Genomic DNA, 88,260 nt, shown 5'->3' on the forward strand with positions numbered 1-88,260 from the left:
TCAAAAGAGAATTTCTCTGCGCTTGAAATACATAGAATTTACTAGCCGTACGTAGGAAGTTGAATTGTAAAGGTACTACCTTTATCTAACTCGCTTTGAACGTRAATGCWACCTCGATGGGATTGAGCGATCGCTTTGGCTATTGCCAACCCCAATCCAGAGCCACCAGAATGACGAGAGCGATCGCCGCCAACCCGATAGAAGCGATCGAAAATCTTAGCATGATGTTCGGGAGTAATACCGATGCCATTGTCTGCGATCCGAATTAGAGCGTGCTGGTTGTTATACCCAAGAAAAATCGTTACCCGACCTCCAGTAGGAGTGTAGTTTATGGCATTGGCAACCAGATTAAACACCATTCTATATAGCTGTTCTTCATTGCCCATAACTATTATCGGAGTAGTCAACTCAAAGCTACTACTTAACGTTATTCCTGTTTGCAGAGCTAATGCTGCAAGCTCTTCTTCGATATCGCCAAGAATGTCTTGTAAGGAGCAAGGATAGCGATCGCCTAGTTTTATTTGTCTGTCGAGGCGAGAGAGAAATAATAGATCGCTTACTAGTTCCGATAATCTGAGATTTTGACGTTCGATAACCTTAAGGATATCCCGTGCTTCAGCCTCAGAAAAATGAGCCATTCTGGTAAGAGATTCAAGTGTGGCGCGAACGGCAGCTAGAGGAGTCCGCAGTTCGTGAGCGGCATCGGTGGTAAACTGTTGGATTTGGCGGTAGGACTGATACAGTGGTCGCATCGCCAAACCAGCTAAATACCAACTGACTGCGATTACTAACAGGATAATAATTGGCGTTGTCCATAAAATTGTCAGTCTTATCGAAGTGAGATAGCTATCGAATTCTTGCCAGGAACGCCCCACCTCTATGTAGCCCCAAAGTGAATTTTTACCGTCAAGGTCGTGTAAGGAGAGAGGTAGAGAAATTTGCTGGTAGCGATCGCCCCGACTATCCTCAATTAGTTCCCAGTCTGCTGTCGATTTTTCTAAAGGCAAACGCTCTGGCTCGATCCCAGCCTGGGCAACTGGTTTTCCTCTGGCATCTAAAAGCCTAACGTAGTAATCGCCCCGACCGATGGGATTAAGTGTATGACCCTCGCTTCGGTCTGCTAAAATCCAGTTAGAATTTTTATAAAGATACAGATTGGGCAGATATCTACGGGACGCTACCTCTAAGACACCCGATCGTTTGAGAGTCGATTCGAGATTGTCGTGTAAGTTTCCCGCAACGGATTTTAGTTCTCGTTCTAAGGTAACGCGATGGGCGTGGACAATTGCCCGCCATACTCCAAAACTACATGACAAGAACAGAAAGCTAATTATTCCAGTGTAGAAAACAGTCAATCGCCAGCGAGTCGAGCGAAAAATACTATTTTGATTCATCCTTAATGCTAAGGCGATATCCGATACCATATATGGTTTCGATCGGGAGTTGGCAACCATATTGTTCTAACTTGCGTCGCAGCCTTCGCATTTGTGCGGCTACTACATTACTGGTCGGTTCGATACCAAACTCCCACAATCGGTCTAATATCAGATCGCGAGTAATAATTCGATCTGGGTGGCGCAGGAAATACTCTAAAATCTGAAATTCTTTATTAGTGAGTAAAATCTTTTGCGCTTCTTTGGGAGCTTTATCGATATAAATTTCATGAGTGCCACAATCTAGGGTCATATTGCCTACTTTTAGCTGCTGTGGCTGAATTGGTAGCGATCTCCTCTGCAAAGCTCTCAATCGGGCTAACAGTTCGCTAGTGCCAAAAGGTTTGACCAGATAATCATCAGCGCCAGCATCTAAACCCGCTACTCGATCTTCGATGCTATCTTTAGCAGTTAACATCAATATCGGTAGAGAATTATGTCGATCTCTTAATTTCTGACAGAGTTCTATACCCGTCTGCCCAGGTAACAGCCAGTCAAAAATAGCTACTGTATATTCTTGCCCTCTACTTAGTAAATACCATTCTGCTTCCGTACCATCTCGAACCCAATCGACAACATAGGCTTCTTGGTGGAGATTTCGCTCGATCGCCGCACCTAAATCTGGTTCATCTTCAACTAATAGTATTCTCATATTACAATTAACCTCAAGCAAGTAGGCTGGAGAAATATTTATTACCGTGTTCTTATTGTGAATTCTCGAACATCAATTAAACCCGTTTGCTAATTTTGGTAGCCTCCTATACCAAATACTGACATACGATTATGAAATCAGAATGATATTAGTCATAACAAAGAGTGGTTCTTCAGTTATAAATATGCCAAATAATTAGTTAACAACCAAAAAAACAGGAATCTAACAAAGAACATAGCGAGGTCAAACCTTTGTTATATATAGGTTGTAATCACAATAACTTATCACATAAACTTACTTTAGTCCCAGTTAGTTAAGTTGATAGGTACACAAAATGGCATCCTCATCGAAAACCAAGCTGTTAACAGAATTGTTAAACCTCGAATCAGTTCGAGTCACAAAATATAAAATTTTGCCCCAAGTCGGACTAATCTTACACACGGAAGTTCTAAGTAAAGAAGCAAATTGCACACGCTGCGGAAATAAGAGTCAAAGAATACACCAGAATCATCGATATTTAATCAAAGATTTATCAATTAGTGGTCAGCCAGTATATCTGGAACTAAACCGAAGACAGTTCAAATGTGGATTCTGTCAAAAACCGTTTAGTGAAGAACTAAACTTTGTTCAGAAAAGACGAAAATATACTTCAAGATTAGCCACAGAAATAATCAGACAAGTATTAGCAGATGACATTAAAACAGTAGCTCAAAATAATGATGTCTCGACAGAAGAAATAGAAACAATGCTTAAAGATAAAGCTCAAGAACTAAAACAAGAAAAGCCATCAAAGTTAAAAAGATTAGGAATTGACGAAATCGCCTTAGTGAAAGGACAGGGAAATTATTGTGCGGTATTGGTAGATTTAGAGAAAAGCAAGGTAGTCGATATTTTAGAAGAGCGAAGTCAAGAAAAAATCATGTCCGTTCTAACTTCGTGGGGAACAGAAGTGCTTCAGTCAATTGAATATGTGAGCATAGACTTATGGAAGCCTTACAAAAGCTTGGCTAGAAAGTTAATGCCTAATGCCGAAGTAGTAGCAAACAGATTTCATGTAATGAAACAAGTCAATGAAGAGTTAGATGAGCAAAGAAAAACTCAAAAGCGAGAAGTAAAAAAAGAGAAATCCAAGAAAAAGAAGCAGAGAATCTTATCGGGACTAAGCAAAAGCAAATATGCTCTGCTCAAAAATGAAGATAATTTAAGTGAGAAACAACAAGAGAAACTAAACGAAGTTAAAATAGTTTGTCCAACATTAGGAAAAATGCACGAGTTAAAAGAAAAATTTAGAGATATTTTGCAACAAAAGCAAGATAGTTTAACTGGATTGCTGAAAATTAGTGATTGGTTAAAAGAAGCCCAAGCATATTATCCAGAAGCTCAAAAGACAATTATTAGATGGATAGGAGAAATAATTGCTTACTTTGACCAGAGAGTAACTAATGGAGTCGTGGAAGGAATTAACAATAAATTAAAGCTCATAAAACGAGCGGCATACGGATTTAGAAACTTTGGTAACTTTCGTGATAGAGTTTTATTAACTTGGCATTTTAACTGTTAGTTAAGCATACTATTTACTGAAGAACTCAAAGAGTTAAGATTAATTATTAAATAAAAAGAAACAAATTTAGCATTTTGTTAAATCAGCTAAAAGTTCAAACATCTAACAAGATTACTTTAGCGGTTGATATGAATAATTAATCCAGTCTAATTACTCGATTTCTTGTCTAGCAAATTTAAACTTTTATTAATTCAAATTTATATATAAACTATTAAACAAATTAAGTAATAGCTGTTTTATTAATGTTATAGAAGACTTGAATCGTATTTTTAATACAAAACAATAAGATAAAAATAAATATTGTTTAGCATAAAATTATGAAATAAAAGTGAAATAGATATATTGTAAAAAAAATTTGTTTTTTAATCAAAATTAGTTTTTTTTGTATATTAAATATATTAATTAGATGCGATTGAAGCTCAAAAAAATATAGTTGGAGAGAAGATAATGAAACACAAATCTAAAACTGCCTGGCGTTGGCGATCGCCTGGTGGTATTACTTTATTAATCATTCTGGCTATAGCTACTTTTTTTCTCGTAACGACGTATTGGGCGCATATAGTTCCTGTTTTGCCTTGGCTTCTATTATTAGCTTGTCCGCTAATGCATCTATTCATGCATGGCGGTCACGGCAGTCACAATAACAACTCAGAAGTAGGTCGAAAATGAATTTAGAACAAGATACTTGCAATGATAACGAAAATCAACGAATAGCAAATATCTATCAAAAGATTGCCAGTAATTACGATCTTCTGGGCGAATACTTACTTGGCATAATATTTAGTCCCTTTAGCTATTGGAACTATCGTTTTAGAGCGATCGCCTCTCTCAATTTACAACCTGGAGATACGGTTATCGATCTCTGCTGTGGTACTGGGTTGAATTTTCCACTGTTGGAAGAAGCCATTGGTTCGGCGGGAAAAATCATTGGGGTCGATTTAAGCGAGGCAATGTTAGCCCAGGCAGAACAACGGGTGACAGAAAACGGTTGGTCGAATATCGAGCTAGTGCAGAGTGATGCAGCCTCTTATGAATTTCCTAGCGGCATAGATGGCATTGTCTCTACTTTGGGTATTACCCTCGTTCCTGAAAGCGAGCGAGCGATACAAAGAGGTTGTCAGGCACTGTCTTCTGGAAAACGCTGGGTAATTTTAGATTTCAAGAAGCCAGACAATTGGCTTTCGCCGTTTGCACCCCTGCTGAGTTTCCTGTTTATTCGTCCCTTTGGCGGAAATTTAGCGATGGCAAACCGTCGCCCTTGGGAATCAGTTTATAAACACTTGAAAAATATTGCCTTCATTGAGTTATTGCTGGGCTTTGCCTACATTGCTGTCGGGGAAAGAGAAGAGAAAGAAAAATCTCATGAGTAGCATTCCTGAAGACTTACAGCCGTTTTCAGTTGAATGGACTACGTTTAAAATTAGCTGGCTTGTAGCTCTAAGCCATAAGCTTTAAGCTTTTTTGAGTCAGATTTGTAAGTAGTTTTAGGATTGACCGTTAGCGCGGACAGAGTGCTGAATGCCTTTCTCTAAAAACGGATAAGTAATTCAAAAAGTTTTATTTATACTTTTTGATGGCTTGTTATTTTTAACTCAAACGCAGTCAATAAACTGAAAGCAACTCGATTTTTAAAACTAGTAATTATTATCTATAAAAATGAAATAAGCATGAAATTTGTCGTTATAGATACATTTATTTTTTAGATTTCTTCAAATAACAAAAATATGAAATGAGGGTGAAATTAATACTTTTCTTAATAAATTGCTTTTGCAACTATAGATAGATAACATTTACTTAAAGATAAATATATGTTTTTAATTAACAACCGTTTGTTAAAAGGAAAAAGTTAATTATGCTTCTCGTACATGAAAAATATCAATCTAGTTTCGATACTGCAATGAAATGTGCAGTTGAATGCGAACACTGTGCCGAAGCCTGTATGGGCAGCGAACAAATGAAACAATGCGTTCGTTATTGCCTCGATTGCGCTGAGATGTGTCGCACTATTGCCACTTACATGGTGCGCGGGTCTAATTTCGTAGTTCAAGCAACTAAAGCCTGTGCCGAAATTTGTGAAGCCTGTGCCAAAGAATGCGAAAGTCACGATAGCGAACATTGTGCTAAATGTGCTAAAGCCTGTCGCGAAGCAGTAGAAGCATATCAAAAAATTACCAGCGTTGCTGCCTAAAGCTGGAGGAGCGTCGGACGGTTAAACGAGATGACGAAAGTGAAGAAATAGGTTGGGGCAAGGGGCGTATTGCTCTCCTACTTATCGCTTGCCAATTCTCTAATTACAGAGAAGTATCTCCCTTTCGTTTAACTGTTTTAAAGTTCTCGCTTGAGTTAGTAGCATGAGGTTTTCATCCTAAAGGTATAAACTAATGACACCACCAAACCAAACCGAACGACATCATTCTACCCACCAACATGACGAACACCATCGAGAACGCGACCATCATCAGCACGAACACCACGGACATAACGGTCATAGCGGACACGACAAGCACGCAGGGCATAATCCAGAAATCTTCAAACGTCGTTTCTTTATTTGTTTAATTTTAACTCTGCCAGTTCTTTATTTTTCCTCACAGTTGCAAAGCTGGTTGAGTTATCAAGCCCTAGAATTTCCTGGCTCAAACTGGGTAAGTCCCGTACTGGGGATTATTATTTATTTCTACGGTGGTTGGGTATTTCTCAAAGGTGCATGGCACGAGTTACGCAGTCAGATTGGGATGATGACTCTAATTGCCTTGGCGATTACGGTAGCTTTTGTCTACAGTCTGGCAGTATCTCTAGGACTGCGGGGAAAACCTTTTTATTGGGAACTGGTAACGTTAGTAGATATTATGCTGCTGGGTCATTGGGTAGAAATGGCATCGGTACAGGGAGCATCTCAAGCTTTGGAGTCATTAAAAGAATTAGTCCCCGCACAAGCGCATCTGTTGCGTAATGGGAAAGTTGAGGATATTCCCGTTAGTGAAGTAACAGCAGAAGACATAATTCTAATTCGACCTGGAGAACAAATTCCCAATGACGGAGAGGTAATTGAGGGGGCGACGGAAGTAGACGAAGCTTTTTTAACTGGGGAATCTCGTCCCATACCCAAACAAGAAGGAGATGAAGTAGTAGCGGGTTCGGTCAACAATGCAGGTTCGGTGAAGGTTAGGGTTACTCGTACTGGCGATGAAACCACCCTCAGCCAAATCATGCGTTTGGTAGAAGAAGCGCAAAACTCCCGCAGTAATTATCAAGCATTAGCCGATCGCATTGCCTATTGGTTGACAATAATTGCGATCGCTGTTGGTACGCTAACTTTTGTAGTCTGGTTGTCTTTATCCGATCTGGTATTTGCTATTAATCGCGCTGTAACCGTGCTGGTTATTACCTGTCCCCACGCTTTGGGTTTAGCCATTCCCCTGGTTATCGCCAACTCCACTGCCTTAGCTGCTAAAAACGGCATTTTGGTTCGCAACCGCGATGCTTTAGAAAGAGCTAAAGATATTAAAACTATGGCGTTTGATAAAACGGGAACGCTAACAGAAGGACACTTTGGAGTACAGAAAGTTTATACCGACGGTATGAATCGAGATGAAGCACTGGCGATCGCAGCAGCTTTAGAAACTTCTTCCGAACATCCTCTAGGTAAAGCCATAGTAGAAGCCGCAGAAGTTGAGGAACTAGATTTACCTTCAATGAGTGACTTTGAGACGGTAACGGGTAGGGGAGTCAAGGGTAGAGTTAATAGCAAACTCTATCAAATTGGCAGACCTGAATGGATTGAAGAACAGCAATTACATTTACCAATTTCTTTACAAGAAGGCTTAAATACTGCCGACGAACGGGGTGAAAGTGCCGTAGTGTTGCTAGATGAGTCCCAAGCAGTAGCGGTAATTTCTCTGGCGGATAGAGTTAGGGAAAGAGCCAGAGAAACAATTAATAAATTAAATAATGAAGGTATTCAGCCTGTAATGATTACGGGAGATGCCGAAGCTGTTGCCCGTACCGTAGCTAGAGACTTGGAGATCGAAAAATACTATGCTCGCGTTCTGCCCGAAGATAAGGTAAACATTATCAAACAGCTAAAGCGAAAGCAGCCTACAGCCTTTGTCGGTGACGGGATCAACGATGCTGCTGCCTTACTAGAAGCCAATATGGGTTTGGCAATTGGTGCGGGGACGAATGTGGCAATTGAATCAGCCGACTTGGTGTTAATTGAAGACGATCCTTTAGATGCAGTCAAAGCTCTCAACTTAGCAAAGAAAACCTATGGCAAAATGATTCAAAATTTGTTTTGGGCAACGGGCTATAACGTCATCGCCATTCCTTTGGCGGCAGGAGTGCTTTCACCTTGGGGATTTGTGCTTTCTCCCGCAGTTGGTGCACTGTTGATGAGTTTATCGACAGTGATTGTGGCAATTAATGCTGTAATGTTACGCCGAGCCAAACTCGCTTAACCTGGAATCCAAACCAACCGCAAAGCTTATCAAAATTTACCCCAAACGAAATATGCAAATTGAAAGTCGAACTAGAAAATATCAGACATGGATAAAAATGAATCTTTGGAAAAAAATGCCGAAAGAATAACTGAAATAATTAATCCCACACAACCTCATAAAACTTCTAACCAAGAAGTTGGGACGAGTAATGGCGGCGGACTAGAACTAATCTCGATCGCTATAGCTATAGTTGCAGCCGCAGGATTATCTTATTTACTCCAAAAACATAAATCCGAGCCAGGTAGGAGCAAGCACCTAAACCTCGATATTTTTCAACGATTTGCTCGACCTAGCTGTCGGAAATGTCGGTTTTTCGATAATAATTCTCATCTTAAGTGTGCCGTACATCCAATTCGGGTGGGCAAGATCTCAGCCCAAGACTGTTCTGACTACTGGCAACGCGACTGCCGTAGGTTTTGGCATCGTTAAATAAGCTTCATTGTAGCAGCCGCGATTCGGGAATCAAATTACAGGTTACGCGAGAAAACAAAGATGGCGACATGAAAACCATTGCCGTCAAAGAAATTTGAATTTTTAACCAGAAAAGAATATAGATATGCGTAAAATTACAGTTATAGTTGCGTTGGTGCTAGCCTTTTTTATTCTGTTTGTTCCCGGATACATTCTTTGGATTACCTGGAAATCACCAGAACCAATACCAGCAGTAATCACGCCAAACACTAGAAACAGCAGCCGCTTCTTGGCTGCAACTCCTACCGAGTTAAGCCAGACGGTAGCCAATGCTCTGTTTCCCGAAGCTGGTAACGAAGCACCCGATGGCACGATCCGCGTCCCTGCCGACAACTGGCAAGCGGGAGTAGCAGCAGCCCCACTAATACGCTGGGTGAATGCACCACTAATTATGGATGAAAGTATCTCTACAGTTAGGGTAGAAACTTCAGCACCAAATGTTCCAAGTGAATTTTCCCCAAACGATGCTGCTAGTCTGGCAGCTCAAATAGATGCTGCTACCGCCTCGATCGCGGGTTCGCCAACTACTAACGTCTTACTAGTAGCAGAAAATCCTGGATATGCCATTCCAGCAGCTTACTGGGCAGCCCAGTCTGGAGATACGGTGTTGTTTGCCGATAATGAGTTACCCGAACCGACTCGCCAAGCTCTATTGCGACGTAACGGTAATGCTCGTATTTACACTTTAGGAGTAGACGGCAGGTCTTTAGGGCTAGATGAATTTGGTACTTATCAAAATTTATCTGCCAGCAATGATATTACTGCTGCTTTGTCAATGGCTGAGTTTTACGACGAAGATAACGATTTTGGCTGGGGTTTCGACCTCAACAATTTTGGCTGGCGCGTAGATTCTCACTATAACTTCGTGCTGGCAAACCGAGACTTACCAGAAATGGCGATCGCGGGAGTATCTTTAGGACGTTTTGGTAAGTATGGACCTCTATTGTGGACGGAGGGCGATCGCCTTCCGATCCTGACAAGTCAATATCTTTGGAAGGCAAAGCCTGAATACTATACCAACCCCGTAGAAGGACCATTCAATCATATTTGGGTTTTGGGAGATTACGACATTATCGACTCCGCCGTCCAGGGACGCGCCGATACCAGCCAAGAAATTAGCGAATACCGCTCTCAAGGGGATTATGGACTCTCTGGATTGGAAATGCTGCTGGTTATCTGGATTGTGGCGGGGATTGTCAGCGCGATCTGGCTGATTCTCTATAGCTGGCGACGCTTGCCTCAAATTAGCACGATGATGCTAGCTACCTGGGGTCTGCTGGGTTTGGTGTTTGGACCTGTAGGCGTTTGGATTTACTCGATGAGCTACGACCAAGCCCCCTGGAAAAAAGACGGCATAATGGCATCTTGGCAGCGACCTAGCTTTAATGCAGTCATGTCAGCTTCGGCAATGAACCGAGGTTTTGACGGTCCTTTAATGTTGGTAATTTCTTGGATCGTCACGTTTTTAGGGCTGCCTTTAGTGGTGTTTCAAGGTCCGTTGTTTTGGCTGGGTAACTCAATGATGTGGGGTATTTACATCTCGTATTTCGGCGCGTTATTACTCCACTGGCTGGTCATGCACGCGGGAATGTTTATGATGGGCAGCGATCGCACCTACGGTCAGGCAGTTAAGCGAGCTTTTTTACCCGCCTTAGTCTCAATGACGGCAATGGCGGTAGGCATGATGGGCTTTATGTGGTGGATTCAAATGGTCAATTTAGGTTCGATGCCCGACGATGACGAACTGCTGTGGTGGGGAACGACACTAGTATCGATTGCCGTTGGTTGGCTGGTGGCTCTACCTTTTGATGCTTTGCTAGTCAAGCACGATATTCAACCAGGAGATATGTAAGTCGAAGGAAGAGGATAGAGGGCAGAGGGCAGAAGTATTAACCAATCGCTGCCCATTAATAACCAATTATTAATAACTAATTGATACACAGGCGAATAGCCATTCACCTTCACTAACGACTAACTACTAACAACAATGAAACGATATATTTGGTTTACCAGTTGGCTGATACTGGCGATAATTGCGGTATCGGGATTGGGTATGAGCGATCGCATCTCCAGCAGTTCCGCTCAGGCGCAACAGCCAGAAACAGCTTTGAGTATATTTGCTGAAAATACTCAAACTACAGGCTTTACAGCTCGATATGCAGGGCAAGATGTTTATGAAACTGCTGCTACCTTGGCTCAGATTACCTTTCCTTCCACAAGTGACCTCAGCCGTCCTAATGCGGTGATTTTAGCCAATCCCACTCTGGAGGCAGGATTAATGACGGTCGAGCAGTTAATTCATATGCCTATCGACGCACCTATCCTCTATAGCGACAATAACGGCTTGCACCCCGTTACAAAAGCGATGATGAAAGTGCTGAAACCAGAGGGTATTTCTTATGACTCCAACGTGCAGGTACTTGTAGTCGGACAAATTTCCGACGCAGTGGTTGGTGAAGTAGAAGCAATGGGACTAAAAACCAGACGTATCAGCCCAGAAAGTAACGCTCCAGTCGATCTGGCTGTGGCGATCGACGATTACAGGGCGACGATGATGGGCAACCATCCCGACGTGGTATTTATTGCCTCTTTAGAAGAACCTACCTTTGCTCTCCCTGCGACTGCTTTTTTGGCACACGCCATGAGCAATATTGCTTTTGTGGAGCGAGATAGCATTCCCGAACCAACCAAGGAAATGCTCCAGCGTCGTTATGGACCTGCCTATATGTACATCATGGGACCAGAATCGGCAGTATCGGAAAAAGTAATGAAAGACCTGTCACAGTTCGGTCACGTACAGAGACTTTCAGCCGAAGACCCCTATCAAATGTCTGCCTATTTTGCTGGCTATGCCGATTTAGGTAACAACTTCGGCTACTGGATTTGGAGGATTCCTCGCATGGTGGGCTGGGGTGTAGCAGAACCCGGTCACAACTTCACCTTTGCCAACCCCGATCGCTGGGCGGAAACCATTGCAGGTTCGATTCTTTCCCACCGAGGCAAACACGGACCGATGTTGTTAGTCCAACAAGATAGTATTCCCGAATCAGTGCAAGGCTATCTCGACTACACGGTGCGTCCCCGCCCCACAACTCCACGAGACCAGTTATTCAATCACGGCAACATTGTGGGCAACAGCGAAGCCATCAGCACTCGCCTCCAGACAGAAATTGATAACCTTTTGCAGCCTAAAGCAATTGCAGCAGCAAACGAAGGAGCATAAACAATGTCTACTACTTATAAGCATAATATTCCGCAGCAGTCCGAGCGTACTATTGTGGCTTACTTTGACCGTCAATCTCAGGCACAAAGAATAGCCAAAAGACTATCCGACGATACAACTTCCGTTCGAGTCGAGCGAGTATCTGGCAAGCAGGTGAAACGAGTACTCGCTAACGCTCAAGCTGGAGTTTCAGTCGTAGAAATTGGCAACCTGGCTTGGGCGGGGCTAATTATCGGCAGCATTCTCGGTGCATTTTGGGGCGCATTCACTTTCTCAGGACGCATCCCGCTTCTTGGAATTATTGCTCCTACTCTTAGCGGAGGATTAGTTGTAGTTATTTTCTTATGGGCGGGAATTTTTGCCTGTATCGGCTGGCTGATTGGTGCTTTAATTCGCCTGTTTCAATCTTCTTCCTCTGGTTCTAAATATGAGGTTAGAGTTACCCTACCTCAATACAGACTGAAAGAGGTCGAACGAATGCTCGCCCGTGCGGAAGCTCTATCGGTCATTGAGGTAGAAAATCCAGAAGAGATAATGTCTACTCATACATAGATCGAGCTACCAGTCACAAACAAAATTCTAGACGGCGATACGAAAACGATCGCCATAAATGAAAATTAATTTTGAGGAAAAATATCATGCGAAACGGTTTGGTTTCACAGATTAGAACAGCTAGCGGATTGAACTTATTACTTGGATTTTGGTTAATTATCGCACCATTTTTATTGAGATATGCGTTTCCCCGTTCGATAACCAATGACGTTACTATTGGCATTACTATCGCCATCCTCGCCGCAGCACGCCTTTTAGGTGCATACAGGGCAGCTTGGTTAAGCTGGTTCAACGCTTTTTTAGGATTGTGGTTGATAATTGCTCCTTTTGCACTTCTGTACGGCTCTTCCAGTGCATTATGGAATGACGTTATCGTCGGTCTAATCGTTTTGTCGTTAGGGGTTTGGAGCGCGATGGCAAGTCGTCGCCCCCGTCCTCTTGAATAGTGTCAGCAATAAAAGCGAGAATTCACCTTGGTTTCATTATTGGGATGAACAATAAAAAAAGTATTCTTAGAAACCATCGAACACATAAGCAAAGTTGTAAGTATCGCTTCCTACCTTTTGGCTTATTAAAAGGAGATTGTAAGGGACTGCCGTTGCTGAAGATGCGAACAAGCGTAGCGATTGAGTAGCGATTGCCTTATTAAAGCGAGTTTTGTGGTGATTATTTGTAGCAAATTTAATCGATAGTAAAAGATGTCAAAAATTGGTTTGTTTTTTGGAACCCAGACAAGCAATACATTAACCGCAGCCGAAATGATTCAACAGGAATTAGGGGGTGAATCAGTAGTCGAACTGATTGATGTGGCTCAAGCCGAACCAAGTGATTTTGCCGAATTTGACAAGATTATTATCGGCTGCCCTACTTGGAATGTAGGAGAACTGCAAAGCGATTGGGAGGATATGTATGACGAATTAGACGACATTGATTTCTCTGGCAAAAAAGTAGCTTATTTTGGTGAAGGCGACCAAACGGGCTATCCCGACACCTTTCAGGATGCAATGGGGATGCTGGAAGATAAAATCTCCAGTCAAGGAGATGAAACTGTGGGCTATTGGTCTACCGAAGGATATGATTTTGAAGATTCCAAAGCCCTTAGAGACGATAAGTTTGTCGGTTTGGCTTTGGACGAGGATAATCAATCAGATTTGACCGAGGAAAGGATAAAGTCTTGGACAGCTCAGTTAAAACAAGAATTTGGTTTATAGACCGATTGGGAGGCAAATTGAAGGAAAGCGTAAGCGATGAAAACGAAAAATGTAGAGCGAGCGCAGCTGTTAACTAATGGCAGCCAAAATGAATTGCTCGAACTAATTTGTCCCGAACTTATTGTTTTGGGGTGGGCAGATATCTTAACTGGATTTGCCATTTCTGGCGCTTTACACAAAGATATTCAACTGACACTTTTACCTTTAATATGTTTGTTGGTGGCGATCGCAGTCATGTCTATAGGAGGAGCTATCCTAGCTTGTAATTCTGTTGCTGACTCTGATGCCCTCGAAGATTCTGAAGCAGAAAAAACGACCGAAACTAGATTATTGGTAAACCCGATTGCGGTTGGTATCTTACTTTCAAGTTCGGCAATCTTAGTGGCAATGATTGTTTCACCATTGGCAGCGTTTTTATCAGTGGCGATCGCTATTACTGCCTTTGGTCATAGCTTTTTTACTTGCTTATATCCTCTGTATCGGCTGCTGAATTTCGCTCTCTATCGCGCTAGCAGTATTTTACTGGGAATTAGCGTTATTCCTAATGTTTGGCAGCAGCGTTGGTATGTAGTTTTAGTTCCCGTTATCTATTTAATAATAGTCGTTCTTTACTCTCAAAAAAATGTTGGTGAATCAAAAATTCCTGACGAATTGCCAATTTTACTATTAATGCTGATAGTGTTTGAAGGCATTTTTTTGATGTATAGCAATACGGGGTTAGGTTAGGACACAGTAGGCTATTATTAGGAGCGAAGCGATCGCGAAAAAAGAAGAAAAAAAATGCCTGCTCCCTACAGCTACGACTTGAGAAAAAAAGCGGTAAATGCAGTAAAAAGAGGTGAGAAGAAAATAGTTATTTGTCGGCTAATGAGAATTAGCCGTAATACCTTAAACCTATGGTTACAGAGAGAAAAAGAAACAGGAGACTACAGCGCGATCGCCAACCGCCCTCCTAGAGAAAATCGCAAAATTCAAGATTTAGAGAGATTTAAACAGTTTGTGAAGCAACATCAAGATAAGACACAGCAGCAGATGGCGGATTTATGGGGAGAAAATCTCACCCAGCAAAACATTAGTGATGGCATGGAAAAGTTAGGCATAACCAGAAAAAAAAACTTACGGGTATCAAGAAAGAGATGAAGAGAAAAGAAAACAATTCAAAGAGAAACTTCACCAAAAATCCTCAAATCATCTAGTTTATATTGATGAGGCAGGATTTGATAATCGAGACGATTATCCCTACGGATATAGCCCCAAAGGAGAAAGATGTTACGCACTTAAATCTGGTAAAAGAAACGAGAGAGTAAGTTGGATTGCGGCACTTAAAAAAGGAAAAGTATTTGCTCCATTAACTTTTGAGGGGTCATGTAATCGAGATTTGTTTGAGACGTGGCTCGAGAAAAGTTTGATTCCTCAACTTCAACCAGGGGATATCATTATTATTGACAATGCTACTTTTCACAAAGGACAAAGTATTCAAGAAATAGTATCCGAGGCTGGATGTGAGATTTGGTATTTGCCTCCTTATTCTCCCGATCTAAACAAAATAGAGCGTTGGTGGTCTGTTCTCAAAACTTGGATGAAGCAGAGAGTTAAAGAATTTGAGACTATTAGAGAATGTGTTGATGCAGCTTTCAAAAAATGTCCTAACGTATATGCGTAACGCTATATGTCTTTCCTAGTTACGATATTTTCAATGTTTCGCTGTTTGCGATTATGCTAGCGCGACAAATATTGCCAGTATATTTCAAATCCGTGTACGAACCAATGTTAGAGACAACAAAGATGGCAATCAATGCTTTTTGGGAAGGAATATTCCTGTTGGATGCTGCGATCGCTGCTGGATTTTCAAATTGGTTTTACCCCTTACTGGTATTATCTATGCTACCAGTTGCTAGAAAAGCTGTTAGTCCAACCACTACTCTGCCAACAAACGTATAACAAATATCGATTGAATAAATGACTTGGTTAACTCAAACAGTTGGAGTAGTGCTAATAGCTATAGCAATGGTGGATATATTTATAACGGTTTTGTATCCCCGCACGGGCAATAGCCTCTTAAGTATGCCTATTAGTAAAGGAACTTGGAATATATTTCGGCAGGTAGCACGCTGGAGCAAAAACGACCGTCTCTTATCTTACTGTGGTTCGGTGATTCTAATAATTGTAGCCATAGTCTGGATTGCTCTATTTGTCATCGGTTTTGCTTTATTTTTGCTGCCCGCCCTGGGTACTGGCATCCAGGCAACTCAGGGTAAAATTCCTACCGATTTTGGCACTGCTGTTTACTATAGTGGCTTTAACTTTACTACTTTAGGTGTGGGGGATTTGGTTCCCAAAAATACTGTTTATCGGTTAGTTACGATCTTAGAAGCAGCACTGGGCTTTGCTACCTTTACAGTTTCGCTAACCTATCTGCTTTCGGTTCTCAATGCTCTAACACAACGCAACGTTTTTGCCTTAAGCCTTCATCATCGTACGGGTAGTAGGGCTAACGCTACCGAACTCTTATTAGGTTGGGGAACTGGCGGTAAGTTCGATCGCGCTAAAGCAGACATCACCTATATGACGCGGGATCTATTACATTTATTAGAATCCCATCATTCTTATCCAGTCCTACACTATTTCCGCTTTCACGAAGCCCAATATTCTCTGGCGCGAATGACACTGATAACCATGGATACGGCGGCGTTACTCAAAAGTGCGCTAGATCCCCAGCAATACAGAGATTTGATTGATTTTACTGGCATTTAAGTGGAATGATATTGCTCCTGCCGAGTCAAGGATTTTGGCTTGAAGATAGTTTGATGGTTTTGGCTGCTAAAGTCTCTACAAGATAAAAATGAAATCAGGATGAAACTTCGCTCGATACTTAGATAGATTTTGATAGATTTTATGACTATCTCATTTGATAGATGAGTAATACCTCAATTTAGCTTTATTTTGAAGGTACATGAAAGGCTACCATTTTTAAATCAAAAAGCAGAGAATGGAATTTTAAGCCAGAAAGATGAGGGAAAGACGGTAGGTACACTCCAGAGGTCAATCCGCTCCTTTAGAGTTCGAGCTTGTCTTTCTACTTCGAGTAAGCTCGAAAGAACTCTTCAAAGCGAGGTGAAATCAATACTGAATGCCTTGCTTTAAATATTTATAAGACTAACTAAACATGAATGACGCTAATTTTTGGCAACTTTATAGCGAAGCCGTTCTTACTACCCTAAGCTTTTTCTGGAAAGCATTGTGGGCATTTATAATTGGCTATATTATCAGCAGTGCGATTCAAGTATTCGTTACTCGCGAACGAATGCAGCAAACGATGGGTGAAGCAGGAAAGAAAAGCATTGCCCTCGGTACTTTCTTTGGCTTTATTTCTAGTTCCTGTAGCTTTGCAGCTCTATCTACTACCAAGTCTTTGTATAAAAAAGGTGCGGGATTCGTTCCTTCTCTAGCTTTTTTGCTCGCTTCAACTAATTTGGTCATCGAATTGGGATTTATTATCGCCATCTTTTTAGGCTGGCAATTTGTTGTCGGTGAATATCTCGGTGGAATTTTATTGATTCTGTTTACCTGGTTATTTGTCAGCTACACACGTCCTAAAGAATTAATCAGAAAAGCCAGAAGACGCTTAAACGATCGCGAAGGGGAAGATAAACAAGATGGAGATGCTCCCGACTGGAAAGATAAAATCACTAGTAAAAAAGGATGGCAACAGGTAGCCAAAAAATACTTTATGGAATGGGGTATGGTCTGGAAAGACGTGACCTTTGGTTTTACAGTCGCAGGAGTTATTGCCGCCTTCGTACCCCGTTCTTTTTTTCAGGCTCTATTTCTAGGTGCTGGTTCGCAAAATCCAGGCTTTTTCGCCGTTTTAGAAAACACTATTATCGGTCCAATAGCAGCCTTTTTTACCTTTATTGGTTCGATGGGTAATATTCCTTTAGCGGCCATTCTCTTTAACAACGGGGTTAGCTTTGCAGGAGTAATAGCATTTATCTTTAGCGACTTAGTCGTTTTCCCAGTGATTCGCGTTAACGCCAAATATTATGGCTGGAAAGTTGCCTTATATATTGTGGGAATCTTTTTTGCGGCGTTAGTAGCAACCGCTATAGTCATGCACTATGGTTTTTCCTTGTTTGGATTGCTACCAGAAAATGCTGGAGCTACTAGCCCTCAGTCAACAGAACGTTTCGCCATTGACTATACTTTTTGGCTCAATATGGCGTTTTTAATCGCTACAGGAGTTTTAGCCTGGTTGCGTTTTGGTAGTGGTAAAAAACAAAAAAGTCAAAGTCAGCATCAACATCACCAACATCAAGGTAATAATGACGGAGACAAAGGAAAACACAAACATCATGGCGGACATAACCACGGTGGCGGCAAGCAAGGATTTACGGAAAAACTACTGTTTTGGCTGGCTATCTTGTCCTATATTTGGCTAGCTGGCGGTATTATTGTCACCTTGTTTGTCAGCAGTAGCGGTTAATAAAAATAGCGATCGCTTCTTTCGATTGAAAGTCTATCAATAATTCAGCTATGGCTGCAATCTATTTGAGATCTGCCAATAAATTTTAATTAGGACAATGAATGAACGTGAATTTTTCAACAGTCTCAATCAGAATGAAACCTATTACGTTCTTTTGTCTGAGAACGAATTACCCGTTAAAGAAAAAGAAGCGGCAGAAATAGATAATGGCTTTGGTTTTATTGCCATCGGCTTTTCGATTGCCATAGGCATAGGAATTTGGCTGTGGCGATCGCGATGCCAAAAAGTCGAGAGCGATCGCCTTCAACTTTTTAGAAATTCTACTAAGACCAACTGTACCAAATGCCGTTTTTTTGATAACAACTCCTATCTCAAGTGTGCCGTTCATCCGACCAAAGTGCTGAAAAAAGAAGCTAGAGAATGTTCGGACTATATACCTCGCGAACGCAAATTTTTTCGTTGATAGAACCAGGACAAACGACAAACCTAGTTATTCAAACTTTTAGGAGTTTAGTTTTATGTTGGCTTTAATATCTCACTCAATAATCGATAGTTTATGGCGAACCTTCCATTCGCGAACGTAAATAAAGCGACTGTAAATGTTTGATTCTCTAACCATCAGCATTGGTACATTTATCGTTGCCGCTTTTGTCATTGCTATTGTTGGTATCAAAATGACCAAAGTAGCAGACCGCCTGGCAGATAAAACTGGCTTAGGAGAGGCGGTAGTTGGTGCCTTATTTTTGGGCGGCAGCACATCTTTACCAGGAATTGTTACTTCCGTAACTACAGCCGCTAGCGGTCATGCAGAACTGGCAATTAGTAATGCTTTAGGAGGCATTGCCGCTCAAACTGCTTTTCTAGGACTGGCAGACATTGTCTACCCCAAAGCTAATTTAGAACACGCTGCGGCTTCTGCTGCCAATTTATCTCAGGGGACTTTACTAATAACCCTTTTAGCACTGCCGTTACTGGCGATCGCCATTCCGCAAGTTTCCCTATGGAACACTCATCCTGCTTCTTTTATCCTTCCCATAGCCTATATTTTTGGCTTGCGTTTGATTGCCCGCGCCAAGGAAACGCCTATGTGGTCGCCTCGACGCACCAAAGAAACACGCTTGGATGAAGCTGAAACTGACGAAAACGAGCGCACTAGCTTAACTAACCTCTGGCTGCGGTTTGCTTTTTACGCTCTTACTATTGGCGTAGCTGGTTATGTAGTGGCAGAATCGGGTGTGGCGATCGCCGAACAGACGGGAATTTCTGAATCGGTAGTGGGAGGCTTATTTACTGCGGTTTCTACTTCCCTACCAGAATTAGTTACCTCCATCGCTGCTGTCAAACGAGGTGCATTGACTTTGGCGGTGGGAGACATTATTGGAGGCAACAGCTTTGACGTATTGTTTATCGCTTTTGCCGACTTTGCCTATCGCGAAGGTTCTATCTATCAGGCTTTGACTCAATCTCAGAGTTTTATTATTGCCCTAACTATTTTGATGACGGGTATTTTGCTACTGGGTCTATTGCGACGGGAAAAACACGGTGTTGGCAATATTGGTTTTGAAAGCTTTTTGATTTTAATCCTCTACTTAGGAGGATTTTCACTGTTATTTTTCGCGTTTTAAAGGACAGTAAGATGAATAATTCAATCAAACCTACTATTATTCTCGGCGGTGGATTTGTCGGGCTATTTACCGCCCTACATTTAAGCCAACAAAATTATCCCGCTCCAGTAATTCTAATAGACCGTCAGGAACGTTTTGTTTTTAAACCCTTACTCTATGACTATCTCACCGAAGAAATGAATGATAGTCAGGTCAATCCTCTCTACGAAAAACTTTTAGAAGGTAGCGGGGTTGAATTTATCAGAGATACGGTACAAAAGATAGACCTAGATAAAAAACGAGTCGAGTTAGCCAACAACGGCAGCATTGCCTACAAATATTTAGTATTAGCTTTAGGTTCTCAGACGGGATACTTCGGTATTGAAGGAGCAAAAGAACACACTTTACCCTTTCGGACTCGCGAAAATGCCATCGCTCTAAAAAATCATCTTCAAAATTGCCTCAAGCGATCTCTCTCTATCGAAGATTTCCAAGAACGACAACAGCTTTTGACCGTAATTATTGTCGGTGCGGGAGCGACGGGTGTAGAGCTAGCAGGAACTTTGGCAGACGTTTTACCCCAGTGGTATATAAAACAGGGCGGTAACTTCGAGCAAATTCGACTGATTCTAATAAATCGCGGTTCGCAGATTTTGAGCAGTGCCAGCGAACGATTGCGCCACGCAGCCCAAACAGCACTACAGCAACTTCCCGTTCCCGTAGAGTTAGAGATGGATGCGTCCGTTACGGCAGTGCGCCCCCAGCAGGTAGAATTTGAGAGAAATGGGCAGAAGCAGACTTTAGCAGCCGCAACTATAGTTTGGACTACAGGTACTACCGTCAATCCTGTAATTAAATCTTTACCCCTCGCTGATGGCTATCGAGACAAAAAAGGTAGGCTTAAAGTTCTTTCTAGCTTGCAGTTAATCGATCGCCCAGAAATTTTTGCTGGCGGTGACTGTGCGGTTAGTTGGTACGAGTCTTTACCGCCAACTGCTCAAGCTGCCTACCAGCAAGGAGCGGCGATCGCTCAAAATCTTGTATCCCTCTCCGCCGAAAGAGTTCCCGACATTGCCAGAGTCCAAATACGGGGAACGACGCTCAAACTAGGACTAAACGAAGCGGCTGCCGACTTGTTCGATCGCCTGTTGGTTACGGGTAAATCCGCTCATCTGCTGCGTCAGGGCAGGTATTTAACGACTTTGCCAACTCCAGTACGGGATTTTAAAGCTGCTACCCAATGGCTTTCTGAAGAGGTTTTAGAAAGTATTTAAAAGCAATTAGAAATTTTAGGATAAACATAATGAATTTAAACTGGGCGCATACACATCTACTTCTCAACCACTTTCCCATCGTGGGAGTGATTTTTGGACTGTTATTACTCGTTTACGGAATGTTCAAACGTAGTGAAGACATTAAGCGTGCGAGTTACTGGACTTTTGTAATTATCGCTTTAATCGCGATCGCCGTTTACTATTCTGGCACTCAAGCTTCAGCAATTGTCAGCGGACTTCCTGGCGTTAGAGGCGAGATAATTCACGAACATCGCGAAGTTGCTGAATGGTCTTTAATTGCGATCGAGATTTTAGGAACTTTGAGTTTGGTAGGCTTGCTGTTTGTGCGATCGAAAAAAGCAATTAATTTATTTGTGGCGATTATCTTCTTAGTGGCGATCGCTGCTACGGGTTTAGTATCCTGGACGGGACTTCAAGGAGGAATTATCAGACATACCGAAGTCAGGGGAGATATTCCTTTTCTCGTTCCCGCTAAAACCGAATCTGAATCGGGTGGTCACAGCGAATCAACAGAATCGGATCATTCACACTAATTGTTTATTAAAATTGGCGCGAACAAAATAAAATTATTCCCTTAGAAAATTAACTATATAAGATACCTAATAATCTCATGAAACAAAATCAACGCAAAAATACACAACGGCAAATCGCCGATTTAATTCCGATTATTGAACTTTGTTTACCTCTAATAAAAAAGCTCAATAAAACTCAGGACAAATTAAAATTTCTTCCTACAGAGCTGGAACTACTACAAAACCAAGCTAAACTTATAGACCTGGAAATGTCTCTCGAAGAGTCTAGAAATTTAGCAGATTCTGATTCACAACTAATCTCGGAGACGAACGAGTTTGAATTAGATTCTATAGTGAATGATTTGGAAGGAATATTTATCTATCTTACGACTTTAGACGATGGACTGAAGAATCTGCTTGCGCTGAAAGAACGTTTAGAAGCTATACAAGAAGAAAGAATTGATAGTCTCACTCCAGAACGTGTTTATAAGTTGTTGGAAAAACAGCAGGAAAACCTACAAAATAAAACCAATCTACAGTCGGGCAGCAAATCCAATCGGTTTCAAAAGGTTTGGCAAAAAATAGTCGATTATCGACCTTCTAAAAAGTTAATCAAAGTTTCAGTAATTACGACTGGAATTATTTTAAGTTTTAGTCTTATTTACAATTCGGTAATTGAACATCAATCTGTTGAAAACAATATGCAACAAAAGCAAGAAAATCCTGAAAATTAATGTTTGTTAAAATGCAAACTAACAAAGTAATAAAAAGCTGTTTATTTTATTAAATTTTTTTGTTTTAATTGTAAATGTAACTAATGCTAGAGACAAAAAAATAGTAATTATAAGAAGATAGAAATGTAGAAAAAAAGGAGAAAACTTGATGAATATTAATGACAATTCTAATAATAATATCGGACACGCTGTTGGTACTTTTTCCACTCGTGAAGATGCGGAGTATGCACTGCGCGAACTGCAAGGTGCAGGTTTCAACATGGATAAAGTTTCTGTAATCGCCAAAAACCCCGAACAAGATAGCATTGGCGGTACGGAAGTAACTACCAGCGAACAAGTGAAAGGAGGTACGGCAGCGGGAGCGACTACAGGGGCAGCTACAGGTGGGTTGTTGGGCTTGATTGGCGGTTTGGGCGTAATTGCTCTTCCTGGTGTCGGTGCGGTAGCTGAATTGGGAATAGTTTTGGCAAACACCTTACTTGGTAGCGGTATTGGTGCTGCTGGTGGTGGTTTAGTTGGAGCATTAATCGGCTGGGGTGTTCCTGAAGATCGAGCTAAATATTATGATGAAATGCTTTCACAAGGTAAATATGTGGTTCTAATGGAAGGAACGCAAGCAGAAATAAGCGGTGCAGAAGCTATTCTTAAAAACAGACGCATTCAAGACTGGGGTGTGTACGGCTATGGCACGATGGGAACTATTGACCCTACTACGGGTAGGAGCATCATATAGAATTTCAGTAGTCGAAAATAAGTGCTGGCTTAAATCGAGATCGCTGCAAGCCGCTAAACATTATGTATGATTTGGATTTAAAGCTGGCAGCGAAAAAAGTTTACGGCGTTGCCTAATATACGATGTTTAATCAAAGAACGCTGTTTCCATTCTTCATAGGTAATGCGTTTACTCTGTTCAAAGCCCCGTTTAAATGTATTGCAAATCCCTTTTACCAGAATGGATTGAGTGCTACATATATCTAGTTCTTCATTATGAACGAAGCTGCGAGGATCTGAAGTTCGCACTACCCGTTACTGCCCAAAGATCGTCTATCAAAAGTAGCTTGGCGTGGGTCATACTCGGCTGATATTCATAAATTTTTACTCCACCTTTCAATAAACCTCCATAGTGTTCGTATGAAGCATAGTAAACGGGTTTCTTATCGCTACGTTTACTTGTTGTTAAAATACGAACATTCACTCCATTCTGTTTTGCTGCGACTAATAGCTCTGTAGAGTTGCGATCGGGAAGAAAGTAGGGGCTAGCCAGCCAAATTTTTTTTCTAGCACAAATAATGTGATTGTATTTAAAAGAGCGAATTGGTGAAAAGCGAACTTCAGGATTAGCCCCTGGTACGACCAATATTGGATTCAAATTGCCCTTTCGATCGCGCTCTATCGTAAATTTTTCCCTAGACAAGTCTGCTGTACCATCGTCAAAAGTCCAGTGCTGGGCGAAAAYMCCYTCTARGATGCCRATWAYTTCTCCTTCAAGACGTATTTCTACATCTAACCAGGGTTGAGTATCATCGCCTTTTTCTACGCCATCCCARAGATCGGAAATACCAGCACCACCGACTAAAGCRAATTTACTATCGATTAGTAGTAGTTTACGRTGAGTACGTCCAGCGTAGTCTAAAGGAGCTTTCCAGTTGAAAGAGTTGAAGAACGAGACTYTAATGCCTGCGCTACGCAACCGTTTCCAATATTGCTGGGAAATATCTTTTGTGCCGTAGTCGTCTACAACYAAGCAGATCTTTACTCCWGCCGATGCTCTTTCTGCYAAYGCTGCTGCAAAATCATCAGCTCTTTTGCCAGGAGTCATAAAGAAGGTTTCAAAGTTGATGGTATGTTYAGCTTGACTTATGGCATCTAATCTTGCTTTTTGAATAGCATCGGGTTCATTCCAAAAGTCGGTAATTATGCCTTTAGTAATAAATGAATTGGTGATGCTAGCTAGAGCAAAGGCATAGTGTGGTTCATCTGGTTTTGGTGCATTTTTTACTTGATAAACAATGCGATCGCGAAATGCTCCTCCAAGATAGAAACCAACAAAGGCAATTAGCATTATTATCAGCAGCGCAATAGATAACCAGAATAAAGTTAATAGAATTACATTCCACATAAATATATCTAGCTGCCTTTTTTATTAAAAATCATGATTTATTTTGTAATAGCTCTATCGTTATGTTTCTGATATTTTGTACTTCGATTGTCGGCATTTTCTTTGAATGAAGGCATCCTTTGGCGACATTTAGTACAAAACCAATAGAATTCATTACGGCTGATGTGTCTTAGCATTTTTTCATGGCAGCAAGGACAACGAGCCTCGTAATTAATAGTCATATAGAAATTGGCTGATAATTATAATTTCAACCACACATAAGTTACAAATTATGTCTTCAAAGTTTTCTAAAGTAATAAATATTAGCGTCGCTATTTATTATCATTTGCACATAAAAATGAAATAGCTATGAAATCGAGATAAGACTTTAGGTATAAGTTTATTCTGTCTCTAAAGTAAGATGCAATATTTATGATTTTTATTTAATTTGATTGATAGTTGAAAACAAAAGCATTTAGAGGAAAAATAAACATGAATGCCAAGCCAATAACCTACGGCATAATCGGCTTAGAGACTGTTTGTAAATAAAAGATTAAGCAAATTTTCCATTCCGAGCTAGACGTTTGGACATCAAATGAACCATTGCAATATAAATTAGGGATTCGCTAGTTTCAGGGAGCTTTTCATAATCGACTATTAAACGGCGTTTCTGAATCAACCAAGCAAAAGTTCTTTCTACAACTCATCTTCGAGCTAATAGCTGAAATCCTTTTCCCTCTCTTTTCATTACTTCTACATTAGCGGATGATAAACTGGTGACCGCTTTTCTAAATCTCTCTCCTTGATAGCCCTGGTCTACCCAAATCAGTTCTAGTCTGTCAAGATTTTCTTGTGACTCAAGCAATAATGCTAGTCCATTGATACGCTCTGAACCATTAGCTTCGGTCACAATCACTTCTAAGAGTAATCCTAATGTATCTACAAGAATATGACGCTTTCTACCTTTTACTTTCTTGCCACCGTCAAAGCCGTATACCTCCCCCTTTTTTGTGTCGTTTTTACTGACTGACTATCTATTGCACCTGCGCTTGGCTGCTTTTCTCTTCCTTCTTGCTGTCTCAATTCTTCTCTGAGTAGTCGATTTATCTGATACCAGACTTTCTTTTTGTTCCATTTGTCAAAGTAAGTTCTTACCGTTGACCAATGAGGCAAATCATGGGGCAATGCTCGCCATTGACAACCTTCTTCGAGTAGATAGAAGATGGCATTGACAACTTCCCTGAGATCTGTGTTTCTCTTACGTCCACGTAATTTGCTTTCTGGCAATAATGGTTCAATGATTGTCCATTCGCGATCGCTTATGTCCGAAGGATAAGCTTTTCTCACCGTCTCTACTTGCTTACTTCAATTCATCTCTTTCCTTTTACAACTCAATCTTCCGCCAAATGCTTTTCTTTATTTTCTTTTTACAAACAGTCTCTTAGTATCGGGAATATTGCTTGCCTATCTTTTCGGTATGGGAGGCATGATGAATGGAGGATGGACTTTAATGAACGGCGAAATGCACGATAAAAGCGAAAATTACAATCGCCTTGAATATCCTGGAAATAATTAAGTTTCAAATTCATCCGCTTTAAAAGCAAAGTAGTTAATAAGGTAAATAATTCTCAAGCAATAATTATGGAAAAGGTAAAAAAAATTAATCAAGACTTAGCCGTAGCTACGGAACAATTATCAGTAGACCAGTTACAACAAGCAAGCAGAGAAGGATATAAATCGGTATTGAATTTGCGATCGCCCGAAGAAGAAGGATTTTTAGATGACGAAGGAGAACGAGCAAAGGCAGCAGGACTAGATTACGTTAATATCCCCGTCAAACCAGACAACATAAACGAAGACTTGGCAGATCGAGTACTTCAGCAAATAGATAGTTTGCCCAAACCTTTGTTAACACACTGTAAAGCTGGATTACGTTCGGGAGCATTTTCTCTGATGTACCTTGCCACCAAAGAGGGGATGTCAGCAGACGAGGCAATGGAAAAAGGGAAAGCGATGGGTTTCGACTGCGATAAATCTCCCCAAATGAAGGAATTTTTTAAACAATATATCTCCCAACATCAGCCTAATTAAGAAGTCTTAGGAATAAAGCATTATGGTATTAGTTTTACAACAAATAAAAGTCGAAGGTATTGCTCAACTATCTTATCTAGTTGGAGATGACAAGGCAGGTGTAGCAGCCGTAATCGATCCACGTCGCGATGTAGATGTGTATCTGCAAATGGCGCGATCGCTCGGTGTAAGAATTACCCATATCATTGAAAGTCATATCCACGCGGATTTTGTTTCGGGTTCGCACGAACTACAAGCCCGCATTGGCGCACCAATTTACGTTGGGAAAAGCAATGACTATCAGTTTGACTGTCGGCAGCTAAACGAGGGAGACGAATTACATCTGGGTAAGGTTACTCTGCGCGTTCTGCATACCCCAGGGCATACCCCCGAACATATTTCTCTACTGGTGTTTGATTCTCAACAGGGAGAAGAACCCTTTGGTATTTTTACTGGAGACACTGTATTTAATAAAGATGTTGGCAGACCAGATCTACTCGGCAGGGGAACGGAACGGAATTTAGCTGCCAAACTGTATCATTCTCTGTTCGATAAAATTTTATCATTGGGCGATCGCCTGGAATTGTATCCCTGTCATGGCGCGGGTTCATCCTGCGGTAAATCGATTGGCGATCGCGATCGCAGCACTATCGGTAACGAGCGAGTCTTTAGCGATGCTTTCAAACAACGTAGTGAAGCAGAATTTATCGAATGGATTTTAAGCGATTTACCCGAACCACCCACCCATTACCCGCGTCTGAAAAAAGTTAATGCTAAAGGTGCAAAGGTGATGGGCTGCATCCCTACTCTACAGCCATTATCGGTAGACCAGTTTCGAGAAAAAATGGCTAGAGAAGATGTCGTAGTTATCGACACGCGATCGATTCTCGCTTTTGGTGGCGGACATATCCCTGGCGCAATTAATATCGCCCTGCGTCCTGCATTCCCTACCTGGGTGGGCTGGACAATCGAGCCAGAAAGAGAAATTTTGTTGGTAATCGAAAGTAAGCGAGATTTGAATCTCATTACCGAACAACTATTTCGCCTCGGTTACGATAACCTAGCGGGCTATTTACACAATGGAATGCTCGATTGGTACAACGCAGGATTACCACTACAGCGCGTTGGTGAGATGACGGTACAAGAGTTAGATCGGCACAAAGATGATGCGGATTTAACCATACTAGACGTGCGTAGCGACGGTGAATATGAAAATGGGGCAATTTCTAGAGCAAAACATATCTACGTACCTCATTTAGCAGAACATCTAGATGAATTAGATAAAGAGCGAGCGATCGCCGTTTACTGCGGTACGGGCTATCGCGCCTCCTTAGCTGCCAGCATTTTACAAAAACATGGGTTCGAGAGAGTAAACAATGTTCCTGGCTCTTGGAAAGCCTGGAAGAGTGCCGAACTTCCCGTCGAACAGACAGCTTAAACACACAGAACAACAAAATATGAAAATCAGCATGATTTCAATCAGAAAAATGAATTCAAATAGTAAAGCCTTACGAGCTTTCGCTTTAGCGGGACTCATCGCGATTGGGTTGAGCGCGACTTCCTCTGTGGCACAGACCACTACCGATATGCCTGAGATGCCCAATGGCACTATGACAGACTCAATGACTCCAGAGCAAATACGGCAACAGCATCAGCAGATGCTAGGGCAGATGCAGCAGAGAATGGGTCAAATGCAGCAGCAGCTAGCTCAGATGTCTCCAGAGGAATTACAACAACACGATCGACAAATGAAGGAACACATGAAGCAAATGATGGGACAGATGGAAGAAATGATGGGTGAGAACTCGATGAATGGCAATAATTCTCAGATGTCGGGAAATTCCGAACACCATCCTCAACAGTAGATAAAAAATTTCTCTTATCCCCTTGACTCTCTAGCTAACTTGAGAGTTTAAGCTAATTTTAGAACTAAACAAACGAGGTAAATAACAATGACTATAGAACTAAAAGTACCAGGCATGGCTTGTGGTGGTTGCGGTAAGACCATTACCAAAGCGATTCAATCAGTCGATCCTGGTGCAGACGTACAAACAGATCCTAAAAGCAAGCAAGTCAAAGTAGACACCCAAGCTAAAGAATCATCCATCCGAGAAGCGATCGCTGCTGCTGGTTATCCCGCTGCTTAAATTGAAAACTTAATGCTAGTAAAGCGACTAAACGCCATGCTTATACAGTTGGAAATTCAAAATATATCTCGCAATGCTAGTAGCAAAACCATTACCGAAGCGATTCACTCTCTCGATCCCGAAGCAGAAGTAGAAACCCACCTTCAAAGTAAACAAGTGACGGTAAAAACCGAGGCTTCTGAATCGGCTGTTATCGAAGTGCTTGATGATGCGGGCTATTGTGCAAGTCTTGCCAAACCTTTCTTCTACGATTTATGAACACCGCCACCAATATAGAAAACATCAATCTTAAACTCAGAGGAATGAGCTGTGCTTCCTGCGCCAGCAGTATTGAGGAGGCAATTAGTAATGTTCCTGGAGTAGAGTCCTGTAACGTTAACTTCGGTGCAGAACAGGCTGCGATTAAATACAATCCCCGTCGCACTGGTATTGAGGAAATTCAATACGCGGTAGAAGAAGCTGGCTATTCATCTTATTCTCTCCAGGAACAGGAGATGATTACGGGAGAGGATGATGCCGAACAAGCAGCCCGCAAAGCCGAATCTCGCGATTTATTCCGTAAAATAATTGTGGGTGGGATAATAAGTATTATCTTAGTTATCGGTTCGCTGCCGATGATGACAGGGTTAGAATTACCTTTTATTCCTGCATGGTTGCACAACCCCTGGCTACAGTTAATTTTGACCGTTCCCGTGCAGTTTTGGTGTGGTTATGGTTTTTATATCCATGCTTGGAAAGCTTTTAAGCGTCATGCTGCCACCATGGATACTTTAATCGCTTTGGGTACTAGCGCAGCCTTCTTTTACTCTGTATTTGCTACTGTCTTTCCTAATTTCTTTTTAACCCAGGGCTTAATGCCAGAAGTGTACTACGAAATTGCTGCTGTAGTCATTACGATGATTCTACTAGGAGAGTGGTTTGAAAATCGTGCCAAAGGACAAACCTCCGAGGCAATTCGTAAACTGATGGGTTTGCAAGCTAAAGATGCGAGGGTTATACGCAATGGACGAGAAATAGATGTTCCGATCGGTGAAGTACAGATTGACGACATTATTTTGGTACGTCCTGGGGAAAAGATACCTGTCGATGGCGAGATCGTGAGCGGTAATTCGACGATCGATGAAGCGATGGTAACAGGAGAAAGTATTCCCGTTCAAAAACAGCCAGGGGATGAAGTAATTGGTGCGACTATTAACAAAACAGGCAGTTTTAAATTTAAAGCCACTAGAGTCGGTAGAGATACGGTATTAGCCCAGATCGTGCAATTGGTACAAGATGCCCAGGGTTCTAAAGCACCAATTCAAAGATTAGCCGACCAAGTAACGGGTTGGTTTGTTCCCGCCGTAATTGCGATCGCCATAACTACTTTTGTGCTGTGGTTTATTGTCATGGGTAATATTTCCCTAGCAATGATTACTACCGTCGGAGTGCTAATTATTGCCTGTCCCTGTGCTTTGGGTTTGGCTACTCCTACTTCTGTGATGGTCGGTACTGGTCAAGGTGCAGAAAACGGGATTCTAATTAAGGGGGCAGAGAGTTTAGAATTAGCCCATAAAATACAAACTATTGTTCTCGATAAAACAGGGACGATTACTCAAGGAAAACCGACTGTAACTAACTATCAAGCTGTTCGGGGTATTAGCGATGGTGCAGAATTAAAACTACTCCGTTTAGTTGCAGCAGTCGAACGCAACTCCGAACATCCTTTAGCCGAAGCTGTGGTTAGATACGCCGAATCGCAGAATATCGAACCAACAGAAGCTAGAGATTTTGAAGCAGTGGCAGGTAGTGGCGTACAGGGTATAGTATCGGGTCGTCTGATTCAAATCGGTACTCAACGCTGGATGGGTGAGTTGGGTATTCATGCCGACGAGTTACAAAAACAAAAGGATATTTGGGAAGCCGAAGCAAAAACCGTGGTGCTAATTGCCGTAGACAAACAACTAGAAGGCATTATGGGCATTGCCGATGCGGTCAAGCCTTCTTCCAATGCAGCAGTTAGAGCTTTACGCAACCTAGATTTGGAAGTAGTAATGCTGACGGGAGACAATCAGAAAACCGCCGAAGCGATCGCCCGTCAGGTGGGTATTGTCAGAGTCGAAGCCGAAGTACGCCCCGACCAAAAGGCAGTAAAGGTTAAGGAACTACAGCAGGAAGGCAAGATTGTGGCGATGGTAGGAGACGGTATCAATGATGCTCCCGCACTAGCACAGGCAGATGTGGGTATTGCCATCGGTACGGGAACGGATGTGGCGATCGCAGCTAGCGATATTACTCTAATTTCTGGTGAGTTACAGGGTATTGTGACCGCGATCGAGTTAAGCAAAGCAACGATTAGCAATATTCGTCAGAATCTTTTCTTTGCCTTTATCTATAACGTCCTGGGTATTCCTATTGCAGCAGGTATTTTGTTTCCTTTTTCTGGCTGGTTGCTCAATCCGATTGTTGCTGGAGTTGCAATGGCGTTTAGTTCGGTTTCAGTGATAACTAATGCCTTGAGATTACGTAACTTTAGTCCGTCGAAAGTGCGAGTCTAAACATGAGCGACATCCAAACAATAATTAATTTCAAACAGTCAATGACTTTGATGAACGTTTATACCGCCATAGCTACCGCGACTTTAACCTTTGAAGTGGCATTTATTTCTTGTTTGATAGCACTACCTAGTACGGGAAAGTTAGGCAAAACAATCTCTGAAGCTTGTACCCGCGCCCCTGGACTGGATTTTGTTGTATTAATGCTCGTACCAATTCCCTGGTTAATAGGAAGTTGGATAGCAGGTTGGTTGGGTTTGGTAGCTACCTTAGTCGGACAGATTACGGCAATGCAGCTTTGGATTTTTTGGCACCAAAGAACTCATCCTGAAGCTACGAGCGGTTCGCGGATCGTTCATTTTTTAAATCAAGAAATTGGCTGGTGGCGCAATCATTTGGGATTATGGGTTTCTACCTTGGCTTTACCCATGTTTCTTTTAATTCGCCTGTCAGAAATTACTATCTATCCCCTGCTAGTCTGGATATTAGGCTTTCCTCATTACAATATTGGTGAGTGGGTCAACGTCAGTCGGCACAAGTTTGAAGGTTTGGTAGGACACGACTTAATTTGGTGTTGGTATTGCGACTGGATGACGGGCGTATATTCTCTCGGTGCCGAAATGCTGCGTAATGTCGAGTCTTTTTGGTGTCCGATCCGTTTTTATGACGGGAAAAAGTGTGAGAACTGCAAATTAGACTTTCCCGATCTAGAAAATGGTTGGGTAGCAGCCGATAAACAGATGGATGATGTGGTGGAGTTGATGGCAGAGAAATACAGCGATTCTCCTCACTCTTGGTTCGGTCATCCAGAACGTCAGGGCGATCGCTAAACAAGACAAATACGTATAAATATAAATAAAGATGTTAACTAAAACTAAACTATATGGCACTCTAGCGGGGTTGGGATTTTTCCTTGCTTTAATACCTAACGTCGCATTAGCACAGAGAGATATGGAAGTGGAAATGCCCATTTCCGAAGGCGAACAAACTGCTCAATTCCAAAAGCTCGAACAGCCTTTAAGTTTAAAAATTGCCGTTGCCGTAGGTGGTTTGGGCTTAATTGGGGCGGAACTTTGGTGGTTTATGTTTAGCAAAACCAAATCTCAAAAAGCACGGGTAGATCGAGGCATTCAAGAGATAGATATTACAGTAGATGGAGGTTACACTCCCGATAGAATTGAAGTAGCTGCTGGCGAACCCGTCAGGCTCAATTTTTATCGTCAAGATCCTAGTGGCTGTTTGGAACAGGTGCTACTACCAGACTTCAATAAAGCCTTAGATTTAACTTTAAACCAAACTACTTCTGTAGAAGTCACTCCCAAACAACCAGGAGAATATACTTTTACCTGCGGCATGAATATGTATCGTGGAGTAATTAAAGCAGAAGCAAATGACGCATCATAGCTCCTATCTACTAGATTAAACAATTTAAGGAGTAGTTCAATGCATGAGGAGATACTGGAACAATGGCAACATTCCCATAATTTTTCGCTCGATCGCGACCGTGCCGAACACAATACTACTACGGTAATGTGGCTGACGGCGATCGCCATGGTAGTGGAGATCGTAGCGGGAAGTTTCTTTGGCTCGATGGCTTTGCTAGCTGATGGTTGGCACATGGCAACTCATGTCGCAGCGTTTGGTATTGCCGTGTTTGCTTATCGTTATGCTCGCCGTCATGCTAATAATTCTAGATATACATTTGGTACGGGAAAAGTTACCGTTCTCGGTGGCTATACTAGTGCTGTTGCTCTGGCGGTAACGGCTTTAACTATTGCTGTCGAGTCTGTGACTCGTTTTTTTGAACCTATAGCGATTCAATTCAATGAAGCGATTGCTGTAGCTATTTTAGGTTTGATCGTAAACTTAGTAAGTGCTTGGTTGTTACAAGATCGTCATCATCATGACCATCACCACCATCACCATCACGATTCTAATCTTCAGGCTGCTTATATTCACGTTCTCACCGACGCTCTGACTTCAATTTTGGCAATTATTGCTTTATTCGCTGGCAAGTATTTGAATTGGATTTGGTTGGATGCAGTGATGGGATTAGTCGGTGCGGGTGTTATTTCTAAATGGGCTTACGATCTAGTCCGAGATACGGGTACAATTTTGCTCGACGGGACGATTGATAAGCAAATAAAATTAGATATTATGACTGCTATTGAAGCAGATGCCGATAATCGGATCGCCGATTTGCACGTTTGGTATGTTGGTGAAAACTCTTTGGCTGCAACTATTTCCTTAGTTACTCACTACCCGAGATCGCCAGAATATTATAAAGGTTTGCTAAATGGAATATCTTCTCTCAGCCATGTTCTAGTAGAAGTCAACCAATGTCGGGGCGAACCCTGTCTGAAGTGAAATACAAAGTAGCGAGCGAGCAGGGCGATAAAGTCAAACTTTTTGACAACCGACACTATGACTTAATTAATAATTATTTATCTATGACTAAATCAAATCATCGAATTTCTCAAGAACATACATCAGAAATTTTTGCTCTGGCTGCCGAACTTCAGGCAAAACACGAACAAACCTACTCTCTAGCTGAACTAAGAGAAATTGGTGCAGAAGCTCATATTTCCCCAGAGTTTATCGATCGCGCCGTCAGACAGATACAGCTAAAAAAAAGACGTGCAGCTCTTCGAGCAACTATTGTTGACAACGTAATCAATTTAGGAGCGATTGCAGTTATATTTGGTTTGTTTACAGGTTTTGCTGGATTGCCAAATCATTGTTCTTCGGCAGCACAAACGCAGCCAGAAAACTCTGAGTTGTTGCCTAATAGTTAGAGATTAAATCCGTTTTTTAGCTTACTTAATGTTTTTCAGGCAATCGCATTGTATGTAAATAAATTTCTCGAATGTCAAAGATCGATTTCTTGCGTTGGCTTAATTTACCCGAATTAAACGTCGCCGTTTTCTCCTTTCTGCTTAATTTCTTGTGGGAAATGCAGCAAATGCCTTTTTTTCAGATTCCATCTGAGTTTACCTGCATAAATGTAGTTAACAATTGTACTCAGGCTACTGTAGGAGATGTGGGAATTTCACTTGCTGCTTTTGGGACTGTCGTAGTTCTGTCAAAGTCGCGTCGCTGGATTCTCCAACCTAACTGGTGGCAAGTTGTTGTTTTTGTTTTGGTGGGAATTATGATTACGATAATTTTTGAAGCTTTGGCTACAGGAGTTTTAGATCGATGGCAGTATGGCGAAGTTATGCCGACACTCCCAGTTTTCGGCACGGGCTTGTTACCCATACTTCAGTGGTTAATAATTCCACCCTTGATTATTTGGTTTGTAAAAAGACAACTTTCATCGATTAAACCTAAATCTTTAAATTGAGTAAGTCGTTAAACCGACGAAATACGAGTAAATAAATGAACGTTAAATCTGCTGATAAATCTACTCCAGGCTGGTATCAACGACTCTTTGCTTGGCTAATGGCTCATGCTACGGCTAAATATGAAGCAGAAATGAGCGATCGCAAGCAGGAATTGTTTGCCGATCTGCACGGTAATATCCTAGAAATTGGACCTGGAACTGGACCTAATCTACGTTATTATCCTGGCGATGTTCGTTGGCTCGGAATCGAGCCAAATACTCATATGTATCCCTACCTTCTGCAAGAAGCAGAACGAGTAAGATTGAACATTGACATTAAAAATGGAACTGCCGAACGGTTAGATGTAGAAGATAACAGTATCGATGCGGTAGTCAGCACGTTGGTTTTATGTTCGGTAGAAAATCTCTCTACCGTGCTGCAAGAGATTCTGCGAGTACTAAAACCAGGTGGACGATTTTTCTTTCTCGAACACGTAGCTGCACCACAGAAAACCCGACTGCGACGAATACAAAACTGGATACAGCCTGTCTGGACAGTTCTCGGCGATGGCTGTCATCCCAATCGCGAAACCTGGATCGCACTAGAAAATGCAGGATTTAAGCGAGTTGATTATCAGCATTTCCGAGCGGATGTTCCAGCGATTGTCAGCCCACAGATTATTGGAGTGGCAGTTAAGAAGGCGCAATTCTAGTAAAATCAGGCTATGCAATTTGTTTACAGAACTAATTAATAGATTCGATTAACCCACAGATTTTGCCCCGACAAATTTGCTTGGGTGTAGGAGCAGAGACATCCGCTAACAATCTATCTATTTCTTTATATCTACTGGCTATTTCTCGACGTAAAGACACCATTTCTTCAATTTTGCGGTCTAAATCGTCAAGATGTTGCTTAACCATTGTTTTGAGGCTGGCACAAGGAGGCGTTCCTTTAATTCTAACAGTGATTAGCTGTTTGATTTCATCCAAAGACAGCCCGAATCTTTTGGCTTTTTGAATGAAGCGCAAACGTTCTTCATTTTCTTCTCCATAGATACGGTATCCTGATTCAGTGCGCTTTGAAGGTTCGAGTAATCCCAAGCGTTCGTAATAGCGGATTGTATGAGCCGATATCCCCACGCGATCGCTCAATTTACCAATTAACCAGCCATCTCGATCTGTCATTTTGCTTAAATTAAATAGTTGATGATAAGACTAATTCATCAAGTAGAGTAGACAATGCCTATCCTACTATTATCTAACTCTATCCCTGTCCAATACCAGCAGCTACAAGCATTTCGCGAGATACAGGCTGTTGGTTCTGACAGCATTCAGCCAGTTGACCATTAACAACTACAGCAGGAATTCGATGAATTCCATAGCTCGTTTTTTTCTGAAGACATTCATTAGTAGCACATCCCTCGCGCAAATCGTAAATTTTTACTTCACAGTTAGAACAAGCTAAATCTCGTACCAGCTTGACGGTTTCATCACACAAAGGACACCCAGCAGTGAATACTTCTACTAATCGTTTTGTCATCTCTTTTTCCTCTAAAATATTGTCGTTCTAAATTTAGCTTAAACTTTAGAGCTAGCTCTAATGTCAAGAGAAAATAAGATTTTGTGCTTGATTTCTCAGACTTTTTTAGATGCAGCAGCCTTTTGGTAGATGGCTGGTTGGTTTAGTTGGCGCGATTATCATAGGTATTGGTTTTTATAAAATTTATTTCGCTTGCAGAGTTAAGTTTCACAGAAAGCACAGGATCGAGAAGCTTGGAACGATACAGGAACAGACGCTAGTTCATATCAGTCGCTTTGGAATAGCTGCTAGGGGTGTTGTCTTTACGATCGCTGGTTTTTTTGTAGTTGACGCTGCTAAAAATTACAATCCGCAAGAAGTGAAAGGTTTAGATGGAGCTTTATTGACCTTAGCCCTACAACCTTATGGTAAAGTTTTGTTGACTATAGCAGCTTTGGGTCTTATAGCTTTTGCAGTATGTTTGTTGCTAAAGGTTCGCTATCGTCGGGTCGAAATAAATTAGAAAGTATCAATTGCTTTCTAGTTTAGGTAACTTAACGATAAATGTACTTCCTACCCCTAATTCGCTTTCGAGTTCGATGCTACCTCGATGAGCTTGAACGATCGCCCTAGCTATAGCCAAACCCAATCCCGAACCGCCTGTCTGTCTGGAGCGATCGCTCTGAATACGATAAAAGCGATCGAAAATTCGCTTTTGCTCTGGCTTGGAAATGCCAATTCCCGTATCGCGAACGTGAATTAAACTATTAGAATAAGTCGATTCTAAAATTATATCTACCTTACCACCTGCTGGAGTGTAGTTAATAGCGTTAATAACTAAATTAGATACTAGTCGATACAGTTGTTCGGAGTTACCTATTACCTCTAAAGACTCCGATCCATCATTCTGCAACTTTAATTCGAGATTGGCAGCGATCGCTAAAGCGGCAAATTCTTCAGCGATATCGCCAACTAAATCATTGAGTATAACCGACTCGTTGAATGATGTTTTAAAACTCGATAATTGACGGTCTAGACGGCTCAAAATCAGTAAATCGGACACAATTTGTGATAGTCTCTGATTCTGTCTGTTTATAGTTTGCAGCGTATTTTTGGCATTGACTTCGCTCGGAGTGAGTTTCATTAGAGACGATTCTACCGTCGCTCTAATCGCTGCTAAAGGCGTTCTTAATTCGTGAGCGGCATCGGCGGTAAACTGTTGAATTTGCCGATAGGAGCGGTAAATTGGCTGCATTGCTTTACCTACCCACCACCAAGCACCAAGAGTCACTAAGAACATGGCAAGAGGCCATCCTAGTATTAAGATCCATCTAACGTTACCTAAATAGTCGTTAAAATTTTCTAGGGAGCGTCCTACTTGGAGATAACCCCAAACTCGATTGTCTTTGGTGTGTAGAGTTAGAGAAATTTGGCGATAGGGTAGTCCTCGATTATCCCGAAGAGTTTGCCATTGAAGATCGCTTTTAGAAATAGATAAGGCATTAAATCTTCTTCCTGCAATAGCTAGAGGTTCTCGAGCGGGAGTTAGCAAACGCACGTAATACTCTATTTGATAAATTGCGCCAATCTGGGAAAGAGCATTATTTAGCTCGACGCAACGCCGATTGTAAGGACAAATATCTGGTAGAAGACTTTTAATTCTGGGTTCTAATTTTCCTGGCTGGCTGAGAAGAGTTGAAAATCCGTTATGAAGCGTATTGGCAACCGATGTTAGTTCGCGATCGACCGTAACTCGATGGGCGTGAGCTACCATTTGATAGAGACTAAATTCGCAAATCGTCAGAATGATACCCATCACCACAATAAACCAAATGGCTAATTGCCTACGGGTTTTTCTGAAAAGCCAATTTTGATTTATCATTATTGCCCGTTTACTCTGAAACTAAGTAAGGATTGGAATCAAAACGATAACCCAAGCCGTAAATGGTTTCAATAGGGTCGGCACAGCCACAATCAGCAAGCTTACGTCTTAACAATCTTACCTGTGCGGCAACAACATTGCTCATAGTTTCAGCGTTCCAGTCCCAAAGCTGCGATAAAATTTGGTCGCGGCTAACAATGCGATCGGGATGCCGCATAAAATATTCGAGTAGCTGAAATTCTTTGCTAGTTAGAGGAACTGTTTGCTGGCAATTTTGAGCATCGCAGACACAAACCGAATTGCTACTGTAATCGAGAGACAGACAGCCTAAAGTTAACTGTTGTGGTGCGAGTTCGGGCGATCGCCTCTGTAATGCCCGTATTACTGCTAGTAACTCTTGCATACCAAATGGTTTAACCAGATAATAGTCCGCACCTGTATCCAAACCAGTTACCTTATCTTCGATCTCGCTTTTAGCGGTCAACATTAATACTGGTAAAAAGCTTTTTTGTCTTCTCAATCGTCGCAGGAGTTCAATTCCCGATAATCCTGGTAGCATCCAGTCAAAAATCGCTACGTGATATTCTATCTCTTCGGTTTCTAAATAGTTCCAGGCTTCATGACCATCTAAAACCCAATCAACAACATAATTGTGTTGATTTAACGTATCTTTTAGGGCTGCTCCCAAATCTGGCTCATCTTCAACTAACAAAATTCGCATCTCGTATTTTACCTATTTATTCTGACGATTGTTTTAATTTAGGTAATTACTAAATTTAATAATATTGCTAATTATAAATATTAGTTTATAAAACAAAAGCTTCGATAAAAAACAGAGTTTTTAAATTAAAATATATTATTTTGGTCGGGTAATTATCGATCGTTATTGTTATAAAAATATTTTTATTCTGTATTTATAGCCTATCATAATCTGCTTTTGCAGTACAATACTATGAATTGCAGATAAGTTTTAAATATAAAAATGACTATTAAAATTTCTTACAACATAAAAATGAAATTAGAATGAAATGTCTTTCTTTCTTTAGTCATAAATTACGATTCACTCATAAGAAAGATGTGATGTTTATTCAACCTCTATAGCTTAGAAATTGTAGGTAAAACTACACTACAACAAAACCAATAATGTGGAAAATTCAATTATGACAGCTTCTACTACTCAATCATCCAATTTAGATTCATGTATTCAGGCTTGCCTTGATTGTCTAAAAGATTGCGAGAACTGCGCTACCGCTTGTTTAAACAGCGACATGGTGCAAATGATGTCTAAGTGTATCGAACTATGTCGTGACTGTTCCGACACCTGTGACCTTTGCGCCCGTTTGATGATGCGTTCCTCTGGTATTCACGCTCAAATGTGTGGTGTCTGCGTCGATGCTTGCGATCGCTGCGCTGAAGAATGCGGCAAACATGATAGCGACCACTGCCAACGCTGTGCCGAATCCTGTCGTCGCTGTGCCGAATCTTGCCGTCAAATGGCAGCAGCAGCATAAGTTTGAATTGCTACTGGCTGTCGAAGCATAAGTATTTGTCAGCTAGTAGCCATTTTAAACAACAAATTTCTAGAAGCAATTTTTCTCGCCAAATACTTGACTCTACAGTTGACTGTAGAGTTTATTCTATATTCATAGCATTTTAAAACGCTTGACATACAATTATGACTAATACTCTAAAAAACACAGAAAAAGTAAGAGTATATCGGATGTTAACCCCCGAACACGAATGTCCTTGGGGAGTTAAGACAGTTAAATTACTCAATGAACAAGGGATCGATTTTGAAGACCACAAACTGCGATCACGTGAAGAGATAGATGAGTTCAAAGCCAAACACAATGTCAAAACTACGCCTCAGATTTTTGCAGGGGATGAGAGAATTGGTGGCTATTCTGACTTAGCCGAAAAATTGGATGTCGAGGTAGAAGAAGAAGAGGATGAAACTTCTTACGTTCCCGTTATCGCCGTCTTTTCCTCCGCAGGGCTACTAGCTTTGGCTACCACTATGGGCATAACTGGGTTTATGGGTTACTCTCTATCCCTGCTGGCTACCCTCAAGCTAATGGATATCGAATCTTTTGCCCAAGGTTTTGAAAAATACGACCTAATTACCAAAAGAATTCGACCCTACGCCAAAGTATATCCTTTTGCTGAATTAGCGATCGGGCTGGGCTTTTTGTCGGGAGTTGCACCCATAGCAACAGGAGTAGCTTCTCTAGCTATTGGTGTTAGTGGCGGAATTTCTGTATTCAAAGCGGTATACATCGACAAATTAGACCTCAACTGTGCCTGTGTTGGTGGTGGTTCGAGAACGCCATTAGGTGTCGTCAGCTTTGCCGAGAATGCGATTATGGCAGTTATGGGTGGAGTACTTCTGTTCAATACTTTTACAGGCGAAGCGGAAACAGCCAAAATTAAAGAAGCCGAACCTGCTGCGATCGTTCGCTTGCAAGAGGCTGTTAAATAGATAAACATCATTATATTGCTTCTAATTACCTTGACCAACGATTGGTCACACGCGCTCAAAGTAAATTCGGGCGACCGATTGACTCTCTAGTCGGCTAGAGAGTTTATACTTTATTAGTAGCAAAATAACTGTAAGGTAAGATGTCTTATTTGAAAATTGGAGAATTAGCCAAGCAAACGGGTTTTGCTGTAGGAACTTTACGTTACTACAGCGATCTTGGACTTTTAGTTCCCGTACAGAGAGGCGATAATGGCTATCGTTACTATAGCCAAGAAGCAGGTTCACAGGTGCAGTTTATTAAAAAAGCTCAGACTCTGGGATTCACTCTAGAAGAAATCAAACAAATTCTCGATGTACGCGATCGCGGAGAAAAACCCTGCGATTTAGTACGGGGTTTATTAGATGACAAGATCGAGCAACTAGAAATTCAGATTAAGCGGATGAATCTGTTCAAAAAAGAATTAGAAGGGTATCGTACTAGTTGGCTCGATAATCCCGACCCACAATCGAACTTGGATGAGGTTTGTCCTTTAATTTCTAGCGTATCCATAGTATCTTGACTAATCAAACTACTTTTGAATCATTTGAATATAAGCAAGTGTTTGTTTGTATCCAGCTATATTTCCCGAATCCAAAAACAGCTTTGCTGCCAGTTGTAAATCTTCTAAACCTTTTTGTTTTTCTCCTATTCGAGCGCGAACAAATCCACGATTACCATAGGCTTCAGCTAAATTAGGAGCGAGCTTAATTGCTGCGTCATAATCAGCGATCGCACCTTGAAGATTTCCTAATTCAGTACGCGCCTTACCTCGATTGTAATAGGCATCAACAAAGTTAGAATTAAGATTTAAAGCTCGGTCGAAGCTGTTAACTGCTCGCTCTAGATTGCCTTGCTGTGCCAGAACGATACCTTTTCTATTCAAAGCATCAGCATGACGAGGAGCAACTTTTAATGCCAAATCGAATTGAGCGATCGCTCGTTCCATATTTCCCAAGCCAAAGTGTGCCATTCCCCGACTACAATAAGCTTCAATATAGTTAGGATTGAGTTCAATAACGCGATCGAAGTCAGCAATTGCCGATTGGTAGTCACCGCGATTAATTTTTTCCGTACCGCGCTCGAACAGGCTTTCAGCATTCATGCGGTCGGTAGAAGCAATAGCTAAAGCTGGTCTGACAAAAACCGAAAATCCTCCAAATGTTAATGTCATCCCTAATAAAATGCCTAATATTTTAATCGGTTTCATTACTGGATCGTTCTTGCTGTAACTCGGAACGAGAATATTCACCTCTCAATACCATTCTAGTAATAGAAACTAAAATCGATCTGACATCAGGCTTCTTTTGAACAGCTAGAAGTTAACCAGCAATGCCGTACCGTACATTACTATCAATCCCGCACTAAATCCTGCCAAACTAATCTTAGATAACCAAGTACCACCGATTTTGCTGGCGGTTCGTGCCAGATACGAACCCACTTCCACAATTACCTGTAAGATCGCTCCCGCACCGATACCCATAAATACTACTGCCCAATGTGGAGAAAAGGCAAACACGCCGAGCCACGTTCCTAATACCGCAGGTAGCCCCGCTAAAGCGGTTAAGCCGAAAAAAGTGATTAATTTAGGTTTAGCTTTAACTAACGGTGCAGCAATACCAATGCCTTCTGTGAGGTTGTGCAGAGTAAAACCAACGACCAAAAGCGAACCGAGTGCTGCTTCTCCAACAGCAAAAGCCGTACCAATTGCTAATCCTTCTCCTAAATTATGAATGCCGATACTGAAAGATAGGAAAGTAGATAGGCTTTGTCCTTCAGGAGCTTGACTCCGACTGCGACCAATAGCTAAAATTGCCAGAAAAGAAATAGCTGCGATCGCCCAAACCAAAATGCTACCCGAAAAAGCATTGGCTGCACCACTGGCTAGCTCCAACCCCTCTTCAATAGTATCTACTAAAAGATAAGCCAACATTCCCAAGGTCAAAGCGAGAATAAACTTGATTCCCTCTCCACCTAAAGTTTTAAGGAAAGGATAAAACAACATTCCCAATCCCACAGGCACGACACCAACATATAACCCTAATAAAGTGAAGCCCCAAAGACGACTCAGGGAGAATTGAGGCGTGGCTACCGCCACATCGATAGTGTGTTCAAAACTAAGACCCGTATTGGTGACAAAATTGAGATGATGGGCTTCGTTTTCTACCCAAGGATAGGGTATATCGAGCCAAGCGGTTGAAAGTCTTAGTATAGCACCAGGAGGCTTTTGAGTAAACGTCCAGTAAGAGCCATCTACCTGCACTTGAGCAATTTGCATTGGTTCTGAACCTTCCGCCCTGACTAACAAAGAAATACCGCGATCGCTCAATACGGTTCGTTCTACGGTCAGATTTTCTAAAGGGGGTGCAGAAATCCCCAAAGGACTGAGGGGATTGGTAGAGAGAAAAACACCTATCGAAGTTATCAGGGCAATAAAAGGCAAGATTGCCCAAAGCCAGGTTTTTTTCATCACGATACCTCAAATATTAATTAGATTTAGTGCGCGTAGTTTCGAGGTTGCCTCGAAACGTTGACCGCGCAGTGTTTTCACCTTCTAGGGGCGTACATAATAATGCCAGCCCCCAAAAGAGCGATCGCACCTCCCAACAAATCGAAACGGTCTGGCACAATGCCATCAACTCGCCATCCCCAAACAATTGCCAGAGTGATAAAAATTCCCCCGTAAGCTGCATAAACGCGCCCAAAGTTAGCAGGTTGCAGGGTAGCTATTAAACCGTAAACTGTAAGAATTAAACTGCCTGCTAGAGCTTCTTTCCAGCTTTTTCCTTCTCTCAACCACCGCCAAATTAAATAGCCTCCGCCAATCTCACATAATCCAGCTAATAGAAAATAAAATATGGAACTTAAAACTTGTATTCGCACTATGCCACTACCTCAAAAGCACTCATCCAACCGAGTTCGAGAAATTCCGATTGATGGGCGTGAAACATATACTGTCCTGGTGCGTGTTCTTGAAAAGAAAATTCTAAAATGCCTCGTTGCCCCTGACACTGCATCACGGTATCGACAGTGCGAAGGGTGGGAGTCAGAGTAGTTCCGCTATCGTAATAGTCAAAAAAATTACCGTGAAGATGAAAAGAGTTAATTGGATCGAACTCCGTCACGTTAATCAGATAAACTCGCACGGGGCGATCGCGTTCGATGCGGAGGGGTCGCTTCATAAATTCGTGAGGAATCGTATTAACGGCGTAAAATTCGTTTGACTTATCGAAGTTAGTGTCAAAAGCATTCATCACCATTAAGAATTCTTGCCACTGTTGGTTTTCGGGAGTTCCTAATAAACGCGATCGTGCTATCTGTTCGGCTTCTGGATGGCGTTTGGGTTCGGGATCGACAATGAATGCGCCGTAGAGTCCTTTATGCAGGTGTCGCTTAAAAGGGGCAGAATGACAGTGATAGAGATGACAGCCAAAAGGTTTAGCGTCAAAGTCGTAGACGACTTCTTTTCCTGGCATCGCTTCTAACGTTCCTGGAACGCCATCTTGTCTGGCGGAATGAATACCGTGAAAGTGAATGGTATGGGGATGCTGACTGTTGTTGCGAAAATTAATTCTCACGCGATCGCCCTCGGTAACTCTAATGGTAGAACCAGGAACGCGACCATTATACGTCCAGGCGGGATAAAACACTCCAGGGGCAATTTCAATTTCCCGTTCTTCTACGGTCATGTCATATTCTCGCAAAGTCTGACCGTCGGGTAATTGAGACACTTTTCCCCCGTCCCAATCAGTTAAGATATCGCGGGGACTAAAACCATTACGTGCATTATCCACATCTCCCACTGTAGTGCTGCCACCGTGAACTGCACTGTTAGTAAAGTGATTGTTGTGCTGCCTGGGCTTTTGAGCTAATGCCTGACTGGGTAAAAACCTGTTTAAAATACTTCCCCCTCCGAGCAATCCCATTCCCAGCAGCGATCGCCTGGAAACATCAAATATCATCTTATTTCTTTTCATAATCTTCTCATATTTTAACAGATGCTAGTAAATATAGGCTGTTTAGAGAAGTGATTTTAGGTTTACAAAACATTGAGTACGCCAAAGAGCATAATGTAGAGATAAATTAGATAAACGCTATCTAGAACTAATACTTGCCAAAACTGAAAGCCGTGTTCTCTCCCTCCCCAATGAATAAAGGCAGCGTATAAAGCTGGCATCAGAGCGACAAAAGCAAGATTAACGGAATAAAGCTGAAGATCGTTAACTGGTGCAGTTGCTAATGCTAAGGGGACAAAAGCGATGGTCATAGTTACGGCGTGGTCGCCGATAACGCTAGTAGTAGCAGCAGTTACCTGTCCGCTACGGGTGACACTCCAGGTGGCAAATAGTTCTGGTAACATTGCCATTGGTGCGGTGATGAATAGTCCTCCGATAATTTCCGAAATACCGATCGCACCAACAATATTTTCGGTTGCCCTTACCGTAAAATACGCGCCAACCGCTAAAACTACAACCCCCGCGATCGCCCTCAACGTTTCCTGCTTTGTCCACTGCACCTCTCTACCTTGCTGACGACCGCGAAATACCGCCTGTCCGAGATAGGCTAGATAGACGATCGCCATGACCAAACCATCGATGGGCTGAAGCCCCCGTACCGATTTGGGCAGAGTCAAAACAGCTACTACGGCAATAATTGCCAAATAGGGAATCGCTTGGACACTGACGGCTGTTTTTTCCACTCGCAACAATCTTTGCTGGCGGTGACGGGCATGGGTATCAAAATCTTCTCCTAATTCTGGATCGTCTTTATCTCCTAATTGCTCTCGGCGAGAAGCCCAGTAAGCAGTTGTAACAAGTATAGGAATAGCAATGATATTTGACCCCAGCATCGTTCCCAAGCCGATATCCGATACTCCTCTAATAGCACTCGCCGTATTGATACCAATTTCGGGACTAGCAGCAGCCAATCCCACAAAAGCTGCGCCAGCTACCTGAGTTAATCCCCACTGTCGTCGTAATTTCTTTAGGGGTTCGTCTAGTTGTTCTGCACCCCAATGGGCTGCCCAAACAGCAGCAATAAGAACTACAGCCCAAATCCAAATGTTCATATTATAAATATAAATTTGTTGATCTATATTTTTTCCAAAACCAAAAACTTAAAATTCCTAAAAAAAATAGTCCTATAACACCAGCCATTGTATTATTATCAATTCCAGTAATTAAGGGAGAAACTTTTCCTGTATAGTTCAATAATTCACCCACATCAAATATATAATATCCCCAAATCAAACCTCCATGTAAACCAATACAAATTCCTAATTTATCCGAATTTACTGATTTTGCCAAAGCTAAAGTTAATCCTAATAAAAATAAAGCGGGGAATTGAGGAAACGTTCTAATAATTTCTTCAATAGGTTTTAAAAAGTGCAATGTGGCATAAATAATTCCATTGAATAATGCGCTATTTATCGTAGAATAATCCCGTTTCAATTCCTCTAACAACCACCCCCTAAAGAATAGTTCCTCTGCCATAGCAATCCCTAATGAACTTAGTAGACCCTCAAAAACTATCCGAGTTAAATTTTCAGATGAATTAAGAAGATTCACCCATCCTAAACTTACTTCTAAAATAAATAGACTAAAAATTAATAATAGTCCAATACCTAAGCCATTCAATAATTCAATGGCATTTTTTCGAGTGAAATATAATCCATAAGTTTGCCACCAATTTTCTTTGGCATAAAGTTGTTTATGCCAAAGAAACAATAAACCTATAAACTCTAGATAAAGCAACGTCATAGTAACAATTGTGGTCAAGTTTTTGTTACTATTCAGCAGTAAATAAAAAGGGAGTGCCACAGGAATCCATAAAAACAAGAGAAATAACAAGAATATTAGCAGCCTTAATGGTGCTGGATAACTAGCAATTATGGTAAAATTTACTTTCAAAATTGACAATTTGAAATCAGGTTTAAAATAATGAATAGAGTTAGAGAAAAATTAATAGTATTGTCTATTCTCTCTATCAAGATTAACTAAAAGAGAGCAACTATCTCTCAACAAGGAGATGGCACTTATCAGCATAAAAATAACCACTAATAAACTAGCTGCCGTATCTGCCCAAAGCCAATTGAGGTAGAAAATGGCTAAGGCTGCTACAAGCAAACCAAAGGAACTACCACCATCGGCGATCGCATGGAAGAATACACCCCGCACATTTAAGTTGTGGTGGCTTTCTTCGTAAAGCAAACTGGCATTTATCCCTTTAACAAGTAGTCCTAATGCTGCTATTGCCAACATCGGTAAACCAGCTTCAGAAGCAGAAGCTCGAACGTTATGCAAAATTCCCCAAACAACCGCTCCTGCTACTACCAAAAGAATCAAACCGTTCAGTAAAGCAGCTATAGCCTCGATTTGTTCGGGTTTTATGGGTAGTTTTCTAGGAGAAGAATGCTCTACCAGCCAAGCAGCAGCTATGGCAATAGCGATCGCCATCAGATCGATAAAAAGATGTCCAGATAGAGCGATAAGGGATAAACTATGTACTCGAAGTCCCGTAATTAATTCAGCTAAAAATAGCCCACTTCGCAGACATAAAACAATCCATAATAATTTCAGTGGTTGAGTTTTAGATTCTTCTAAAGGTATTTCGCTATGGCGATCGCTTTGAACTGGTATCATTAGCTATTCTTGTAATTCATCTAAAATATTTTCAACAGTCTCTACCCGCTCGGCGTTACTCTGCTGTTGATAGAGCTTTAGGGCTTGTTCGAGGACGTTAATAGCTTCTTCGATGCGCTGTCTTTCTTTCAATGCCAGTCCTAGATGGTAATAGGATTTGGCATTTTTGGGCTGAAGAACTATTACCTGACGATGTTCGACGATCGCCATTAAGTAATCCTGCTGTTCTAAAAGGATATCGGCGATCGCTTTTCTAGTTTCCACTGAATCTGGTTGTATATTGGCTGCTTTGCGATACTCAGTTAATGCTGCGTCAACATCGCCTTCTATTTGGAGAATTTTGCCCACCTGAAAATGAATTTTGCCATCATTGGGATTTAACTCGGCAGCCCGTTCAAAAGCTGCTATAGCTTTAGAAGTATTGTTTAACTTCAACCAAGCAATTCCCAGATCTAGTTGAATCGTACTTTCAGAGGGAGCGAGTTCGGCTGCTCGTTGTAAAACCTCGATCGCCTTGGAAAACTGTTGTTTTTGAAGTAAGATAGTTCCCATCGTGCGATAAGCGAGAACGTTAACATTATCTGGAGCGAGGGTGGTTACTCTTAAAAAAGCATCCAATGCACCGTCGTAGTTTTGTTGGCGTAGCAGCACTACTCCCAAACCTAAATGAGCATTGACAAGGTTGGGGTCGAGTTTGATGGTTTGATTGTAAGCATCAGCAGCTTCAGCATAAGCTTCGGAACTAGCAAGGCTGTAAGCCAGTCCGTAGTAAAAGTGAGGATTGTCAGGTTCTAGGGCGATCGCTTTTTGGAAAGCCTCTACTGCTGCAGAAAAGTTGGACTGGGTTGCTCGTACGTAGCCAATTGCCGAAAAGACGCGGGGATTTTCACTTTCTAAACTAATTACGTGCTGGTAAGCACTCAAAGCTTCCACTAGTCTGCCTTGTTCTATCAATTCTTTCCCTTGCCTCAAAAGCTGATTGACTTCTACATCTGCTTCCCACTGTTCCAATGTCTCTTTTGGTGAATGAGCATTTACAGGAAGCATCGTTCCGATAATTCCGTTTAAAAGAGCGAGTTTGAATATAAGTAGTTTTAGCTGCATCTGTTTTGTTCGACCAATCCTGAAAACCCACCGCTTAACCTTAAGCAAAAAATATTCGCTCATTTGTTTTTAAAATAGAAAACTGAATTAGAGAAAAATAGCATTAATGTCCGTGTTCGGAAGCGTTAGTAAAATTGCGATCGCCCTGATAGCCCGATAAATTGGCTAACTCTGCTAGTGTTTTTTCTCCTTGATACAATTTCCCCTCGATCTCCCAGGTAGGAAAACCTTGAATACCTGCTGTTTGACAAAGATCGGGTCGAGGCTCTTCACCTGAAGGATCGCACTCAACATAATCTATTTGACTGGATGCTTCCTTACCGAACAACTGTTTTTGATTCTGACAGTGAGGACACCAATAAGCCCCATACATCTTTGCGCCTTGTTGGGTCAGGTGTTGGGCGAGAGCAACTTCAGCAGTCCCCGATTCGGTAGTAACGGCGTAAGGGTTGGACTCGGCAACTTGGGGATTATTGATATTGGCATATACCCCTAGCGTTCCGACTAAAACCACGATTGCCACAACTACACCCGAAAACAGCAAATGTCCAAGATCTTCCCAATAACGACCGATAATCGACAAAATAAACAAACTGGCTGAAAGCAAAGCCGAGACAACACAATAAATACAAACAGCTTTGATGACAAAGGCAAGGAGATACATCAAATAGCTGCTAAATACCGCCATTGCCGTTCCTCCCAGAAACAGCAATAAACCCGTCCACTGTTCGAGTTTGGCGCGTAGTTTCTTTTTCTTAGGGGAAGTTACCAAAAGGGGCGCGACGGCAAAGATAATCATGCTCAAATAGCCCAAGAAACCAAACAGAGTCAGGGGTAAACCAAACGCAGTGGCATAAGGACTCGATAGCACCACATCACAACCACCTGTAGGGCAAGCTGCCGTTCCTTCAGTTAATTTGACTACTGTTAAATAACCCGTCCCCACCGCGCCGATGCTGGCTATTCCCGCGATTAAAGGACGCGACCAGCGATAAATCCAGGGAGTAGAACCTCTTCGTCTCATAAAAAATCTCACATTATTTTTTTGAATCTATTTATGCTCGAAGCCAATTCCAGGCTTTAATAGCGCGGTCGCGGTCAAAATATTTAGCCTCTTCAAAAAATAGTTTCGTAGATTGTGAAATCCACTTTTCCCATTGTTTATCGCCCACCAAAGCAAGACGTTCGATATTATTTTTATGCTCGGAATCGAATTTTAAATCTTGCCAGAGAGCATCTAAACTCCAGCCTTCAAAGTCATCCATATCCCTAAGTAAGCGGATTTTTTCATGTTCGCCGATTGCTTTTTCTAGTAGCGGTACTAAAGTTTGATAATCTTGTTCCGTTAATTGTTCGCTTACTTTAATTCCTACAACGTTTCCCGAACTTTCACTCATTACTCGATACATTCTTTCCTCCAACTACCCGCGTATAGATTTTTATTTCAGGCTTCAGTTAACTTTTAAAACCCTAGTAGCATTTAAAATCGCTAACAGTGCTACCCCGACATCGGCAAACACCGCCTCCCAAAGAGTTGCAATACCGATCGCACCGAGTAAAATAAATAGGGCTTTAACTGCCATTGCTAGGATGATGTTCTGCCAGACAATAGTGTGAGTTTTACGGGCTATATTTATTGCCTCTGCTACCTTGGATGGGGCATCGTCCATTAGCACAACATCGGCAGTTTCAATCGCTGCATCCGAACCCAATGCCCCCATTGCCATCCCTACATCCGCTCTAGCAATTACAGGTGCGTCGTTAATACCATCGCCCACAAATGCCACTTTACTTTTTGTGTCAGATTTACGGAGATACTGCTCGATCGCCTCTACTTTGTCTTCTGGCAGCAATTCGGCTTTATAGGTATCTAAGCCGAGTTTATCGGCTACACTTTGAGCTACAACTCGATTATCTCCCGTCAGCATTACGGTTTCGCTGACTTCTGCTTTTTTCAATTGAGCGATCGCTCTTGAGGCATCTTCTTTGATTCTGTCAGAGATTAAGATATAGCCAGCATATTTGCGATCTATGGCTAAATGAACTACCGTTCCTTCTACATTGCAGGTATTGTGTTCTATATTCTCTCGATGTAATAGGCGATCGTTTCCTGCCAAGACTGACCTTCCCCGAACTTTAGCTCTTATACCGTGTCCTGGTATTTCTTCATAGTCGGTGACATCAGAATCGGTAATCGTAATGTCAGAGGTAGCGATTTTATTGTCGTAAGCTTCCACAATCGATCGCGCTACGGGATGATTGGATTGAGATTCAGCGAGCGCAGCAACAGTTAGTATTTCTTTTTCGCTATAGCCGTTATAAGGCGTTACCTGAGTAACTTGAAATACCCCTTCGGTTAACGTTCCAGTTTTATCAAAAATAACCGTTTTGACATCGGTTAGAGCATCGAGGAAAGTCGAACCTTTAACTAAAATTCCTCTTTTGGCTGCACCACCAACCCCGCCAAAGTAACCCAGAGGAATACTAATAACTAGTCCGCAGGGACAGGAAATGACTAATAACACTAAAGCTCGATAAACCCACTGTTCGCTAGTCGCACCAGGAATCAGTAGGGGCGGTAAAATGGCAACTGCTAGAGAGAGAAAAACGACAACGGGAGTATAATAACGGGCAAAACGAGTAATAAATTTTTCTGTAGGAGCTTTTTTACTGCTAGCATTTTCGACCAAATCTAAAATCTTAGCGATGGAAGATTCGGCAAACAGTTTGGTGACTCGAACCGTTAAGCTACCTGTTTGGTTGATTGCCCCTGCTAGAATTGTTTCGCCTTCTTTTACCGTGCGAGGGACTGATTCCCCCGTAAGTGCCGAAGTATCTACCTGGGAACTACCCGCTAAGATTTCTCCATCTAGAGGTACTTTCTCCCCTGGTTTAATAACGATGGTATCTCCAACTTCTACTTTTTCTGGTGCAACTTCTCTAATTTCACCATCTATCTTGAGATTCGCTTTGTCAGGACGTACTTCTAGTAACGATCTAATCGAACGGCGCGATCGCCCAACTGCAAAACCCTGAAATAGTTCGCCGATCTGGAAAAATAGCATTACCGCCACACCTTCGGGCAATTCGTGAATCGCGACCGCTCCCAAAGTGGCAATGGTCATCAAGAAGTTTTCATCAAAGATTTTACCCCGCAGAATGTTCCGCCCCGCACTGGTTAACACACTCCAACCGCTAATTAGATAAGCGGGAATCAAAACTGCATACTCAGCGATTGCTCCTGGGGTATCGTGCAAAGGCTGATTAAAAATTAATCCCACCAGAAATAAAGCGATCGCGATACTTAAGGGAATAAGCTCTCGACGTAAATCGAACTCACCATGTTCGTGGCTGTGGTCATGACCTTGATGATTATGACTTTTATCGGTCGAACAGCAACCAGAGGAATGTTGACTTGACACTATCTATACATTTAAATGGATTTGATTATTGAACAATTGAATACTTGTTCAGATAATATCCAAAAAAAAGCAATTAAGCAATGAGTCCGAAAAAGAATTAAACTTCGTCCAAATGTTCGGCTACTTCTCGATAGAGATTGGCAATGTGCGCGTCTGTCAAGCTGTAATAGACGTTACGCCCTTCACGACGATGCTTCACTAAGCGAAGGTTTCGGAGCAAACGTAACTGATGAGACACAGCCGATTCGCTCATCTTGACTACTGCTGCTAGATCGCAAACACAAAGTTCGGCTTTAGCCAAAGCAGAAAGAAGCTTAAGGCGATGAGGGTCAGCCATTGCCCCAAAAAACTGAGCCATCTGCTGTGCTTTTTCTGTAGTTACAATTTTAGATTGTACTTGGCGTACTTGCTCTAAATGAACTAAAGGCGAATCACAAGTTGGTGCGCTTGATTCCGCAGAACTTTGTTTGTTCGATTTATCAACTTTATTCATTTTATTGGGCTCTGAACCAATCAATTTGGCTGAGTCAATACAGCTTTTTACTTACCCTTATGATAATGATACTCATTTTACACATGAATGTCTATTCAGATGAACAAATACAATCTTCAGTTTCTTCTACTACTAATAATGTGTGAGCAATCTCAATATGAAATTTCTTCCTTTCCCAATTTCACACTGCACTTCCAGACTGCCGTTGTGAGCTAAAACGATTGCACTAAGATTTCTCTCTCCTTAGTAACGGGTATTACTTTTCTGTTTATCGGTGTCAGTGGCAGTATCTCGGTAATAAAAGCCGTCTATATTAATAAGCTAGCGTTTAAATATGCTTACGTCGGCGGTAAAATTCTAAAGCCTTTTTGAGTATCGTCAGCTTTACTGAAAATGCGATTATGGCAGTTATAGAGCTTTGATTTTTTCCACAATTAAAGGAGAAGCTGAATCGGCAAAAATCAAATAAGCCGAACTTAATACTATTGTGCGTTTACAGAATGCAGTTGGATAAAACCCCAAAAAATCGAGTAACCGATACCAAACAATCTTGCAAAGTTCTTGACACTTTCCCTCTATTCTACGATCGCTTTACTGTCGAACAAGAGAAACGAGACTGTTGAAACGAAGAAAGTTACTGGCACTTGGGGGATTGGGCGGACTTTGGTTAGCTTTGGGCGGTCATACCTATTTATCAATTCAATATCCGCTTGAATACAAAACCTGTCCTAGATTTAAGAGCAGATCGACAAATTTATTATCAAGCTTTGTCGCAGTAGGGGATGTAGGAACTGGGGATAATCGACAATATGGTGTGGCTAAGACGATGAGTTGTTTTTTTGCAGCAAATCCTTTTCCTGCGGTACTGCTACTAGGAGATAATATTTACGAGCATGGTGAAATTGAAAAAATAGAGGATACCTTTGAAATCCCCTATAGAGAGCTAAGAGAACAAAAAGTTAAGTTTTATGCTGCTATTGGCAATCATGACATAGAAACCAAAAACGGCGAGGATCAAATTCGCTACGCGGAATTTAATATGGATGGTCGCTATTACACTTTTGAACGGGGTAACGTACAATTTTTTGCCCTCGATACCAACCCCGAAGCTCCCTGGTCGGAACAGTTGACATGGTTAGAAAAAAAACTAGCAAAATCTCAAAAGCCTTGGAAAGTAGTATTTGGACATCATCAAATGTATTCTTCTGGGAAATATGGAGTCAACCATGAACTGATAGAGCGTCTCACGCCTCTGTTTTCTCGCTACGGAGTTCAACTTTATCTTAACGGACACGAACATCACTATGAGAGAACTAAACCAATTGAAGGTACGACATATCTGACCTGCGGTAATGGTGCAAAACTAAGAGATGTTGGAGAGTCAGATTGGACGGCTTATTCCTTGTCTAGATTGGGTTTCGCTGTTGTTGAAGTACATTCAGATAGACTAGAAATTTTAGGAGTAGGTACGAATGGACAAATATTCGATCGCGGAGTCATATCTCGCTCGCTAGCAAGCTGAGGCACTTTCACCAATTATAAAATAATCGAATTAACCAGTATTTTATAGTAGCTGCATGATGAAACAGTGGCGACAAAAAGCCAGGGAACTCAAACAAGAAACCTATGTTCTAAATCTTGCTTGTAAAGACGCGAGAACTCCTTGGTATGTAAAATTTATAGCTAGTTGCGCAATCGCCTATGCCCTTAGTCCCATCGATCTAATTCCTGATTTCATCCCAGTGTTAGGACTGTTGGACGATTTAATCTTACTGCCATTGGTAATTGTATTGCTCATCAAATTAATTCCCACAGAGATTATGGATGATTGTCGTCGTCAAGCAGAAGCGACAGTTGCCTCAGATAAAAATCAACTTCAAAGTTGGAATGCATCAGTAATAATTATTGCTATTTGGTCGATTGCAGGAGTTATTCTGGCTTTTTGGATACACAGTTTGATTCGCTAAAATTTTTACAAGAGAAAGTAAAATTATGAAAATTTTGTTAGTAGAAGATGACGATCGCATTGCCAAACCGCTAGCAGAAGGTTTAAAAAACGAACATCACGTAGTAGAAATAGCTAGAGATGGTATTGAAGGATGGGAATATGCTCAAGGGGCTGAATTCGATCTAATTTTGTTAGATTTGATGCTACCTAAATTAGATGGCATTACCCTGTGTAAGCGATTGCGAGAAGCTAAATCAAAAGCTTTAATATTGATGCTCACTGCTAAAGATACTACCGATGATAAGGTAATTGGCTTAGATGCAGGAGCAGATGACTATTTAGTCAAACCATTTAAACTCAAAGAATTAGCTGCCAGAATTAGGGCTTTATCCCGCAGATGCCACGAACTCAAACCGAAAATTCTCAGTTATCAGCAACTCCAACTCAATCCCAGTACGGGAGAAGTAACATATGACAGTAATTTGCTCTCACTTACTCCCAAAGAATACCTAATACTCGAATACTTTTTACGCCATCCCAAACAGATTTTAACCCGCACCGCTATTCTCGATAAGCTTTGGGAGTTTGACAAATCATCGGGAGAAGGCACGATCAAGACTCATATTACTAACCTGCGTCAGAAACTAAAAGCAGCAGGAAGTAGAAATAATTTAATCGAAACAGTTTATGGTGTTGGCTATCGTTTGGGTTCATTAGAAAATTAGCCAATTGTAATTATGTTCCGAAAGATTCGCTACCGTCTATTTCTATCCAACTTACTGGTTTTAGGTTTAGTTTTGCTGGGATCGGCTTTTGCGGTACGGCTAGTTTTTATTAGTAACCTAAAACAGCAAGCAAATGAACGACTGATGGCGATCGCTCTTAATACGGCAGGTAGTGCAGAGATGGATGAGGGAGAGTTTGAGTGGGAGATGGAGTTTTCCCCACAATTATTAGAAGAAGCTCAACAAGCTTTTCAGTGGTTCGATCCCAAAGGAGAACTATTAGAACAGCAAGGCAGCACTCGCTATATTTCTACTCTACCTTTAGCAGCAGAACCAACCGTTCGTAGTCAAATAGATGAAAAAGGGCTTGAAGTTATAACCTTGCCAATTTTTGATAAGAATAATCGGCAGCTAATCGGTTATCTTCGTGCCACTCAATCTTTAGAAGAAATAGATGAAACGATCGCCAAGCTGGATGTGGGGTTAGCTGTAGGTGCAATCGTAGCTATAGTTCTCAGTAGCTTGGGTAGTGGTTGGCTTAACAGTCAAGCAATGCAGCCCATTGAGGAAAGTTTCAATCGCCTCAAACAGTTTACTGCCGATGCCTCTCACGAACTGCGAAGTCCCCTGATGGCAATTAGCACCAATGCGGAAGTAGCTTTGACCTATCCTGAAGGAATCCGCCCTGGGGATGAGGAGAAATTTCAGGCGATCGCCATGGCAACAGAGCAAATGTCGCAACTAACAGAAGATTTATTGCTTTTAGCCTGCACCGATCGAGTTTCCAGTTTTGAATTTGAAAGAATTAATCTCACGACTCTACTAACAGACTTGATTAAACTATACAAACCCCAGGCACAAACTAAACAGATCGAACTCAAAGCTGAGATTGCAATTGGCTTATGGTTGAACGGAGATGAAGCAAAATTGATAAGAGCCTTTACCAATTTGATTCAAAACGCGATTCAATATACTCCTGTTGGGGGAGAAGTAGAGGTAAGTAGCAAGCGTCTCGGTCGAGAACTTTTAGTGACAATCGAAGATACGGGGATTGGCATCGATAGCAAACATCTCGACCGAATATTCGATCGCCTTTGGCGTGCCGATCGCTCTCGCTCATATTACGAAGGCGGTTCGGGATTGGGATTAGCAATTACCAAGGCGATCGTCGAAAGACACAAAGGTACAATTACCGTTACCAGTCAACCAAATGTTGGTAGCTGTTTTGACGTGCGCTTGCCAACAGCTACAGAATCTAAACGCTTGTAGAATTAGCCTAAATCTTGCAAAGTTTCTGACCATCGTTGCTTAAAGTTGAATCATAAACAAATTCAACAGAAATTTATGAATATTTTCAATCGTTGGTATCAAAATTATCGACAAGCAAGTGTTCTTTCACAACTACAGCGCGAACTTTTTACACTGGTTCACGGACAAAAAGATACGGCTCAAAGATTAATTAATCTAGAAAAAATCAAGCATCCAGGTCATTCTCAAAGCTGGTATCTCGATAAAGTTATCTATGATTTGAGACGTTCTGCCTAAAGTTAATCTGTTAGAAAAGTAACAGTATTTCATCATGAGAAAAGATTTAATCTGGCAACTAGGAATCTTCGTACTCGTGCTACTTGTCCTAAATGCTTTTTTTCAAATGCACATTTCGATTATTGGGAGTTTATTGCTAACCATAATTCTCTCATTGGTGTTTAATTTTATTCAAAATCGTCGCTAAATCGAGCTAATTTTTCAAGCTTGTGCTGTAGAATTACCTCGTTAAAACTCTAGTAACTTTAATTATGCAACCATGGCTACGCAGACTAGCTAATTTTTGGCTTCAAAAAGTTAATCCCAGAATAGTTACTTTAATTACCACAATAGGTACGGTAGGACTATTAATCTGCTTGGCAATTATTTATACATTAGCCAAGCTCTCTGAAGAAGTATTAGAACGGGAAGCTTTTAGTTTTGATAAAGCCATTTTGCTCTGGATACATCAGTTTGCCAATCCCACATTGGATAAGATAATGCTGAATGTCACTCGCTTGGGCAATCCCAGTACAGTGGTAGCGATTACTTTAGTGACCTTGGGAATACTGTGGTGGCGACGATATTATCAAGAGGCTAAGATTTTCTTGCTTAACTGTTTGGGAGGAGCAGTTCTCAGCTACGGTTTAAAGTTAGCTTTTAGCAAACCCCGTCCTCAACTTTGGAAATTACTAATCTCTGAAACCTCTTACAGTTATCTAGCGGTCATGCTTTGGGTTCTATGGTGCTGTATGGGTTTTTAGCTTATTTGCTAGGAAATTACTTTCCGCAATATGCTAGAGTTTTCTATTTAATAGCTGCAATACTAATCGCTGCGATCGGTTTGAGTCGGCTTTACTTGGGTGTCCACTGGCCGACAGATATAATCGCTGGTTATGGTGTGGGATTTTTATGGGTTACTTTCTGTATTACCATGCTGAAGCTACAGAAAGCTAAATAATCGTTCATTACTTTATCGATCGCACAAAATAGAAAAAAATCTTGCCAAGTTCCTGACAGTTGCTTTTTAAAGTAAGGTGTCCGACACAAATTTAGGCACCGATGAACATTTCTAAGAAAGTTTTTTTAACTACGTGTTTAATTACTACCACAAGCTTAGCTAAATTTGCAGCAGCATCTACAACAAGCTCTCAAACCGCTTCTAATATTTTTCCAAGACTTAAGAGTACTCAAAATTCTGCCCAAAAAAGTTTGGGTGTTGCTTTCGTGCAAGCTCGAATAGCGGCAGCAAGTGATGGGGATGGAGAGATGAATAATGCTTTAGAAGCCGAACTAAATTAGCTCTTTTATCTGCTAATTAGCTGATGTAGGAAGTAGAAGGTTAGTTGCTGTATGCTGTAGCCGAGAAATTCTTGGAATAAGCACACATTCTGGACTTTTTTTGACTACTCCTACTTTCTCAATCGAAACTTTAGGAGACAGAAAGGTTATGAAGATGTTGAATAGAGTTCCAGAAGTGACCCTTTATTTCTGGATTATTAAGATTATGGCAACTACCGTTGGTGAAACCGCAGCTGATTTTTTGGCATTTACCCTCAATTTTGGTTTGGCGGCTACATCCTATATTATAGGTGGGTTGTTGCTAATTGTCCTTTTCAACCAGTTTAGGCTCAAACGATATGTTCCCGTAAGTTACTGGGCTGTGGTGGTTTTAGTCAGTATTGTTGGCACCTTAATTACCGATCGCTTGGTAGATGAGATGGGAGTTAGTTTAGTCTCGATTACCATAATCTTTACTATTGGCTTATTGGCAGTTTTTGCCTGTTGGTACGGAAGCGAAGGTACGTTGGCAATGCACTCGATTAAAACAACCAAAAGAGAACTGTTTTATTGGGCAGCTATTCTACTGACGTTTGCCTTGGGTACGGCAGCAGGAGACTTACTTGCAGAGAGATTAAATCTGGGTTACGGAGTGTCGGCACTGCTATTTGGCACGGTAATTGTGATTATAACGATTGGCTATTATCGCTTTGGCATGGATGCAGTCCTAACCTTTTGGCTGGCGTATATTTTAACTCGTCCACTAGGAGCATCTATGGGGGATTTACTCTCGCAACCTGTTAAAAATGGTGGGCTGGGTTTTGGGACGGTAGGAACTACGATTGTCTTTACTACTACGATCGCCATCTTAATTGCCTACTTAAGCCTTAAGCAAAAGAAAAGAGCTTAATTGCGATCGAACCAGCAGATTTTTAAATTAATTAAAGCCATGAATAAGAACATAGATCGAGGTAGGAACAAAGTAGCCAAAGTCACTATTTTCTTTTGGCTCATGAAAATCATTGCCACCACTCTTGGGGAAACGGCAGGTGATTTTATCTCAATGTCACTGGGACTAGGTTATTATGTGGGGTTTGCTATAACCTTTGCCATATTAGCTATTCTGCTGTTATTTCAAATTAACGCAGACCGATATCGCCCAGCCCTTTATTGGTTAGCCATTATCGCTACAACTACCGCAGGAACAGAAGTTTCAGACTTGATGGATCGCTCTTTGGGACTAGGCTATGCAATAGGTTCTCTAGTTTTAGTAGCTTGTCTTCTAGGAGTTTTAACCATTTGGTACTATCGCGACCGCGACTTGAGCGTTTATCCAATAATTAGGAAAGACGCTGAGACTACTTATTGGCTAGCGATCGTTTTTTCCAACAGTTTGGGTACGGCTTTTGGTGACTTTCTAACAGATAATATGGGTCTTAGCTACATACAAGGAGCATTATTAACGGCTGGTGTAATTGGTGTTGTCATCGCTCTGCACTATTTAACCGAGCTGAACGATATTCTCTTATTTTGGCTAGCATTCATATTTACCAGACCTTTTGGAGCAACTTTTGGCGATTTTCTTACTAAGCCCCTTGAAAAAGGTGGTCTATCTCTGTCAAGAGGATTATCTTCGGCGATCGCTTTTTTTTTATTGATGGTTATCCTCTACTTTTCAGAGAGAAATGAAAGAAAAAACCGAAAAAAATTGCGTCACTAAAGTTTGTTAAGTCAAACAAGCGACGATTTTAAACTCACGATATTTCTTGCAAAGTTTCTGACGTTTGTTTTTTAGAGTTTAAGCATGAAAAGCTATAGAAATTACAATTGCTATGAAAAACTCCATCGTCAAACTAATTTCTACTATCTCAATTACAGCTCTTACTTTATCTACTAGCTTGCCTGCTTTGGCACGGGCAAAAGAGTCAGTTAGGGTCGAACGTTCCGTTATGCCTTTTGTATTAGTATCCCAGGCGCAAGCTGGACGTTTGGAAAGTCAAGGTATTCCTGGATATGGAGCTTTGAAAACTCAGTATATGCTGGATCGGGTGACTGCTAAAAGTTTGGTTCGAGCAGGTATTGATGCTCATCTGATTCCCGCTCGAACTTTACAGGATCGAGGCTATCTCAATGTCGTTGAGTCTCAATTGAGACTCAGAGAAAAATAACTAAATAACCTTGCAAACTTCCTGACATTTGATTTCTAGAATATTTTTATACTCCAAAAAAAACAATTTATTTAAATACGGGAGTCAAGACCATGAAAAGCTCAAAAGTAAAACTATTTGTTTCTGGTATTTGTGCTACAGCTATCGCAGCTGCTATTCCACTATTAAATGTTTTTCCAGCTTCGGCTAACGCAGTTACTTCTAATAACCAAAAAGAAGATTATACTTTAGTTAACCCAGAGCAAAGCAGTATTAACCAAATTTCACCAACCAATCTCGTTGAGTCGGCATATCGCGGTGCTTTTAAAGACCAAGGAATTGCTAGCTACAATACTTTTATGAATGAGATTCGAGAAGGAGAACTAACTGCTAACGATATTGTAAACAGTGCGATCGCCGCTCATAGACTCTCCCCAGACATCATTAACAATTCGGGATATATGCATCAGGTTAATGTTGCCCTGAAAGACTTAGCTCAATCTGATAGATAACTTATCTACTTAGAGAACTAATGATTGACATAGATTACAAGATTTTGTATGATTTTTAACAGAAAAGTATCAACAATTAACGGTATTAATTCTACCTCCTAATTGTCGATATTTAAGGTATAGTTCAATTATTGCCGAAATATATTCGGGTAATTCTGAGCTAGATAAATTAAATGTTGTTTGGCAAGACGACGATTCTCTTTCTAGCTTTTGTTTATTGGTAATTCTCATCATTGGGAACTTGAATGCTGCTACGAGGTCTAGCTTGTTCGGTAGCCTCATCTACTTTTTCGTTGACCCCTTGAGTGTAGAGAATATTGCCATTGCCAGCATCCACAAATACCTCAGTTTTATCAATGGTAACTTCATAGACTAAGCTGCCATTTTCAGCTTCTAGTTCCAGTTCGGTAACTTTTCCATCCTGAACTTGCAAAGCAGACTCTTTTGCCTGGTCTGGAGTAATTTTAGCCAAGGGCTGTAAGTGGGCTGCTTCGGTTTCTCGTTCTTCATTTATTTCGGTTTCATCTTCAACTTTCTGGGCGATAAAAACTCGACGTGCGCGAACGCTTGAATTAGCTTGAGCGACAGCGGCTATACCTCCAGCACCTAAAGTTCCCAATAGTAGAATGGCTAATAAAGTTTTAATTGAATTATTCATTGTTTAATTCTCGATCGTTTTTGATTTACATTTTTAGAATAAAAAGTAATTGTCAGAAACTTTACAAGAATTTTGATTATTGTCTAATTGAAGGTTTTAAAAATATTTCTATTTAATAAGGTCATCTTAAAAAAAAAAGTAGTGCGAATCGCACCAATAATCATCTCTAAACTTTCTCCTAAAAAAAAGTCTAAATCCCACTCCAGAAAGTTGACGCTTGAATCTCCAAATGAAAGTTTAAATAGATTGATAGTTGGTGATTTGATATCAAAATACATGGTATGTGATGTGATACCAATCTATTAGACGTAACAGAAGATAACCAATCAGTAATATTGCATCACAAAAATAACTTTAAATTTCCTATATATTTGATTATCATTATTTGGCTAATCGCTCCTTAACTAAATTTGGGCAATCTCAATATGAAATTACTTCCTTTCCCAATCTCACTCTGCACTTCCAGACTGCCATTGTGGGCTATGGAGATCGCTTTGGCAATAGCTAACCCTAACCCAGAGCCACCCTTACTTCTAGAACGAGCCTTATCTACGCGATAAAAACGGTCAAAGATACGCTTTTGGTCGCCTTTAGCAATGCCAATGCCTGTATCTCGGACATTAATTACCACTTCATTGTGTTCTTCTATCATACTTAATGTTACTTTTTCCCCTGCTGGGGTGTATTGAATCGCGTTTGTTACCAGATTAGTAATCAAACGATATAGCTGTTGGCGATCGCCAATTACTTCTACAGGCTGAGATACTTTTATCTGGGAACTAAGCTCGATCTCCGAAGCCATTGCCAAAGCTGCTAAATCTTCTTCCACTTCTATAACCAAGTTTGCCAGAGCAATTTTTTCTCTCTTTTTATTAGAAGTATTGTTATTTATTTCACCATCGATACGACACAGGATTAATAGATCTGCCACTAAATGAGATAACCGCTTGTTCTGTCTGACGATACTTTTTAGAGTATCCTTGGCTTTATTTTCAGATAAATTAGGCAACATCAGATCCGACTGAGCCGTTGCTTGAATGGCTGCTAGAGGGGTTCTGAGTTCGTGGGCAGCATCGGCGGTAAACTGCTGCATCTGCTGATAGGACTGGCAAATAGGGCGTATGGCTAATCCCGACAACCACCAGCTAGCACCTGCTACCAGTAACACCACTAAAGGTACTCCTAATAACAATACCCATTTGACATTAGCAACATAGGTATCAAAATCCTGGAGACTTCTACCGACTTGAAGATAACCCCAGTTTTTACCATTTTGAGTGTGTAAGAGAAAAGAAATTTGCCGATAGCGAGTTCCTTGAGAATCGATCGGAGTTTCCCACTCCTGTTGATTAGACACTTTAGGTAATTCGGGCTGCATCCCTGCCACTGCCACCAAATTTTCACTTAGATCGAAGAGGCGCAAATAATATTTATCTTGCCCAATTACCCCCAATCGCAACGATTGAAAGCGATCTGGATTATAACAGCCTGTTTCGACAAGGCAGGTATTGGGTAGTAGCTCTTTTACTTCAGGTTCTATTTGCCCTGGCTGTTCGAGAACGGGTAGCAGACTATCGTGAAGAGTTCCTGCTACCGATTCTAATTCTTGGTTGATGGTAATGCGATGGGCGTGGGCGACTGCTTCATAAAATCCTAAAGCACATATAAATAAGACTATACTTAGGATTGCTCCATACCAGCTAGCCAGTCGCCAGCGCGATCGCGCAAAGAGTTGATTATGCTTCACATTTAACTTATTAGCTGTAAAGATCCAATTATGTTTGGTGCTGAAAGCGATATCCCAAACCATAAACAGTTTCCAACATATTATCGCAACCATACTTACTAAGTTTGCGTCGTAGTAAGCTAATCTGCGCGGCTACTACATTACTAGGAGGTTCGGCACCAAATTCCCATAGTCGATCTAGAAGTCGATCGCTAGTAACGATTTGGTTGGGGTGCTGCATAAAATACTCTAATAGCTGAAATTCCTTTTTGGTTAGCAAGATTTGCTTTTCTTTTGCTGCTCCAAGAATCCAAAAGGTATTAGTATTGTAGTCCAAACTAAGATCGCCTACTCGTAATCGTCGGGGCTGTAACTGGGGAGTTCTTCTTTGTAAAGCTCTCAGTCGTGCTAGTAGTTCGGGCATATCAAAAGGTTTAACTAGATAATCATCTGCCCCTGCATCTAAGCCAGCTATTTTATCCTCCATATTGTCTTTTGCAGTCAGCATTAATATGGGTAGAGGTTTTTGTTGTTGCCTAATTCGCTTAATCAACTCTAGTCCCGATATTCCAGGTAATAGCCAATCAAAAATTCCTAGCTCGTATTCTTTTAATTTAAAGTAATCCCAAGCATCATGCCCATCTACAGCCCAATCTACAACATGATTGTTGTGGTTTAAACTCTGCTTAATCGCAGCCCCTAAATCTGGTTCATCTTCAACTAGTAATATTCTCACGATCGCTGTGCGGTTGATGATTCTCTGGCAAATACTAATCGTTTTATTATTGACACAAAATTGTTAAATCAGGATGAAATTACGTGGCAGCCATAGTATAAATTAACGTTTATCTGTACGTAGAAATTTGATATATGCGAAAAATATTCTATTCGATCTTAGATGATTCCTAATCTGCTAAAATTCTGATTGAGTAGAACCAAATTAGAATATTAATTTGTTACTTGAGAATGATAATAGATCGCATTCGTCTGGGAAAGATTGCGATTCTTGTTCTCTGCTTTAGCGTTGAATTATTCTAATTGTTCGATCTTTTTGAACCAATTTTCGGTATTCGAGGCGATCTTAGTCGGTTTTATCTCGAATAATTTATATATCTTGAAGTCAAAACTGTTTAGCTTTTCAATTCGGGCATTTTCGTTCGTAACTTAACGTCCGCTTGAGAAGCTAACTAAATTCATCCCAACAAAAATCTTGAATAGTATGAAAAACGAATATAAATCGGGAAGCCTTTCTTTGCTCGGTGCTATTGCTATGGGAACTGGAGTTATGATTGGCGCGGGCATCTTTGCTCTGACTGGACAGGTAGCAGAACTCGCAGGTGCCTTATTTCCCTTAGCTTTTTTAGCTGCTGCAATTATTAGCGGGTTTAGTGCCTATTCCTACATTAAAATGTCCAACGCTTACCCATCGGCAGGGGGCATTGCCATGTATCTGAAAAAAGCTTATGGTCGTAGCACTATGACTGGAGTTTGCGCTTTGTTGATGGCTTTTTCCATGATTATCAATGAGAGTCTGGTAGGGCGCACTTTTGGTACTTATACGCTACAGCTTTTTAACGTCGGAGAAAATAACTATTGGGTGCCAATCTTGGCAGTAGGTTTGATTGCAGTAGCCTTTCTGATTAATATTTCAGGCAACAAAGTAATTGGTTCACTTTCTCAAGTTACTGCATTTTTGAAAATTGGCGGAATTATTGTTTTTGCTGCCGTAACTTTGTGGGCTGCTGGATTTTTGTTCAAACCCGATTTCGGGGCTGGTTCTAGTGAAGCAATTCCAGGTAGTGGTTTCATGGCAGGCGTAGCGATCGCTATTTTGGCTTATAAGGGATTTACAACTATTACTAATAGTGGCGGTGAAGTGAAAAACCCCGAAAAAAATGTGGGTCGAGCCATTATTGCTTCATTAGCAATCTGTGTAGTAGTCTACTTGCTAGTAGCTTTCGCCGTAGCTTCTAGTTTGCCTTTAGCTCGAATTGTTGAAGCCAAAAACTTCGCCTTGGCACAGGCGGCAAAACCCGCATTGGGTCAGTATGGTGTCTGGTTTACAGTAGCAATCGCTATAATTGCCACCGCTTCAGGTATTATTGCTAGTGTCTTTGCCGTGTCGCGAATGTTGGCGATGTTAAGCGAGATGGAAATTATTCCCCATCGCCATTTTGGGATGCCTGGGGATATCCAAAAACATACTTTAGTTTACACTGTTGTTTTGGCAGCAGCTTTGGCTGCGTTTTTCGATCTTACGCGAATTGCTTCTTTAGGAGCTATTTTCTACTTGTTGGTCGATATAGCTATACATTGGGGTGTTTTTCGCAATCAAAAGAACGATATTAATGCTAATGGCGCGATCGTTATGACCGCTCTGGTTCTCGATATTATTGTTCTTGGTGCAATAACGATTTTAAAAGGAAGTTCCGATCCTATGCTGCTGGTAATTGCAGCTATAGGTTTGCTACTGACATTTCTAGGCGAGCGATTTTTCCTTAAAAATCATCAGATGGATCGGGAATAATTGTATATTTTGGTCAGTAGAAATCTATGTAGGCATACCAAATATTTCACTATTGATGTTTACCTCAATCTACGACTGGAAAAACGGGCTTACTACGCCCTCACCTCTTTTTCTACTACCTTCAATGGCTCTACAAGTTAGTGCAGGTAGTGGAACATCTCCCCACAGTCATACAGCAGCACAGGTCATTGTGGCATTATCTGGGAAACTACAGGTAAGAATGTCGCCTAAAGCATCTTATTCTGCTTACGATGCCGTAATAATTCCACCTAATGTCAATCACCATATTATTAGTTCGGGTTCTATGGAAATAATGATTTGGTTCGATCCTGCTACAGTAGCAGCAAGAGCCATTCGCTTACTTTCATCGTCCGAATTAATACCGTTATTTAGAAGCGATGATGTTCCCATATCTCAGCTAGTATTAAGTTCTCATTTGAAGACTTGTGATGATGCTATTAAATTGTCGCAAACAATTACTCAGGCTATCTTACCAGAATACAAGACTGTTAAACCGATTGATGAACGTATAGAATCAACTCTCAGCGCATTTCAGGATTCAGCTTTACTCGGTCAACCACATCCACTTGAATATTTAGCACGAGCGGTTAATTTATCGGAAGGACGATTGCGCCATCTGTTTCGTCAAGAACTAGGCGTAACTATACAACAGTATTGGATCGGTCATCGTTTACTGGTAGCAATACGACGTTTTAATGGTTGTGAATCTTTAACTAAAATTGCCCACGAAGCTGGTTTTGCGGATCTAGCTCATTTTTCCCATGCTTTTCGCGCCTCTTTTGGCATAACTCCATCTTTAGCAGCAAAAGATAGCCGTTCCGTACAAGTAATTTTTTGTGAAGGCTGATATTAATAATTCAGAACATTTAATAATTCTGAATTTACCACCAAGATGAAGACTTCGGAGAATATAGTTAATCATCGAAAGCGCAAAACCAAATTTTTATTAAAACCCGCACAGTTTATTGCTTTGCTGCTGATGGGGATAGAACTAGGCGTTTCTTATTCCCATTTAATGCAATTGCCTGGAAAATTACGGCTATCAGCAACAACTTTTATAGCAGTACAGACTGTATTAATTCAATACAAAATTGGCGTAGGAATAGCAGAAGTTGGTTCATTCCTAGCCATGCTAATTATTCTGTGGCTAGTTCGGACTAAAATTCTAACATTTCGTTTGACCTTGGGTGCTTTGTTAATGCTGATTGCTGCATTTTTGGTTTGGGGAATTTTTATCGAACCAATTAATGCTGTTGTCGATACCTGGACGGCTGATTCTTTTCCCAATGACTGGACTTCATATCGCGATCGCTGGCATTTATTTCATCTGGTTAGATTAGTGCTACTTACAATAGGTATGAGTAGTTTAGTAAGTTCTGTTCTAGTTAAAGAAGGGTAATTTTTTCGCTTGTGTTCGACCGAATTTACCAGAGAGAGCAGATTTCATTCTGATTTAATATTCTTGTGCCATTCTGGTTTGGTGTGAGTGTAGATAATCCACAAGACTTTAACATGACGGCAAATCCGACTAAAACTCAGGGGGAAATGTCAGATGATAACGAGAACCATCATGATTTTCTAGATTCTGACAGCGTTACTGAAGAAACTACCTCTCATTCAGTTTCTAAAACAGAAGAAAAAGGTAAATCCAATCGAGAAGATTTACCTGCAAATTCTTTTAGACCTGGTAAAGCCCTATTGGGTTTGGGAATTTTCGCTTTCCTAGCTGGAGGAATTTTAATAGTAACTAACCAACTAAAACCTTCTGGTTCGATGGCTGGAATGGAAGGAATGGATCATGGCAGTATGTCTCACGACGAGATGATGGCTGTAGATGGTTCGTTTAACCCAAATCCCGTCCGAGTAGAAACAGTTAAACCCCAAGTCTTAGAAGCCAGCGTTAGCTATACAGGTTCGATTAAACCTTACCAAGAAATTATGGTATATCCTCGCGTAGCGGGACAACTGACCAACTACTCGGTATATCCAGGCGATCGCGTTACTGACGGAGAACCATTGGCTACTTTGGATGCTTCGGAGTTGAATACCGAAGTCGCCGAGGCTGCGGCAGAAGTAAAGACGATGGAAACTGCTTTGAAGATGAGCGAGATTGAGGTAGACGAACAAAAAAGCGCGATCGAACAGATTGAAGCCGATCTGGACTATCTAAACTTGAAACAAGACCGCTTTGCTCGGCTAGTCAGAGATGGAGTGATTTCCCAAGATGAGTTTGATGTTGTCGATAGCGAAGTCAAAAGTAAAGAGGCTAATCTCAGACAGGCACGAGTTAAATTAGCGCGAATGGAAGCCCAAGTAGTAAACAACCGCGCCAAGATCGACCAAGCAAAAGCAAAAGTAGATACGGCTAACGTAATGCAGGGCTACACTACCATCACTTCTCCCACTTCGGGCATCGTGCAGGAACGGATTGTCGATCCTGGGGTAGTAGTTCAACCCAGTATGGGCATCGTCAAAATTGGCGATTATAGTCGGGTACGTCTTCAAGCAAACGTCGCTCAACAAGATGCTGTCAATATTCGTCAAGGTGCTACGGTTATCGCTAGAGTACCTGGAAGCAACGTTCTACCTTTAAAAGGCAAAATCACCAGTATTTTTCCCCAAACTAACAGTCAAACCCGCACGGTAACGGTAGAAGCACTCATCGATAATCCCGACGGGCAACTACTATCGGGGCAGTTTTTAGAGATGAAAATTATTACTGCCCGCAAACCTAATGCCATTACCGTCCCTCAAGCTGCGGTGGTAGAGTTTCAAGATCGGTCTTCAGTTTGGGTTGTGGACGGAGATACGGTAACAGCCCAACCCGTAACCTTGGGAATGTCAACGGGAGACAGAGTAGAAATTACCAGTGGTTTGGAGTCGGGACAAGCGGTAGTAACTTCAGGACAGAATCGCTTGGTAGAAAATGCACCAGTAGCGGTCATTAACCAGTCCGAACAATCTGTAGCAGCTAATAAAGCTTCAACTCAGGATATTCAAATTCAGTTAGTCAGCCCCGACAATAACGAGGTAGCAATGGGCGATGCCCAACTAGTAATAGAAGTTAAAGACGGTCGAGGTCAACCTGTTGACGTTAAAGATATAGAGATGAGCGCGTCTATGCCCATGAAGAACATGGCGCCGATGTCTGCTCCTGTAGAAGTCCAGCCAGACGATAAGCCAGGTAGGTTTAAAGCCGATACCTATCTCAGCATGAAAGGAGACTGGACGATTACCGCTCAAGTCAAAGATCCGAAAAATCAAGCCAAACAAGAGTTTACTCTCGACGTACAGTAACTAACTAAATTCATCAACTACAAAATCAATCGAACCATGAAAAAATTAATTTTAATTCTACTTCCTTTAAGTCTTTTAGCTTTTGCCTGTAGCCCCGCTCAAAGCAATAGCGAATCTGCTACTACTCAAACCAAAACAGTGCAGAACAAGCAAGAAAGCACCGCTACTGTAAATTTAGTCAGTCCCGAACCTCAGACAGAGATTCCTATGGGTGAAGCCGAAATGATTCTAGAAGTGGTAGATAGCAATGGTAATCCAGTAAAAGTAGAAAGCTTGGATGTTAGTGCGACTATGCCAATGGAAGGAATGGAAGACATGATGGGTAAGGTAGAAGTTACCCCCGCAGACGAACCAGGACGCTTTAAAGCTACTACTTATTTTGGAATGCAGGGTACTTGGAATGTGGTCGCCAGCGTGCAAGATCCTCAATATCAGGCTCAACAAGAATTTATTTTAGAAGTTAAGTAAAGTATTGAATAGGGTAGGCAATGCTCACTTTAAACTACGAAGCTGAAATACGACGTTTCTAATTTAAACTTATAATTCTCGCTTGGCTTGAGCGAGAACTTTTCCCGCAGATTGGGCAAAAACCAGAGTTAAAAGTAACCCTAGAATTAAATCAGGTATAAATGAACCAGTTAAAAATACCAATCCAGCAGTTAGCAATACTGAAGTATTGGCAATAATGTCATTACGGGAACACAGCCAAACAGAGGACATATTGATATTGTCATTACGGTGACGAATTAACAACAAAAAGCAAATTAAGTTAGCAAGTAGGGCTAAAATACCAATTCCGCTCATCAATTGAACTGTAGGTACTGTTTGAGCAAATAATTGATAGGTAGCTCTAGCAAAAACGGCGATCGCAGTAATAAACATGATACTACCTTTTAGCAACGCCGATCGCGCCTGAGCTTTTTTACCTTTTTGAATCACGTATAGGCTACAGCCATATACTAAAGCATCGCCGAGCATATCCAAAGAGTCACCAGTTAAGGACAATGAAGCTGCTTTAACTCCTCCGCTAAATTCTACGACAAACATCACGGCGTTAATTATCAAAATAGTCCACAGCACTTTACTCTGGCGTTTTTGCAGCTTTTGTAATTCTTTGGCTTTGTGTTGACAACAATGTTCTGACATTTTCTTCAATCTGACTTTTGTTTAAACATTCAAATGATTGTTTGAATGTTATTTATTATAGCTTTCAACGTTCAAAAGAATATTTGAATAATAAAATAAACAAAATTCAATAATACAACTGGTAGTTAGATCAATTCTTTTAAAGAATAAATGAGAATATCAGTAATATGCCGATTTTTTAAAGAATAATAAGCTAATTTGCCGTCATTACGATATTTAAGGAGTTTTAAGTCTCTCATTTTTCGTAGGTGATGGGAAGCTGTAGCGATTTTTACATTTAACATTGCTGCAATATCACAAACACAAAGTTCTTCACCATTTTTAAGAGCATAAAGTATTTTAATTCGCGAGCGTTCTGCCAAAGCACCAAATATGATTGTTGCTTCTTCTAAAATATCTTCTTGGGGTAAAGTTTCACGAATTTTAGCTACTAAATCGGCATTGAAACATCGTATATGACAAATATCATCTGCTTTATTTTCACTCACGGGCTTTTGGTTAGTAATATCAAATGTGCTTAGTTCAATGTTACAAGATACAAATGTAAAAACTTAAAGGAGAGCAGTGTTTTGCATTTAAATTCAACACTCACCTACAAGATTTCATAGTGATTTAATTTTCTTGTGTCATCTTGGATGGAAGTTAAGCAATCTAATCTCCCCGAAGCCTCCACCCCATGAAAACCTTCTTCACCCGTTGGTCAATCCGCAACCCTGTTATTACCGTAGCCCTCTACATTGGAGTGCTAATCCTCTCGGTTCTAACCCTAATAATCATTCCCGTGCGGATGATGCCCTACGTGCAGAGTCCTCTGGTAGCAGTGATTACCAGAACTCCTGGTTCGTCCCCAATGGAAGTGGAAACCTATATCAGCAAACCCATCGAGCAACGCATGACCGTACTGGATGGGGTACGTTTTGTGCGTTCTAGTTCCCAACAGGATTTATCTCTGGTAACGGTTCAGTTTGCTTGGGGTGGTGACGTAGATAAGGCGGTTCGGGATGTGCAAAGCGTGATGAAGTCGGCGGAAGGAGATTTACCTTTAGACGGAATTAACACCCGTTCTTATTGGGTGTTGCCGATCGATCCGCTGAACCGTCCCGTGCTGACTCTGGCACTCAAAGCTGAGGGGTGGGATCGGGTGAAGCTGCGGGAGTTTGCCGATAATACCTTAGTCGATCGCCTGACCAACGTACAGGATGTCCAGTCTGTCTATATTACGGGGGGCTATCGCCGACAGCTACAGGTAATCGTCGATCGCCAGAAGCTAGCAGCCTACGGACTATCGATTCTCCAGGTAAGAGATGCGATCGATAATAATAATGTTAGTAAGGGGGCGGGAGTTTTAACCCAAGGAGACGAAGAAATTTTAGTGCGGGCAGACGATCGCGCTCTCAATGCCCAGGTAGTTAGGAATTACCCTATCCTCGAAATGGGAGGACAAATTGTCTATGTCAAAGATGTCGCTGAGGTAAAAGATACCTACGAAGAGCGTCGTAGTGCCTATCGTTATAATGGGGAATCTGCTTTAGCAGTTAACGTGATTCAGAAACCCGATTCTAGTTCGCCGCAGGTAATTGCCAGAGTGAGAAAGGAACTGGAAAAAATTGAGTCTCAATATCCAGGTTTAGAGTTTGAAGAGGCTTATGACAATTCCTTCCTGGTGGAGTTGATTAAAGATAGCACTACGGGAGAATTACTAATTAGTGTGGCACTGGCGGGGTTGATAATTCTGCTGTTTTTAGAAGATTTTCGGGCAACGGCGATCGTCATGATTTCCATTCCCACTACCCTCGCTCTTTCCATGCTGCCTTTTATTCCTTTCTCGATGTCCCTCAACTCCTCTACTTTGGTCGGGATGATGATGGCGATAGGGAAATTAGTAGATGATTCGATTATTGTCATTGACTCGATCGATCGCAAACTTAAAGAAGGTAAAACACCCAGACAGGCAGCCATCCAGGGTACGGGAGAAGTATTTTTAGCCAGTGCTGCTGCTAGCTGCGTGATGATTGCAGCTTTAATCCCTACCATCCTTTCGGGTGGTCTGACGGGGTTGATGTTTGCGGGGCTAATCTTACCGATGGTGTTTGCCTTTATTGCTTCGTTAGTGGTTTCGATTACTTTGATTCCCCTACTGGCAGCCTTTTTCCTCAAACCTATCGGCGAACGACAGGGAAACCGCAAGACTTGGCTGCAATGGTTGCTATCTCCTTTTCGTTTGGGTTTTGAGGGACTAGAAAAAGGTTACGCTTGGTTATTAGATATCTGCTTGAGAAACCGTGAGATTACTCTAGCGATCGCAGGAGCGACTATCGTTCTCGCTTTTGCTCTCTATCCCTTGATTCCCCAGGAGATGATGCCTTTGGGAGATTCGGGGCAGTTTATGGCAACCATCGAATTGGAAGCGGGAACATCTTTCGAGCGAACGGATCGCGTTGCCCAACAGTTTGAATCGATTTTACTAGAACAACCTGAAATTGAAAAAGTCTCTTCTAACGTTGGCTTTGAAATTACCCGCAACAGTACTTACTTTAGCGGTTATAGTATGGGCAGCGTCAATACAGCTTCGGCAATCGTCACCCTCAAAGATTTGAACGAACGCAATCGCGACATCTGGCAAGTCATGGATGCAGTAGAAGCTAAAGCCCGTCGGACTATCCCTGGTTTGCGGCGCATCGCACTCAAAGAGATGGGTGTAGACGTAATGGCTACTTCGGCAGCACCGATTCAAATTGCGGTATACGGTGAAGATTTAGAGATACTCTATCCTTTGGCAAACCAAGTACTAGAAATTGCTAAAGATACTCCAGGGCTAGTTATGGCGCATACCAGTTCCGCTTTGACTCAACCCGAATATCAACTACAGATAGATCGCCGTCGCGCTCAAGAGTTGGGCTTAAACATTGAAGAAGTAGCCGAACAAGCTCGTTACGCTCTTAATGGTGGTTTTACTCGTAAATACTATAACCGACCCAACCTCAGACAAAATTCCATTTTAGTCCGCTACCCCGAACGCGATCGCGGCTATGCTCAAAATCTCGCTGCTACCTACATCACCACTCCCAACGGACAGCAAGTTCCCCTTAGCACCGTCGCTACTCTTAAACGGGAATACGGTCCTACTCTCATCGAACACGTTAACGGCAAACGGGTAGTTTATGTCAATGGTTACTATCGTAAATCCAGTCCTGCTTCGATGGATTTATCAATGGCGATCGCGATGCGGGCGGGGCAAGAATTAGATTTCCCTCCAGGTTACGGTTTGGATTCGATGGGAGATATGACTGATATGATGATTGAATTCGATCGCCTGCTTAAAGGTTTAATCGTATCTATTATCTTAATTTACTTAATTCTAGTAATTCAGTTTGGCTCGTTTATCCAACCTTTGGTAATGATGCTATCTATTCCCTTACAGTTAATTGGGGTATTTGGTGCATTATTACTAGCTCAACAAACCCTTTCAACGGTTTCTATTTTGGGAATTATTATTCTCTCTGGTATTTCAGTCTCTGCTGCTATTCTGCTACTGGAGTTAATTTTAACCAAGCGACAAGAGGGTGTTCCCAGAGCCGAAGCTATCCGCCAGGCAGGTCCCGTAAGACTCAAAGCAATCTTTATGACCACTCTAACCACCATGATTGTGATCGTGCGCTTGGCTTTTTATCCCGAAACTGGCATGGATGCCTATTCTCCCATTGCTACGGTGATTTTAGGCGGACTGACTGTTTCTACCCTGCTGACTCTGATTGTTGTTCCAATCGTTTACACCTTCGTAGATGACATTACCCAAGGATTGGGTAAGTTAAAAAAGCGAAGCAGCGCGTTGCGGGGGTATCCCCCGTTGTAGCGACTGCTTCAAGACACGTTCTCGTAACAAACAACTTCCACAAGGATAGTCTTGACTCTCTAGTTAGCTAGAGAGTTTAAAATATAAATACTTAAAACAAATTACTATAAATCGAAATTAATAATGTCAAAACTATTATCGACAATAACTATTACTTCAGTAGCGATCGCAAGCGTAATTGGTGGCGGAATTTACTGGACTTCTACTCAAGGAGTTAGCGATAATTCGGCAGTTGCCAACGATGCTCACACCGCTACTTTAGCCAGCGTTTGGGATAGAGAAACCGAACCCAACTATACAGGAACAAAAGATCTTACCGTCTATCGCTCTCCTACCTGTGGTTGTTGTGGTGTATGGCTCGAACACGCCCAGAAGCATGGCTTCAAGGTTGAAGATATCAAAACCGAACAGATGGAAGCGTTGAAGCAGAAACATAACGTACCGTCTCAGCTTGCATCTTGCCATACAACTATTGTCGATGGCTACGTCATGGAAGGACATATACCTGTCGATGACATCAAACGCTTTTTAACCGAAAAACCAGAAGGATTTATCGGTTTAGCCGTACCAGGGATGCCTTTGGGTTCTCCAGGAATGGAAGCAAGAGATATGAAACAACCATTCCAGGTTTTGGCATTTAACCAACAAGGAGAAGTAAAGATATTCAACGAATACGAATCTTACTAACGGGCATATTGCAATAAATTATGGTTAAAATGAATCGTCGTCAGTTTCTAACACTGAGTGCTGCTAGTGCGGGAACTGCTATTTTTGCTGGCTGTACCCAAGGGCGAGCCAATAACACTCAAGCTGCATCAAATTTATCTTCTGATTTACCGCAGATATATCAAAGTCAAGATAGTTTATTAGAACTAGATTTGTCAGCTAGCGAAAGTCCCGTTAATCTGGGTAACAAACAAGCCTATCTACTAACCTATAACGGACAAGTTCCTGCCCCCCGCTTAGAAGCCTACCCAGGAGACAGAGTAAAGATTCATTTTACTAATAATCTGTCTCAAGCGACTAATATTCACTATCACGGTTTGCATATACCCATTACGGGCAATGCGGATAACGTTTTTCTTCAGATCGAACCAGGAGAACAACTAACCTACGAATTTACTATCCCTGAGAATCATCCAGCAGGAACGTTTTGGTATCATCCTCATCTACACGGTTTAGTCGCCGAACAGCTCTTTGGTGGTTTGGCGGGTTTGTTTATCGTGCGGGGAGAATTAGATGAAATACCCGAAATCAAAGCAGCACAGGAAGAGTTTTTAGTGCTGCAAGATTTTTCTTTAGATGGTGATGGCAGACTAATGGGTTCGAGTCATATGTCTCTAATGTCGGGAAGAGAAGGAGATATAATTACGGTCAATGGTAGGGTTAATCCCGATCTTACTTTGCCAGCAGGTAAATTGTTGCGCCTGCGTATACTAAATGCCTCTCCTTCTCGTTTTTATAGGCTGGCTTTGGAAGAAGGTACTTTCTACCAAATTGCCACCGATGGCGGTGCGTTAAATGAACCAGTAGAGGTTGACGAATTATTGCTAACGCCAGGACAACGAGTCGAAGTTTTAGTACAAGGCAAACCAGAATCGGGTCGATATCGCCTGCTTAATTTACCCTATGACCGAGGTGGGATGGGGATGATGGGCGGGATGATGGGTAGAGGGATGATGGGAGGTAGCGACAATCCTATGGCATTAGCTACGATTGATTATGAAGCTACGGTTGAATTCCCCGTACCGACAAAGTTAGCTAACATTTCCACTCTACCCGAACCTAAAACAGTAAGGCGTTTTGAACTCAATCACGGCATGAATCCTACGGTGGGTATGGCGTTTTTAATCAACGGACAACCATATAAAAGCGATCGCCTAGATACCAAAGTCCAACTCGACACGGTAGAAGATTGGGAGATAAGCAATACAGGAGTTATGGATCATCCCTTTCACGTTCACGGCAATGCTTTTCAGGTAATTAGTCGCAACGGTCAATCCGAACCATTAGCTGCTTGGCGGGATACGGTATTGGTCAAAAGAGGCGAAACCGTTCGCGTTCGTATTCCCTTTAATGATTTTACGGGCAAAACAGTCTATCACTGTCATGTTCTCGACCATGAAGATTTGGGCATGATGGGTAATTTAACGATTGAGGCTTAAACTGAAATGTCATCAGCCTATTTACGATCGCTAAGGTATTACAATAGTGCTATAAGAATATTATATTTCGTACCAATTAGACTAAATCCATTTGAATTTAGCTCTGGTTTACTTGAATCATTATTTGTTTGTAGTAGTTCTTGAATTACTAACTTTTCCCACCGATCGTAACCTGATGGTTCATCTAAGAAATTTTGCCAAGCCCGATTGAGAAGCTCAATTGGATTGAATCCATGAGAGAAAGATTTAGAGCTTGGCTGTTGGGAAGAGTGACAATAGGGTTCTGTCTCTATCAACATATCTTCAATAGTTTGCTCTATAGAAGGCAATAATTCATCATCGTAATAACCATAGTAATCTTCGGTGATTCCCATTTCATAAGCGATCGCACTCCACGTATCTTCTAGTTCTTGGGCTAAATCGTCATGACTATTTTGCCTCGCTCTTACTGCTAGTATTTTGACTCTCAGCCAGCTAACAGGATGAGCACGATTAGCTAGCTTATTTTTGGGAACATAAAAATGATTTCGTCCGAGCATTTGTAAATACCCTGAGAAAGCACGAATAAACGCTGCCCCTCCAATCTGAAAACCAACTGCATCGCAGAATAGTTCTTGAATCCACTCGTGCCACACTTCTACGATCTTCTTTCGTTCTTTAGCCTGCTCTTTGGCAAAGCGGTCACATCTTTGAGAGGCAGGTTGCAATAATTCAGATATTTCTTCTTGTAATTCACCTACTAACTCGTTCATCTCCTGTTCGTGGCAAGCATAGAGGATATGTCCGAATTCATGATACAAAAGGGGAAGATACATTAAACACTGCTGTGCTAATGGCGGAATAAAATACAATGACATATGTGGAATGACTGGTTTGCAAGCAAAATCACCATCGCTAAAAGCCAACGGTAAGTTTTTGGTCTTTGAATGGTTTGCGTGCAACCAATTCAAAATCATCAGACACAAACGATCTGAAGAGCGAGTTCTACAAACTGGCTCGATCAGTTCTTCATCGAACCAACGTACTTGCCTATATGTATTTTGAGTTTTACTTAAAACTTCAGGCAGAAGCGAGTCTTCTTCATAACCTAGCAGCGTCAAATTATCTCTTGTATCGCACAGCAGAATTTTTCCATAATTTAATAGCCAATTAAAATACAAATTAAGCTCGGCAGGTATAGCTATTCGACCTTGAATCAAATTGTTTAAAAGTCGTTCTATTTCACTTAATAAACGTTGATTGTTTTGGAAAAGTATATCTCGAAGCAAATTTATACCTCCCCTAAAATGGTTTCTGTATCTAAATTAATATGTTCTTCTACAAGTCTTCTCAACTCTTGCAAACATGATATTAAAGCCTTTTTGTCTTCAGCTATTTCAGAGTGTAGTAATACCTTTGTTTGCGATAAAGTACTTTGAAGCGAGGAAATGCCGAGGTTTCCTCGGCTTATTCTACTCGCTTGTTGAAACAGTACTGAGTGAAATTCGCTTCGAGCGTTTTTAGCGGAGACGAATCTTTGTGCCAATTGCCGCAGACCGTGACTAGTACCAATTAGAGGATTTATACTAACCGGTTCGGAATCGCCAATTAATGACTCTAATTTTTCGAGAAAAGAATATAGAGTGGTTCGTGCCTCTTCTGCCAAACGAGCTTTTTCTAGGTTTGTTATTCCTGCAAGCTCCAGCTTGAGCTGAATTGATAGTGTATTTATCGCAGCTATCAAACTGCGGTCGTATTGAAAGCTTTGAATTGCCAACCATTTTGTACTCATAAGCTACTAACCTTTTGCTCACTCGTGTCAGTGGGTTTTCCCCTAAGTAGTCCGAGACGAATTTCCTGTGAAGCATGAATTTTTAGCTCGTCGTCTGTCCTTTTGAGGGTTATGGCTAATCTTTGGGCAGTACTGGGACTAGACCAATTGAATTGACTGGCAGCATAAAAATCTTCTGCCACCAAAATCATGTTTACATTATCTGTTTGAGCTTCTAACATAACAGGATTGGGCGTACCCTGATTGAGGGTTGGTGCGCCAGTACTGGTAAGAATTACAGTACGCCGATCGAGAAGTAAAGCCGTTCCTTCCAAAACTCGCTCTATTTTTCCTTTGCTATTTCTATTCCACAACCGCAAATTCTTCGCATAAGTTTTATGAACATCGACTACATCAACTCGAACTTGCAGAGTAAAGACTTGTGATTCGACAAGCTTTCTTTGAGCATCGGCAACTGCGTTCAATTCAGCACCACACTCTCTTCCATCTCGAAGCACCAAGACTCTCTCGATTGACTTGTCTTTCTTTCGCCTTCCTTGCTCGAACAGTTCTACAATTTTATCTTTAAGAATAACTTCGTTGATGGTTTCTTTTTTACTGTCTACTTTGTGGTCTACTATCGTGCTTAGTTGACAGGTTGTATTGTTGCGGTTGATGGTGTTCGTAAGAAGTGACAAAGCATAATTACGCTTATCCCATCCAACATCAATAGCTAGTTGAGCCTGATAATTTTGAGGATTGGCAAATCCCCAGGGTATACAGTCCATTAACTGGAGAATGTCTAAAGCATTTTTCTCTATGAATGATTGCCAGTCCCTACATCCTCTTTCAGATTTATTCGACCGCGACTGAAATTCATTTAACTTTTCCGATGTAATTCTTTTAATGCGCCAGTCCGACAAATTGTGTGCCACATCAAAATAAATAGCAGGTTCTTCTTTCTCAAACACGAATACAACTAGACTAGGTTGTAGAGTTTTCCTTAGTCGAGCGATCGCATTTTCAAAGCAGTCGTAGGTTAAAGTCGAAGCTTTGATAGGCTTGCGAGTCCATTTAGATAGTAAGCTAGTGATATCTTTCCCTAACTTTTGTCCCAATTCCCTGCCGATCGGATCGGGTACGGCAATATAAACGTTACGTAGAACAGTGAGAGGAACTTTAGCACAGCCATATATATCTAAATATCTCAATCTTTGAGAATAATATTTTCTGTATGAGCTTAATTTCTCGTCCTTTGGAGCAGTTAGAATTTGACCTTGACCGAATAACAAATCGGGACAGTTTAAGTGTCTTATTTTTTCCTCGTCGGGTTGCCAAAATTCGGAAGCGACTCGTGGCATATCACTTCCTAAAGGTGCATCTCCCAGCTTGTCAAAGAAAAGCTCGATCTGCTGACAGCGTTCTTCTTCCTTAATCTTATCTACTTGCTTGAGATCTTTTGGTAACGCCTCGTTCATAACTCGCAAGCGCAGTCGTTTAGCTGCTACGGCTTGGGGATGGTCGATTCCCGAAAAAGAAACCAACGCCACGGGGTCGTTTTCCCGAACTGAAGTTACACTTCTTCGCTGATAGTAGTCTAATAGTGATTCATAACTATCTCCATTAACTTTAACATCTTTGTACGTCGAGCAGGTTTTCTCAGCAATAAACTGGGCGAAATAACAGGTACAGTGTATGTTGCCAGAATCATACCAGAGAGTACCTTTTTGACCTTTTTGTCTCTGACTAAGACGTGTAAAACGCTTGTGGTTTCTTTTGCGATCTATTTCGGACTGGTTTCCACCAAAAAAATCGGCAATTGTATCGATGGTAAAGAAGGCTGTACTAATATTTACTACTAATCCTATGCCTACATTATCGATAGGAATCGCAGATAGTTCGTATCTCCTATAAGCACCAATACCACTAACTATTTTCAACGGTTCTGGTTCGTACCATTTACGCCGAGAGTCACTCAAACGCCATAAATTTGTCTGTCTTTCAACGTTGATTACAAACTGTCTCTCTATTAATTGAGCAATTAAAGGTCGATCTTCAAGATTACTAAATTTGAGTGTCTCAATGCGATCGCTATCTCTCAAACTGACTTGTAGATTATCCTCATCAATAGGAACCGAATCTACTGGGCTACTGACATAAGCATACAAGAACCTGCTATTACTTTTAGGTATTGCGGAGATACCTAGCTGATTGGCTAATTTACTACAGGCTTTTTCTTTCAATTCTGGAGTTACTCGAACAGCCATGACTTCTATACATCGAACTTTAAGCTCGATCTTTGTTCCTGCATCAACGATGTGACAATTAGCTTCCAACATCTGAATATTACTCCTTGGGACAAACTTCTTGAAAAGGACATAGTTGACATACGCGGGATTGTCCGCAGGGCGTGAAGGCTTGAGATATGCCTTTCTGCCCGTAGTCATGAACCCGATTCATTTTTTCTAAATCTTGGATTATGCGATTTTTGGTTCTAAAGATCTCATGCTCCCCAATTTCAAATGAAGACACTCGATCGGGAGCTAAATGAGCTTGATGTAGCTCAATTTTCGCTGGTATGTGGTTCAATTCTTCTGAGGCAAAATAAGCATAAGACATCAATTGAAGAGTATCTTGACTTTCAACACTACCACCAAGCTTCCAGTCAACAATTACTAGTTTGTCATTATCTATGTATGCAAAATCGAGCTTTCCTCCAGATGAAAAAAAGTTTGTTTTGATAGATATATTTTTTTCAACTAAAGATTCGGGTTTAGAAAAAAAGCGGCGAAAAGTATTGAAAGTGAAGCTTTCCACAAAGTTAGTTATCGCTAACAACAGTTTATTTTCAGTTTCAATTATTAGCTCGTCTAAATTATCAAAACCATAATAAATTTCTATTGCCTTATCCTTTCGACTATAAGCATATCCTAATTGTTGCCTATATCTGTACTTGGCTTGCTGGAGTAAATAATCGAGAGAGATAATTTTCCCTTTCTGCATCTGCCCGATATATTTTCGGATTAAATCGTGCAAGATTATTCCTGCTGCAAGATAGCGGTTAGTTAGATTTTTAAGGACAGCAAGTTGTTCTTTGAGTGGTTCTTCTTTAGCCGTTCTTTTGTTTCCTCCATAATGATTGTAATAATATTTTCTAAGACACTGTTCTAACAAACTACGTTTGGAATAAGACCACTTTAATAGTTTGCCAGCATTGTTTTTCTTAGCTTTAGTGGGCAAATAGTCATCTTGAAAATCAAATAATGATAACTGTAATTGTTCTGCCATTGTTCGCTTTAATCATTACGTAGACGCTTGAGTTTTTTAGTCAGTTGTTTCCATTCACTTTCACTCAACTTCATTCCTTCTGCTTCTCTGATAAACTGGAGTGCAGCCGAACTAGAGGAGATCGTGTCTTTAGTTGAAGTTGGTATTTTGCCAGTAATCGAAAGCAGCAAATCGGGTGAAACTGATAGTGCTTCACAGATTTTAACTATGGTGTCAGCAGCAGGTGGCGGAAGGCGATCGTTTTCTATTTTGCTAATGTAAGAAAAATCCACACCAACTTTGTCAGCTAAATTTCTTTGACTGATTCCCTTTGAACGTCTTAGTTCGCGTAAGGTCTGCCCAAATGTTTCTGCCATGTTTACCTCTTATTCTCTTATAATCTAAACTTAATTGTGTTGAGTGTCAACTCAACACAATTAACTATTCTGGTTTGACAAAATTGATGTAGGTTAATGCCGTGTGTTTGAATGAACTCTGCTTCCTTTAAAATAATCTTCTAATTCCAATAGGATTGCTTATCGCTGCACAGTCTGGCTTTGATAAAAAAGGAATTAGTCAGTTAAACTCGAACAGAGTCCTAAATGTACAACTTATGCCAGATATACCACCTGCTTTAGAACCTATTTATACAACTGAAAAAATAAATCAGAATATTGCACTTTACGCAGGAGAACTGGAAATTAAAACTACCTTCAATAATCAGTCATTAATAATTTTGGGTAGAGGCAAAGTCACATATAAATGGTTTCCAAGTCCAAAACTTCAGGTTGAATTTACTAGTCAATCGAACTCAAGCCCCTTACTAATGGCTGCACTATATGATGAAGATTCACAGCCAGCTTATTTGAATCTTGTAAACATCAAGGTTTTTAACGTTGAAATTATTGTTAATCAGCTTAACTTGAGCAATTCAATTTCCATTTCTGCTACTATATCCGAACCTATCGTTCAAGGCAATGGTCGGTCTTTATCTCATATATTATTCCATGTGACAAATTTCCACGGCATCATTGGTAGACCTACCGCACTATTAGAGAAAAATGGTCGTAGACATCTCATAGAAAGAATAGTATTTGAAGCAAATGGTTGGCAAATCACTTTAGATCAACTTGAAACTACACCATCGATCGTTCAATCTTTGAATGCTCAAGGAGGATTTGGAATTACCCACGTTTGTAGGTTACAAAAATTAAATGGTCAGACATTTTCGGATACAGATGCACTTAAATTCTTGCAATTGTTTACCGATTTCTTGTCTTTCACCAGAGGATTTTATATTTGTACGGGCTTATTAGTTGGTTACGGTGAACATGAAAACAAAATTTGGGAACACTGGCAAAACTCATCAGGAAATTCGTGGAAAAGCATCGCTTCATGGTGTCCAAAACAAGAGGGCAAAATGTTGAGTGATGTATTTCCAGGTTTTGTAAAATGGTGGCAAAGCTGGGCAGAATCAGCAAAACAGTCGCTTTATTGGTATCTGCAAGCTAGCTACGACCCATTAGCCGAACAAGCTATTGTAAATGTTCAGATTGCATTAGAGATACTGACTTATGTTCATTTTGTGGAACTATCAGGAATGAGTAAGGCTGAGTATAAGAAAAATAAGTCTATTGGTAATACTCGAAATCTGCTTACTACTTTAAATATTCCACACACAATCCCAGAAACAGGTGTTTTGCTGAATAAACTTCGAGAATTCGTAATTAAAAACGACTGGAGCGATGGTATCAAAACCATTAATAAAATGCGAAATTCGATTACTCACCCAGAAACTTCAAAGCGCGAACTTTTCTACAACGCTTCATCAATGACCAAAATTGGTGCTGCTTATTTAAGCCTCTGGTATTTGGAACTTACTTTTTTAGCAATGTTTGGTTATGACAAACTATATTCCAATCGGCTTGTAGAATTAAATCTGCAACCCGTTCCTTGGAGAAATGTTTCCGAGACTGAACAAAAAAGCGTTTACTGAGAAACAATCTGCCTGTAAAAATCATTGTTGATTGAGCCTTTTCTCTATATCTGCTCCTGGATTATGTTCCCAGCGATCGCCTACATGAGCATAAATTGAAGTCGTTCTAGGATCGGCATGACCCAATAAATCCTGAACTTGTCTTAAGTCCGAACCAGTTCTCAGTGCCAGCGTCCCAGCAGTATGACGCAGACTATGTGCCGTAAGAGTTCTACCAGGTGTATGTTTGAGATTACATTCAACCAGGGCACGATCGCATATCTCCCGAATACTACGCCTGGATAATCTCCCTCCTTTATTGTTGTTACTAAGAGAGACAAAAACATAATCTGCTGGCTTAATTTTCCGTCTTAAAACTTTTCTTCTTAATTCTAGATATTCCTCTAGCTGGGCGGTCAAATTCTCAGTCAGTGGAACAATTCTGCTAGCTCGTTTTGCCTCTACCTGTAGTCCAGTTTTTATCCCCTGCCTGACGATATCTGCTATCTTTAGTTGGTGCATCTCTACCGTTCTGCAACCTTCTAATGACATAATCCCAATTAAAGCGCGATCGCGCAACAAACTCAGTCTTTCCTTATTCGTTTTCGCCCGATCTAATTGAGACTGTAGATAGTCGAGAAGGTATTTCAATTCCTCTGCTTCCATAAAAGTAATTCGAGCAGCAGGATCTTTTCTATCTTTGGGAGCTTTAACTTTAGCTACGGGATTATTGCTAATCAGCCCATGAGCTTGTGCCGCTTTATAAAATATTCTAATAATGTTGAGCTTGGTGGCGATCGTCGAGTTGGCATATCCCGACTGGACTAAATACTGACGGTATTCCCTAATGTCTTCTGGTTCCGCCTCGGTGGGCGAGAGTAAATTATCACGGCACCAGCTTAAATACTTCTTGGTTTGGGATAGGTAATTACGAATGGTATCGGAGGACGCTGCACCATCTCCTACTTCTAGTTGCAGAAAACGAGCAAAAATATCTTCTAGTGTGGTAGTCTCTACAGGTTCGACTTTCTGAATTTTAAGCGATTTTCTAGTAGAGATAATCTTTTGCTCTGATTTTTCTACTGGAATAATATTAATATCCATAGTTTAGTTTGAACGAAAGTCAGGCGAAAATAATTTATTGTTTGTTAGGACGAGGCTTTAAGCAGACTGCTACAGGGGCTAAAACTAGCGACGGTGACATCAGGGGCAATCTAGCCTAAAAAGCTTGCCCTGAAAAGGTTTACAAAAACTGAATCGGTAGATGTAGTTTCTTAGCAGCTAGATATATTTCTTTCCTTATAATCTTATCTTTCATACTTTGGGTGCTAATTTTGGCTGAAGTTATCTGCATTTTTGCTCTCTCGTAAAATGCTAAAGCATCCTCCCCATTTTTGGCACTGCTGAAAATTATGCCCTCTATATTGCCATATTTCTCTGGTGTTTCATAGAAGTATTTGCTCCATTCCTGGGTTAGCGTTCTGCGGTCGTTATTCGCGATAGTTGTGTTCAATCCAGCATTCCAACATCCTTCGCCTCGCAAATCTAAAAGCTCTATACTTCGAGTCAATTTAATAGTTGCCAATTGATGCCGATTTATTGTAATTAGTTCTTCATCCCCGAAGATCTCAACCAGACAGCAGCTTAGGGTGTATCCAGCATAGATAATCCCTCTATTGAGATCGTCGGCTGGTTTTCCATTTACACGTTTATGATGGTCGAACCTACTGCGCGGTCCATTGTATCTAAAGCTAGATGCGGTAGCACCATAACTTGTAGGGTCGAAGATTCTTTTGAGTATCGTACCAGCAGGAATTACGTAGTGTTGAGGAGCGATTTCGCGATTGGGAGGCGGCAGAAAAATCCTAACCATTACTGAGCTACGCCAACTCCATCAGCTTCAATTAATAAATCGGCAATGTCATTAGGGTCGCCTTTTTTTAACACCTCAATTGGGGTTAAATTGTCAAACGCCGCCATTGGCTGACTCAGCCAGTTAATTCTTCTGAAGTTGGATATATTCAATCTCGATAGAAGCTCTGGTAGCCCATCTACAATTCCATCTTCTCCTTCGGGATCGAATTGCCATAGAGGAAACTTGTACACACCACGATCTTTAACTCCAATAAGTGTATTAGCTTTTAGGCGATCGCTAGCGGTTTTATGATGCTGCCAGCCCATTAAATCCGCCACTTGAGTTGAGGTCAGACTATCTTTTAGTAAATCTTGACGACGCTGATTTAACAGCTTAAGATTTTCTAACTCAAGTAACCATAAAGGTTCAGAATTATCATTTGATGGCATGGATTCGTTTACTTCAGGCTCAAAGACAAAACTCAACTGTTCTAAATCTTTTCTGTCGGCAGCATCAATTGTCGCCTTAAGCGATCGCATGACTGCCTGGGTAACTCCTCGGCGACCCTGAGAGCTAATCTGAGTTTTTTCTACTTTATTATCGTCCATTTTAGCTCCACATCATATACTATCTGCAACTTAATTATAAGATATTTGCTGAAGGTATACGATATATACTTACCGCCGATTATTGACCTAATAAGAAGTTAAAACGAACAATAAATGAACGTAAGCACTATCAAATATGCTTTTTAAGCAAAGACAATTTTTACAATTTGTATTTGATACGCAATTGATACGCTATTATTCAAAATTGGCACTTAGAGTAGATTATTTAGTGTTATTATAATAATCGTTATAATAAAGTTGGAAACCCATGTACACGCTTAAGTTGACGACAGTAGGTTCATCTACAGGGGTAGTGATTCCTGTAGAAATGCTTCGTAGTATGAAGCTTGAGAAAGGAGATTCTTTGTATGCTGTTGAGTCACCTGAAGGTTACACAATTACTCCGTATAATCCAGAAGTGGTTCGTCAGATCGAACGAGGTCGTGCTTTCATCAAGCAGAATCGTGAGGTTTTCAAAGCCTTAGCTGAGTGAATGTTCCAATTTGGCTAAATGAGAATGCACTACGCTTGTTGCACGGAGAGAGTCTAGCAGAGTTCGGCGGACTTCCTGGCATTAGAGATGAAGGTTTATTGTTGTCTGCTTTAGCTCGTCCACAAAATCTTTTTGCTTACGAGAAGGTAAGGAATATTGCCAGACTAGCTGCGGCATACGCCTATGGTCTTGCTAAAAACCATCTTTTTAATGATGGAAATAAACGTGTTGCTTTTTTGGCTATCGGTATGTTTTTGGCAGTCAACGATTTCAAATTTGATGTAGAGCCAACAGAAACGGTAAACACCATGATAGCTTTAGCTGCGGGAGAGCTATCAGAATTAGAACTTGCCGAGTGGATTGAGAAATTTATTGTTAAAGCATAGAACCGAGAGTCAGAGAGCAAAATGTACGTTGTCGATTTTTCATAGCGCGAGGCAACCTCGCGCTCCAGTCCTCCCCAATCGCCATGTTGATGTTAGTTTTTTTTAATTCGCCAGCCAAATTAATTTGGAATAACGTTTACCGCACAAGGTCCTTTCCTGCCTTGTCCGACTTCGTATTTCACTTTCTGTCCTTCATTAAGAGTAGTATTGCCTTCGCCTTGAATTTCAGAGGCATGGACAAAAAGATCTTTGCCTCCGTCATCTTGAAGTATAAAACCAAAGCCTTTTTCGTTATTAAAGAACTTTACAGTACCCGTACTCATACGATTTTCTCTTTGCTAAATAAATAATCCAGTCGCTTGAAGTGTATCGTAAAAATAACCAATATGTTCTTTCAAAGCGATCGAACAAGGTAAATTTCTTAACTTAACAGATATTATTGAACCCGATCAATGGGCAGAAAAGCTAATCCTAAATGTGTATACTGTGCTAAAAATTACCGCCGTGAAGATGAGGCCAAAGAAAAAAACGCTGAATGTTACGTCGAACATAACTGTCGGGTCAAACGCTATCGGCTGAGAAACAAGAGCCAGGTAAACGCCAAACGCCGCTCAGATGCTGTTAGGAAAAGAGGTATCGAAACGATTGAGTTAATACTACCCGAAGCCTATCGAGCCGAACTAGAAATATATGGCAAAGAAAACCAGTATGTTCACGCGATCGCGCTTAAAATTTATCAGGGTAACAAGCTAACCCATCAAATGCCGCCCCAACACACTCAAGGACTCAGACAGCCAGAGCTTGAAGCGTATATATCTAAGTTACTAGATTATCTGGGAGCAGAATACGGTATAGATTGTTTTGGTCTAATTTATTGGCTCAATCCAAAAGAGTGTTCGGAATGCCAACAAAATTAGCTATAATTCTTACTATAATCTTACCAGCCATGATAATGAATACTAGACTATCGAGTAAGGGACAGGTAGTAATTCCTCAAGAGATAAGAGAGATGAACCATTGGCTTCCAGGTCAAGAACTAATTGCAGTTAACACCGATGAGGGAGTTTTGTTAAAACCAAAACGAGCTTTTGCTGCAACTACCGTTGAAGACTTAACTGAGTTTCGACCCTACAAAGGAAAAGCCAAGTCCGTTGAGGAAATGAATGATGCCGTTAGAGAACAAATCGCAAGCCGATGGGAAGAATAGGTATCGATACCAACATTGTTGTTAGAGCGATAGTAAAAGATGAACTTCAACAGGCTCAAATATCTCTTTCAGTATTGCAAGAAATAGAAACTTATATTTGTCATACGGTAATCCTTGAAACTGTATGGGTACTAGAATCTGTTTACAAACTTTCAAAAGTCGATATTATCAAAGGTTTAAAATTGGTTTTTGGATTACCTAAAGTTTTTTTAGAAGATTCGGGCGCGATCGCTCTAACTTTAAAATGGTATGATTCTGGTTTGGACTTTGGCGATGCCCTTCATTTAGCGACGGCGCAAAGGTACAAGACATTCTATACTTTCGATAAAGCCTTAATCAAAAAAGCTAAAGAAATACCCCAAATAAAAGTAGTCGAACCGTCTAGTGGCAAGTAAATTTGATGGATTATTCTTTTAGCACCATAATCCAACGGGTTAATCTAATTGCTTCATCAAAGTTGAACGATGAAGTCAAACTACGGCAAGCGGGCGAACTATTCTATCAGGGTAGTCTGAGTATTTTAGTTAGAGCAGAAGCAGCCTTTGAAGCATCTTTACAACCAGAGATAGCTACAGCCGATACTAAAATAGATAGCAGCTTCAGTCTATTTATAGACTCTCTAACCCAACAAAGCGTTAGTACTATTTTTTTACAGAAATATCTCCAACCTCAAGTTAGGGCAGCATACCAACGTGAATCGTTAGTAACAATTTCGACTCTAACTGCTGTTGAAGCTGTAGAGAAATATAGTTTAGAGAAAATAAGTTCGGAGGTTAGTTCTCTGGCTTACGATGAAAATATCAATGCTTGGATAGACAAAGTAGCAGAATGTCTGAGAGGTAATCCTCAAGTTAACACCCTAATTCAAATTGTCAGAGCGACCGATTTATCCGTAGCTCAAGTTTTCATTTCTTTACTATTTGGCAACTTTGAACTCGTGCCATCGGAAAACTTCTACGATGGCTTTAAAATTCTCGCTCGAAATATTCAATAGAAGCGACTCAAATGCTTAAAAATTCATAACCACGCACTTGACGGCGAAGTTGCTGTTTTTGGTACTCTTCCAATCCACTTTGATAGTCGGAACAAACTACCGAGTTAGAACGACCGTAATCTAACCTTACAGCACTACCCCAGGTTTTTTTGACAATCCAATCGCCAAAAAGGTTTTGACAGAGTTCGACCGTATAAAATCGTGTATTTTTTTGCCAAAA

Annotated in this window: 97 protein-coding genes and 2 pseudogenes; 64 read left to right on the forward strand and 35 right to left on the reverse strand. The window is 41.1% G+C overall.

Features of this window, described 5'->3' with window-relative positions:
• Positions 1–41: 41 nt before the first annotated feature.
• Together rppB (KV40_RS28430) and rppA (KV40_RS28435) are read right to left on the reverse strand one after the other, a co-directional pair.
• Positions 42–1,424, reverse strand: a complete 1,383-nt coding sequence (gene rppB / locus KV40_RS28430) for a two-component system sensor histidine kinase RppB (RefSeq protein WP_253274411.1) — start codon at positions 1,422–1,424, stop codon at positions 42–44.
• Positions 1,381–2,085, reverse strand: coding sequence for a two-component system response regulator RppA (gene rppA / locus KV40_RS28435; RefSeq protein WP_036488389.1), 705 nt, complete (start codon positions 2,083–2,085; stop codon positions 1,381–1,383). The genes rppB (KV40_RS28430) and rppA (KV40_RS28435) overlap by 44 nt, the downstream gene beginning before the upstream one ends.
• A gap of 334 nt (positions 2,086–2,419) precedes the next feature.
• Between rppA (KV40_RS28435) and KV40_RS28440 the strand changes: the two genes are divergently transcribed.
• The 22 genes from KV40_RS28440 (at position 2,420) to KV40_RS28550 (ending at position 22,960) form a co-directional block, all read left to right on the forward strand.
• Entirely contained in the window at positions 2,420–3,646 is a 1,227-nt protein-coding gene (locus tag KV40_RS28440; protein ID WP_036488391.1) for an ISL3 family transposase, read from the forward strand.
• A 447-nt stretch (positions 3,647–4,093) separates the two neighbouring features.
• A complete protein-coding gene (locus KV40_RS28445; protein ID WP_036488393.1) occupies positions 4,094–4,315 on the forward strand; it encodes a DUF2933 domain-containing protein in 222 nt (73 codons plus the stop codon).
• Positions 4,312–5,016, forward strand: coding sequence for a class I SAM-dependent methyltransferase (locus tag KV40_RS28450; protein WP_036488397.1), 705 nt, complete (start codon positions 4,312–4,314; stop codon positions 5,014–5,016). The genes KV40_RS28445 and KV40_RS28450 overlap by 4 nt, the downstream gene beginning before the upstream one ends.
• Positions 5,017–5,498: 482 nt before the next feature.
• Positions 5,499–5,834, forward strand: coding sequence for a four-helix bundle copper-binding protein (locus KV40_RS28455; protein ID WP_036488400.1), 336 nt, complete (start codon positions 5,499–5,501; stop codon positions 5,832–5,834).
• Between the two features lie 193 nt (positions 5,835–6,027).
• Positions 6,028–8,100 carry a copper-translocating P-type ATPase gene (locus tag KV40_RS28460; protein WP_036488402.1) on the forward strand — a complete coding sequence of 691 codons (2,073 nt, stop codon included), beginning with the start codon at positions 6,028–6,030 and terminating at the stop codon, positions 8,098–8,100.
• Between the two features lie 87 nt (positions 8,101–8,187).
• Positions 8,188–8,571: a hypothetical protein gene (locus KV40_RS28465; protein ID WP_036488405.1), complete on the forward strand. Its 384-nt coding sequence runs from the start codon at positions 8,188–8,190 to the stop codon at positions 8,569–8,571.
• A gap of 127 nt (positions 8,572–8,698) precedes the next feature.
• Positions 8,699–10,465, forward strand: coding sequence for a DUF4396 domain-containing protein (locus KV40_RS28470; protein WP_036488408.1), 1,767 nt, complete (start codon positions 8,699–8,701; stop codon positions 10,463–10,465).
• Positions 10,466–10,600: 135 nt separating this feature from the next.
• Positions 10,601–11,836: a hypothetical protein gene (locus tag KV40_RS28475; protein ID WP_052056038.1), complete on the forward strand. Its 1,236-nt coding sequence runs from the start codon at positions 10,601–10,603 to the stop codon at positions 11,834–11,836.
• A 3-nt stretch (positions 11,837–11,839) separates the two neighbouring features.
• Entirely contained in the window at positions 11,840–12,388 is a 549-nt protein-coding gene (locus tag KV40_RS28480; protein WP_036488411.1) for a hypothetical protein, read from the forward strand.
• Between the two features lie 86 nt (positions 12,389–12,474).
• Positions 12,475–12,834, forward strand: a complete 360-nt coding sequence (locus tag KV40_RS28485; RefSeq protein WP_052056039.1) for an SPW repeat protein — start codon at positions 12,475–12,477, stop codon at positions 12,832–12,834.
• A 252-nt stretch (positions 12,835–13,086) separates the two neighbouring features.
• Positions 13,087–13,599: a flavodoxin FldA gene (gene fldA / locus KV40_RS28490; RefSeq protein WP_036488413.1), complete on the forward strand. Its 513-nt coding sequence runs from the start codon at positions 13,087–13,089 to the stop codon at positions 13,597–13,599.
• Positions 13,600–13,635: 36 nt separating this feature from the next.
• Positions 13,636–14,325, forward strand: coding sequence for a hypothetical protein (locus KV40_RS28495; RefSeq protein WP_036488416.1), 690 nt, complete (start codon positions 13,636–13,638; stop codon positions 14,323–14,325).
• A gap of 54 nt (positions 14,326–14,379) precedes the next feature.
• Positions 14,380–15,262, forward strand: a protein-coding gene (locus KV40_RS34420; protein ID WP_216595581.1) for an IS630 family transposase whose coding sequence is annotated in 2 segments (ribosomal slippage) — positions 14,380–14,706 and positions 14,708–15,262 — 882 coding nt in all. Because the reading frame shifts where the segments join, the coding sequence is not laid out codon by codon here.
• Positions 15,263–15,366: 104 nt separating this feature from the next.
• Positions 15,367–15,540, forward strand: coding sequence for a hypothetical protein (locus tag KV40_RS28510; protein ID WP_156114230.1), 174 nt, complete (start codon positions 15,367–15,369; stop codon positions 15,538–15,540).
• An 18-nt stretch (positions 15,541–15,558) separates the two neighbouring features.
• Positions 15,559–16,353, forward strand: coding sequence for a potassium channel family protein (locus tag KV40_RS28515; RefSeq protein WP_052056040.1), 795 nt, complete (start codon positions 15,559–15,561; stop codon positions 16,351–16,353).
• Between the two features lie 412 nt (positions 16,354–16,765).
• Positions 16,766–18,082, forward strand: coding sequence for a permease (locus tag KV40_RS28520; RefSeq protein ID WP_036488421.1), 1,317 nt, complete (start codon positions 16,766–16,768; stop codon positions 18,080–18,082).
• Between the two features lie 97 nt (positions 18,083–18,179).
• Positions 18,180–18,545, forward strand: coding sequence for a hypothetical protein (locus tag KV40_RS28525; protein ID WP_036488424.1), 366 nt, complete (start codon positions 18,180–18,182; stop codon positions 18,543–18,545).
• Between the two features lie 136 nt (positions 18,546–18,681).
• Positions 18,682–19,707: a sodium:calcium antiporter gene (locus KV40_RS28530; RefSeq protein WP_036488427.1), complete on the forward strand. Its 1,026-nt coding sequence runs from the start codon at positions 18,682–18,684 to the stop codon at positions 19,705–19,707.
• Positions 19,708–19,718: 11 nt separating this feature from the next.
• Positions 19,719–20,960 carry an NAD(P)/FAD-dependent oxidoreductase gene (locus KV40_RS28535; RefSeq protein ID WP_036488429.1) on the forward strand — a complete coding sequence of 414 codons (1,242 nt, stop codon included), beginning with the start codon at positions 19,719–19,721 and terminating at the stop codon, positions 20,958–20,960.
• A 29-nt stretch (positions 20,961–20,989) separates the two neighbouring features.
• Positions 20,990–21,514 (forward strand): hypothetical protein, encoded by a 525-nt coding sequence (locus KV40_RS28540; RefSeq protein WP_036488431.1) that lies wholly within the window; start codon positions 20,990–20,992, stop codon positions 21,512–21,514.
• 77 nt (positions 21,515–21,591) lie between these two features.
• Entirely contained in the window at positions 21,592–22,227 is a 636-nt protein-coding gene (locus KV40_RS28545; protein WP_036488433.1) for a hypothetical protein, read from the forward strand.
• Positions 22,228–22,375: 148 nt separating this feature from the next.
• Entirely contained in the window at positions 22,376–22,960 is a 585-nt protein-coding gene (locus KV40_RS28550; RefSeq protein ID WP_052056041.1) for a general stress protein, read from the forward strand.
• Between the two features lie 252 nt (positions 22,961–23,212).
• Here the strand turns inward: KV40_RS28550 and KV40_RS28555 are convergent, their stop codons facing one another.
• Both KV40_RS28555 and KV40_RS34425 read right to left on the reverse strand, forming a co-directional pair.
• On the reverse strand, positions 23,213–24,346 hold the full coding sequence (locus tag KV40_RS28555) for a phosphatidylserine/phosphatidylglycerophosphate/cardiolipin synthase family protein (RefSeq protein ID WP_253274412.1): 1,134 nt from the start codon (positions 24,344–24,346) through the stop codon (positions 23,213–23,215).
• A gap of 532 nt (positions 24,347–24,878) precedes the next feature.
• Positions 24,879–25,672, reverse strand: a pseudogene (locus KV40_RS34425) (IS5 family transposase).
• 294 nt (positions 25,673–25,966) lie between these two features.
• On the opposite strand from KV40_RS34425, the gene KV40_RS28570 reads away from it, so the two are divergent.
• The 12 genes from KV40_RS28570 to KV40_RS28625 all read left to right on the forward strand — a co-directional run bounded on the left by KV40_RS28570 (position 25,967) and on the right by KV40_RS28625 (position 35,111).
• Positions 25,967–26,416 carry a beta-lactamase hydrolase domain-containing protein gene (locus KV40_RS28570; protein ID WP_036488438.1) on the forward strand — a complete coding sequence of 150 codons (450 nt, stop codon included), beginning with the start codon at positions 25,967–25,969 and terminating at the stop codon, positions 26,414–26,416.
• Between the two features lie 22 nt (positions 26,417–26,438).
• Positions 26,439–27,833: a rhodanese-like domain-containing protein gene (locus tag KV40_RS28575; protein WP_036488440.1), complete on the forward strand. Its 1,395-nt coding sequence runs from the start codon at positions 26,439–26,441 to the stop codon at positions 27,831–27,833.
• Positions 27,834–27,882: 49 nt separating this feature from the next.
• Positions 27,883–28,260 carry a hypothetical protein gene (locus KV40_RS28580; RefSeq protein ID WP_036488592.1) on the forward strand — a complete coding sequence of 126 codons (378 nt, stop codon included), beginning with the start codon at positions 27,883–27,885 and terminating at the stop codon, positions 28,258–28,260.
• An 87-nt stretch (positions 28,261–28,347) separates the two neighbouring features.
• The gene (locus KV40_RS28585) at positions 28,348–28,542 is read left to right on the forward strand and encodes a heavy-metal-associated domain-containing protein (RefSeq protein ID WP_036488442.1); all 195 of its coding nucleotides are present in this window, start codon (positions 28,348–28,350) and stop codon (positions 28,540–28,542) included.
• A gap of 36 nt (positions 28,543–28,578) precedes the next feature.
• Positions 28,579–28,800, forward strand: a complete 222-nt coding sequence (locus tag KV40_RS28590; RefSeq protein WP_036488444.1) for a heavy-metal-associated domain-containing protein — start codon at positions 28,579–28,581, stop codon at positions 28,798–28,800.
• Positions 28,797–31,079: a heavy metal translocating P-type ATPase gene (locus tag KV40_RS28595; protein WP_036488447.1), complete on the forward strand. Its 2,283-nt coding sequence runs from the start codon at positions 28,797–28,799 to the stop codon at positions 31,077–31,079. Before KV40_RS28590 ends, KV40_RS28595 begins: the two co-directional genes overlap by 4 nt.
• Before the next feature lie 2 nt (positions 31,080–31,081).
• Positions 31,082–31,906 carry a hypothetical protein gene (locus KV40_RS28600; RefSeq protein WP_253274413.1) on the forward strand — a complete coding sequence of 275 codons (825 nt, stop codon included), beginning with the start codon at positions 31,082–31,084 and terminating at the stop codon, positions 31,904–31,906.
• A gap of 31 nt (positions 31,907–31,937) precedes the next feature.
• Positions 31,938–32,480 (forward strand): cupredoxin domain-containing protein, encoded by a 543-nt coding sequence (locus tag KV40_RS28605; protein ID WP_036488450.1) that lies wholly within the window; start codon positions 31,938–31,940, stop codon positions 32,478–32,480.
• 39 nt (positions 32,481–32,519) lie between these two features.
• On the forward strand, positions 32,520–33,443 hold the full coding sequence (gene dmeF / locus KV40_RS28610) for a CDF family Co(II)/Ni(II) efflux transporter DmeF (RefSeq protein WP_036488453.1): 924 nt from the start codon (positions 32,520–32,522) through the stop codon (positions 33,441–33,443).
• Positions 33,440–33,871 (forward strand): hypothetical protein, encoded by a 432-nt coding sequence (locus KV40_RS32750; RefSeq protein WP_052056042.1) that lies wholly within the window; start codon positions 33,440–33,442, stop codon positions 33,869–33,871. Before dmeF ends, KV40_RS32750 begins: the two co-directional genes overlap by 4 nt.
• Before the next feature lie 71 nt (positions 33,872–33,942).
• Positions 33,943–34,419 carry a hypothetical protein gene (locus KV40_RS28620; RefSeq protein WP_036488456.1) on the forward strand — a complete coding sequence of 159 codons (477 nt, stop codon included), beginning with the start codon at positions 33,943–33,945 and terminating at the stop codon, positions 34,417–34,419.
• A 35-nt stretch (positions 34,420–34,454) separates the two neighbouring features.
• Positions 34,455–35,111 (forward strand): class I SAM-dependent methyltransferase, encoded by a 657-nt coding sequence (locus KV40_RS28625; protein ID WP_036488459.1) that lies wholly within the window; start codon positions 34,455–34,457, stop codon positions 35,109–35,111.
• 31 nt (positions 35,112–35,142) lie between these two features.
• Here the strand turns inward: KV40_RS28625 and KV40_RS28630 are convergent, their stop codons facing one another.
• Both KV40_RS28630 and KV40_RS28635 read right to left on the reverse strand, forming a co-directional pair.
• Complete coding sequence (locus KV40_RS28630) at positions 35,143–35,583, reverse strand: heavy metal-responsive transcriptional regulator (RefSeq protein WP_036488462.1); 441 nt, start codon at positions 35,581–35,583, stop codon at positions 35,143–35,145.
• A gap of 79 nt (positions 35,584–35,662) precedes the next feature.
• A complete protein-coding gene (locus KV40_RS28635; RefSeq protein ID WP_036488465.1) occupies positions 35,663–35,938 on the reverse strand; it encodes a thioredoxin family protein in 276 nt (91 codons plus the stop codon).
• A gap of 109 nt (positions 35,939–36,047) precedes the next feature.
• On the opposite strand from KV40_RS28635, the gene KV40_RS28640 reads away from it, so the two are divergent.
• On the forward strand, positions 36,048–36,440 hold the full coding sequence (locus KV40_RS28640) for a DUF1206 domain-containing protein (RefSeq protein WP_036488468.1): 393 nt from the start codon (positions 36,048–36,050) through the stop codon (positions 36,438–36,440).
• 6 nt (positions 36,441–36,446) lie between these two features.
• Here the strand turns inward: KV40_RS28640 and rppB (KV40_RS28645) are convergent, their stop codons facing one another.
• Positions 36,447–37,799, reverse strand: coding sequence for a two-component system sensor histidine kinase RppB (gene rppB, locus KV40_RS28645; protein WP_253274414.1), 1,353 nt, complete (start codon positions 37,797–37,799; stop codon positions 36,447–36,449).
• A gap of 10 nt (positions 37,800–37,809) precedes the next feature.
• Complete coding sequence (rppA, locus tag KV40_RS28650; protein WP_036488471.1) at positions 37,810–38,520, reverse strand: two-component system response regulator RppA; 711 nt, start codon at positions 38,518–38,520, stop codon at positions 37,810–37,812.
• Between the two features lie 439 nt (positions 38,521–38,959).
• Here rppA (KV40_RS28650) and KV40_RS33850 point away from each other — a divergent pair, with 439 nt between their 5' ends.
• From KV40_RS33850 to KV40_RS28660, 3 genes are all read left to right on the forward strand, one after another.
• On the forward strand, positions 38,960–39,310 hold the full coding sequence (locus KV40_RS33850; protein WP_072013932.1) for a four-helix bundle copper-binding protein: 351 nt from the start codon (positions 38,960–38,962) through the stop codon (positions 39,308–39,310).
• 164 nt (positions 39,311–39,474) lie between these two features.
• Positions 39,475–40,278: a glutaredoxin gene (locus KV40_RS28655; protein WP_036488474.1), complete on the forward strand. Its 804-nt coding sequence runs from the start codon at positions 39,475–39,477 to the stop codon at positions 40,276–40,278.
• 140 nt (positions 40,279–40,418) lie between these two features.
• Positions 40,419–40,838, forward strand: coding sequence for a heavy metal-responsive transcriptional regulator (locus KV40_RS28660; protein WP_036488477.1), 420 nt, complete (start codon positions 40,419–40,421; stop codon positions 40,836–40,838).
• Between the two features lie 9 nt (positions 40,839–40,847).
• Here KV40_RS28660 and KV40_RS28665 read toward each other — a convergent pair whose 3' ends face one another.
• From KV40_RS28665 to KV40_RS28720, 12 genes are all read right to left on the reverse strand, one after another.
• Positions 40,848–41,489 carry a tetratricopeptide repeat protein gene (locus tag KV40_RS28665; protein ID WP_253274415.1) on the reverse strand — a complete coding sequence of 214 codons (642 nt, stop codon included), beginning with the start codon at positions 41,487–41,489 and terminating at the stop codon, positions 40,848–40,850.
• 141 nt (positions 41,490–41,630) lie between these two features.
• Positions 41,631–42,785 carry a ZIP family metal transporter gene (locus KV40_RS28670; protein WP_036488480.1) on the reverse strand — a complete coding sequence of 385 codons (1,155 nt, stop codon included), beginning with the start codon at positions 42,783–42,785 and terminating at the stop codon, positions 41,631–41,633.
• A 77-nt stretch (positions 42,786–42,862) separates the two neighbouring features.
• A complete protein-coding gene (locus tag KV40_RS28675; RefSeq protein WP_036488605.1) occupies positions 42,863–43,192 on the reverse strand; it encodes a YnfA family protein in 330 nt (109 codons plus the stop codon).
• A gap of 5 nt (positions 43,193–43,197) precedes the next feature.
• Positions 43,198–44,292, reverse strand: a complete 1,095-nt coding sequence (locus KV40_RS28680) for a multicopper oxidase domain-containing protein (protein ID WP_036488483.1) — start codon at positions 44,290–44,292, stop codon at positions 43,198–43,200.
• A gap of 62 nt (positions 44,293–44,354) precedes the next feature.
• Positions 44,355–45,383: a sodium:calcium antiporter gene (locus KV40_RS28685; RefSeq protein ID WP_036488485.1), complete on the reverse strand. Its 1,029-nt coding sequence runs from the start codon at positions 45,381–45,383 to the stop codon at positions 44,355–44,357.
• 1 nt (position 45,384) lies between these two features.
• Positions 45,385–46,224 carry a CPBP family intramembrane glutamic endopeptidase gene (locus tag KV40_RS28690; RefSeq protein WP_172657359.1) on the reverse strand — a complete coding sequence of 280 codons (840 nt, stop codon included), beginning with the start codon at positions 46,222–46,224 and terminating at the stop codon, positions 45,385–45,387.
• Between the two features lie 51 nt (positions 46,225–46,275).
• Complete coding sequence (locus KV40_RS28695) at positions 46,276–46,956, reverse strand: cation diffusion facilitator family transporter (RefSeq protein WP_052056043.1); 681 nt, start codon at positions 46,954–46,956, stop codon at positions 46,276–46,278.
• A 3-nt stretch (positions 46,957–46,959) separates the two neighbouring features.
• Positions 46,960–48,060, reverse strand: a complete 1,101-nt coding sequence (locus tag KV40_RS28700) for a tetratricopeptide repeat protein (protein ID WP_072013934.1) — start codon at positions 48,058–48,060, stop codon at positions 46,960–46,962.
• A gap of 103 nt (positions 48,061–48,163) precedes the next feature.
• On the reverse strand, positions 48,164–49,084 hold the full coding sequence (locus tag KV40_RS28705) for a vitamin K epoxide reductase family protein (RefSeq protein WP_036488488.1): 921 nt from the start codon (positions 49,082–49,084) through the stop codon (positions 48,164–48,166).
• A 31-nt stretch (positions 49,085–49,115) separates the two neighbouring features.
• The gene (locus tag KV40_RS28710) at positions 49,116–49,457 is read right to left on the reverse strand and encodes an STAS/SEC14 domain-containing protein (RefSeq protein WP_052056044.1); all 342 of its coding nucleotides are present in this window, start codon (positions 49,455–49,457) and stop codon (positions 49,116–49,118) included.
• A 54-nt stretch (positions 49,458–49,511) separates the two neighbouring features.
• Positions 49,512–51,482 carry a heavy metal translocating P-type ATPase gene (locus KV40_RS28715; protein ID WP_036488492.1) on the reverse strand — a complete coding sequence of 657 codons (1,971 nt, stop codon included), beginning with the start codon at positions 51,480–51,482 and terminating at the stop codon, positions 49,512–49,514.
• Positions 51,483–51,579: 97 nt separating this feature from the next.
• Complete coding sequence (locus tag KV40_RS28720) at positions 51,580–51,975, reverse strand: helix-turn-helix transcriptional regulator (protein ID WP_036488494.1); 396 nt, start codon at positions 51,973–51,975, stop codon at positions 51,580–51,582.
• A 619-nt stretch (positions 51,976–52,594) separates the two neighbouring features.
• On the opposite strand from KV40_RS28720, the gene KV40_RS28725 reads away from it, so the two are divergent.
• From KV40_RS28725 to KV40_RS32755, 11 genes and pseudogenes are all read left to right on the forward strand, one after another.
• Positions 52,595–53,497 carry a metallophosphoesterase gene (locus KV40_RS28725; protein ID WP_072013935.1) on the forward strand — a complete coding sequence of 301 codons (903 nt, stop codon included), beginning with the start codon at positions 52,595–52,597 and terminating at the stop codon, positions 53,495–53,497.
• 55 nt (positions 53,498–53,552) lie between these two features.
• A complete protein-coding gene (locus tag KV40_RS28730) occupies positions 53,553–53,942 on the forward strand; it encodes a YkvA family protein (RefSeq protein ID WP_216595760.1) in 390 nt (129 codons plus the stop codon).
• Positions 53,943–53,967: 25 nt separating this feature from the next.
• On the forward strand, positions 53,968–54,648 hold the full coding sequence (locus KV40_RS28735) for a response regulator transcription factor (protein WP_036488497.1): 681 nt from the start codon (positions 53,968–53,970) through the stop codon (positions 54,646–54,648).
• A 12-nt stretch (positions 54,649–54,660) separates the two neighbouring features.
• Complete coding sequence (locus KV40_RS28740; RefSeq protein WP_036488499.1) at positions 54,661–55,917, forward strand: cell wall metabolism sensor histidine kinase WalK; 1,257 nt, start codon at positions 54,661–54,663, stop codon at positions 55,915–55,917.
• Positions 55,918–55,992: 75 nt separating this feature from the next.
• Complete coding sequence (locus tag KV40_RS28745; RefSeq protein ID WP_036488501.1) at positions 55,993–56,193, forward strand: hypothetical protein; 201 nt, start codon at positions 55,993–55,995, stop codon at positions 56,191–56,193.
• 251 nt (positions 56,194–56,444) lie between these two features.
• Positions 56,445–57,133, forward strand: a pseudogene (locus KV40_RS28750) (phosphatase PAP2 family protein).
• A 101-nt stretch (positions 57,134–57,234) separates the two neighbouring features.
• Positions 57,235–57,474, forward strand: a complete 240-nt coding sequence (locus tag KV40_RS28755; RefSeq protein WP_036488504.1) for a hypothetical protein — start codon at positions 57,235–57,237, stop codon at positions 57,472–57,474.
• A gap of 148 nt (positions 57,475–57,622) precedes the next feature.
• A complete protein-coding gene (locus KV40_RS28760) occupies positions 57,623–58,363 on the forward strand; it encodes a membrane protein (RefSeq protein ID WP_036488506.1) in 741 nt (246 codons plus the stop codon).
• A 39-nt stretch (positions 58,364–58,402) separates the two neighbouring features.
• The gene (locus KV40_RS28765; RefSeq protein ID WP_036488509.1) at positions 58,403–59,173 is read left to right on the forward strand and encodes a membrane protein; all 771 of its coding nucleotides are present in this window, start codon (positions 58,403–58,405) and stop codon (positions 59,171–59,173) included.
• Between the two features lie 112 nt (positions 59,174–59,285).
• Positions 59,286–59,621, forward strand: a complete 336-nt coding sequence (locus KV40_RS28770) for a hypothetical protein (RefSeq protein WP_036488511.1) — start codon at positions 59,286–59,288, stop codon at positions 59,619–59,621.
• 92 nt (positions 59,622–59,713) lie between these two features.
• Positions 59,714–60,112 carry a hypothetical protein gene (locus tag KV40_RS32755; RefSeq protein ID WP_052056045.1) on the forward strand — a complete coding sequence of 133 codons (399 nt, stop codon included), beginning with the start codon at positions 59,714–59,716 and terminating at the stop codon, positions 60,110–60,112.
• Between the two features lie 214 nt (positions 60,113–60,326).
• On the opposite strand, the gene KV40_RS28780 is transcribed toward KV40_RS32755, so the two are convergent.
• The 3 genes from KV40_RS28780 to rppA (KV40_RS28795) all read right to left on the reverse strand — a co-directional run bounded on the left by KV40_RS28780 (position 60,327) and on the right by rppA (KV40_RS28795) (position 63,232).
• Positions 60,327–60,770 (reverse strand): PepSY domain-containing protein, encoded by a 444-nt coding sequence (locus KV40_RS28780; protein WP_036488514.1) that lies wholly within the window; start codon positions 60,768–60,770, stop codon positions 60,327–60,329.
• Between the two features lie 400 nt (positions 60,771–61,170).
• Entirely contained in the window at positions 61,171–62,517 is a 1,347-nt protein-coding gene (gene rppB, locus KV40_RS28790; RefSeq protein ID WP_036488612.1) for a two-component system sensor histidine kinase RppB, read from the reverse strand.
• Between the two features lie 28 nt (positions 62,518–62,545).
• Positions 62,546–63,232: a two-component system response regulator RppA gene (gene rppA / locus KV40_RS28795; protein WP_036488519.1), complete on the reverse strand. Its 687-nt coding sequence runs from the start codon at positions 63,230–63,232 to the stop codon at positions 62,546–62,548.
• Between the two features lie 483 nt (positions 63,233–63,715).
• On the opposite strand from rppA (KV40_RS28795), the gene KV40_RS28800 reads away from it, so the two are divergent.
• From KV40_RS28800 to KV40_RS28820, 5 genes are all read left to right on the forward strand, one after another.
• Positions 63,716–65,023, forward strand: coding sequence for an APC family permease (locus KV40_RS28800; RefSeq protein ID WP_036488521.1), 1,308 nt, complete (start codon positions 63,716–63,718; stop codon positions 65,021–65,023).
• 55 nt (positions 65,024–65,078) lie between these two features.
• The gene (locus KV40_RS32760; protein ID WP_052056046.1) at positions 65,079–65,891 is read left to right on the forward strand and encodes a helix-turn-helix transcriptional regulator; all 813 of its coding nucleotides are present in this window, start codon (positions 65,079–65,081) and stop codon (positions 65,889–65,891) included.
• A 45-nt stretch (positions 65,892–65,936) separates the two neighbouring features.
• Positions 65,937–66,443, forward strand: coding sequence for an anthrone oxygenase family protein (locus KV40_RS28810; protein WP_036488524.1), 507 nt, complete (start codon positions 65,937–65,939; stop codon positions 66,441–66,443).
• 113 nt (positions 66,444–66,556) lie between these two features.
• The gene (locus KV40_RS28815) at positions 66,557–68,341 is read left to right on the forward strand and encodes an efflux RND transporter periplasmic adaptor subunit (RefSeq protein WP_036488529.1); all 1,785 of its coding nucleotides are present in this window, start codon (positions 66,557–66,559) and stop codon (positions 68,339–68,341) included.
• Between the two features lie 36 nt (positions 68,342–68,377).
• Positions 68,378–68,809 carry a FixH family protein gene (locus KV40_RS28820; protein ID WP_036488534.1) on the forward strand — a complete coding sequence of 144 codons (432 nt, stop codon included), beginning with the start codon at positions 68,378–68,380 and terminating at the stop codon, positions 68,807–68,809.
• A 69-nt stretch (positions 68,810–68,878) separates the two neighbouring features.
• Here the strand turns inward: KV40_RS28820 and KV40_RS28825 are convergent, their stop codons facing one another.
• Entirely contained in the window at positions 68,879–69,487 is a 609-nt protein-coding gene (locus KV40_RS28825; protein ID WP_172657360.1) for a cation transporter, read from the reverse strand.
• Between the two features lie 125 nt (positions 69,488–69,612).
• On the reverse strand, positions 69,613–69,975 hold the full coding sequence (locus KV40_RS28830) for a metalloregulator ArsR/SmtB family transcription factor (RefSeq protein ID WP_036488535.1): 363 nt from the start codon (positions 69,973–69,975) through the stop codon (positions 69,613–69,615).
• Positions 69,976–70,163: 188 nt separating this feature from the next.
• Between KV40_RS28830 and KV40_RS28835 the strand changes: the two genes are divergently transcribed.
• The 3 genes from KV40_RS28835 (at position 70,164) to KV40_RS28845 (ending at position 75,505) form a co-directional block, all read left to right on the forward strand.
• Positions 70,164–73,340: an efflux RND transporter permease subunit gene (locus KV40_RS28835; RefSeq protein ID WP_036488536.1), complete on the forward strand. Its 3,177-nt coding sequence runs from the start codon at positions 70,164–70,166 to the stop codon at positions 73,338–73,340.
• Between the two features lie 123 nt (positions 73,341–73,463).
• Positions 73,464–74,027 (forward strand): DUF411 domain-containing protein, encoded by a 564-nt coding sequence (locus KV40_RS28840; protein WP_052056047.1) that lies wholly within the window; start codon positions 73,464–73,466, stop codon positions 74,025–74,027.
• 20 nt (positions 74,028–74,047) lie between these two features.
• Positions 74,048–75,505, forward strand: coding sequence for a multicopper oxidase family protein (locus tag KV40_RS28845; protein WP_036488538.1), 1,458 nt, complete (start codon positions 74,048–74,050; stop codon positions 75,503–75,505).
• A 38-nt stretch (positions 75,506–75,543) separates the two neighbouring features.
• On the opposite strand, the gene KV40_RS28850 is transcribed toward KV40_RS28845, so the two are convergent.
• From KV40_RS28850 to KV40_RS28870, 5 genes are read right to left on the reverse strand one after another with little or no spacing between them, the layout of a single operon-like run.
• On the reverse strand, positions 75,544–76,773 hold the full coding sequence (locus KV40_RS28850) for a hypothetical protein (RefSeq protein ID WP_036488540.1): 1,230 nt from the start codon (positions 76,771–76,773) through the stop codon (positions 75,544–75,546).
• A 2-nt stretch (positions 76,774–76,775) separates the two neighbouring features.
• Entirely contained in the window at positions 76,776–77,276 is a 501-nt protein-coding gene (locus KV40_RS28855; protein WP_036488543.1) for a hypothetical protein, read from the reverse strand.
• A complete protein-coding gene (locus KV40_RS28860) occupies positions 77,273–79,594 on the reverse strand; it encodes a hypothetical protein (protein ID WP_156114231.1) in 2,322 nt (773 codons plus the stop codon). Before KV40_RS28860 ends, KV40_RS28855 begins: the two co-directional genes overlap by 4 nt.
• A 7-nt stretch (positions 79,595–79,601) precedes the next feature.
• Positions 79,602–80,543 carry a PD-(D/E)XK nuclease family protein gene (locus tag KV40_RS28865; protein WP_036488549.1) on the reverse strand — a complete coding sequence of 314 codons (942 nt, stop codon included), beginning with the start codon at positions 80,541–80,543 and terminating at the stop codon, positions 79,602–79,604.
• Between the two features lie 8 nt (positions 80,544–80,551).
• Positions 80,552–80,899 (reverse strand): helix-turn-helix domain-containing protein, encoded by a 348-nt coding sequence (locus KV40_RS28870; protein WP_052056048.1) that lies wholly within the window; start codon positions 80,897–80,899, stop codon positions 80,552–80,554.
• A 236-nt stretch (positions 80,900–81,135) separates the two neighbouring features.
• Here KV40_RS28870 and KV40_RS28875 point away from each other — a divergent pair, with 236 nt between their 5' ends.
• On the forward strand, positions 81,136–82,518 hold the full coding sequence (locus KV40_RS28875) for a hypothetical protein (RefSeq protein ID WP_036488551.1): 1,383 nt from the start codon (positions 81,136–81,138) through the stop codon (positions 82,516–82,518).
• A 21-nt stretch (positions 82,519–82,539) separates the two neighbouring features.
• Here KV40_RS28875 and KV40_RS28880 read toward each other — a convergent pair whose 3' ends face one another.
• From KV40_RS28880 to KV40_RS28890, 3 genes are all read right to left on the reverse strand, one after another.
• Entirely contained in the window at positions 82,540–83,601 is a 1,062-nt protein-coding gene (locus tag KV40_RS28880) for a tyrosine-type recombinase/integrase (RefSeq protein ID WP_036488553.1), read from the reverse strand.
• 139 nt (positions 83,602–83,740) lie between these two features.
• Entirely contained in the window at positions 83,741–84,370 is a 630-nt protein-coding gene (locus KV40_RS28885; RefSeq protein ID WP_036488555.1) for an RES family NAD+ phosphorylase, read from the reverse strand.
• Positions 84,370–84,960 (reverse strand): hypothetical protein, encoded by a 591-nt coding sequence (locus tag KV40_RS28890; RefSeq protein WP_052056049.1) that lies wholly within the window; start codon positions 84,958–84,960, stop codon positions 84,370–84,372. The genes KV40_RS28885 and KV40_RS28890 overlap by 1 nt, the downstream gene beginning before the upstream one ends.
• Positions 84,961–85,228: 268 nt before the next feature.
• On the opposite strand from KV40_RS28890, the gene KV40_RS28895 reads away from it, so the two are divergent.
• Positions 85,229–85,453 (forward strand): AbrB/MazE/SpoVT family DNA-binding domain-containing protein, encoded by a 225-nt coding sequence (locus KV40_RS28895; protein ID WP_036488557.1) that lies wholly within the window; start codon positions 85,229–85,231, stop codon positions 85,451–85,453.
• Positions 85,450–85,839, forward strand: a complete 390-nt coding sequence (locus KV40_RS28900; protein ID WP_036488558.1) for a type II toxin-antitoxin system death-on-curing family toxin — start codon at positions 85,450–85,452, stop codon at positions 85,837–85,839. The genes KV40_RS28895 and KV40_RS28900 overlap by 4 nt, the downstream gene beginning before the upstream one ends.
• Before the next feature lie 119 nt (positions 85,840–85,958).
• On the opposite strand, the gene KV40_RS28905 is transcribed toward KV40_RS28900, so the two are convergent.
• A complete protein-coding gene (locus KV40_RS28905) occupies positions 85,959–86,162 on the reverse strand; it encodes a cold-shock protein (protein ID WP_036488565.1) in 204 nt (67 codons plus the stop codon).
• A gap of 129 nt (positions 86,163–86,291) precedes the next feature.
• Here KV40_RS28905 and KV40_RS28910 point away from each other — a divergent pair, with 129 nt between their 5' ends.
• Genes KV40_RS28910 through KV40_RS28925 form a run of 4 tightly spaced genes read left to right on the forward strand, consistent with a single transcriptional unit; the run spans position 86,292 to position 88,040 of the window.
• Positions 86,292–86,756, forward strand: a complete 465-nt coding sequence (locus KV40_RS28910) for a hypothetical protein (RefSeq protein WP_036488567.1) — start codon at positions 86,292–86,294, stop codon at positions 86,754–86,756.
• Positions 86,757–86,791: 35 nt separating this feature from the next.
• Positions 86,792–87,046 (forward strand): AbrB/MazE/SpoVT family DNA-binding domain-containing protein, encoded by a 255-nt coding sequence (locus KV40_RS28915; RefSeq protein ID WP_036488624.1) that lies wholly within the window; start codon positions 86,792–86,794, stop codon positions 87,044–87,046.
• Positions 87,034–87,441 carry a type II toxin-antitoxin system VapC family toxin gene (locus KV40_RS28920; RefSeq protein WP_036488569.1) on the forward strand — a complete coding sequence of 136 codons (408 nt, stop codon included), beginning with the start codon at positions 87,034–87,036 and terminating at the stop codon, positions 87,439–87,441. The genes KV40_RS28915 and KV40_RS28920 overlap by 13 nt, the downstream gene beginning before the upstream one ends.
• 5 nt (positions 87,442–87,446) lie before the next feature.
• Positions 87,447–88,040 carry a hypothetical protein gene (locus KV40_RS28925; RefSeq protein WP_036488572.1) on the forward strand — a complete coding sequence of 198 codons (594 nt, stop codon included), beginning with the start codon at positions 87,447–87,449 and terminating at the stop codon, positions 88,038–88,040.
• Positions 88,041–88,047: 7 nt separating this feature from the next.
• On the opposite strand, the gene KV40_RS35875 is transcribed toward KV40_RS28925, so the two are convergent.
• Positions 88,048–88,260 (reverse strand): WGR domain-containing protein (locus tag KV40_RS35875; RefSeq protein ID WP_036488575.1); only part of this gene is annotated, 213 nt, incomplete at its 5' end.

It is taken from the genome of Myxosarcina sp. GI1, assembly GCF_000756305.1.
Classification (GTDB): domain Bacteria; phylum Cyanobacteriota; class Cyanobacteriia; order Cyanobacteriales; family Xenococcaceae; genus Myxosarcina.

Coding starts and splice junctions, on each gene's coding strand:
- rppA (WP_036488389.1), bottom strand. CDS start 2,085: ATGAGAATACTATTAGTTGAAGATGAACCAGATTTAGGTGCGGCGATC.
- KV40_RS28440 (WP_036488391.1), top strand. CDS start 2,420: ATGGCATCCTCATCGAAAACCAAGCTGTTAACAGAATTGTTAAACCTC.
- KV40_RS28445 (WP_036488393.1), top strand. CDS start 4,094: ATGAAACACAAATCTAAAACTGCCTGGCGTTGGCGATCGCCTGGTGGT.
- KV40_RS28450 (WP_036488397.1), top strand. CDS start 4,312: ATGAATTTAGAACAAGATACTTGCAATGATAACGAAAATCAACGAATA.
- KV40_RS28455 (WP_036488400.1), top strand. CDS start 5,499: ATGCTTCTCGTACATGAAAAATATCAATCTAGTTTCGATACTGCAATG.
- KV40_RS28460 (WP_036488402.1), top strand. CDS start 6,028: ATGACACCACCAAACCAAACCGAACGACATCATTCTACCCACCAACAT.
- KV40_RS28465 (WP_036488405.1), top strand. CDS start 8,188: ATGGATAAAAATGAATCTTTGGAAAAAAATGCCGAAAGAATAACTGAA.
- KV40_RS28470 (WP_036488408.1), top strand. CDS start 8,699: ATGCGTAAAATTACAGTTATAGTTGCGTTGGTGCTAGCCTTTTTTATT.
- KV40_RS28475 (WP_052056038.1), top strand. CDS start 10,601: ATGAAACGATATATTTGGTTTACCAGTTGGCTGATACTGGCGATAATT.
- KV40_RS28480 (WP_036488411.1), top strand. CDS start 11,840: ATGTCTACTACTTATAAGCATAATATTCCGCAGCAGTCCGAGCGTACT.
- KV40_RS28485 (WP_052056039.1), top strand. CDS start 12,475: ATGCGAAACGGTTTGGTTTCACAGATTAGAACAGCTAGCGGATTGAAC.
- fldA (WP_036488413.1), top strand. CDS start 13,087: ATGTCAAAAATTGGTTTGTTTTTTGGAACCCAGACAAGCAATACATTA.
- KV40_RS28495 (WP_036488416.1), top strand. CDS start 13,636: ATGAAAACGAAAAATGTAGAGCGAGCGCAGCTGTTAACTAATGGCAGC.
- KV40_RS28510 (WP_156114230.1), top strand. CDS start 15,367: ATGTTAGAGACAACAAAGATGGCAATCAATGCTTTTTGGGAAGGAATA.
- KV40_RS28515 (WP_052056040.1), top strand. CDS start 15,559: ATGACTTGGTTAACTCAAACAGTTGGAGTAGTGCTAATAGCTATAGCA.
- KV40_RS28520 (WP_036488421.1), top strand. CDS start 16,766: ATGAATGACGCTAATTTTTGGCAACTTTATAGCGAAGCCGTTCTTACT.
- KV40_RS28525 (WP_036488424.1), top strand. CDS start 18,180: ATGAATGAACGTGAATTTTTCAACAGTCTCAATCAGAATGAAACCTAT.
- KV40_RS28530 (WP_036488427.1), top strand. CDS start 18,682: ATGTTTGATTCTCTAACCATCAGCATTGGTACATTTATCGTTGCCGCT.
- KV40_RS28535 (WP_036488429.1), top strand. CDS start 19,719: ATGAATAATTCAATCAAACCTACTATTATTCTCGGCGGTGGATTTGTC.
- KV40_RS28540 (WP_036488431.1), top strand. CDS start 20,990: ATGAATTTAAACTGGGCGCATACACATCTACTTCTCAACCACTTTCCC.
- KV40_RS28545 (WP_036488433.1), top strand. CDS start 21,592: ATGAAACAAAATCAACGCAAAAATACACAACGGCAAATCGCCGATTTA.
- KV40_RS28550 (WP_052056041.1), top strand. CDS start 22,376: ATGAATATTAATGACAATTCTAATAATAATATCGGACACGCTGTTGGT.
- KV40_RS28570 (WP_036488438.1), top strand. CDS start 25,967: ATGGAAAAGGTAAAAAAAATTAATCAAGACTTAGCCGTAGCTACGGAA.
- KV40_RS28575 (WP_036488440.1), top strand. CDS start 26,439: ATGGTATTAGTTTTACAACAAATAAAAGTCGAAGGTATTGCTCAACTA.
- KV40_RS28580 (WP_036488592.1), top strand. CDS start 27,883: ATGAATTCAAATAGTAAAGCCTTACGAGCTTTCGCTTTAGCGGGACTC.
- KV40_RS28585 (WP_036488442.1), top strand. CDS start 28,348: ATGACTATAGAACTAAAAGTACCAGGCATGGCTTGTGGTGGTTGCGGT.
- KV40_RS28590 (WP_036488444.1), top strand. CDS start 28,579: ATGCTTATACAGTTGGAAATTCAAAATATATCTCGCAATGCTAGTAGC.
- KV40_RS28595 (WP_036488447.1), top strand. CDS start 28,797: ATGAACACCGCCACCAATATAGAAAACATCAATCTTAAACTCAGAGGA.
- KV40_RS28600 (WP_253274413.1), top strand. CDS start 31,082: ATGAGCGACATCCAAACAATAATTAATTTCAAACAGTCAATGACTTTG.
- KV40_RS28605 (WP_036488450.1), top strand. CDS start 31,938: ATGTTAACTAAAACTAAACTATATGGCACTCTAGCGGGGTTGGGATTT.
- dmeF (WP_036488453.1), top strand. CDS start 32,520: ATGCATGAGGAGATACTGGAACAATGGCAACATTCCCATAATTTTTCG.
- KV40_RS28620 (WP_036488456.1), top strand. CDS start 33,943: ATGTCAAAGATCGATTTCTTGCGTTGGCTTAATTTACCCGAATTAAAC.
- KV40_RS28625 (WP_036488459.1), top strand. CDS start 34,455: ATGAACGTTAAATCTGCTGATAAATCTACTCCAGGCTGGTATCAACGA.
- KV40_RS28630 (WP_036488462.1), bottom strand. CDS start 35,583: ATGACAGATCGAGATGGCTGGTTAATTGGTAAATTGAGCGATCGCGTG.
- KV40_RS28635 (WP_036488465.1), bottom strand. CDS start 35,938: ATGACAAAACGATTAGTAGAAGTATTCACTGCTGGGTGTCCTTTGTGT.
- KV40_RS28640 (WP_036488468.1), top strand. CDS start 36,048: ATGCAGCAGCCTTTTGGTAGATGGCTGGTTGGTTTAGTTGGCGCGATT.
- rppB (WP_253274414.1), bottom strand. CDS start 37,799: ATGATAAATCAAAATTGGCTTTTCAGAAAAACCCGTAGGCAATTAGCC.
- rppA (WP_036488471.1), bottom strand. CDS start 38,520: ATGCGAATTTTGTTAGTTGAAGATGAGCCAGATTTGGGAGCAGCCCTA.
- KV40_RS33850 (WP_072013932.1), top strand. CDS start 38,960: ATGACAGCTTCTACTACTCAATCATCCAATTTAGATTCATGTATTCAG.
- KV40_RS28655 (WP_036488474.1), top strand. CDS start 39,475: ATGACTAATACTCTAAAAAACACAGAAAAAGTAAGAGTATATCGGATG.
- KV40_RS28660 (WP_036488477.1), top strand. CDS start 40,419: ATGTCTTATTTGAAAATTGGAGAATTAGCCAAGCAAACGGGTTTTGCT.
- KV40_RS28665 (WP_253274415.1), bottom strand. CDS start 41,489: ATGACATTAACATTTGGAGGATTTTCGGTTTTTGTCAGACCAGCTTTA.
- KV40_RS28670 (WP_036488480.1), bottom strand. CDS start 42,785: ATGAAAAAAACCTGGCTTTGGGCAATCTTGCCTTTTATTGCCCTGATA.
- KV40_RS28680 (WP_036488483.1), bottom strand. CDS start 44,292: ATGAAAAGAAATAAGATGATATTTGATGTTTCCAGGCGATCGCTGCTG.
- KV40_RS28685 (WP_036488485.1), bottom strand. CDS start 45,383: ATGAACATTTGGATTTGGGCTGTAGTTCTTATTGCTGCTGTTTGGGCA.
- KV40_RS28695 (WP_052056043.1), bottom strand. CDS start 46,956: ATGATACCAGTTCAAAGCGATCGCCATAGCGAAATACCTTTAGAAGAA.
- KV40_RS28700 (WP_072013934.1), bottom strand. CDS start 48,060: ATGCAGCTAAAACTACTTATATTCAAACTCGCTCTTTTAAACGGAATT.
- KV40_RS28705 (WP_036488488.1), bottom strand. CDS start 49,084: ATGAGACGAAGAGGTTCTACTCCCTGGATTTATCGCTGGTCGCGTCCT.
- KV40_RS28710 (WP_052056044.1), bottom strand. CDS start 49,457: ATGAGTGAAAGTTCGGGAAACGTTGTAGGAATTAAAGTAAGCGAACAA.
- KV40_RS28720 (WP_036488494.1), bottom strand. CDS start 51,975: ATGAATAAAGTTGATAAATCGAACAAACAAAGTTCTGCGGAATCAAGC.
- KV40_RS28730 (WP_216595760.1), top strand. CDS start 53,553: ATGATGAAACAGTGGCGACAAAAAGCCAGGGAACTCAAACAAGAAACC.
- KV40_RS28735 (WP_036488497.1), top strand. CDS start 53,968: ATGAAAATTTTGTTAGTAGAAGATGACGATCGCATTGCCAAACCGCTA.
- KV40_RS28740 (WP_036488499.1), top strand. CDS start 54,661: ATGTTCCGAAAGATTCGCTACCGTCTATTTCTATCCAACTTACTGGTT.
- KV40_RS28745 (WP_036488501.1), top strand. CDS start 55,993: ATGAATATTTTCAATCGTTGGTATCAAAATTATCGACAAGCAAGTGTT.
- KV40_RS28755 (WP_036488504.1), top strand. CDS start 57,235: ATGAACATTTCTAAGAAAGTTTTTTTAACTACGTGTTTAATTACTACC.
- KV40_RS28760 (WP_036488506.1), top strand. CDS start 57,623: ATGAAGATGTTGAATAGAGTTCCAGAAGTGACCCTTTATTTCTGGATT.
- KV40_RS28765 (WP_036488509.1), top strand. CDS start 58,403: ATGAATAAGAACATAGATCGAGGTAGGAACAAAGTAGCCAAAGTCACT.
- KV40_RS28770 (WP_036488511.1), top strand. CDS start 59,286: ATGAAAAACTCCATCGTCAAACTAATTTCTACTATCTCAATTACAGCT.
- KV40_RS32755 (WP_052056045.1), top strand. CDS start 59,714: ATGAAAAGCTCAAAAGTAAAACTATTTGTTTCTGGTATTTGTGCTACA.
- KV40_RS28780 (WP_036488514.1), bottom strand. CDS start 60,770: ATGAATAATTCAATTAAAACTTTATTAGCCATTCTACTATTGGGAACT.
- KV40_RS28800 (WP_036488521.1), top strand. CDS start 63,716: ATGAAAAACGAATATAAATCGGGAAGCCTTTCTTTGCTCGGTGCTATT.
- KV40_RS32760 (WP_052056046.1), top strand. CDS start 65,079: ATGTTTACCTCAATCTACGACTGGAAAAACGGGCTTACTACGCCCTCA.
- KV40_RS28810 (WP_036488524.1), top strand. CDS start 65,937: ATGAAGACTTCGGAGAATATAGTTAATCATCGAAAGCGCAAAACCAAA.
- KV40_RS28815 (WP_036488529.1), top strand. CDS start 66,557: ATGACGGCAAATCCGACTAAAACTCAGGGGGAAATGTCAGATGATAAC.
- KV40_RS28820 (WP_036488534.1), top strand. CDS start 68,378: ATGAAAAAATTAATTTTAATTCTACTTCCTTTAAGTCTTTTAGCTTTT.
- KV40_RS28825 (WP_172657360.1), bottom strand. CDS start 69,487: ATGTCAGAACATTGTTGTCAACACAAAGCCAAAGAATTACAAAAGCTG.
- KV40_RS28835 (WP_036488536.1), top strand. CDS start 70,164: ATGAAAACCTTCTTCACCCGTTGGTCAATCCGCAACCCTGTTATTACC.
- KV40_RS28840 (WP_052056047.1), top strand. CDS start 73,464: ATGTCAAAACTATTATCGACAATAACTATTACTTCAGTAGCGATCGCA.
- KV40_RS28845 (WP_036488538.1), top strand. CDS start 74,048: ATGGTTAAAATGAATCGTCGTCAGTTTCTAACACTGAGTGCTGCTAGT.
- KV40_RS28855 (WP_036488543.1), bottom strand. CDS start 77,276: ATGAGTACAAAATGGTTGGCAATTCAAAGCTTTCAATACGACCGCAGT.
- KV40_RS28860 (WP_156114231.1), bottom strand. CDS start 79,594: ATGTTGGAAGCTAATTGTCACATCGTTGATGCAGGAACAAAGATCGAG.
- KV40_RS28865 (WP_036488549.1), bottom strand. CDS start 80,543: ATGGCAGAACAATTACAGTTATCATTATTTGATTTTCAAGATGACTAT.
- KV40_RS28870 (WP_052056048.1), bottom strand. CDS start 80,899: ATGGCAGAAACATTTGGGCAGACCTTACGCGAACTAAGACGTTCAAAG.
- KV40_RS28875 (WP_036488551.1), top strand. CDS start 81,136: ATGCCAGATATACCACCTGCTTTAGAACCTATTTATACAACTGAAAAA.
- KV40_RS28880 (WP_036488553.1), bottom strand. CDS start 83,601: ATGGATATTAATATTATTCCAGTAGAAAAATCAGAGCAAAAGATTATC.
- KV40_RS28885 (WP_036488555.1), bottom strand. CDS start 84,370: ATGGTTAGGATTTTTCTGCCGCCTCCCAATCGCGAAATCGCTCCTCAA.
- KV40_RS28890 (WP_052056049.1), bottom strand. CDS start 84,960: ATGGACGATAATAAAGTAGAAAAAACTCAGATTAGCTCTCAGGGTCGC.
- KV40_RS28895 (WP_036488557.1), top strand. CDS start 85,229: ATGTACACGCTTAAGTTGACGACAGTAGGTTCATCTACAGGGGTAGTG.
- KV40_RS28905 (WP_036488565.1), bottom strand. CDS start 86,162: ATGAGTACGGGTACTGTAAAGTTCTTTAATAACGAAAAAGGCTTTGGT.
- KV40_RS28910 (WP_036488567.1), top strand. CDS start 86,292: ATGGGCAGAAAAGCTAATCCTAAATGTGTATACTGTGCTAAAAATTAC.
- KV40_RS28915 (WP_036488624.1), top strand. CDS start 86,792: ATGAATACTAGACTATCGAGTAAGGGACAGGTAGTAATTCCTCAAGAG.
- KV40_RS28920 (WP_036488569.1), top strand. CDS start 87,034: ATGGGAAGAATAGGTATCGATACCAACATTGTTGTTAGAGCGATAGTA.
- KV40_RS28925 (WP_036488572.1), top strand. CDS start 87,447: ATGGATTATTCTTTTAGCACCATAATCCAACGGGTTAATCTAATTGCT.